Annotated in this window: 103 protein-coding genes, 6 tRNA genes and 1 pseudogene (2 of these 110 only partly in view); 80 read left to right on the plus strand and 30 right to left on the minus strand. The window is 68.0% G+C overall.

Going from position 1 to position 114,352, the window contains the following annotated elements; translation table 11 throughout:
* From DSC_RS17210 to DSC_RS05605, 6 genes are all read left to right on the plus strand, one after another.
* Positions 1-97, plus strand: partial view of a protein tyrosine phosphatase family protein gene (locus DSC_RS17210; protein WP_043290430.1) — the final stretch only. Its footprint begins 341 nt before the window's first position; the window shows 97 of its 438 coding nt (coding positions 342-438); its start codon lies off the left edge, out of view; the stop codon is at positions 95-97.
* Positions 98-100: 3 nt separating this feature from the next.
* On the plus strand, positions 101-1,339 hold the full coding sequence (locus DSC_RS05585; protein ID WP_014160167.1) for an NAD(P)/FAD-dependent oxidoreductase: 1,239 nt from the start codon (positions 101-103) through the stop codon (positions 1,337-1,339).
* A 17-nt stretch (positions 1,340-1,356) separates the two neighbouring features.
* The gene (locus DSC_RS05590) at positions 1,357-2,139 is read left to right on the plus strand and encodes a sulfite exporter TauE/SafE family protein (RefSeq protein WP_202944914.1); all 783 of its coding nucleotides are present in this window, start codon (positions 1,357-1,359) and stop codon (positions 2,137-2,139) included.
* 147 nt (positions 2,140-2,286) lie between these two features.
* Positions 2,287-3,687 (plus strand): cytochrome ubiquinol oxidase subunit I, encoded by a 1,401-nt coding sequence (locus tag DSC_RS05595; RefSeq protein WP_014160170.1) that lies wholly within the window; start codon positions 2,287-2,289, stop codon positions 3,685-3,687.
* Between the two features lie 2 nt (positions 3,688-3,689).
* Positions 3,690-4,694, plus strand: a complete 1,005-nt coding sequence (cydB, locus tag DSC_RS05600; RefSeq protein WP_014160171.1) for a cytochrome d ubiquinol oxidase subunit II — start codon at positions 3,690-3,692, stop codon at positions 4,692-4,694.
* Positions 4,694-4,813 (plus strand): DUF2474 domain-containing protein, encoded by a 120-nt coding sequence (locus DSC_RS05605; protein ID WP_014160172.1) that lies wholly within the window; start codon positions 4,694-4,696, stop codon positions 4,811-4,813. Before cydB ends, DSC_RS05605 begins: the two co-directional genes overlap by 1 nt.
* A 137-nt stretch (positions 4,814-4,950) precedes the next feature.
* On the opposite strand, the gene DSC_RS05610 is transcribed toward DSC_RS05605, so the two are convergent.
* Both DSC_RS05610 and relB read right to left on the minus strand, forming a co-directional pair.
* Positions 4,951-5,253, minus strand: coding sequence for a type II toxin-antitoxin system RelE/ParE family toxin (locus tag DSC_RS05610; RefSeq protein WP_014160173.1), 303 nt, complete (start codon positions 5,251-5,253; stop codon positions 4,951-4,953).
* Positions 5,250-5,696: a type II toxin-antitoxin system RelB family antitoxin gene (gene relB, locus DSC_RS05615; RefSeq protein ID WP_043290432.1), complete on the minus strand. Its 447-nt coding sequence runs from the start codon at positions 5,694-5,696 to the stop codon at positions 5,250-5,252. The genes DSC_RS05610 and relB overlap by 4 nt, the downstream gene beginning before the upstream one ends.
* Before the next feature lie 224 nt (positions 5,697-5,920).
* On the opposite strand from relB, the gene DSC_RS05620 reads away from it, so the two are divergent.
* Positions 5,921-6,040, plus strand: coding sequence for a DUF2474 domain-containing protein (locus DSC_RS05620; protein ID WP_014160172.1), 120 nt, complete (start codon positions 5,921-5,923; stop codon positions 6,038-6,040).
* Between the two features lie 153 nt (positions 6,041-6,193).
* Positions 6,194-6,511, plus strand: a complete 318-nt coding sequence (locus DSC_RS05625; RefSeq protein WP_043290433.1) for a DsrE family protein — start codon at positions 6,194-6,196, stop codon at positions 6,509-6,511.
* A 7-nt stretch (positions 6,512-6,518) separates the two neighbouring features.
* On the opposite strand, the gene dsbG is transcribed toward DSC_RS05625, so the two are convergent.
* From dsbG to dsbD, 3 genes are all read right to left on the minus strand, one after another.
* Positions 6,519-7,301 (minus strand): thiol:disulfide interchange protein DsbG, encoded by a 783-nt coding sequence (gene dsbG, locus DSC_RS05630; protein ID WP_238527670.1) that lies wholly within the window; start codon positions 7,299-7,301, stop codon positions 6,519-6,521.
* Positions 7,302-7,363: 62 nt separating this feature from the next.
* A complete protein-coding gene (locus DSC_RS05635; RefSeq protein ID WP_014160177.1) occupies positions 7,364-8,167 on the minus strand; it encodes a TlpA disulfide reductase family protein in 804 nt (267 codons plus the stop codon).
* Positions 8,164-10,047, minus strand: coding sequence for a protein-disulfide reductase DsbD (dsbD, locus tag DSC_RS05640; protein ID WP_014160178.1), 1,884 nt, complete (start codon positions 10,045-10,047; stop codon positions 8,164-8,166). Before dsbD ends, DSC_RS05635 begins: the two co-directional genes overlap by 4 nt.
* A 121-nt stretch (positions 10,048-10,168) precedes the next feature.
* Between dsbD and DSC_RS05645 the strand changes: the two genes are divergently transcribed.
* On the plus strand, positions 10,169-10,831 hold the full coding sequence (locus tag DSC_RS05645; RefSeq protein ID WP_014160179.1) for a response regulator: 663 nt from the start codon (positions 10,169-10,171) through the stop codon (positions 10,829-10,831).
* Complete coding sequence (locus tag DSC_RS05650) at positions 10,828-12,147, plus strand: sensor histidine kinase (protein WP_014160180.1); 1,320 nt, start codon at positions 10,828-10,830, stop codon at positions 12,145-12,147. Before DSC_RS05645 ends, DSC_RS05650 begins: the two co-directional genes overlap by 4 nt.
* A 53-nt stretch (positions 12,148-12,200) precedes the next feature.
* Here DSC_RS05650 and DSC_RS05655 read toward each other — a convergent pair whose 3' ends face one another.
* Positions 12,201-14,486: a glycoside hydrolase family 3 N-terminal domain-containing protein gene (locus DSC_RS05655; RefSeq protein WP_014160181.1), complete on the minus strand. Its 2,286-nt coding sequence runs from the start codon at positions 14,484-14,486 to the stop codon at positions 12,201-12,203.
* A gap of 166 nt (positions 14,487-14,652) precedes the next feature.
* Here DSC_RS05655 and DSC_RS05660 point away from each other — a divergent pair, with 166 nt between their 5' ends.
* The 8 genes from DSC_RS05660 (at position 14,653) to DSC_RS05695 (ending at position 22,827) form a co-directional block, all read left to right on the plus strand.
* A complete protein-coding gene (locus tag DSC_RS05660; protein WP_014160182.1) occupies positions 14,653-15,144 on the plus strand; it encodes a CinA family protein in 492 nt (163 codons plus the stop codon).
* Positions 15,145-15,164: 20 nt separating this feature from the next.
* Entirely contained in the window at positions 15,165-16,832 is a 1,668-nt protein-coding gene (locus DSC_RS05665) for an ABC1 kinase family protein (RefSeq protein ID WP_043291010.1), read from the plus strand.
* 191 nt (positions 16,833-17,023) lie between these two features.
* Complete coding sequence (lexA, locus tag DSC_RS05670) at positions 17,024-17,668, plus strand: transcriptional repressor LexA (protein ID WP_014160184.1); 645 nt, start codon at positions 17,024-17,026, stop codon at positions 17,666-17,668.
* A gap of 170 nt (positions 17,669-17,838) precedes the next feature.
* On the plus strand, positions 17,839-18,873 hold the full coding sequence (gene recA, locus DSC_RS05675; protein ID WP_014160185.1) for a recombinase RecA: 1,035 nt from the start codon (positions 17,839-17,841) through the stop codon (positions 18,871-18,873).
* 152 nt (positions 18,874-19,025) lie between these two features.
* On the plus strand, positions 19,026-19,541 hold the full coding sequence (locus DSC_RS05680) for a regulatory protein RecX (protein ID WP_014160186.1): 516 nt from the start codon (positions 19,026-19,028) through the stop codon (positions 19,539-19,541).
* A 113-nt stretch (positions 19,542-19,654) separates the two neighbouring features.
* Positions 19,655-22,306 carry an alanine--tRNA ligase gene (gene alaS / locus DSC_RS05685; protein ID WP_014160187.1) on the plus strand — a complete coding sequence of 884 codons (2,652 nt, stop codon included), beginning with the start codon at positions 19,655-19,657 and terminating at the stop codon, positions 22,304-22,306.
* A gap of 140 nt (positions 22,307-22,446) precedes the next feature.
* Positions 22,447-22,656: a carbon storage regulator CsrA gene (csrA, locus tag DSC_RS05690; RefSeq protein WP_014160188.1), complete on the plus strand. Its 210-nt coding sequence runs from the start codon at positions 22,447-22,449 to the stop codon at positions 22,654-22,656.
* A gap of 78 nt (positions 22,657-22,734) precedes the next feature.
* Positions 22,735-22,827 (plus strand) — tRNA-Ser (locus DSC_RS05695).
* 223 nt (positions 22,828-23,050) lie between these two features.
* Here the strand turns inward: DSC_RS05695 and DSC_RS05700 are convergent.
* From DSC_RS05700 to DSC_RS05730, 7 genes are all read right to left on the minus strand, one after another.
* Positions 23,051-23,127, minus strand: a tRNA-Arg gene (locus DSC_RS05700).
* A 152-nt stretch (positions 23,128-23,279) separates the two neighbouring features.
* Positions 23,280-24,287 (minus strand): NAD-dependent epimerase, encoded by a 1,008-nt coding sequence (locus DSC_RS05705; RefSeq protein ID WP_014160189.1) that lies wholly within the window; start codon positions 24,285-24,287, stop codon positions 23,280-23,282.
* A gap of 36 nt (positions 24,288-24,323) precedes the next feature.
* On the minus strand, positions 24,324-25,604 hold the full coding sequence (locus DSC_RS05710; RefSeq protein WP_014160190.1) for a nucleotide sugar dehydrogenase: 1,281 nt from the start codon (positions 25,602-25,604) through the stop codon (positions 24,324-24,326).
* A 103-nt stretch (positions 25,605-25,707) separates the two neighbouring features.
* Positions 25,708-26,556 carry an alpha/beta hydrolase family protein gene (locus DSC_RS05715; protein ID WP_043290435.1) on the minus strand — a complete coding sequence of 283 codons (849 nt, stop codon included), beginning with the start codon at positions 26,554-26,556 and terminating at the stop codon, positions 25,708-25,710.
* Positions 26,557-26,632: 76 nt separating this feature from the next.
* Complete coding sequence (locus tag DSC_RS05720) at positions 26,633-28,036, minus strand: PhoH family protein (protein WP_014160192.1); 1,404 nt, start codon at positions 28,034-28,036, stop codon at positions 26,633-26,635.
* A gap of 82 nt (positions 28,037-28,118) precedes the next feature.
* On the minus strand, positions 28,119-28,601 hold the full coding sequence (locus tag DSC_RS05725; protein WP_014160193.1) for a peroxiredoxin: 483 nt from the start codon (positions 28,599-28,601) through the stop codon (positions 28,119-28,121).
* Positions 28,602-28,603: 2 nt separating this feature from the next.
* On the minus strand, positions 28,604-29,179 hold the full coding sequence (locus tag DSC_RS05730) for a glycine cleavage system transcriptional repressor (RefSeq protein ID WP_148268094.1): 576 nt from the start codon (positions 29,177-29,179) through the stop codon (positions 28,604-28,606).
* Positions 29,180-29,316: 137 nt separating this feature from the next.
* Here DSC_RS05730 and DSC_RS05735 point away from each other — a divergent pair.
* Both DSC_RS05735 and DSC_RS05740 read left to right on the plus strand, forming a co-directional pair.
* Positions 29,317-29,586: pseudogene (locus tag DSC_RS05735) on the plus strand (dihydrodipicolinate synthase family protein); the annotation flags it as partial.
* A 188-nt stretch (positions 29,587-29,774) separates the two neighbouring features.
* Positions 29,775-30,296, plus strand: coding sequence for a hypothetical protein (locus DSC_RS05740; RefSeq protein ID WP_014160196.1), 522 nt, complete (start codon positions 29,775-29,777; stop codon positions 30,294-30,296).
* Between the two features lie 108 nt (positions 30,297-30,404).
* Here DSC_RS05740 and fdxA read toward each other — a convergent pair whose 3' ends face one another.
* Positions 30,405-30,728 carry a ferredoxin FdxA gene (fdxA, locus tag DSC_RS05745; RefSeq protein ID WP_014160197.1) on the minus strand — a complete coding sequence of 108 codons (324 nt, stop codon included), beginning with the start codon at positions 30,726-30,728 and terminating at the stop codon, positions 30,405-30,407.
* Positions 30,729-30,854: 126 nt separating this feature from the next.
* Positions 30,855-30,929, minus strand: a tRNA-Glu gene (locus DSC_RS05750).
* Between the two features lie 41 nt (positions 30,930-30,970).
* Here DSC_RS05750 and pcnB point away from each other — a divergent pair.
* From pcnB to pgi, 6 genes are all read left to right on the plus strand, one after another.
* Complete coding sequence (gene pcnB, locus DSC_RS05755; RefSeq protein ID WP_083833485.1) at positions 30,971-32,359, plus strand: polynucleotide adenylyltransferase PcnB; 1,389 nt, start codon at positions 30,971-30,973, stop codon at positions 32,357-32,359.
* Positions 32,360-32,361: 2 nt separating this feature from the next.
* Complete coding sequence (gene folK, locus DSC_RS05760; protein ID WP_014160199.1) at positions 32,362-32,853, plus strand: 2-amino-4-hydroxy-6-hydroxymethyldihydropteridine diphosphokinase; 492 nt, start codon at positions 32,362-32,364, stop codon at positions 32,851-32,853.
* Positions 32,854-32,862: 9 nt separating this feature from the next.
* Positions 32,863-33,675 carry a 3-methyl-2-oxobutanoate hydroxymethyltransferase gene (panB, locus tag DSC_RS05765; RefSeq protein ID WP_014160200.1) on the plus strand — a complete coding sequence of 271 codons (813 nt, stop codon included), beginning with the start codon at positions 32,863-32,865 and terminating at the stop codon, positions 33,673-33,675.
* Positions 33,676-33,718: 43 nt separating this feature from the next.
* Positions 33,719-34,561: a pantoate--beta-alanine ligase gene (panC, locus tag DSC_RS05770; protein WP_014160201.1), complete on the plus strand. Its 843-nt coding sequence runs from the start codon at positions 33,719-33,721 to the stop codon at positions 34,559-34,561.
* Between the two features lie 79 nt (positions 34,562-34,640).
* The gene (panD, locus tag DSC_RS05775; protein WP_014160202.1) at positions 34,641-35,021 is read left to right on the plus strand and encodes an aspartate 1-decarboxylase; all 381 of its coding nucleotides are present in this window, start codon (positions 34,641-34,643) and stop codon (positions 35,019-35,021) included.
* Positions 35,021-36,523, plus strand: a complete 1,503-nt coding sequence (gene pgi / locus DSC_RS05780; protein ID WP_014160203.1) for a glucose-6-phosphate isomerase — start codon at positions 35,021-35,023, stop codon at positions 36,521-36,523. Before panD ends, pgi begins: the two co-directional genes overlap by 1 nt.
* Before the next feature lie 86 nt (positions 36,524-36,609).
* Here pgi and queG read toward each other — a convergent pair whose 3' ends face one another.
* The gene (gene queG, locus DSC_RS05785) at positions 36,610-37,680 is read right to left on the minus strand and encodes a tRNA epoxyqueuosine(34) reductase QueG (RefSeq protein ID WP_014160204.1); all 1,071 of its coding nucleotides are present in this window, start codon (positions 37,678-37,680) and stop codon (positions 36,610-36,612) included.
* Between the two features lie 25 nt (positions 37,681-37,705).
* Here queG and DSC_RS05790 point away from each other — a divergent pair, with 25 nt between their 5' ends.
* The 6 genes from DSC_RS05790 to DSC_RS05815 all read left to right on the plus strand — a co-directional run bounded on the left by DSC_RS05790 (position 37,706) and on the right by DSC_RS05815 (position 45,141).
* On the plus strand, positions 37,706-39,187 hold the full coding sequence (locus DSC_RS05790) for a bifunctional ADP-dependent NAD(P)H-hydrate dehydratase/NAD(P)H-hydrate epimerase (protein WP_014160205.1): 1,482 nt from the start codon (positions 37,706-37,708) through the stop codon (positions 39,185-39,187).
* Positions 39,187-39,642 carry a tRNA (adenosine(37)-N6)-threonylcarbamoyltransferase complex ATPase subunit type 1 TsaE gene (tsaE, locus tag DSC_RS05795; RefSeq protein ID WP_014160206.1) on the plus strand — a complete coding sequence of 152 codons (456 nt, stop codon included), beginning with the start codon at positions 39,187-39,189 and terminating at the stop codon, positions 39,640-39,642. Before DSC_RS05790 ends, tsaE begins: the two co-directional genes overlap by 1 nt.
* Before the next feature lie 107 nt (positions 39,643-39,749).
* The gene (locus DSC_RS05800) at positions 39,750-41,375 is read left to right on the plus strand and encodes an N-acetylmuramoyl-L-alanine amidase (RefSeq protein ID WP_014160207.1); all 1,626 of its coding nucleotides are present in this window, start codon (positions 39,750-39,752) and stop codon (positions 41,373-41,375) included.
* Between the two features lie 62 nt (positions 41,376-41,437).
* A complete protein-coding gene (gene mutL / locus DSC_RS05805) occupies positions 41,438-43,270 on the plus strand; it encodes a DNA mismatch repair endonuclease MutL (RefSeq protein ID WP_014160208.1) in 1,833 nt (610 codons plus the stop codon).
* Entirely contained in the window at positions 43,270-44,208 is a 939-nt protein-coding gene (locus DSC_RS05810; RefSeq protein ID WP_014160209.1) for a DUF1684 domain-containing protein, read from the plus strand. Before mutL ends, DSC_RS05810 begins: the two co-directional genes overlap by 1 nt.
* Positions 44,209-44,226: 18 nt before the next feature.
* The gene (locus DSC_RS05815) at positions 44,227-45,141 is read left to right on the plus strand and encodes a TraB/GumN family protein (RefSeq protein WP_014160210.1); all 915 of its coding nucleotides are present in this window, start codon (positions 44,227-44,229) and stop codon (positions 45,139-45,141) included.
* A gap of 41 nt (positions 45,142-45,182) precedes the next feature.
* Here DSC_RS05815 and rnfB read toward each other — a convergent pair whose 3' ends face one another.
* From rnfB to DSC_RS05835, 4 genes are all read right to left on the minus strand, one after another.
* Positions 45,183-45,593 carry an Rnf electron transport complex subunit RnfB gene (gene rnfB / locus DSC_RS05820; RefSeq protein ID WP_014160211.1) on the minus strand — a complete coding sequence of 137 codons (411 nt, stop codon included), beginning with the start codon at positions 45,591-45,593 and terminating at the stop codon, positions 45,183-45,185.
* 53 nt (positions 45,594-45,646) lie between these two features.
* Positions 45,647-47,713 (minus strand): methionine--tRNA ligase, encoded by a 2,067-nt coding sequence (gene metG, locus DSC_RS05825; protein ID WP_014160212.1) that lies wholly within the window; start codon positions 47,711-47,713, stop codon positions 45,647-45,649.
* A 113-nt stretch (positions 47,714-47,826) separates the two neighbouring features.
* Positions 47,827-48,273: a DUF2147 domain-containing protein gene (locus DSC_RS05830; RefSeq protein ID WP_014160213.1), complete on the minus strand. Its 447-nt coding sequence runs from the start codon at positions 48,271-48,273 to the stop codon at positions 47,827-47,829.
* Positions 48,274-48,518: 245 nt separating this feature from the next.
* Entirely contained in the window at positions 48,519-51,365 is a 2,847-nt protein-coding gene (locus DSC_RS05835; protein ID WP_014160214.1) for a TonB-dependent receptor domain-containing protein, read from the minus strand.
* A gap of 248 nt (positions 51,366-51,613) precedes the next feature.
* On the opposite strand from DSC_RS05835, the gene apbC reads away from it, so the two are divergent.
* Both apbC and dcd read left to right on the plus strand, forming a co-directional pair.
* Positions 51,614-52,453 (plus strand): iron-sulfur cluster carrier protein ApbC, encoded by an 840-nt coding sequence (gene apbC / locus DSC_RS05840; protein ID WP_043290440.1) that lies wholly within the window; start codon positions 51,614-51,616, stop codon positions 52,451-52,453.
* A gap of 73 nt (positions 52,454-52,526) precedes the next feature.
* Positions 52,527-53,096, plus strand: a complete 570-nt coding sequence (gene dcd, locus DSC_RS05845) for a dCTP deaminase (protein ID WP_014160216.1) — start codon at positions 52,527-52,529, stop codon at positions 53,094-53,096.
* A 55-nt stretch (positions 53,097-53,151) separates the two neighbouring features.
* On the opposite strand, the gene DSC_RS05850 is transcribed toward dcd, so the two are convergent.
* From DSC_RS05850 to DSC_RS05865, 4 genes are all read right to left on the minus strand, one after another.
* Positions 53,152-53,559, minus strand: a complete 408-nt coding sequence (locus DSC_RS05850) for an HIT domain-containing protein (protein WP_014160217.1) — start codon at positions 53,557-53,559, stop codon at positions 53,152-53,154.
* A 14-nt stretch (positions 53,560-53,573) separates the two neighbouring features.
* Entirely contained in the window at positions 53,574-54,245 is a 672-nt protein-coding gene (locus DSC_RS05855; protein WP_014160218.1) for a dienelactone hydrolase family protein, read from the minus strand.
* Positions 54,246-54,354: 109 nt separating this feature from the next.
* Complete coding sequence (greB, locus tag DSC_RS05860; protein ID WP_014160219.1) at positions 54,355-54,858, minus strand: transcription elongation factor GreB; 504 nt, start codon at positions 54,856-54,858, stop codon at positions 54,355-54,357.
* A 364-nt stretch (positions 54,859-55,222) separates the two neighbouring features.
* On the minus strand, positions 55,223-55,684 hold the full coding sequence (locus DSC_RS05865) for a hypothetical protein (protein ID WP_014160220.1): 462 nt from the start codon (positions 55,682-55,684) through the stop codon (positions 55,223-55,225).
* Between the two features lie 295 nt (positions 55,685-55,979).
* Here DSC_RS05865 and DSC_RS05870 point away from each other — a divergent pair, with 295 nt between their 5' ends.
* From DSC_RS05870 to DSC_RS05890, 5 genes are all read left to right on the plus strand, one after another.
* Positions 55,980-57,563, plus strand: a complete 1,584-nt coding sequence (locus DSC_RS05870; RefSeq protein ID WP_014160221.1) for a transglycosylase SLT domain-containing protein — start codon at positions 55,980-55,982, stop codon at positions 57,561-57,563.
* A 244-nt stretch (positions 57,564-57,807) separates the two neighbouring features.
* Positions 57,808-59,028, plus strand: a complete 1,221-nt coding sequence (locus tag DSC_RS05875) for an efflux RND transporter periplasmic adaptor subunit (protein ID WP_014160222.1) — start codon at positions 57,808-57,810, stop codon at positions 59,026-59,028.
* 85 nt (positions 59,029-59,113) lie between these two features.
* Positions 59,114-62,347: an efflux RND transporter permease subunit gene (locus tag DSC_RS05880; protein ID WP_014160223.1), complete on the plus strand. Its 3,234-nt coding sequence runs from the start codon at positions 59,114-59,116 to the stop codon at positions 62,345-62,347.
* 36 nt (positions 62,348-62,383) lie between these two features.
* Positions 62,384-65,527 carry an efflux RND transporter permease subunit gene (locus DSC_RS05885; protein ID WP_014160224.1) on the plus strand — a complete coding sequence of 1,048 codons (3,144 nt, stop codon included), beginning with the start codon at positions 62,384-62,386 and terminating at the stop codon, positions 65,525-65,527.
* A 193-nt stretch (positions 65,528-65,720) separates the two neighbouring features.
* The gene (locus DSC_RS05890; RefSeq protein ID WP_014160225.1) at positions 65,721-66,065 is read left to right on the plus strand and encodes a hypothetical protein; all 345 of its coding nucleotides are present in this window, start codon (positions 65,721-65,723) and stop codon (positions 66,063-66,065) included.
* Between the two features lie 21 nt (positions 66,066-66,086).
* Here the strand turns inward: DSC_RS05890 and asd are convergent, their stop codons facing one another.
* Together asd and DSC_RS05900 are read right to left on the minus strand one after the other, a co-directional pair.
* Positions 66,087-66,929 carry an archaetidylserine decarboxylase gene (asd, locus tag DSC_RS05895; RefSeq protein ID WP_014160226.1) on the minus strand — a complete coding sequence of 281 codons (843 nt, stop codon included), beginning with the start codon at positions 66,927-66,929 and terminating at the stop codon, positions 66,087-66,089.
* On the minus strand, positions 66,926-67,579 hold the full coding sequence (locus tag DSC_RS05900; RefSeq protein WP_014160227.1) for an SCO family protein: 654 nt from the start codon (positions 67,577-67,579) through the stop codon (positions 66,926-66,928). Before DSC_RS05900 ends, asd begins: the two co-directional genes overlap by 4 nt.
* Before the next feature lie 82 nt (positions 67,580-67,661).
* Between DSC_RS05900 and prmB the strand changes: the two genes are divergently transcribed.
* From prmB to DSC_RS05930, 6 genes are all read left to right on the plus strand, one after another.
* Positions 67,662-68,591, plus strand: coding sequence for a 50S ribosomal protein L3 N(5)-glutamine methyltransferase (gene prmB / locus DSC_RS05905; protein ID WP_014160228.1), 930 nt, complete (start codon positions 67,662-67,664; stop codon positions 68,589-68,591).
* A 62-nt stretch (positions 68,592-68,653) separates the two neighbouring features.
* Positions 68,654-69,739 (plus strand): chorismate synthase, encoded by a 1,086-nt coding sequence (gene aroC / locus DSC_RS05910; RefSeq protein WP_014160229.1) that lies wholly within the window; start codon positions 68,654-68,656, stop codon positions 69,737-69,739.
* 120 nt (positions 69,740-69,859) lie between these two features.
* Complete coding sequence (locus DSC_RS05915) at positions 69,860-70,906, plus strand: 2-hydroxyacid dehydrogenase (RefSeq protein WP_043291018.1); 1,047 nt, start codon at positions 69,860-69,862, stop codon at positions 70,904-70,906.
* A gap of 100 nt (positions 70,907-71,006) precedes the next feature.
* The gene (locus DSC_RS05920; protein ID WP_014160231.1) at positions 71,007-72,035 is read left to right on the plus strand and encodes an aspartate-semialdehyde dehydrogenase; all 1,029 of its coding nucleotides are present in this window, start codon (positions 71,007-71,009) and stop codon (positions 72,033-72,035) included.
* A 69-nt stretch (positions 72,036-72,104) separates the two neighbouring features.
* Complete coding sequence (gene glmM, locus DSC_RS05925) at positions 72,105-73,463, plus strand: phosphoglucosamine mutase (protein ID WP_014160232.1); 1,359 nt, start codon at positions 72,105-72,107, stop codon at positions 73,461-73,463.
* A gap of 129 nt (positions 73,464-73,592) precedes the next feature.
* A complete protein-coding gene (locus DSC_RS05930; RefSeq protein WP_014160233.1) occupies positions 73,593-74,543 on the plus strand; it encodes an isopenicillin N synthase family dioxygenase in 951 nt (316 codons plus the stop codon).
* Between the two features lie 85 nt (positions 74,544-74,628).
* On the opposite strand, the gene DSC_RS05935 is transcribed toward DSC_RS05930, so the two are convergent.
* On the minus strand, positions 74,629-75,435 hold the full coding sequence (locus tag DSC_RS05935) for an SDR family NAD(P)-dependent oxidoreductase (protein ID WP_014160234.1): 807 nt from the start codon (positions 75,433-75,435) through the stop codon (positions 74,629-74,631).
* Positions 75,436-75,592: 157 nt separating this feature from the next.
* On the opposite strand from DSC_RS05935, the gene tpiA reads away from it, so the two are divergent.
* The 22 genes from tpiA to folP all read left to right on the plus strand — a co-directional run bounded on the left by tpiA (position 75,593) and on the right by folP (position 94,320).
* Positions 75,593-76,345 carry a triose-phosphate isomerase gene (gene tpiA, locus DSC_RS05940; protein ID WP_014160235.1) on the plus strand — a complete coding sequence of 251 codons (753 nt, stop codon included), beginning with the start codon at positions 75,593-75,595 and terminating at the stop codon, positions 76,343-76,345.
* A 70-nt stretch (positions 76,346-76,415) separates the two neighbouring features.
* The gene (gene secG, locus DSC_RS05945; protein ID WP_043291019.1) at positions 76,416-76,838 is read left to right on the plus strand and encodes a preprotein translocase subunit SecG; all 423 of its coding nucleotides are present in this window, start codon (positions 76,416-76,418) and stop codon (positions 76,836-76,838) included.
* A 46-nt stretch (positions 76,839-76,884) separates the two neighbouring features.
* Positions 76,885-76,969 (plus strand) — tRNA-Leu (locus DSC_RS05950).
* Between the two features lie 402 nt (positions 76,970-77,371).
* Positions 77,372-77,728, plus strand: coding sequence for an NADH-quinone oxidoreductase subunit A (locus DSC_RS05955; RefSeq protein WP_014160237.1), 357 nt, complete (start codon positions 77,372-77,374; stop codon positions 77,726-77,728).
* Entirely contained in the window at positions 77,719-78,273 is a 555-nt protein-coding gene (locus DSC_RS05960; protein WP_014160238.1) for a NuoB/complex I 20 kDa subunit family protein, read from the plus strand. The genes DSC_RS05955 and DSC_RS05960 overlap by 10 nt, the downstream gene beginning before the upstream one ends.
* Positions 78,274-78,303: 30 nt before the next feature.
* Positions 78,304-79,056, plus strand: coding sequence for an NADH-quinone oxidoreductase subunit C (locus tag DSC_RS05965; protein ID WP_043290442.1), 753 nt, complete (start codon positions 78,304-78,306; stop codon positions 79,054-79,056).
* Positions 79,053-80,363, plus strand: coding sequence for an NADH-quinone oxidoreductase subunit D (locus DSC_RS05970; RefSeq protein WP_014160240.1), 1,311 nt, complete (start codon positions 79,053-79,055; stop codon positions 80,361-80,363). Before DSC_RS05965 ends, DSC_RS05970 begins: the two co-directional genes overlap by 4 nt.
* A 160-nt stretch (positions 80,364-80,523) precedes the next feature.
* Positions 80,524-81,051: an NADH-quinone oxidoreductase subunit NuoE gene (nuoE, locus tag DSC_RS05975; protein WP_014160241.1), complete on the plus strand. Its 528-nt coding sequence runs from the start codon at positions 80,524-80,526 to the stop codon at positions 81,049-81,051.
* A 4-nt stretch (positions 81,052-81,055) separates the two neighbouring features.
* A complete protein-coding gene (gene nuoF, locus DSC_RS05980; RefSeq protein ID WP_014160242.1) occupies positions 81,056-82,390 on the plus strand; it encodes an NADH-quinone oxidoreductase subunit NuoF in 1,335 nt (444 codons plus the stop codon).
* Positions 82,387-84,633 carry an NADH-quinone oxidoreductase subunit NuoG gene (gene nuoG / locus DSC_RS05985; protein ID WP_014160243.1) on the plus strand — a complete coding sequence of 749 codons (2,247 nt, stop codon included), beginning with the start codon at positions 82,387-82,389 and terminating at the stop codon, positions 84,631-84,633. The genes nuoF and nuoG overlap by 4 nt, the downstream gene beginning before the upstream one ends.
* Positions 84,630-85,721, plus strand: coding sequence for an NADH-quinone oxidoreductase subunit NuoH (gene nuoH / locus DSC_RS05990; RefSeq protein ID WP_014160244.1), 1,092 nt, complete (start codon positions 84,630-84,632; stop codon positions 85,719-85,721). The genes nuoG and nuoH overlap by 4 nt, the downstream gene beginning before the upstream one ends.
* 5 nt (positions 85,722-85,726) lie before the next feature.
* The gene (gene nuoI, locus DSC_RS05995; protein WP_014160245.1) at positions 85,727-86,215 is read left to right on the plus strand and encodes an NADH-quinone oxidoreductase subunit NuoI; all 489 of its coding nucleotides are present in this window, start codon (positions 85,727-85,729) and stop codon (positions 86,213-86,215) included.
* Positions 86,216-86,222: 7 nt separating this feature from the next.
* Positions 86,223-86,879 carry an NADH-quinone oxidoreductase subunit J gene (locus tag DSC_RS06000; protein WP_014160246.1) on the plus strand — a complete coding sequence of 219 codons (657 nt, stop codon included), beginning with the start codon at positions 86,223-86,225 and terminating at the stop codon, positions 86,877-86,879.
* The gene (gene nuoK, locus DSC_RS06005; RefSeq protein WP_014160247.1) at positions 86,876-87,181 is read left to right on the plus strand and encodes an NADH-quinone oxidoreductase subunit NuoK; all 306 of its coding nucleotides are present in this window, start codon (positions 86,876-86,878) and stop codon (positions 87,179-87,181) included. Before DSC_RS06000 ends, nuoK begins: the two co-directional genes overlap by 4 nt.
* 7 nt (positions 87,182-87,188) lie before the next feature.
* Positions 87,189-89,357, plus strand: coding sequence for an NADH-quinone oxidoreductase subunit L (gene nuoL, locus DSC_RS06010; protein ID WP_014160248.1), 2,169 nt, complete (start codon positions 87,189-87,191; stop codon positions 89,355-89,357).
* A gap of 19 nt (positions 89,358-89,376) precedes the next feature.
* A complete protein-coding gene (locus tag DSC_RS06015) occupies positions 89,377-90,897 on the plus strand; it encodes an NADH-quinone oxidoreductase subunit M (protein ID WP_014160249.1) in 1,521 nt (506 codons plus the stop codon).
* 13 nt (positions 90,898-90,910) lie between these two features.
* Positions 90,911-92,377, plus strand: a complete 1,467-nt coding sequence (gene nuoN / locus DSC_RS06020; RefSeq protein WP_014160250.1) for an NADH-quinone oxidoreductase subunit NuoN — start codon at positions 90,911-90,913, stop codon at positions 92,375-92,377.
* Positions 92,378-92,446: 69 nt separating this feature from the next.
* A tRNA-Met gene (locus tag DSC_RS06025) sits at positions 92,447-92,523 on the plus strand.
* Positions 92,524-92,568: 45 nt separating this feature from the next.
* Positions 92,569-92,645, plus strand: a tRNA-Met gene (locus DSC_RS06030).
* Positions 92,646-92,914: 269 nt separating this feature from the next.
* Positions 92,915-93,082, plus strand: coding sequence for a glycine zipper domain-containing protein (locus DSC_RS16990; RefSeq protein WP_014160251.1), 168 nt, complete (start codon positions 92,915-92,917; stop codon positions 93,080-93,082).
* Positions 93,083-93,189: 107 nt separating this feature from the next.
* Complete coding sequence (locus DSC_RS06035; protein WP_014160252.1) at positions 93,190-93,375, plus strand: hypothetical protein; 186 nt, start codon at positions 93,190-93,192, stop codon at positions 93,373-93,375.
* Positions 93,376-93,420: 45 nt separating this feature from the next.
* Positions 93,421-94,320: a dihydropteroate synthase gene (folP, locus tag DSC_RS06040; protein WP_014160253.1), complete on the plus strand. Its 900-nt coding sequence runs from the start codon at positions 93,421-93,423 to the stop codon at positions 94,318-94,320.
* Between the two features lie 10 nt (positions 94,321-94,330).
* Here folP and DSC_RS06045 read toward each other — a convergent pair whose 3' ends face one another.
* The 3 genes from DSC_RS06045 to DSC_RS06055 all read right to left on the minus strand — a co-directional run bounded on the left by DSC_RS06045 (position 94,331) and on the right by DSC_RS06055 (position 98,508).
* On the minus strand, positions 94,331-94,843 hold the full coding sequence (locus DSC_RS06045; RefSeq protein ID WP_043290443.1) for a gluconokinase: 513 nt from the start codon (positions 94,841-94,843) through the stop codon (positions 94,331-94,333).
* Between the two features lie 102 nt (positions 94,844-94,945).
* A complete protein-coding gene (gene zwf, locus DSC_RS06050; RefSeq protein ID WP_014160255.1) occupies positions 94,946-96,709 on the minus strand; it encodes a glucose-6-phosphate dehydrogenase in 1,764 nt (587 codons plus the stop codon).
* Positions 96,706-98,508: a glycoside hydrolase family 15 protein gene (locus tag DSC_RS06055; protein WP_014160256.1), complete on the minus strand. Its 1,803-nt coding sequence runs from the start codon at positions 98,506-98,508 to the stop codon at positions 96,706-96,708. Before DSC_RS06055 ends, zwf begins: the two co-directional genes overlap by 4 nt.
* Positions 98,509-98,758: 250 nt before the next feature.
* Between DSC_RS06055 and hflK the strand changes: the two genes are divergently transcribed.
* The 13 genes from hflK to DSC_RS06120 all read left to right on the plus strand — a co-directional run.
* Entirely contained in the window at positions 98,759-99,904 is a 1,146-nt protein-coding gene (hflK, locus tag DSC_RS06060; protein WP_014160257.1) for an FtsH protease activity modulator HflK, read from the plus strand.
* Positions 99,901-100,764, plus strand: a complete 864-nt coding sequence (gene hflC / locus DSC_RS06065; RefSeq protein ID WP_014160258.1) for a protease modulator HflC — start codon at positions 99,901-99,903, stop codon at positions 100,762-100,764. Before hflK ends, hflC begins: the two co-directional genes overlap by 4 nt.
* A 281-nt stretch (positions 100,765-101,045) precedes the next feature.
* A complete protein-coding gene (locus DSC_RS06070; protein WP_014160259.1) occupies positions 101,046-102,338 on the plus strand; it encodes an adenylosuccinate synthase in 1,293 nt (430 codons plus the stop codon).
* Between the two features lie 98 nt (positions 102,339-102,436).
* On the plus strand, positions 102,437-102,967 hold the full coding sequence (locus DSC_RS06075) for a MarR family transcriptional regulator (RefSeq protein WP_014160260.1): 531 nt from the start codon (positions 102,437-102,439) through the stop codon (positions 102,965-102,967).
* Positions 102,968-103,087: 120 nt separating this feature from the next.
* Entirely contained in the window at positions 103,088-103,495 is a 408-nt protein-coding gene (locus DSC_RS06080; RefSeq protein WP_425476603.1) for a hypothetical protein, read from the plus strand.
* A gap of 148 nt (positions 103,496-103,643) precedes the next feature.
* On the plus strand, positions 103,644-104,810 hold the full coding sequence (locus DSC_RS06085; RefSeq protein WP_014160262.1) for a pyridoxal phosphate-dependent aminotransferase: 1,167 nt from the start codon (positions 103,644-103,646) through the stop codon (positions 104,808-104,810).
* Positions 104,811-104,817: 7 nt separating this feature from the next.
* Positions 104,818-105,507, plus strand: coding sequence for a response regulator transcription factor (locus DSC_RS06090; protein ID WP_014160263.1), 690 nt, complete (start codon positions 104,818-104,820; stop codon positions 105,505-105,507).
* The gene (locus DSC_RS06095) at positions 105,504-106,907 is read left to right on the plus strand and encodes a sensor histidine kinase (protein WP_043290444.1); all 1,404 of its coding nucleotides are present in this window, start codon (positions 105,504-105,506) and stop codon (positions 106,905-106,907) included. Before DSC_RS06090 ends, DSC_RS06095 begins: the two co-directional genes overlap by 4 nt.
* A 177-nt stretch (positions 106,908-107,084) precedes the next feature.
* Positions 107,085-108,239 carry an efflux RND transporter periplasmic adaptor subunit gene (locus DSC_RS06100; protein WP_014160265.1) on the plus strand — a complete coding sequence of 385 codons (1,155 nt, stop codon included), beginning with the start codon at positions 107,085-107,087 and terminating at the stop codon, positions 108,237-108,239.
* An 8-nt stretch (positions 108,240-108,247) separates the two neighbouring features.
* Entirely contained in the window at positions 108,248-111,367 is a 3,120-nt protein-coding gene (locus tag DSC_RS06105) for an efflux RND transporter permease subunit (RefSeq protein ID WP_014160266.1), read from the plus strand.
* A complete protein-coding gene (locus DSC_RS06110) occupies positions 111,364-111,717 on the plus strand; it encodes a DUF3240 family protein (protein ID WP_014160267.1) in 354 nt (117 codons plus the stop codon). Before DSC_RS06105 ends, DSC_RS06110 begins: the two co-directional genes overlap by 4 nt.
* Complete coding sequence (locus DSC_RS06115; RefSeq protein ID WP_014160268.1) at positions 111,714-112,985, plus strand: TolC family protein; 1,272 nt, start codon at positions 111,714-111,716, stop codon at positions 112,983-112,985. The genes DSC_RS06110 and DSC_RS06115 overlap by 4 nt, the downstream gene beginning before the upstream one ends.
* A 257-nt stretch (positions 112,986-113,242) precedes the next feature.
* Positions 113,243-114,352 carry the beginning of a type I restriction endonuclease subunit R gene (locus DSC_RS06120; protein WP_014160269.1) on the plus strand. The gene runs 1,911 nt beyond the window's last position, so the window shows 1,110 of its 3,021 coding nt (coding positions 1-1,110); the start codon lies at positions 113,243-113,245; its stop codon lies beyond the right edge, outside the window.

Here is a 114,352-nt window from a genome sequence, read left to right on the forward strand (position 1 = left end):
CGCGCAGCTGCTGCAGGCAGCCGCCCAGGCAGGGTACGACCTGTCCGGGCAGGCCGAGCGGATGGCCAAGCTGGCCGCGCCGGACAAGGCGGGCTGACAGATGTACGACGTGGTGGTCATCGGCGGCGGCAGTGGCGGCCTGGCGGTGGCCGCCAGCCTGCTGCGGCGCGAATCCGGCCTGCGCATCTGCCTGCTCGAGCCGCGCCAGGAACACTACTACCAGCCCGGCTGGACGATGGTCGGCGCCGGCGTGTTCGATGCACCGCAGACCGTGCGCCCGATGGCCAGCCTGGTGCCCGCATGCATTGACTGGAAGCAGGTGGCGGCCGAAGCCATCGATGCGCCGAATGACCGGGTCCACCTGGCTGGCGGCGGCTCGGTGTGCTACCGCGCCCTGGTGGTCGCCACCGGCCTGGAACTGGACTGGGATGCCATCCCCGGCCTGCGCCAGGCGCTGGGCCATGGCGGGGTGACCTCCAACTACCGCTTCGACCTGGCGCCCTACACCTGGGAGCTGGTCCAGAAGCTCCGCGGCGGCAAGGCACTGTTCACCCAGCCGCCGATGCCGATCAAGTGCGCCGGTGCCCCGCAGAAGGCGATGTACCTGTCAGCCGACCATTGGCGCCGGCAGGGCTTGCTGTCCGATATCAACATCGAGTTCCACAGTGCGGGGCCGGCCTTGTTTGGCGTGGCCGACTACGTGCCGGCGTTGATGGAATACGTGGAGCGCTACGGCATTGAACTGAACCTTGGCTCGACCCTGGTCGCCGTGGACGGTCACGCCAAGGTGGCCACGTTCGCCACGCAGGCGGCCGATGGCGCGCGCAAGGAGAGCATCCGCCCGTTCGACATGCTGCACGTATGCCCGCCGCAGCGGGCGCCTGGCCTGATCGGCGACAGCCAGCTGGCCAATGACGCCGGTTGGCTGGAAGTGGACCCGGCCAGCCTGCGCCACCCCAGCCATCCCAACGTGTTCGGCGTGGGCGATGTCGTCGGCACGACCAACGCCAAGACGGCCGCTGCCGCGCGCAAGCACGCGCCGGTGGTGGCAGAGAACGTCCTGGCGACCCTGGCCGGCAAGCCGCTGACCGCGGTATACGACGGCTATGGCGCGTGCCCGCTCACCGTCGAGCGCGGCAAGATCGTGCTGGCGGAATTCGGTTACGGCGGCAAATTGATGCCGACCTTCCCGGAATGGCTGATCGACGGACGGCGTCCCTCGCGCCTGGCCTGGTATCTGAAGTCCGAGGCGATGCCGCTCCTGTACTGGGACGCCATGCTCAAGGGCCGCGAGTGGCTGTGCGCGCCCGATCGCGTCGCCGCCCCGGGAACCCTCTAAAGATGCCCACGCTGACGGTGTTGCAATACGTGCTCGGAATGGGTGCGGGCGTGCTGGTGGGCTTTACCCTGGGATTGGTCGGTGGCGGCGGCTCGATCCTGGCGGTACCGTTGATGGTCTATCTGGTCGGGGTGGACAACCCACATGTCGCCATCGGCACCAGCGCCCTGGCGGTGGCGGTCAACGCCGCGACCAACCTGGCCAACCACGCCCGGCGTGGCAACGTGAAGTGGGCCTGCGCGGGCGTGTTCGCCCTGGCTGGCGTTGCCGGTGCTTTCCTCGGCTCCAGTCTGGGCAAGGCCTTCGACGGACAGAAGCTGCTGATGCTGTTCGCGTTGCTGATGATCGTGGTCGGCGTGCTGATGTTGAAAAAGCGCGACGCCCAGGGTGACCCGGATGTCCACCTCAGCCGGCAGAACGCGCCGCGCCTGCTGCTGGGCGGGGGCCTGGCCGGCGCGCTGTCCGGGTTCTTCGGCATTGGCGGTGGCTTCCTGATCGTGCCGGGGCTGGTGGCGGCCACGCGCATGCCGATGCTGTATGCGGTGGGCAGTTCACTGCTGGCGGTCACGGCCTTCGGCCTGACCACCGCACTCAACTATGCGCGTTCCGGCCTGGTGGACTGGGCGCTGGCAGCGGTCTTCATCGGCGGTGGCTTGTTCGGCGGACTGTTCGGGGCGCGTCTGGCCACGCATCTGTCCAGGCGGCGAGGCACACTCAATGCCGTGTTCGCAGCACTGATCTTTGTCACCGCGCTGTACATGCTGGTCAAGTCGGCCCTGGCGATCCATGGCGCGCGTTGATCACGGTGGATTGACGATGCGGTGCGGACCCTGCGTGCGTCGGCTGCACCGCCAGCCGCTGGTGATTGGATGGGTGTCAAACGTGGTCGACAAGGTCGGCGTATTTCGCAAGGGCGCCCGGCGCCGCGACTTGACTGAGGTGGTCTGATGGATGCCCTGCTACTGGCGCGGGCGCAGTTTGCGTTTACCGTCTCCTTCCACTTCATCTTTCCTGCGTTTTCCATCGGCCTGGCCAGCTTCCTGATGGTGCTCGAAGCCATGTGGCTGCGCACCGGCAGCGGCCTGTACGCCAACCTCTACCGTTACTGGCTGAAGATCTTCGCCGTGGTGTTTGGCATGGGCGTGGTCTCGGGCATCGTGATGTCCTACCAGTTTGGAACCAACTGGTCGGTGTTCTCGGCCAAGGCGGGCCCGATCATCGGGCCGCTGATGGCCTACGAGGTCATGACGGCGTTCTTCCTGGAGGCCGGGTTCCTTGGGGTGATGTTGTTCGGCATCTCCAAGGTTGGCCCCCGGCTGCATTTCTTCGCGACCTGCATGGTGGCGCTGGGGACCCTGATCTCGGCGACCTGGATCATCAGTGTCAACAGCTGGATGCAGACCCCTGCAGGCTATGCGATCAATGCCGACGGGCAGTTCGTTCCGGCAGGCTCGTGGCTGCCGATCATCTTCAACCCCAGCTTCCCGTATCGCCTTGTGCACACGGTCATTGCCGCCTTCCTGACTACCTCGCTGGTGGTCGGCGCGGTCGGCGCCTGGCACCTGCTCAAGGACCGCGCCAACGCCGGCGCCCGCAAGATGTTTTCGATGGCGATGTGGATGGTGGCCATCGCCGCGCCCATCCAGATCCTGGTCGGCGATGCGCATGGCCTGAACACGCTGGAGCACCAGCCGATCAAGGTCCTGGCCATGGAAGGCGACTACCAGCCCAGCCCGGATGGGGCGCCACTGATCCTGTTCGGGTTTCCGGACAACGACGCAGCCAAGGTGCATGGCGAGGTCTCGATCCCCAGGATCGGCTCGCTGATCCTCAAGCACGACCTCAATGCGCCACTGCCCGGGCTGACCGATTATCCGCGCGAGCTGTGGCCGCCCACGCCGGTGGTGTTCTGGTCATTCCGGATCATGGTCGGGCTGGGCATGGCCATGCTCGGGCTTGGGGCCCTGGGCCTGCTGGCACGGGTGCGCAGACGACTGTACGCCTGGCGCTGGCTGCATCGTGCGGCGCTGGCCATGGGGCCTGCCGGGTTCATCGCGGTGATCGCCGGTTGGGTCACCACCGAAGTCGGGCGCCAGCCATTCACCGTCTACGGCCTGCTGCGGACGGCGCAGTCGGCCTCGCCGCTCCATGCGCCGGCGTTGGCCAGTTCGCTGCTGGCGTTCGTCATCGTGTACTTTTTTGCCTTCGGTGCAGGCACCTACTACATCTTGCGGCTGATGGCCAAGCCTCCTCAGCCGCACGAGGCCGAGCCGGAGCGGCTCCCGCAGCACGCGGCCGGCATCACACCGGCCGCGGCCGCGGTCCGGCGGCTTCCCGGGGAGCATTGAGCATGGCAGGCGTTGATCTGACACTGGTCTGGGCAGGCATCATCGCCTTCGCCGTCTTTGCCTATGTGGTGATGGACGGCTTTGATCTTGGCATCGGCATTCTTTTTCCCAGTTTTGCCGTGGGCCAGGAGCGCGACCAGGCGATGAATTCCATCGCCCCGGTCTGGGATGGCAACGAAACCTGGCTGGTCATGGGCGGTGGCGGGCTGATGGCCGCATTCCCAGTGGCCTACGCCATCATCCTGCCGGCAACCTATCCGCTGGTGATCGCCATGCTGCTTGGCCTGGTGTTCCGCGGTGTGGCCTTCGAGTTCCGATGGCGTGATGGGCGACACCGTGCATTCTGGGATTGGGCGTTTTGCCTGGGCTCGATCATGGCGACCTTCGCCCAGGGCGTGATGCTGGGCGCGATCCTGCAGGGCATCCATGTCCAGCGCCAGGCGTATGCCGGTGGATGGCTCGACTGGCTCAGCCCGTTCTCCCTGGTCACTGGCGTTGCCCTGCTGGCCGGCTATGCGCTGCTGGGTTCGACCTGGCTCATCGGCAAGACCGAAGGCAGCGCCCAGGCGCATGCCAGGCGCCTGGCTTCCTGGCTGCTCTTGGCCGTGCTGTTTGCCATTGCAGCAGTCAGCGTCGCAACGCCATTGCTGTCACTGGAATACGCGCGTCGCTGGCTGGCCATGCCCACCGTCCTGCTCACCGCCCAGGTGCCATTGCTCACCTTGATCGTGGCCTTTGTCCTGTTCCGAAGCCTGCGCGCTGGCCGCGAGCGGGTCCCCTTCCTCATGGCGCTGGCGCTGTTCCTGCTTGGCTTCACCGGCTTGTTGATCAGCGTCTTCCCGTACGTAGTGCCGGGCGCCGTGAGCATCTGGGAAGCAGCCGCTCCGCCGGAGAGCCAGGAATTCATGCTGGTCGGTACCGCGATCATCGTCCCGGTGATCATCGCCTACACCGGTTGGTCCTACTGGATCTTCAGGGGCAAGGTCGGCAGCGAGGGATACCACTGATGGAAAAGCCCGAGTCCCCGCTCTGGAAACGGCTCGCGTGGCTCGCAGGCATCTGGCTGTCCAGCGTGCTGGCGCTTGGCATCGTCGCCGGCGTGCTGCGCCGATGGTTGCAGCAGTGAATGGATGCAGCCGTGCCGGCTTGATGCCAAGGTCGGCCATCGTCTCTGCCCGTTCTGTTGATACGCCCGATTCCTGGTTGGTGTTCATCTTCGCCACTCCTGAAAAAACCGCCGCTGGAACGTTCGGGGGTCGATCATCAAGGGGTTTTTTGTGCCGCGTGCTTCACTCTCAAAATCTCAACGGTGCGGGCCTGGGCCAGCACACGATAAAAAACGATGTAGTTCGGATGCACGATCAGTTCGCGCAGCCACTCGGGCAAGCCCGGCCGGCCATGCCGGCCCAGCTCTGGATGCCGTGCAAGCGTCTTGGTCTTCTCGCGCAGTTCCTTGCCGAAGCTCTTTGCCCCGGCCGGGTTGTCCTTGCCGATGTAGCGCAAGATGGCGCGCAAGTCCTCGCGTGCCATCGGCCGCCATTCAATGCGGTAAGGCTTGGCCGTCATGCGCGCTTTTTCTTCGGCAGGGCGGCAATGTCCGCGTCCATCCCGGCCATGACTTCATCGTGCGCAATGCCCGGCCGTGGGTCGTCAATGGATGCCTGAATTTCGCCGGCCAGCCATTGGTTATAGGCGGCGGCTTGATGCGCTCCGCGCAGGACCTGCGCCCTCGCATCCTCGCGGCTATTGACCACCTTTTCGGCCGGGTTCCAGTCACTGGCGTCGAACTGGCCAACCGTGATTCCAAGGTCGCGCAACAGGGACAGGGCTGCAATCGGATTGCCGAACCGGCGCGGTTCGCCGCTGCGCGCCTTCGACAGCACGGCACCGGAACCGCTGCGGGTGTGGATCTGCACAACGAACGCCCCGCCTTGCCCTTTCAAGGTCACGCTTAAGACGCCGCCGGCGTTGCTGGCAACACGAAGCTGCTCAAGGGTCATGCCTTGCATGGGCTCTCCTTATGCGCTCATAATTAGATTTTACTCTGTACGAAAATTATAAATCGTGCAAGCTGACGCAAGCTGACGCTTTTGGGCGGTCGAATTTGACATCGCCATTCAGATCGGAAAGCCCGGCTTGGCCGGTCACCCAAGCGCAGGACTTGGTGCGACAGGAAGGCATCGCACGGGCCGCAGGGGCGGCCGGGTACTGTCGGCAGCGAGGGATATCACTGATGGAAAAGCCCGAGTCCCCGCTCTGGAAACGGCTCGCATGGCTTGCAGGCATCTGGCTGTCCAGCGTGCTGGCGCTTGGCATCGTCGCCGGCGTGCTGCGCCGATGGTTGCAGCAGTGAATGGATACAGTCATGCCGGCTTGCATGGTTTGCCCGGTTGCGGCGAGCGCGCCTGCGCAGTACCAAGATCGGCGCGAAATGATGATGCCTGGTGTCGTGACCAGACTGCCGATCACAGTGGCTTGAAGACTGACCCTGCACAGGTCCATACCCATGAATGATCCTGCCATGCGCATCGTGCTGCATGCTTCAAGTCCGGCCAGCCTGGAACGTGCGCGCAGCAATGCGAAGAACGCCGCCGGCGCCGGCGAGCGCGCGGTCGAAGTACGGATCGTGGTCAATGGCGCGGCGGCGGTGTCCAGCCTGCTCGACCAGGCTGACGCGGCGGTCGATGCGATGACCTGGGTGTGCCCCAACACCCTGCGCGGCCTGAAGCGCCAGGCAGCTGCCCCGCTGCGCGTGCTCGAAGAAGGCGCGGTGCTGGCCATCGCCCGCCTGCAACAGGCGGGCTGGCACTACATCCACGCCTGAGCCGGGCTCATTTCGGGCCCAGGACGTTCTCCAGGTCTGCGCCCTGCGGCATGCCCGAGCGGGTCTGCACCTGGCCCTGCGCGTCCTTGAAGACGATGGCCGGCGTGCCCTGGAAGCCCAGCGCGGTCATCAGCATGAGGTTCTGCTGCAGGGTCTTGGCCACCTCCGGCGAAACCGAAGCCGCCGGCTTGATGCCACCCTGGTCGTGGTGCTCCTCGTTGTAGGTCAGCGCCTGGGCGGGCGAGCTGGCCTGCAGGATCGCGGCGGCCTTGGTCGGGCTGTCCTGCTTGATGATGCCGACCAACACGTGCCGCAGCTGCACCTTGCCCGATTCCACCCAGGGCCGCGAGGCGCGCCAGAAGGCGTTGCAATACGGGCAATTGGGATCGGTGAAGGTGTAGACGATCCGGGCCGCGTCCGCTTGTCCGTCCACCACCACCGTGCTGTGCTCCAGCTGCTCCCACATCTTTTGCCCGGCCGGTCCGGACACCAGCTTGCGCAGCGCTTCGGCGCCCACGTCGTTGCCCTGGGCATCGATGAGCGTGCCAACCAGTGCGTACTTGCCATCGGAGGTCAGGTAGACCGAGATCGGACGCCCGCCGGCCGATCCTGCGTAGCCGCGCAGGCCCGAGGGCGCGTCGAAGCGCCCCTGGATCTCCAGCCCCTGCTGCTCCAGCGCCTTGATCACCGCCGGCTGGTCCTGTTGCGATGCGGCCGGCTTTGCGTCGGCGCCCTGGTCGGCCTGGCCCGGCGTGCTGTTGGCGCATCCCATCGGGAGCGCCATGGACATGGCAATCAGGCTACGGCGAAGGTCAAAACGCATGCGGTGGCTCCACTTGGGTAGGTAGGGTGTCAATCAAGAAGGGAAAGCTTGTCCTGCAGCACCGGGGCGGTGATCTCGCCCATGTGGGCGTCGACCAGCCGGCCGTTGGCGTCGAAGAACAGCGTGGTGGGCAGTCCCTGTGTCCCTGCGGCCTTCATGCTGTGCATGCCCGGATCGAGATAGACATCGCGGACCTGCAGGCCCTGGGTCTGCAGGTAGTGGCTGATGGTCGCCTGGTCTTCCCCCTGGTTGACCAGCAGGATCTGGGCGTGCGACTGGCTGGCCTGTGCGCGAGCCAGGACCGGCATTTCGCGACGGCAGGGGGGGCACCAGGTGGCCCACAGGTTCAGCACGATGGGCTTGCCGCGGTGGGCGGCGAGCGTGGTCGGTCGGCCATCGAGGGTCTGCAGCGCGACCTCCGGCAGCACGATCGCTTCGCGCTGCGCCGCGCTGATCGCCCAGCCGCCGACCCACCACAGCGCAAGCGCTGCAGACATCGACACCAGCAGCGGCGCGCGCAGCCGCCGCTGGCTCCGGGTCGCCCAGCCGCCGTACAGCAGCGCCGCCGCGATCCCCCAGGGCAGGCTGAAGCCGCCGTCGGCGAAGCGCAGCAGCGAGAGCGGGTCGCTGGCGTAGCTGTCCATGCGGGTCAGCACGAAGCCCGCCCGCGCCGCCAGCAACAGCCACAGCAGCATCCAGAAGGCGACGTCGGCGCCACGCCGGGGGACGGGAGGCGCCTGGCGGCGCAGCTGCCACTTCACCAGCCCCAGCGCGATGCCGCAGCAGGCCAGCGCCAGGATCGCCATGATCGGCAGCGGGCCCAGGCTGATCATCGGCCGACACCGGCTGCGTCCAGGCGCGCGAGGAAGTCCTCGGCGCTGGTCTCGCCCACCATGCGCAGCTGCCTGCGCTCGTGCCCGTCGGGGCCGATCAGCATCAATGTCGGCGGGCCGGCGATGCCATGGCGCGACATCAGCGCCTGATCCTTGGCATCGTTCTCGGTCACGTCAGGCCGCAGCAGGGTCACCGTGGCAAGGCGCGCCTGCACGCGTGGGTCGCCGAAGACTTCACGCTCGATCACCTTGCAGCTCACGCACCAGTCGGCATAGACATCCACCAGTGTCCACTGTGCCCGCTTGCCGGCTTCGGCAACCGCCTGATCCAGGGCGGTGACATCGGCCGGCTCCTCGAACCGCAGCGGTGCACCTGCCTGGCTGGACGGCGTGCTGTCGGCGGTCCCTGCAAACACCTGGAGCGGGCGCAGCGGATCGCTGTTTCCGGCCAGGGCACCCACCAGCAGCGATACGCCGCACAGCAGGCAGATGCCCGCCAGGTAGCGCGGGGCCCAGCGACGCAGGCCCCTGCTGGCGCCAGCCTGCTCACGCGCCACCAGCAGCACGGCCACCAGCAGGAGCCAGGCGCCCCACAGCGCCTGCACGCTGGCCGGATCAACAAAGCGTGCCAGCATCGAAATGGCCAAGGCCAGCATCACTGCCCCAAAGGCCACGCGAATCACATCCATCCAGGGGCCGGGCCGCGGCAACACCCGCGCCCCCAGCGTGGCCACCAGGATCAGCGGCAGTCCCATTCCCAACCCCAGCGCAAACAACGCGGCGCCACCGACCATCGCGCTACCGCTCTGGCCGAGGAAAAGCAGCGCCCCGGCGAGCGGAGCGGTCATGCAGGGGCCGACGAGCGCCGCCGACAGCACCCCCAGGACCGCCGCGCCGGCCACCTTGCCCGCCTGACTGTTGCGGCCCAGGCCATCCAGCCGCCGCGAGAGCGACGCCGGAAGCTGCAGTTCGAACGCACCGAACAGCGACAATGCCAGGATCACGAACACGCCTGCGAAAGCCGACAGGATCAGCGGGTGCTGCAGCGAGGCCTGAAGGCCGGCGCCAGCCAGGCCGGCGATCACCCCCAGCAGCGCGTAGGTGAGCGCCATGGCCAGCACATAGGTGCCGGCCAGCAGCGCGGTCCGGCGCATGCTGCGTTGCCGTCCCACCACAAGGCTGGAGACGATTGGCAGCATCGGCAGCGAGCAGGGCGTGAACGCCAGGAGCAGCCCCATGCCGAAGAACAACGCCAGTGACAGCGGCAAGGGTGCCTGGCGCAGGCGTGCGGCCAGCGACTGGTCCTGGGCGGCCATCGGACCGCCATTGGTCTGGGTCTGCGCGGCGCCCGCCGCCGACGGCGGCCCCGCAACCGGCATCGATGCGGGCGTGGCTGCCGCAGGAGACGAGGCGGGCTGGAGGGCGTCCGCGGGAGTGCGGCTGGACCCGGTCGGCACGCGCAGGGTGTGGGTCTGCGGCGGATAGCAGATTCCACCTTTGGCGCAACCCTGCCAGCGCAGGCTGATCTCGGGCTGCGCAGGCGTTTCGATGGTCAGCGTCTGCCGGCCTTCGTAGACCCTGGTGTCGCCATAGCTGGCATCGTGGCGTGCTGTTCCCGGCGGCAGCGTCAGCGCCAGTGCGCGCCCGCTGGCATCGCTCGCGGCAAACTGGTCCCGGTACAGGTAGTAGCCTTGCGCGATCTCCAGTTCCACGCGCAAGTGGCCAGGGTCGGCGGCCTCCACCTGGAATTCCACGACCTGCGCGGCAGGCAGGTAGGTCGGCTCGCCGGCCCAGGGCCGGGCCTGGGCGGCGGGCTCAAGGTATATCGCAGTCAAGGACAGCGCGGTGGCCAACGCCAGGCGGACAACGGTGTGAGGCAAGGGCAAGCTTCCGGTGGAGGAACCGGCTCCATGCTGCCCGGGTGCGATTAAGCCAGTCTTAAGCGGCGAAACGGCGCGGCGTGGCGCGCTACAGTCTGGCGCCCATTGCCGGAGATCATGCATGCGCATCCTGCTTGTCGAGGACAACCTGCTCATCGCCAAGGGGATCGTGGCCGGGCTCGCGGCAGCGGCGATCACGGTCGATCACGTGGCCAGCGCGGCCGAGGCCGAGGCCGCGCTGGCCAGCGCCACCCACGAGGTCATCGTGCTGGACCTGGGCCTGCCCGATGAGGATGGCCTGTTGCTGCTGCGCCGTCTCAGGCAGCGCGGCGAGCAGGCGGCGGTGCTGGTGTTGTCGGCCCGCGGCGAGACCCCGGAGCGGATCGTTGGACTGGAGGCCGGCGCGGACGATTACATGGGCAAGCCATTCGACCTGGGCGAACTGGCGGCCAGGCTGCATGCCCTGCAGCGCCGCAAGGCCGGCCGCGCCGCGCAGGTCATCGAGCATGCCGGGCTGCGACTGGAGCCGGCCAGCGGCTGGGCCAGCCTGGATGGTCGTGAAATCGCATTGTCGCGGCGCGAAAGCCACCTGCTGGCTGCGCTCATGCAGGCCAATGGACGCTGTCTGAGCGCAGAGCAGCTCAAGGGCGAGCTGTATGGATTTGATGACGATGTGGAGAGCAACACGATCAACGTGCACATCCATCATCTGCGCCGCAAGCTGTGGAAGGACGTGGTGGTGACCGTGCGCGGGCTCGGCTATCGCCTCGGACACCGGCCGTGAAGTGGCTTCCCCGCAGCCTGACCCTGCGCCTGACCCTGGGCATCGGCGTGGCCCTGGCGCTGCTGTGGTCGGCCTCGGCTGCGTGGATGTTGCATGACCTGGACCGCAGCATCGGCCAGGCCCTGGACCGGCGGCTGGCGATGTCGGCCGAAATGGTGGCCGGCCTGGTCGGCAACATGGGCGTTCCGCTTGCCTCGGGACGCCGGCTGGTATCGGGCCCGGTCACCATCCCGCCCCAACAGGCGGTCGCCTGCCAGGTGCGTTCGCTGCGTGGCGAGATATTGGCCACCACGGCCAATGCGCCCCAGGACGGACTCGGTCGCGGCATCCCCGGCTACGGCATGGCCATGGCCGGTGGCGTGCGCTGGCGGACCTATACCCTGGTCAGGGACGGCCTGGTGATCAGCACGGCCGACCGGATGGGCGAACGCGACGCGCTGGCGCGGCATGTCGCGCTGGTGGCGGGGCTGCCGTTTGCAATCGCCGGTCTGGGCGGATTGGGACTGCTGTGGTGGGGCCTGGGGCGTGGATTGGCCCCGCTCAGGCTGATGAGCCAGCGCATCGCCGGGCGCAGTTCAGCCCAGCCGACCGTCTTGCCGACGGCGGGCATGCCCACCGAACTGGCGGCCCTGGCCGGGGTGCTCAACGAGAGCTTCGAGCGCGATGCGCGTGCCTTCGAACGTGAGCGCGCCTTTGCCAGCAGCGCAGCGCACGAGCTGCGCACCCCGCTGACGGTGATCGATACCCATCTGCAGGTCGCCCGGCTCGACGCCGGCCCGCGCGGACGCGAAGCACTCGACGACGCCCGGCAGGGGGCCCTGCGCATGCGCGCGATCATCGAGGACCTGCTGTTGCTGGCCAGGCTCGATGCCAGCGAGCCGCTGCCGGACGATGCCGAACCGCTGCGCCTGCAGACCCTGTTGAGCACCGCCCTGGACGGCAGTGAAGCCGGCAGCGCACGGGTGGCGCTTCAGGTACATCCAGGGCTGGCGATGCTGCACATCCCGGGGCGCGCAGCGCTGTGGACGCTGGCCCTGGCGAACCTGGTGGACAACGCGCTCAAGTATTCGGATGGGCCGGTGCGGGTCGAGGTCACGCGGGTCGACGCCACCGTGCACATCGCGGTCAGCGACCAGGGTCCCGGAATGGACCCGGAGCTGGCCACGCGCCGGTTCTGGCGACACGGTTCGGTCGAAGGCCATGGCCTGGGTTTGCCGCTGGCGCAAGCCATCGCCAAGCGGCTGGGCGGCAGGCTCTCGATCGAAAGCTCGGCCGCAGGCAGCGTCTGCGTGCTGGCGCTGCCATTGAAGTCCTGAGGGGGTGGCCGGCAGCCCGGCCGATGGGGTGGGCACTGGGCGCACCAGGCCAATCAAGCCAGCAGTTCGAAGGTGGCGTGCAGGCCATCCACTTCGGCCGACGGGGCGACCCACAGGTCGAAGGTGCCCGGCTCGACGGTGGGCTTCAGGTCCTGGCCGATGAACAACAGGTCGGCGCGGCGCAGGGTGAAGTGCACTTGCGTGCTGGCACCGGGCGCCAGTGCGACCTTGCGGAAGTCCTTCAGCTCCTGCACGGGGCGGGTGATGCTGGCCGCACGATCGTGGATGTAGAGCTGGACCACTTCCTCGGCCGCGCGCGTGCCGCGGTTGTGCACGGTGGCGCGAATGGCCAGCGTGCCCTCGACGGTGAGCCTGCCGTCGCCGATGTCCAGCCCGCCGTATTCGATCCGGCCATAGGTCAGGCCGAAACCGAACGGAAACAGCGCCGCGTTCGGCGTGGTCATGTATCGGGTCTTGAACGCGCTCAGCTTCTCCGGATGCGGATCGGGCCGGCCGGTGATCTTGTGGTCGTAGTAGTAGGGCACCTGACCCGATTCGCGCGGGAAGCTCACCGGCAGACGCGCGGACGGGCCGTACGCGCCAAACAGCACATCGGCCAGCCCCAGGCCCGAGGCCGACCCCAGGTACCAGCCGACCAGCACCGCCTGCGCTTTGGGCAGCAGCTCGCCCAGCGCCAGCGCGCGGCCGTTGCCGAGCACTACCACGACCGGCTTGCCGGTGGCGGCCACCGCGTCCAGCAGGTCCAGCTGCGGCTGCGGCACGGTGATCGAGGTACGCGAACGCGCCTCGCCCGAGTGGTCGCGCGACTCGCCGATGGCCATGATCACCACATCGGCGGCATTGGCCGCGTTGACCGCGTCCTCGATGCCGCCGGGCAGCGGGCCTTGGTAGCCGCAGCCGGCCACCACGCTCAGCTGGGTCGGATCGGCCATGGCCTGCTTCAGGCCGCTGGCCAGGTCGCTGGACGAATCGTCGCCGCCGAACAGCGTCCACGGCCCCTTGGTACTGTCCCAGTCCTGGGCCAGCGGACCGATCAGGGCGATGCGCTGGCCGCCGGCGCGCAGCGGCAGGACCTGGTTGTCGTTCTTGAGCAGCACCACCGACTTGCGCGCCGCTTCGCGCGCCAGGGCCAGGGTTTCGGGCAGGCGCTGGCGCGAGGGCGCCGACGGCCTGATCCGGCGGAACGGATCGTCGAACAGCCCCAGCTGCGCCTTGAGCTGCAGCACCCGGCGCACCGAGGCATCCACCACCGCCAACGGCACCTCGCCGCTTTCCACCAGGTCGGGCAGGTGCTTGAGGTACAGGCCGCTCTGCATGCTCATGTCGACACCGGCCAGGATCGCCAGGCGCGCCGCGTCGCGGCCATCGCGGGCAAAACCATGCGCGATCAGCTCCTCATCGCCGGTGTAATCGGACACCACCACGCCGCGGAAATCCCATTGGCCGCGCAGCACATCGTCCAGCAGCCACTTGTTGGCCGTGGCCGGGATCCCGGAGATCTCGTTGAACGCGGCCATCGTGGTCAGTGCGCCGGCCTCGAACCCGGCCTGGAACGGCGGGAAATAGGTCTGCCGCAGCACCCGCTCGGACACGTCGGTGGTGTTGTAGTCCAGGCCGCCCTCGGCCGCGCCATAGGCGCAGAAATGCTTGGGACAGGCGGCCACCGCCTCCGGATCGGCCAGGCCGCGCTCGCCCTGGAAGCCCTGCACGCGCGCGGCGGCCATGCGCCGGCCCAGCAGCACGTCCTCGCCACTGCCTTCCACCCCGCGGCCCCAGCGCGCGTCGCGGGCGATGTCCACCATCGGCGCGAAGGTCCAGTCGATGCCGACCGAGGCCGCTTCCATCGCCGCCGCGCGTGCGGTGCGCCGGGCCAGCTCCGGCTCGAAGCTGGCCGATTCGCCCAGCGGCACCGGAAAGACCGTGGTGAAGCCATGGATCACGTCGGCGGCGAAGATCATCGGGATCTTCAGCCGGCTCTGCATCGCCGCCTTTTGCAGGCGCTCGTGCCAGAGCACGTTGGAACTGTTGAACACGCCGGTGAGCTGGCCGGCGATGGCTGCGGCGATCTGCACGGACACCGCGCCGGTGAAAGTGACCGGGTTGGCCGCGGCGGCCGCGCCGTTCTGGCTGGCCGAGCTGAACAGGGTCAGCTGGCCGGCTTTCTCCTGCAGGGTCATCTTGCCGATGAGGGTGTCGATGAAGGCCGGCACCTTGCCCGCGTCGCGGCCCAGGGCCAGGCCCATTGGCAGCTGCGAGAGCAGGGTGGCCGCGCCGGTGGCCACCAGCAGCTGCCGGCGCGTGATTCCGCCTGGTGTCATCTTGCTCCCCTTCAGAGCCTGTTTGGCCGCCCCACGGCGGCGCCGGGGACGCAATGTAATCGTTTACAAGCAGGAAGCACGCCGCACTGCACGACGGCCGCCCAGCAGGTCGCCGCGGCCCGATCTGGGATACTCACGGCAGTCCCTTACCGCAAGCGCCTCACCGATGCCGCCCACTGATGCCGAACTCGAACAACTGGCCATCTCCGTCGGCCAGCAGCTGCGCGCCCAGCGCGACATGCTGGTCACCGCCGAAAGCTGTACCGGCGGCTGGATCGCCAAGGCCATGACCGACATCGCCGGGTCCTCGGTCTGGTTCGACTGCGGCATGGTGGCCTACAGCTACGAGGCCAAGCAGGCGCTGCTGGGAGTGCGCCCGCAGACCCTGGAGACCTTTGGCGCGGTCAGCCGCGAGACCGCGATCGAAATGGTCTCCGGCGCGCTGGTCAATTCCGGGGCCAGCGTTGCGGTGGCGGTGACCGGCATCGCCGGGCCGGGCGGCGGCAGCGAAGACAAGCCGGTCGGCACCGTCTGGATCGGCTGGAAACGCCGCGGCGGCTACGCCCGCGCCCAGGTCTTCCGGTTCGACGGCGATCGCGACGCGGTGCGCCGCCAGACCGTGGCCGCGGCCCTGCAAGGCCTGGAGTCGATGCTGTGAGCGGGTCCGGGCACGGTTCGCTGTGGGACACGCTGAGCAGCGTGCGCGACCTGGGCCGGATCCAGGAGATCGCCGTGGTGCTGCTGCGCTACGGGTTCGGCGATGTGGCCGCGCGCGTGGGCATGACCGGCGCGCTGGAAAAGGCGGGCCGGCTGCTGCGCATGGAGCATGCCGACCAGTACCTGACCATGCCCACGCCCGAACGCCTGCGCCGCACCCTGCAGGACCTGGGCCCGACCTTCATCAAGTTCGGCCAGATCCTGTCCACCCGCGTGGACCTGCTGCCGCCGGAATACCTGCGCGAACTGGGCCAGCTGCAGAACAACGTCCCGGCGCTGGATTTCGAACTGCTCCGGCCGCAGGTGCGCCAGGACCTGGGCTGCGAACCGGAGGACATCTTCGCGCGCATCGACACCGTGCCGCTGGCGGCCGCCTCGCTGGCCCAGACCCACCGCGCCTGGCTGGCCGACGGCACCGCGCTGGTGCTGAAGATCCGCAGGCCGGGCATCCGCGAGGTGGTCGAGGCCGACCTGCGCCTGCTGGCGCGGCTGGCCGACATCGCCGAAGCGCGTGCCCCGGATCTGCGTCGCTACCACCCGGTCGAGGTGGTGCGCCAGTTCACCGCGTCGCTGCGCAACGAGCTGGACTTCGCCGCCGAATGCCGCAACGCCGAGCGCATCGCGGCCAATTTCGCCGGCCACCCGGAAATCGTGGTGCCTGCGGTGGTCTGGCCGTTGACCAGCGAGCGGCTGAACGTGCAGGAGTTCGTCGGCGCCATCCCCGGCGCGGACATCGCCGCGGTCGAGGCCGCCGGCCTGGATCGGGCCCAGCTGGCGCGCAGCGGCGCCAACATCGTGCTGAAGATGGTGCTCGAGGACGGCCTGTTCCACGCCGATCCGCATCCCGGCAACATTTTCTACCTGCCCGACGGGCGCATCGCGGTGATCGACTTCGGCATGGTCGGCCACGTCAACGCGCAGCGGCGCGGGCAGGTCGCGCGCCTGCTGTACGGACTGGTGGCGCAGCGGCCGGAGGACGTGGCCGACATCCTGATCGACTGGGCCGGCCAGGCCGAGGTCGACGAAGCGCGGCTGCAGGCCGACATCGACGAGATGATCGACCAGTACCGCGGCCTGGCGTTGAAGGACCTGCACATGGGCCGGATGCTGCTGGGCGTGTCGGCGCTGCTGCGCCAGCACGCACTGGTGCTGCCGGGCGACCTGGCGCTGATGATCAAGGCCTTCCTGACCCTGGAGGGGCTGGGCCGGCTGCTCGACCCGGACTTCGACATGGCCAGCGAGGCGCGCCCGTTCCTGGAGCGGGCGATGCTGCAGCGCTATTCGCCGCGCCGCCTGGCCAAGCGCGGCCAACGCGCCCTGGCCGGTTCGCTGGACCTGCTGGAAGACCTGCCGCGCGAACTGCGGCGGATGCTGCGCCGCTACGGGCAGGGCAAGTTCAAGCTGGAAGTGACCAGCCTGCGGCCATTCGGCAACCAGGTCGCCCACGCGGTCAACCGGCTGACCATGGGCATCATCACCGCGGCCCTGATCGTCGGCTCGTCCATCGTCATCGACAGCGGCGGGGTGGCCAGCCGCTTCCGCACTGTCCTGGGACTGGGCGGCTTCATCGGCGCGGGGCTGTGCGGAGTGGTGCTGCTGGTCTGGATCCTGCGCAGCGGCAGGCGCTGAAGCGGCTGTTCTCGCGCCTGCGGCGGCCGTGGTGGCGGGCGCGAGGCGGGTAGCGCGGGGACTTGAGGAATTCCGATCCGGCCGGGATGGGAGCAGGTCGCCGGGCTGGCCTTCGAGGGTCGTGCAGATGGGTTCCAGCGTGTGCTTGCCGGACTTGCGAGCTGGCCGCGTTAGTAGTATTAATACTAATCATGGACCTCACCGCTACCCAGCAGGCAATCCTGGCCCACATTGCCGAGCGCATCGAAGCCGAAGGCATGCCGCCCTCGCAGGCCGAGATCGCCAGGGCCTTCGGCTTCAAGGGCGTGCGCGCTGCGCAATACCACCTGGAGGCGCTGGAAGCAGCCGGCGCCATCGAGCGCAGGCCCGGCCGGGCGCGCGGCATCCGGGTCCTGCACGCGCCACCGCCGGTGCAGGCCTCGATGAACTTCGCCGCGGCCAATGACTCCTCCGCGCTGCGCCTGCCGGTGCTGGGCCGGGTCGCCGCCGGCACGCCGATCGGGGCCGACGCCGACCACCACGCCTACGTGGTGCTGGACCGGGTGTTGTTCTCGCCCTCGCCGGATTACCTGCTCAAGGTCAAGGGCGACTCGATGCGGGACGAGGGCATCTTCGATGGCGACCTGATCGGGGTGCACCGCACCGGCGATGCGCGCAGCGGCCAGATCGTGGTGGCGCGCATCGATGAAGAGATCACCGTCAAGCTGCTCAAGATTGGCCGCGATTCGATCCGCCTGCTGCCGCGCAACCCCGACTATTCCCCGATCGAGGTCAAGCCGGGCCAGGACTTCGCCATCGAAGGCCTGTACTGCGGGCTGGTGCGGCCCAACCGATGAACCGCACGGGCGATTGCGGATTTTTCCGACGCCACGCCGCGTGCTTGCCTGCTGTCCGTTCCACCCCGGCTGACGCATTTTTACAGGGGGTCGCGCCGGTCTCAGTCCGTGCGATCACCTACCCCTAGATTGCTTCCCAACAGATCACCACCCCTTTGAGGACACCGAAAATGGACGAGAACAAGAAGCGCGCCCTGGCTGCCGCCCTGACCCAGATCGAACGCCAGTTCGGCAAGGGCTCGGTGATGCGCATGGGCGATCGCGTGATCGAGGCGGCCGAAGTCATCCCGACCGGTTCGCTGATGCTGGACATCGCACTGGGCATCGGCGGCCTGCCCAAGGGCCGCGTGGTCGAGGTCTACGGGCCGGAGTCCTCGGGCAAGACCACCCTGACCCTGCAGGCCATCGCGCAGTGCCAGAAGCTGGGCGGCACCGCGGCCTTCATCGACGCCGAGCATGCGCTGGATCCGATCTACGCGGGCAAGCTGGGCGTCAACGTCGACGACCTGCTGCTGTCCCAGCCCGACACCGGCGAGCAGGCGCTGGAGATCGCCGACATGCTGGTGCGCTCCAACTCGGTGGACATCGTGGTCATCGACTCGGTCGCCGCGCTGACCCCCAAGGCCGAGATCGAAGGCGAGATGGGCGACCAGCTGCCGGGCCTGCAGGCCCGGCTGATGAGCCAGGCGCTGCGCAAGCTGACCGGCAACATCAAGCGCTCCAACACCCTGGTGATCTTCATCAACCAGCTGCGCATGAAGATCGGCGTGATGATGCCGGGCCAGAGCCCGGAAGTGACCACCGGCGGCAACGCGCTGAAGTTCTACGCCTCGGTGCGCCTGGACATCCGCCGCATCGGCGCGATCAAGAAGGGCGATGAGATCATCGGCAACCAGACCCGCATCAAGGTCGTCAAGAACAAGATGGCGCCCCCGTTCAAGCAGGTCGTCACCGAGATCCTGTACGGCGAAGGCATCAGCCGCGAAGGCGAGCTGATCGACATGGGCGTGGAGGCCAAGCTGGTCGACAAGGCCGGCGCCTGGTACAGCTACGGCGACGAGCGCATTGGCCAGGGCAAGGACAATGCCCGCACCTACCTGCGCGAAAATCCGGCCGTGGCCGCCAGGCTGGAGGCCGAGCTGCGCGAGAAGTTCCAGCCGGCCGAAGTGGCGGCCCGTGAGAACGACGAGGTCGATGTCGACTGAGCTCATCGCTGCCACGCGGGTCGGCGCTGCGGTCAGTGGCGGCGCCGCCCTGGGTGGTGCAGGGCATGCCGGGAGGATGGGCCCGCGAGGGTGCCGCCTCCGGTCTTGTTTTCCGGCCAGGGATTTCGGTCCCGGCCGGCTGGAGGGCCGCAATGGAAGACCCTGACCCCACCGCTGCGCCTGGGCAAGACGCCGCGGCGGAAGGCCGGCGCCGGCGCAGGCCCGAGCCGACTCCGCTCCAGCGCGCCCTGTCGCTGCTGGTCCGGCGCGAACACTCGCGCAAGGAGCTCATCGGCAAACTGACCGCGCGCGGAGTGGACGGCGAGGCGGCCGCGGCGGCGGTCTCGCGCCTGGCAGGGGAGGGCTGGCAGGACGACGCGCGCTTTGCCGAGCTGCTGGTCCGCAGCCGCGCCGGTTCCGGCTACGGGCCGCGCTACATCCAGCTCGAACTGGAAACCCACGGCCTGGACGCGGCCCAGGTCGCGGCGGCCATGGCAACGTTTGAAGGTGACTGGCGCGCGCTGGCCCAGGATCTGGTCGCGCGCCGGTTCGGCGCCGACGGCCCGCGGGAACTGACCGGCCAGCGCAAGGCGGCCGACCTGCTGATGCGGCGTGGCTTCGACGGCCCGACCGTGCGGGCAGTGCTGCGCGGGCAACCGGACGACTGAGGGCATGGGGTTTGTTACCCTTTGCGGCTCAAGGTTGTCCGGGACTGGCTGCATCCGCATGTAAGGGGATCGCGGCCCGTTTTGCCAGCCGCTCGCCCAACGCAAGCTTCCACATGACCGCCCCCACCTTCAGCAGCAACCAGGTCCGCCAGGACTTTCTCGACTTTTTTCGCGGCAAGGGCCACACCATCGTGCCGTCGGCGCCGCTGGTGCCAGGCAACGATCCCACGTTGCTGTTCACCAATTCGGGCATGGTCCAGTTCAAGGACGTGTTCCTGGGCGCGGAGAAGCGCAGCTATGTGCGCGCGGCCGACGTGCAACGCTGCCTGCGTGCCGGCGGCAAGCACAACGACCTTGACCAGGTGGGCTACACCGCGCGTCACCACACCTTCTTCGAAATGCTGGGCAACTGGTCCTTCGGCGACTACTTCAAGAAGGACGCGATCGCCTGGGCGTGGGAACTGTTGACCCAGGTCTGGAAGCTGCCGGCCGAGCGCCTGCTGGTCACCGTCTACCACACCGACGAGGAGGCCTACGCGCTGTGGCACGAGATGATCGGCATCCCGGCCGAGCGGATCGTGCGGATCGGCGACAACAAGGGCGCGCCGTTCGCTTCGGACAACTTCTGGCAGATGGCCGACACCGGCCCGTGCGGCCCGTGCACCGAGATCTTCTACGACCACGGCGCGGACATCGCCGGTGGCCCGCCGGGCTCGCCCGATGAGGATGGCGACCGCTTCATCGAGATCTGGAACCTGGTGTTCATGCAGTTTGACCGCCAGCCCGACGGCACCCTGGTGCCGCTGCCGGCGCCATGCGTGGATACCGGCATGGGCCTGGAGCGGCTGGTGGCGGTGCTGCAGCACGTGCACAGCAACTACGAGATCGACCTGTTCCAGACCCTGATCAAGGACGCCGCGCGCCTGACCGCCACCACCGACCTTGAAAACAAGTCGCTGCGGGTGATCGCCGACCACATTCGGGCCTGCGCGTTCCTGATCGTCGACGGCGTGCTGCCATCCAATGAAGGCCGCGGCTACGTGCTGCGCCGGATCATCCGCCGCGCCTTGCGCCATGGCTGGATGCTGGGCGTGCGCCAGCCGTTCTTCTTCCAACTGGTCCCGACCTTGTCGGCGCTGATGGGCGATGCCTATCCCGAGCTGCCGGCCAGGCAGGACCTGGTCGAGCGCGCACTCAAGGCCGAGGAAGAGCGCTTTGCCGAGACGCTGGACGCCGGCATGCGCATCTTCGAGGAGGTGGCCGCGCGCGCTAAGGGCAAGACCATCCCGGGCGTGGACGCATTCCGCCTGTACGACACCTATGGCTTCCCGGTCGACCTGACCGCCGACATCGCGCGCGAGCGGGGCATGGAGGTGGACCTGGCCGGGTTTGACGAGGCCATGGCGCAGCAGCGCCAGACCGCGCGCGCCGCCGGTCGGTTTGCGTCCGGCACCGGCCTGCCGGCCGAGCTGGTGGCCCAGCTCAGGCCGACCGAATTCCTGGGCTACGACTGTCTGCAGGCCCAGGACCTGCCCGTGGTCGCACTGTTGCGCGACGGCCGCCCGGTCCAGCGCCTGGAAGCGGGCGAGTCCGGCGTGGTGCTGCTGGCGCGCACCCCGTTCTATGCCGAGTCCGGCGGCCAGGTGGGCGATACCGGGGTTCTGGAAGGGGAACGCGGCCGCTTCGAGGTGAGCGACACGCTGAAGCTGGCCGGACAGTTCCATGGCCATGTCGGCCGGGTGAGCCAGGGCGTGCTGGCGGTCGGCGACGTGCTCTCGGCCACCGCCGACGCGCAGCGCCGTGGCGCGACCATCCTCAACCACTCGGCCACCCACCTGCTGCACGCGGCGCTGCGCTCGCTGCTGGGCACCCATGTGCAGCAGAAGGGCTCGCTGGTGGCGCCAGATCGGCTGCGTTTTGACTTCTCGCATTTCCAGCCGGTGTCGGCCAGCGAGCTTGCCGAGGTCGAACGCCGGGTCAACGCCGAGATCCGTCGCAACCACGCCGTCGAGATCCACCACATGGGCATGCAGGAGGCGCTGGAATTCGGCGCCATGGCCCTGTTCGGCGAAAAGTACGGCGAACACGTGCGCGTGCTGCGCATGGGCGAGACCTCCACCGAACTGTGCGGCGGCACCCACGTGCAGCGCACCGGCGACATCGGCCTGTTCAAGATCGTCAGCGAAAGCGGCGTCTCCGCCGGCGTGCGCCGGATCGAGGCCGTGACCGGCCAGGGCGCACTGGACTACGTGGATGCCGAAGAGCAGCGCCTGGCCGAGGCCGCCGCGCTGCTGGGCGGCCATCCCACCGAGGTGGCTGACAGGATCCGCCAGTTGGTCGAGCGCCAGAGGAAACTCGAACGCGAGCTGGAAAGCTTCAAGGCCAAGGCTGCCGCGGGCGCAACCGCCGAGCTGGCCGGTCAGGCCACCGACCTGGATGGGATCAAGGTCCTGGCCGTGCGCCTGGAGGGCTTCGATGCCAGGGCCTTGCGCGAGGCGATGGACCGTCTCAAGCAGCAGCTGGGCGATGCGGTGATCGTGCTGGCCGGGACCGATGCCGGCAAGGCCGCGCTGGTGGCCGGCGTGAATGGCAGCGCGATGGGCCGAGTCAAGGCCGGGGAACTGCTCAGCCACGTGGCCGGTCAGATCGGAGGCAAGGGCGGCGGTCGCCCGGACCTGGCCCAGGGGGGCGGCGAGGATGGACCTGCCCTTGCCTCGGCGTTGGAGGGAATCAGGACTTGGGTGGCACAACGGCTCGCCGCCTGATCGACCTTCAAGCCTTGCGGCCCGGCATGGCTGGCCGCTACCATGTTTCACGTCCATGAACCTATCTGGAAGTGTTTTGGCAACTACCGATGCCAAACGCTTCTGCCGGCTTTAGGCTAGCCGGATTACGGAGAAATGAAATGTTGATTTTGACCCGCCGTGTCGGCGAAACCCTGATGATCGGAGATTCGGTCTCAGTCACCGTCCTCGGCGTGAAAGGCAACCAGGTGCGCATTGGCATCACCGCGCCCAAGGATGTTGCCGTGCACCGCGAAGAGATCTACCAGCGCATCCAGCGTGGCGAAGAGGCCGGTTCGGCTGAGCACGCCGACAACAATTCCTCGAACTGACGATTTTCGTTTGCCGTGCGCACCTTCAGCCGGTATCCTTGCCGGCTGCTGCGTAGGCATACGTCAGCAGCGTTGCCTGGAGTGGTGCCCGAGCGGCTGAAGGGGCTCCCCTGCTAAGGGAGTATAGGGTCAAAAGCTCTATCGAGGGTTCGAATCCCTCCCACTCCGCCAAGCAAAAACCCGCCTTTTTTGGCGGGTTTTTTGCAATTCAAGGCCAGGCGTGGGCAGGTCATGTGTTCGCTGATGTGGATCGGTGCGCCGAGGATTTGGTGCAGCAGTGACGCGGCCATCTGCGCGTCAGCGACGCGTGCTGGCGCCCACGTGCCATCGCGGCCAAAAAAACCGGGCAACAAAAAAGCCAGCATTCGATGCTGGCCTTTTTGTCTTGATCGCATGGTGCGCCCGGAGAGATTCGAACTCCCGACCGCCTGGTTCGTAGCCAGGTACTCTATCCAGCTGAGCTACGGGCGCCTTGCGAGGAGCGAAATTATGGTGACGAAGGTCCTTTTCGTCAACCTCTTTTTCGGCCGGTTCCCATCAAAGCCTCCGGTCCGCCAGTCAACCTGCGCGGTGGCGCCCCGCAGCGCGAACGGTGGCCAGGCAGGCCGCGCAGCTTGTCGTGCTCAGACCTTGTAGTACGTGCGATACCACTGGACAAAACGCACAATGCCGGTCTGGATCGGCGTGGAAGGGGCGTAGCCCACATCGCGCTGCAGGGCACTGACGTCGGCAAAGGTGTCCGGCACGTCACCGGGTTGCAGCGGCAGCAGGCGACGCTGCGCCTTGCGCCCCAGCGCATCTTCGAGCACTTCGATGTAGTCCAGCAGCTGTACCGGCGCGTTGTTGCCGATGTTGTAGACCCGATACGGCGCGTCTGAAGTGGCCGGATTGGGCGCGCGCGGGTCGTAGTTCGGGTCGGGGCCCGGGACGTGGTCAAGCGTGCGGATCACGCCTTCGACGATGTCGTCGATGTAGGTGAAGTCGCGCGTGTGCTGGCCGTTGTTGAACAGCTCGATGGGCTCGCCCGCCAGGATCCGCTGGGTGAACTGGAACAGGGCCATGTCCGGGCGGCCCCACGGCCCGTACACGGTAAAGAAACGCAGGCCGGTGGTCGGCAGGCGATAGAGGTGGCTGTAGGTGTGGGCCATCAGCTCGTTGGCCTTCTTGCTGGCCGCGTACAGGCTCAAGGGATGGTCGACGCTGTCTTCCACCGCGAAGGGCAGCTTGCGGTTGCCGCCATACACCGAGCTGGACGAGGCATAGACCAGGTGCTCCACGCCGCGATGCCGGCAGGCTTCCAGGACATTCATGAAGCCCACGATGTTGCTCTGGATGTAGGCGTGCGGGTTCTGCAGCGAATAGCGCACGCCGGCCTGTGCGGCCAGGTTGACCACGCGCTGCGGGGCGAAGCCGTCGAAGGCCGCTTCGAGCGCGGCGCGATCTTCCAGCCCGCCGCGCACCATCGCAAAGCCGGGCTGTCCCTGCAGGCGGTGCAGGCGGGCCTCCTTCAGCGACGGGTCGTAGTAGTCGTTGAGGTTGTCGTAACCAAGGACGGTATCGCCGCGCTCGAGCAGGCGTTGGCTCAATCGTGCGCCGATGAAGCCGGCCGCGCCGGTGACCAGGATTTTCATGGAAGGCTCTCTCGCATTCGAACAGGAGGCGGCAGGTCAGAGGCGGTCGTCGACGTCTTCGCGCGACAGCACGCGCTGCACGTCGAACAAGGTGCCGCAGGGTTTGGCGAAGGCGCGCACCCCGGCGCCACCGAGCGCGATGAACTGGCGATGGGCCACGGCCAGGATCACCGCGTCGTAGTGGCCGGGTGCGGGCGTTTGGACCAGGTCCAGGCCATATTCGTGCCTGGCCTGGTCCGCGTCGACCCAGGGGTCGTGCACGTCCACCGACACGTTGTACTGCTGCAATTCCTGGACGATGTCGATCACCCTGGTGTTGCGCAGGTCCGGACAGTCCTGCTTGAAGGCCAGGCCCAGCACCAGTGCCCGCGCCCCGGAAATCGGCTGCCCGCGCCTGGCCATCAGCTTGATGGTGCGCTGGGCCACGTGCGCGCCCATGCCATCGTTGATGCGGCGCCCGGCCAGGATCACTTCCGGATGGTGGCCCACATGTTGCGCCTTGTGGGTCAGGTAATACGGATCCACGCCGATGCAGTGGCCGCCGACCAGGCCCGGCTTGAAGCGCAGGAAGTTCCACTTGGTGCCGGCCGCCTCGAGGACCTCGCCGGTGTCGATGCCGAGGCGGTGGAACAGCAGGGCCAGTTCGTTGACCAGGGCGATGTTGACGTCGCGCTGGGTGTTCTCGATGACCTTGGCCGCTTCGGCCACCCGGATGCTGGGCGCGCGGTGGGTGCCTGCCTGGACGATGCTGCGGTACAGCGCATCCACGCGCGCGGCCGCTTCGGGCGTGGAGCCGGAGGTCACCTTGACGATGGTTTCCAGGCGGTGTTCGCGATCGCCGGGGTTGATGCGTTCGGGGCTGTAGCCGGCGTGGAAATCGCGGTTGAACACCAGCCCGGATTCGGCCTGGATGATCGGCACGCAGATCTCTTCGGTGGCACCGGGATAGACCGTGGATTCGAAGATCGCCAGGCCGCCGGGGCCGATGGCGCGGCCGACGGTGCGGCTGGCTGCTTCCAGCGCCCCCAGGTCCGGGCGCTTGTAGTCGTCCACCGGCGTGGGCACGGCGACGATGAACACCTCGCAGCCGGCCAGGTGGGCGGCATCGTCGGTGCAGGTGAGGCGTCCAGCCGCCTTCCATTGCTCGGGTGAGATTTCCAGCGTGTGGTCCTGGCGGGCCTGCAAGGCGCGCACGCGTGCAGCGCTGATGTCGAAGCCGACCGTTTCATATTGCCGGCCGAAGGCCACGGCCAGCGGCAGCCCCACATAGCCAAGCCCGATGATGGCGATCCTGGGACTGGCGTTGGTCTGCGGCATCGATGCGGATTTCCTGCTGGACTGGCTCAGGGCCAGGTGCCATAGCATCGCATTGCCGTTCATCCGGCGCGATGGCTGCGCGTGCGGGGCAAGCCGAGGTCCCTCAGGGCAGGCAAGCGGCCAGTGCTTCAGCCACTGCCTGTGGCTGGCGCATCCACGCAAAGTGATCGGCCCTGACGCCCAGGGCGCGTGCGTCCAGGATCACCGGCGGTTCGACGGTGATGGCGAACTTGTCGGTCAGGCCCTGCAGCGAACGGGCAGGCGCCAGCCAGTCCCGCGCCAGCACCACGCTGCGCACCGGCAGTGCCAGGCGCGAGAGGGCCTGTTCCAGGTCGATCTGCATGCCACGGCCGGCGTAGCGGCCGCACAGGCCCACGCGCGACCAGTCCTCGATCAGGCCACGCGCCTCGTTGCCGCCGAAGCCGATCCTGCGCCCCGGCAGCGCGCCATTGCGCCGGGCCAGCCAGCGCATGAAGCGATAGGCCATCGGTAGCAGCAGGCCGCGTGGGCCAGGAAAACACCGCCAGTACGGCGTGCCGCTGGCCACCAGCCACAGGGCATCCAACTGCGCAGGCGCCAACGCGGCCAGGCAGCACGCCAGCTGGCCGCCCAGGCTGTGCCCGCCGACGATCCGATGGGGCACATCCACCGCATCGCCCATCGCCCGCAGGCTCAACGGCAGATCCAGTTGCAACTGTTCGCGATAGCCCCAGTCGCAGCGTCGCGCTGCACGCCAGCTGCTGCTGCCGTGCCCGCGCGCTTCATGCACGAACACCGCCACGCCCAACCCCGCCAGCGTATCGGCCAGGGGCAGGTAATGCCTGGCGGCCACGCCCAGCGCCGGCACCCACAGCACGCTGGCACGCGGCCGCGCGGGAATGCGATACAGCAGTGTCCACGCATGGCCATCGGCCGCGCGCAATGGTGACTGGCCAGCAGCCACGTCCGTCATGCGCGTGGTGTGCCAGGCGAAAGCACGCCGCAGCGCAGGCCTTGCAGCGCTCTCCGGTGCAGGCGTGCGCCCGGGATCACAGCACTTCCGAGGCGTAGTCGGCCAGGCGCGAACGCTCGCCACGACGCAGGGTGATGTGCGCGCTGTGCGCCCAGGCCTTGAAGCGGTCCACCGCGTAGGTCAGGCCCGAGGTGGTCTCGGTCAGGTACGGGGTGTCGATCTGCTCCACGTTGCCCAGGCACACGATCTTGGTGCCCGGGCCGGCACGGGTGATCAGGGTCTTCATCTGCTTGGGCGTGAGGTTCTGGGCCTCGTCCAGGATCAGGTAGCGCGAGAGGAACGTGCGCCCGCGCATGAAGTTCATCGAGCGGATCTTGATCCGGCTGGCCAGCAGGTCGTTGGTCGCCTGGCGGCCCCAGGCGCCGCCCTCCTGGTTGTGGGTGAGCACTTCCAGGTTGTCGGTCAGCGCGCCCATCCACGGGGTCATCTTTTCTTCCTCGGTCCCGGGCAGGAAGCCGATGTCCTCGCCGACGCTGACCGTGGCGCGGGTCATGATGATCTCGCGGTAGCGCTGCTGGTCCATGGTCTGGGCCAGGCCGGCGGCCAGCGCCAGCAGCGTCTTGCCGGTGCCGGCGGTGCCGAGCAGGCTGACGAAGTCGATTTCCGGGTCCATCAGTGCATTGAGCGCGAAATTCTGCTCGCGGTTGCGCGCACTGATGCCCCACACCGCGTGCTGGCCGCTGCGGAAGTCATCGACCAGGGTCAGCGTGGCCCGGCCGTCGGCGTTGACCCTGGCCACGCGCAGTTCTACTTCGTCCTCGCCCGGCATGTACAGGTACTGGTTGGGGAACCAGTCCTCCTCATCGGCCATGACCACTTCGTAGCTGGTGCGTCCGCTCTTGTCGCTCCAGGATTTCAGGTCGCTCTGGTGGCGGTGCCAGAAATCCTCCGGCAGCGCGGTGGCGCCGGTGTAGAGCAGGCTGAAATCGTCCAGCGCGCGGTCGTTTTCGTAGTCCTCGGCGACGATGCCGCTGATCGAGGCCTTGATCCGCAGGTTGATGTCCTTGGACACCAGGATCACCGGCGTGCCGGGATGTTCCTCCTGCAGCTGCAGCACCGCGGCCAGGATCTTGTTGTCCGGCGCGATCGCGCCGAAGGTCAGGCCCGGATCGACCGCCTTGAGCTGGAAGTGCAGCTGGCCGATCTGGCCGGGCTGCCTGAGGTTCAGGCTCTTGGGGTGGAGCAGGGTGATGCCCAGGGAAATGCGCGCCGCATCGGCGCCGACGATCAGCTCGTTGAGGAAGCGGCTGACCTGGCGCGCGTTGCGACTGACTTCGGACATGCCCTTCTTGGCATTGTCCAGTTCCTCGATCACCTGCATGGGCAGGAACACGTCGTGCTCTTCGAACTTGAACAGCGCGGTCGGGTCGTGCATCAGCACGTTGGTGTCCAGCACGTAGATGCGCTTGCTTCGGGTCATCGACATTTCCTGTTGGGCGGACAGCAGCAGGCCACCACAGCCCGCGTGGCGGGGTGGTGGAAGTAAAGACAAACGGTAAAGGTCACTGGGACTGGGCGGCCTTGAGCGCGTCGAGCACGGCCTGGGCGTGGCCGGGGACCTTGACCTTGCGCCACTGCGCCACGATGCCCGACTCGGGCGAGATCAGGAAGGTGCTGCGCTCGATGCCCAGCACCTGGCGCCCGTACATGTTCTTTTCCTTGATCACCTCGAAGGCCTGGCACAGCGCTTGGTCAGTGTCGCTGACCAGCGGGAAGTTGAATCCCTGCCTGGCGCAGAAGTTGTCGTGCGACTTGACCGAATCGCGCGATACACCCAGCACGCGGGCATCCAGCGCCTCAAATTGCGGCAGCAGCGCGTTGAACTCCAGGCCCTCGGTGGTGCAGCCCGGGGTGCTGTCCTTGGGGTAGAAGTACAGCACCAGCCAGTGGCCGGCGTGTTCTGCGAGGGTCGTCGAGGTGCCGCCGGACAGGGCCAGCGGCAGTTTCAGGGTGGACTTCGGAAGCGCTTTTGCGGTTGCCGTCATCTTCAGAACTTCATCGGGTCCATGATCGCGTCCAGGTTCAGATGGTCGCAGAATTCGAGGAAATCATCGCGCAGCGCGGCGATGTGCATGTTGGCCGGCACACCGATGGTCACCTGCGCGGAGAACATCTCCGCACCGGTCTGCATCGCGCGGTAGCGGGTGGACTGCAGGTTCTCGATGGTGATGCCCTGGCGGTCGAAGAAATCGGCCAGCTGGAACAGGATGCCGGGCTTGTCGGCGGCCACCACCTCGACGATGTAGGGCAGCAGGTTGGACTGCACCACCTTGGGCCCGGTGCGGTACCAGACCAGTTTCAGGCCTTCCTCGCGCTCAAGCCGGGCCATCATCGCTTCCAGCTTGGCCACCGCATCCCATGAACCGGTGGCCAGTGCGGTCACCGAGACGTCGCGACCCACCGTGGACAGGCGCGCATCGACCAGGTTGCAGCCCGAATCGGCGATGCGACGCGTCACTCCCAGCAAAGGCGACTCCGGATGGGTCGTATAGGCGTTGATCAGGAGGTGGTTTTCGTTCGGCGAGGGCCGGGGCGTGGAGTCGGTCAAAGGGGCTTCCGGCATTACAGCGAGTCTGAATGGCGCCCGGGACGGGGCCTGTGATGCGCGGCCAGCATACTTGCCCGTCCTTTCGCGCCGCAAGTAACATCGCCGCCGGTACGTGGCATTTGCGTGCGTATTACTCCTTACAGGCGCTTCGTTTGTCCCTTCCCGGATGCATCACCGCCCTGGCCACGCCGTTTTCCGGCGCTGGCACGCTCGACCAGGATGCCTGGCGCGGCCTGCTGAACCTGCAGCTGCGCGGTGGCGTGCAGGGCGTAGTGGTGGCCGGATCGACCGGCGAGGCGGCCGCGCTGTCCGATGATCAAGATCGCGTCCTGACCTGCGAAGCGGTGCAGCTGGTCGAAGGCGCGATGCCGGTGGTCGCCGGCACCGGCCCGATGAACACCGGGACCATCGCCCAGACTCGTTCCGGGCCGCCTCCCGCCGGCGGCGTTGCCCCGGCTGTGCGCCTGGCGCCTCAGGGCGATCCTGCCGCGGCGAGCGCATGGGACGCGCAACTGGCAGAATTCCACGCCTAGCCAGGGCCTGCGCCAGAGGCGTACTGCTCGCGGCCCGACTTCAACGGCCTGAATTTTAAAAAATGGAGATTCATCCAATGCGTTTTTCCCGTGCTTCGCGTCTCGCCTTGCCAGTGGTGCTGGCGATGTCCATCGTCGGCCTGTCCGGCTGCAAGTGGTTCCACAAGGGGCCCAAGGGCGACTACGCGCTGGCCGAGCAGGAGCGTCCGCTGGAAGTCCCGCCCGACCTGAACGTACCCAGCACTGCCGGCGCCATGCAGGTGCCGACCGTGGCCACCGGCGCTGCCGCCGGCGCCGGCCAGCAGAGCGGGCCTTCGAGCGTGAACACCTCCGGCTTCAACGTGGCCGGCACCCGCGAGGAGGTCTTCACCAGGGTAGGCCAGGCGCTGGGCACGGTCGATGGCCTGACCATCGCCAGCAGCGCGCAACTGCTGGGCAGCTACGACGTGTCCTACCAGGGCCAGAGCTTCCTGGTGCGGGTCTCACCCACCGCCTCGGGGACCTACGTGTCGGCGGTCGATCCGCGCGGCGTGCCGGCCAATGGCCCGGAAGCCACCCGCCTGATGGCGGAGCTGAAGAACAAGCTCGGCGGGACCTGATCGGTCCGCCGATGGCTGCTCACGGGAAAGGCGCCGATGGCGCCTTTCCCGTTGATCCCGGTCTGGAGCCGGGGCGGGTCCCCGAGCGGGCGTGGCGGTGCGGCGCCTTCAGCGTTGCAGCAGCGGCAGCTTGCCGGGCTTGCCTTCCCAGTCGGCGGCGTCGGGCAACGGCTCCTTGCGCACGGTGATCACCGGCCAGGCCTTGGCCAGTTCGGCATTGAGTGCCACGAAGGCCTCCTGGCCGGCCGGCACGTCGTCTTCGGGATAAATTGCGTTGATCGGACATTCCGGCTCGCACAGGGTGCAGTCGATGCATTCGTCCGGGTCGATCACCAGGAAGTTGGGGCCTTCATGGAAACAGTCCACCGGGCACACCTCGACGCAGTCGGTGTACTTGCACTTGATGCAGTTCTCGGTGACGACGAAGGGCATGACAGATCCGGTGGCGCGCAACAAGGGGGCTGGCAATTCTATAGGAAGCCCCCGGCATGATTCAGGCCGGACGCAAATGAAAAGACCCGGCGTGGGCCGGGTCTGATCACTTCCAGGCAGTCGCGGTGGTGCTCCCTAGGGAATTCGAATCCCTATTTTAGCCTTGAGAGGGCCACGTCCTAACCGTTAGACGAAGGGAGCGTTTTGGCCGCGAGCGCTTAGCTGGTTAGTATATCGGCAGCATTGGCCCCCGGCAATCGGGTCGGCCGCTCAAATACACGGAAGCCGCAATCATCACCGCCGAACTCCAGCCCATCGTCATTCCCCGCGAGGCGCACACCATCTCGCGTCGGGATATCAGTCCCAATGCCCTGCGCGTGCTGTATCGCCTGCGCGATGCCGGCTTCTCGGCGTATCTGGTCGGTGGCGCGGTCCGCGACCTGCTGGTCGGGCAGCACCCGAAGGATTTCGACGTGGCCACCGACGCCACGCCCGAGCAGATCAAGCAGCAGTTCCGCAACTGCCGGCTGATCGGCCGCCGCTTCCGCCTGGCGCACGTGGTGTTTGGCCGCGAGATCATCGAGGTCGCCACCTTCCGCGCCAACAGCGACGACGGCAGCGGCGACCGCGAAACCCACGAGGATGGCCGCCTGCTGCGCGACAACGTCTACGGCTCGATCGAGGACGACGCGATCCGCCGCGACTTCACCGCCAACGCGCTGTATTACGCGATCGAGGATTTTTCGGTGCGCGACTACTGCGGCGGTTTCGAGGACGTGATGGCGCGGCGGCTGAGGCTGATCGGCGATCCCGAACAGCGCTACCGCGAAGACCCGGTGCGGATGCTGCGCGCGGTGCGCCTGGCGGCCAAGCTGGGTTTCACCATCGATGGGCCCACCGCCGACCCGATCCCGGTGCTGGCGCCGCTGCTGGCCGAGGCCGCGCCGGCGCGGCTGTTCGAGGAGATCCTCAAGCTGTTCCTGTCCGGCAACGCGGTGGCCAGCTTCCAGGGCCTGGAGCACAGCGGCCTGCTGCCGGTGCTGCTGCCGGAAAGCGCCGCGGCGCTGCAGTCCAACCGCAGCGGTGCGCTGCGCGCGATGTTGCTGGAAGGTCTGGCCGGCACCGATGCGCGGGTGGCCAATGACGAGCCGGTCTCGCCGGCGTTCCTGTTTGCACTGTTGCTGTGGCCGGCGTACTGCAAGGCGCTGATCGGCCTGCAGGCGCAGGGCGTCCATCCGGAAGAGGCCGCGCGCCGGGCCGCCGACCGGGTCACCGTGCACCAGCTCAATACCATCGCGCTGCCACGGCGCTTCTCGCTGCCGATGCAGGAAATCTGGCTGCTGCAGTCGCGCTTCTCCCAGCGCCAGCGCAAGCGGGTCACGCGCCTGCTGGCCCATCCACGCTTCCGCGCGGCGTTCGATTTCCTGGTGCTGCGCCAGTCGGCCTCGCCCGACCATGCGGCCGACGTGGAGTTCTGGACCCAGGCCCAGACCCAGACCAACGAGGAGCTTGCCGCGACCCTGGGCGTGGAGGTGCCCGGCGACAGCTACACCGACGAAGATGCGGTGCCGTCCAAGCGCCGCCGGCGCCGTCGTCGTCGCAGTGGCGCTGCGGGCGCAAGCGGGGAATGAGCATGGCGGTCACGGCCTGCATCGGCCTGGGGGCGAACCTGGGCGATGCGGCCGGCACGGTGCGCGCCGCATTGTCCGCGATCGGCGCGCTGCCCGGCACCACGCTGGTGTCGGCTTCGCCGCTGTACCTCACCCTGGCCTGGGGCATGCAGGCGCAGCCGGATTTCATCAACGCCGCCGCGCGCGTGGACACCACGCTGGACGCGCCGGCGCTGCTGGCCGCGCTGTTGGAGATCGAGCGCCAGTTCGGCCGCCAGCGCAGCGGCGAGCAGCGCTGGGGCCCGCGCACGCTGGACCTGGACCTGTTGCTCTACGGCGATGCGATGATCGAACTGCCTGGCCTGCAGGTGCCGCATCCGCGCCTGCATGAGCGCGCCTTTGCGCTGGTGCCGCTGGCCGATGTGGCGCCGGAACTGCGCATCGCCGGCCACGGGACGGTGCGGGAAGCTGCATTGCGCGTGGGCCATGACGCCATCCGGGTGATCAGTGGATAATGCGCGGCGATGAGTACCCACGCCGACAGCAAGCCCTGGACCGTTCCCGCCCTGCGCCAAGCCAAGCAGGCCGGGCAGAAACTGGTGATGTTGACCTGCTACGACTACGGCTTCGCGCGCACGCTTGATGCGGCCGGCGTGGATCTGATCCTGATCGGCGACTCGCTGGGCATGGTCGTGCAGGGCCACGATTCGACCCTGCCGGTGACCGTGGAGGCGATGGTCTACCACACGCGCATCGTCGCCCGCGGGCTGGCGCGCGCGCTGCTGGTGGCCGACCTGCCGTTCCAGGCCGATGCCACGCGCGAACGCGCCCTGGTTGCCTCGACCCAGCTGCTGCAGGTCGGCGCGCAGATGGTCAAGCTCGAAGGCGCCGGCCACAAGCTGGAGGTCATCCGCTTCCTGGCCGAGCGCGACATCCCGGTGTGCTCGCACCTGGGCCTGACCCCGCAGTCGGTGCTGTCCTTCGGTGGCTACAGGGTGCAGGGCCGCGAGGAGGCGGCAGCGGAAAAACTCCTGGCCGATGCCATCGCCGTGGCCAATGCCGGCGCCAGCCTGCTGGTGCTCGAGTGCGTGCCATCCGCGCTGGCCGCGCGCATCACCGCCGCGGTGGACATCCCCACCATCGGTATCGGCGCCGGCGCGCAGTGCGATGGCCAGGTGCTGGTGCTGCACGACCTGCTGGGCCTGGAGATGGGCCATCGCCGGCCGAAGTTCGTCAAGGATTTCCTGGCCGAAGGTGGCTCGGTCGCCGGCGCCGTGCGCGCCTATGCCGCCGCGGTGCGCGAGGGCAGTTTTCCCGATGCCGCGCACTCGTATTGATCGCGCCGTTTTCCACGACTCCCCACGCGCGGACAGGGCGCTCATGATCGAAACCATCACCGAACTGGACGCCCTGCGCGCCCGCGTCATGGGCTGGAAGCGCCAGGGCCTGCGGGTGGGCTTCGTGCCGACCATGGGCAACCTGCACGCCGGCCATTATTCGTTGATCATGCTGGTCCGGCAGTACGCCGATCGCGTGGTGTCCAGCGTGTTCGTCAACCCGACCCAGTTCGGGCCCAACGAGGACTACACTCGCTACCCGCGCACGCCCGATGCCGACACGACGGGACTGGAAGGCGCCGGCTGCGACGTGCTGTGGTTGCCCACGGTCGAATCGATGTATCCGTTCGGCATCGAGCTGGCGGCCAAGGTGCACGTGCCGGGCGTGAGCTCGGTGCTGGAAGGCGAATGCCGCCCGGGTCATTTCGATGGCGTGTGCACCGTGGTCAGCCGTCTGTTCAACCAGGTCGTGCCGGACGTGGCCGGCTTCGGCAAGAAGGACTATCAGCAGCTGGCGGTGATCCGACAGATGGTCACCGACCTGGCGTTCCCGATCCAGATCCTGGGCGGCAGCATCGTGCGCGAGGCCGATGGCCTGGCGATGAGCTCGCGCAACCAGTACCTGTCGGCCCAGGAGCGCCCGCGCGCGGCCGAGATCCGCCGCACCCTGCAGCAGATGCGCCAGGCCATGCTGGCCGGCACCGCGCGGGCGGAGGTCGAAGCGGCCGCGCGCGCGCACCTGACCGCTGCCGGTTTCCAGGTCGACTATGCCGTGGTGCGCCGACCGGACCTGTCCGAGCCGGGGCCGGCGGACACCGGTGCCCGGGTGGCGCTGATTGCCGCGCGCCTGGGCCGCACGCGCCTGATCGACAACCTGGAATTCTAAAAGGCGCCAGCGCTTGCACGGCCGCGTGCGGCGGGCGCTGCTAGACTCGCCGGCCTGTGTTCCCGGGGTCGATACGACGATGCAACTGAGCCTGCTCAAGACCAAGATCCACCGCGCCACCGTCACCCATTCGGAGCTGAATTACGAAGGCTCGGTGGCCATCGACGGCCACCTGCTCGACGCCGCCGGCATCCGCGAGTTCGAGCAGGTGCACATCTGGGACGTCACCAACGGCGCCCGCTTCAGCACCTATGCGCTGCGTGCCGACGAAGGCAGCGGCATCATCTCGCTCAATGGCGGCGCGGCCCGGCACGTGCAGGTCGGCGACATCATCATCATCGCCGCCTTCGCCGCGATGAGCGAGGCCGAAGCCGACCTGTTCAAGCCCACCCTGGTGTACGTGGACGGGTACAACCGCATCACCCACACCAACCAGTCGATTCCAAAGCAGGCCGCCTGATGACGAAGTTCGACGCGTTGCGCTCCCACGCTGCACGCCTGCGCGGTCTGCGCGCGCCGGACTTGCTGGAACAGGACCCTGCGCGCGCCTCGGAGTTCGCCCTGCGGGTCGGGCCGCTGTACGCCAGCTTCGCCCGCCAGGGCTATGACCGCCAGGCGCTGGCCGCGTTGCATGCGCTGGCCGCCGAGCTGGACCTGAAGGCCGCCTACCAGCGCCTGTTCTGCGGTGAAGTGGTCAATCCCACCGAAGGCCGCGCCGCATTGCACACCGCGCTGCGCAGCAACCTGACCCAGGGCAGGCTCGCGCAGGAGGCCCATGCCGAAGCGGCCAGGGTGCGCGCGCGCATGGGCCAGCTGGTGGCCGCGCTGGAAGCCAGCGAAGTCACCGACATCGTCAGCGTCGGCATCGGCGGCTCGGACCTGGGTCCGCGCCACGTGGTCGATGCGCTGGGTCCGCTGCAGCCGAAGCTGCGCGTGCACTTCATTTCCAATGTCGATGGCGCCGCCGCCCAGCGCACGCTGGCCGGGCTGGATCCTGCGACCACCGCGGCGATCCTGATCTCCAAGACCTTTGGCACCCAGGAGACCCTGCTCAACGGCCGGATCCTGGCCGAGTGGCTGGGCGGCAGCGAGCGCCTGTATGCGGTCAGCGCCAACCCGCAGCGCGCATCCGATGCATTCGACATTCCATCCGAGCGCGTGCTGCCGATGTGGGACTGGGTGGGCGGGCGTTATTCGCTGTGGTCGGCGGTGGGGTTTCCGATTGCGCTGGCGATCGGCTTCAGGAACTTCGAGGCGCTGCTGGAGGGCGCGGCGCTGATGGACCAGCACGTGCTGGAGGCCCCGGCCGAATCCAACCTTCCCATCCGCCACGGGCTGACCGCGATCTGGAACCGCAATGTGCTCGGCCACGCCGCCCATGGCGTGATGACCTATGACCAGCGCCTGGCGTTGCTGCCCAACTACCTGCAGCAGCTGGTGATGGAGAGCCTGGGCAAGTCCACGCGCATCGATGGCAGCCCGGTGGACTGCGAGACGGTGCCGGTGTGGTGGGGCGGGCCCGGCACCGACGTGCAGCACAGCTTTTTTCAGGCGTTGCACCAGGGCACCCAGATCGTGCCGCTGGATTTTGTCGGCACCATCCACAACGACGATCCATACACCGAAAACCACATCGCGCTGCTGTCCAACCTGCTGGCCCAGTCCGAGGCGCTGGCCAATGGCCAGGCCAGCGACGATCCGCACCGCAGCTACGCCGGCGGCCGCCCCAGCACCATGATCCTGCTCGACGCACTGACCCCGCAGTCGCTGGGCGCGCTGATCGCCATGTACGAGCACAGCGTCTACGCGCAGTCTTTGGCCTGGGGCATCAACGCCTTCGACCAGTTCGGCGTGGAGCTGGGCAAGCAGCTGGCCAGCGGCCTGCTGCCGGCACTCAAGGGCGTGGCGGAAGCCGAAGATCCGGTCACGCGCGCGCTGCTGGAGCAGATCCGCACGCGTTGAACCGTAGGGCGGGTCTTGACCCGCCATCGCGATATCGTTGAATTAACGGCGGCGGGTCGAGACCCGCCCTACGCCTCTGACGATCGTCAGGCCTCGTGTTGCGCCAGCGCCCAGCCCACATGTTCGCGCACCAGCGCGGAATCGTCTTCGCGTCGGCTGGCCAGGGCTTCCAGCACCGCCGGCGAGCTTGGTGCATTGCCCAGCGCCACGGCGATGTTGCGCAGCCAGCGCTGGTGCCCGCTGCGGCGGATGGGCGAGCCTTCTGTGCGGGTCAGGAACTCCGCTTCGTCCCAGGCGAACAGCTGCGGCAGCGTGGCCACGTCCAGGTCATTGCGGGCGCGGAAGTCCGGCTCGTCGGTGCGCCTGGCGAACTTGTTCCAGGGACATACCAGCTGACAGTCGTCGCAGCCGAAGATGCGGTTGCCGATCGGCTTGCGCAGCTCGATGGGGATCGGGCCTTCGTGTTCGATGGTCAGGTAGGCGATGCAGCGGCGCGCGTCCAGCCGGTGCGGGGCGATGATCGCCTGCGTGGGGCACACATCGATGCAGCGCACGCAGCTGCCGCAGTGGGCGCTGGCCGGGGTGTCCACCGGCAGCGGGATGTCCACGTAGATCTCGCCCAGGAAGAACCATGAGCCGCCGTGCCTGTCGATCAGGCAGGTGTGCTTGCCGATCCAGCCCAGCCCTGCGTTGCGGGCCAGGGCGCGCTCCAGCACCGGCGCCGAATCGACGAACACCCGATGGCCGATCGGCCCCACTTGCTCCTGCAGTCGCATCGCCAGTTTCTGCAGACGACCGCGCATGAGCTTGTGGTAGTCGCGGCCCAGCGCGTAGCGGGCGACGTAGGCGCGCTCGCCGTTGGCCAGCGTGGCCCAGGCCTGGCTGCTGTCATCGTGGCCGTAGTCCAGGCCGACCGAAATCACCCGCAGCGTGCCGGGGATCAGTTCGGCCGGGCGCGATCGCATGTCACCGTGCCGCGCCATCCAGTCCATCGAGCCGTACAGGCCTTCGGCCAGCCAGCTGCGCAGGTGCTCCTGGTCCTGGCCGAGCTCCACGCCGGTGATGCCGCAGCGCTGGAACCCCAGCTCGCGCGACAGTGCGCGCACCTGCGCAGCCAGCGCGTGCAGGTCGATCGGTGTGGCAGAGCAGGCACTCATGCGCGCAAGTATAGAATCGCGCGCCATGACCGCCTTGATTCCCCTGCACGGCAGCGCCGCGGCGCGTGCCCTGGACCAGCAGGCCAGTGCGCGGCTGGCCGGTGGTGCGTTCGAGCTGATGCAGCGCGCCGGCCACGCGGCCTGGCGGCAACTGCAGGCGCGCTGGCCCGATGCGCAACGCCTCACCGTGGTCTGCGGGCCGGGCAACAACGGCGGCGACGGCTACGTGCTGGCCCTGGCCGCACTGCAGGCACGCCGCGCGGTGGTGGTGCTGCACCTGGAAGAGCACGCCCCGCGCACCGACCTGGCCCAACGCGCCTGCACCGCCTACATCGCCGCCGGTGGCGCGATCGCGCTGTTCCCTGAGCAGTTTCCGGCGGCCGAGGTGGTGGTCGATGCGCTGTTCGGCATCGGCCTTGCGCGTGCGCCGGAAGGGCAGGCGCAGCGGCTGATCGAGGCGATCAACGCCCAGCCGGCGCCGGTGTTTGCCCTGGACGTGCCCAGCGGCATCGATGCCTCGCTGGCGACGGCGCCGGGTGTGGCGGTGCGCGCGCAGATGACCCTGCAGTTCATCGTGCGCCACCACGGCCTGTACACCGGCGCCGGCCTGGAACACGCCGGCGAGCTGGCCTTCGATGCGCTCGAAGTGCCCGCCGACCTGGTGCAGATGTCCGCACCCAAGGCCTTGTTGCTGACCCCGCAGCTGCTGCATACCTGGCTGCGGCCGCGCCGCCGCGACACCCACAAGGGCGAAAGCGGCCGGGTGCTGTTGATCGGCGGTGACCTGGGCCATGGCGGTGCGATCGCGATGACCGCCGAAGCCGCGCTGCGCAGCGGTGCCGGGCTGGTCAGCGTGGCCACCCGCAAGGCGCATGTCGGCCCGCTGCTTGCCCGTCGCCCGGAAGCGATGACCTACGCGGTGGAATCGGGCAGCGACCTGCAGCCGCTGCTCGATGCGGCCGACGTGGTCGCGATCGGCCCGGGGCTGGGCCAGGGCGACTGGGGCAGGGCCCTGCTGCGCCTGGCACTGGAGGCCGGCAAGCCGCTGGTGCTCGATGCCGACGCGCTCAACCTCATCGCGGCCAATCCGCGCCCGCTGGGCGATGCGATCCTCACCCCGCATCCGGGCGAAGCGGCGCGCTTGCTCGGGCGTACACCCAGGGAAGTGCAGGCCGACCGCTTTGGCGCCATCGCCCAGTTGTGCACGCGCCTGCACGCGACCGTCGTGCTCAAGGGTGCCGGTAGCGTGATCGCCAGCGAAGGCCAGCTGCCGCGCGTGATCGCCGCAGGCAATCCCGGCATGGCCACCGGCGGCATGGGCGACGTGCTGACCGGGGTGATCGCCGCCCTGCGCGCGCAGGGCCTGCCGTCGCTCGAAGCGGCCAGCGCCGGCGCCCTGCTGCACGGCATGGCCGGTGATGCCGCAGCCAGGCGCGGCCAGCGTGGCCTGCTGGCCAGCGACCTGTTCGCGCACCTGCAACCGCTGTCCAACCCGCAGCCGCGTTGATGCAGTTGCACCTGGCCACGGTCGAGGACACCGCCCGACTGGGCGCTGCGCTGGCCCGGACCCGGCCGCCGCTGGCCGCCGTGCACCTGCATGGTGACCTGGGCTCCGGAAAATCCACCCTGGCGCGGGCGCTGCTGCGCGCCCTGGGCGTGAGCGGCGCGATCCGCAGCCCGACCTACACCCTGGTCGAGCGCTATCCCATTGCCGGCGGAGAGGCCTGGCATCTGGATCTGTATCGGCTCGGCGATGCCAGCGAGCTGGATTTCCTGGGCCTGGACGAGGCAGTGGCCACGCTGTGGCTGATCGAATGGGCGGAAAAAGGCCGCGGCGGCCTGCCCCCGCCGGACCTTCAGATCCACCTGGCCATCGACGGCCAAGGGCGCAGTGCGCGTCTGCTGGCCGGCTCCGAGTCGGGCCGTGCCTGGCTGGCGCAACTGGCCGAAAGTGCCATTTAGAAGGTTCTTCTGTTGGCTGGCCGAGGAAGTTCAGGCAGGTCACGGATTATTAAGGGAAAAACGGGTTGCATTAGCAGGTCGTTAATGCTTGAATCCGGGGCATGCCAATGGGGAAAGCCGCAATCGCACTTGCCTTGGGGGGCGCTGTCCTGCTCCAGGGTAGCCTGTCGCCCGCGTTTGCCGGGCAGGTCAGTGGCATCGACCTGAGCAACGGTGTCACCGGCACCCGCGCGGAAATCACCCTGCAGGGGGCCGGCAAGTTCAAGATCCTGTCCCTGGCTGGCCCCGACCGCCTGGTGGTGGATCTGCCTGAGTCGTCGGCGCCGAAACAGCTCAAGCTGCCCGCGCCCACCGGGGTTGTCACCGCGGTGCGCACCGGCCAGCCCGTGCCGGGGACCGTGCGCGTGGTGTTCGAGCTGGCCTCGCCGGTCAAGGCCATGACCCCGCATATCGAGGGCAGCGGTGCGCAGTCGCGGCTGGTGATCGCGTGGCCCGGCGACGGCCAGCCGCCCGCGGCTGCACCTGCAAGGGCCGTAGCGCCGGCCGCTGCGCCGCAGGTCTCGGCCGCCCGTGCAACCTCGTCGCTGGCCGCCGAGGTGGTGCGTCAGGCCACCGCAGCCCCACCCGAACCAGCCGCCGCCATGCCGGCGCCCACGCCTACGCCGACGCCGCCCTCGGCCTCGCAGCAGGCGCCGGCTGCTGCTCTGGCCATGGCCATGCCCGGCGATCTTTCGCCGGCCGCCATCCTGGCCGGTCAACCGGTGCCGGGTATCATCGTGCCTGCGCCGAGCAAGCCGCAGACCGTCGCCCCGGCGGTGACCATCGCCACCGGCCGTCCCGCGCCGAGCGAACCGCAGACCGTCGCCCCCGGGGTGACCATTGCCACCGGCCGACCGGCGCCGGTCGAACCCAAGACGACCGTGGCCGATCAGCCGGCCACCACCCTGCCGCAGCCCAGGCTGGCCATGCGCGCCGGCATGCGCCCGCTGGTGATCGCCATCGACGCCGGCCACGGTGGCCAGGACTCGGGCGCGATCGGCCCGACCGGCAAGTACGAGAAGAACGTGACCCTGGCCATCGCCCGCGAACTGGCCCGCCAGATCGATGCCACGCCGGGCCTGAAGTCCTACCTCACCCGCAATGGCGACTACTTCATCCCGCTCAACCAGCGGGCGGTGAAGGCGCGTGCCGCGCATGCGGACATGTTCATCTCGATTCACGCCGATGCCGCGGAAAACCGCAGCGCCAGCGGTTCGTCGGTGTATGTGCTCTCGCTCAAGGGCGCCACCTCGCAGCGCGCGCGCTGGCTGGCCGACAAGGAAAACGCCTCCGACCTGATCGGCGGCCGCAGTCTGCAGAGCGTGGACAGCACCCTGGGCTCGGTCCTGATCGACCTGGCCCAGAGTGGCCACATGAAGGCTTCCGAGGACGCTGCTGGCCACGTCCTGGCCGGCCTCAAGCAGGTCGGCAACGCGCACAAGACCAGCCTGGAAAAGGCCAACTTCGCGGTGCTGCGCACCTCGGACATGCCGGCGATGCTGGTGGAGACCGCATTCATCTCCAACTACAGCGAAGAAAGGCAGCTGACCGATCCCAGCTTCCAGCGCGGGATCGCCAGGGCGGTGCTTGGAGGCGTGGAAACCTATTTCAGCCGCTCGCCGCCGCCGGGCACGCTGTTCGCCGCGCGCGCGCAGGCCGCTTCGACTGGCAGTGCCGGCGGCGGCGCGCCATAAGCCGCCGGGCCCAGTCGGCTATCATCGAGGCTGGCTTTTCTCCTTCGCGCCGCGTGCGCGTGATGCCCGTGCCGATCCGCCAGCTGCCCGAGACCCTGATCAACCAGATCGCCGCCGGTGAAGTGGTCGAACGACCTGCCTCGGTGGTCAAGGAGCTGGTGGAAAACGCCCTGGACGCCGGCGCGCAGCGGGTCGACATCGACCTGGAGGAAGGCGGCATCGGCCTGATCCGGATCCGCGACGACGGCGGCGGCATCGCCCCTGAGGAGCTGGCGCTGGCGCTCTCGCGCCACGCCACCAGCAAGATCGCCTCGCTGGACGATCTGGAAGCCGTGGCCACGCTCGGCTTCCGTGGCGAAGCACTGCCGTCGATCGCCTCGGTCAGCCGCCTGTCGCTGAGCTCGCGCCGTGCCCATGACGCACATGGCGCGACCCTGCAGGTCGACGGCGGCCGCCTCGGCCAGGTCGGTCCCTGCCAGCACGGGCAGGGCACCACGGTGGAAGTGCGCGAGCTGTTCTACAACGTGCCGGCAAGGCGCAAGTTCCTGCGCGCCGAACGCACCGAACTGGGCCATATCGAAGAATGGCTGCGCTCGCTGGCCTTGGCGCGGCCGGACGTGGAGCTGCGCGTCTCGCACAACGGCCGGGCCTCGCGTCGCTACAAGGGCGGCAGCCAGGCCGAGCCGGCCCTGCGCCTGCACGAAACCCTGGGCCAGGATTTCGCCAGCCAGGCGCTGCGCGTGGAGCACAGTGCTGCCGGCCTGCGCCTGCACGGCTGGATCGCCCAGCCGGCCTATTCGCGCGCCAGTGCCGACCAGCAGTACCTCTACGTCAACGGCCGCCCGGTGCGCGACCGCAACATCGCCCACGCGGTCAGGTTGGCCTATCAGGACGTGCTCCATCACGGCCGCCAGCCGGCCTATGTGCTGTTCCTGGAGCTGGATCCGGCGCGGGTGGATGTCAACGTGCATCCGGCCAAGCACGAGGTGCGCTTCCGCGAGTCGCGCATGATCCACGACTTTGTCCACCGCACCCTGCACGAAGCGCTGGCCGCAACGCGCGCCGGCGTGGCCGGCGGCGTCGAGCAGGCGCCGGTGCAGGCGATGCCGTTCGCGCAGGCGGCCTACGGCGTGCCCGCAGCGGCGGCGATGCCGCAGCCCCTGCAGTGGACCGGCGCCCGGCAGTCGCCGCTGGGCCTGCGCGTGGCCGATGCCCCCAGCGCCTATGCGGCGCTGTACAACAGCCCGTCGCCGCGCACGGCCGAGCCGGCGCCGGTGTCGCCGATGCCAGCCAACGATGGCCAAGGCGGCACGCCACCGCTGGGCTACGCGCTGGCCCAGCTGCACGGCATCTACATCCTGGCCGAAAACGCGCAGGGCCTGATCGTGGTCGACATGCACGCCGCGCACGAGCGCATCGGCTACGAACGTTTGAAGACCGCGCACGACGGCATTGGCCTGACCGCGCAGCCCTTGCTGGTGCCGATGACCCTGGCCGTGGCCGAACGCGAAGCCGACGTCGCCGAGCGCGAAGCGGCCACCCTGACCGAACTGGGTTTCGACCTCACCCGCAGCGGCCCGCAGACCCTGATCGTGCGCAGCGTGCCGGCATTGCTGGCCCATGCCGAACCCGGCGCGCTGCTGCGCGACGTGCTGGCCGACCTGCGCGAACATGGCCAGAGCCGGCGCGTGGCCGCCGCGCGCGACCAACTGCTGTCCACCATGGCCTGCCACGGCGCGGTGCGCGCCAACCGCAGGCTGACCTTGCCCGAAATGAACGCACTGCTGCGCGATATGGAAATCACCGAGCGCTCCGGCCAGTGCAATCACGGACGCCCGACCTGGGCACATTTCGGCCTGGCCGAAATCGACAAGTGGTTTCGACGGGGACGCTGATGAAACGCGCGACGGAAGCATGCCTGGTCGCGCTGGCCCTGGTGCTGGCAGGCTGCAGCGACAAGCCCGCGCCACAGGCGGAACAGGCGCTGACTTCCGACACCACCTTCCTGGCCGACAACGCCATCTGGCAGACCGAGCGGCGCAACGCGCTGCTGGCGCCCGATGGCTGGACCAGCCTGGTCGGCCTGCACTGGCTGGAACTGAAATCCCACTACATCGGCAGCGGTCCCGGCAGCGGCATCAGGCTGGAGGTCGGCCCGCCCAGACTGGGCCTGGTCCAGCAGCTGGGTGGCAAGGTGTACTTCACGCCCGAGCGCGGTGTGGCGATGACCGCCGACGGCCAGCCGCTGACCCGCCGCATCCAGTTGATCGACGACCAGTCCGGCAAGGCGACGGTGATCGGCTTCGATGACGGTGCCAACCAGATGACCCTGATCCGCCGCGGCTCGCGCCTGGGCCTGCGGATCAAGAGCGCCAACGCACCGGCGCGGCTGCAGTTCACCGCGCTTGAATACTGGCCGCCCGACCCGTCGTGGCGGATCCAGGGCAGGTTCATCGCCAGCGCGCCGGGCAGCACGTTGACCTTCACCGACATGGTGGGCAATACCGTGGCCGCGCCCAGCCCGGGCGTGATCGAGTTTGAGCGCGATGGCAGGCCGTACCGGCTGACCGCGATGGAGGGCGAGGACGGCGGTCTGTTCCTGGTCATGGCCGACCGCACCAGCGGGCATGGCTCGTATCCGGCCGGGCGGTTCCTGGACGCGCCGGCGGCCGATGCATCGGGCAAGGTCGTGCTGGACTTCAACCGCGCCTACAACCCGCCGTGCGTGTTCACCCGCTTTGCGACCTGTCCGTTGCCGCCGGCCGAAAACCGCCTGGACCTGCTGGTCGATGCGGGCGAGAAGATCTACACCGGGCCGGTGGGCTCGCACTGACTCAAGGCGGTTGCAAGCATGTTCCTGCGTTGTTGTGTGCTGACCGGCCTGCTGTGTGTGGCAGCGTGGTCCTTCGCTGCGTCCGTGGCGCCGCCGGTGCCGCTGCTGTGGAAGGCCAGCCATGGCCAGCACACGCTGTACCTGCTGGGCTCCTTCCACCTGCTCACGCCGCAGGACTATCCGCTCGCGCCCGAGGTGCAGGCGGCCTTCGCCGACGCCGAGCAGCTGCTGCTGGAGCTGTCCCCGGAGGAACTGGATTCGCCCGCGCTGGGCCAGGCCATGCTGGCCGCCGCGCAGCTGCCGGCGGGCGATTCGCTGCAGCGCCACCTCAAGCCAGCCACCTGGAAGGCGTTGCAGGCCTATGCGCAGGCCAACAACCTGCCGCTGGATTCACTGCAGCACCTGGAGCCGTGGCTGGTGGCCACCTCCATCAGCCTGCAGGAGATGGCCAGGCAGGGCCTGGATGCGCAGCTCGGCCTGGACCTGCATTTCGGCAACCTGGCCAGGCAGGAAGGCAAGCCGGTGGCCGGCCTGGAACTGGGCCAGGAGCAGATCGACATGCTCGATGGCATGTCGCCGGCCGAACAGGAGCAGTACATGGCCGAGACCCTGGACGATGCCGGCAGCAGCGGCGCCCGCGAAACCCAGCGCCTGCACGCGGCCTGGCGCGCCGGCGACGTGCAGGCCCTCAGCGACGGCCTGGCCGCCGACATGAAGCGCCAGTACCCGGCGCTCTACCAGCGCATCAACGTCGCCCGCAACGAGGCCTGGCTGCCCAAACTCCAGGCCCGCCTCGATGGTCCCGGGCACGAGGACACCCTGGTCGTGGTCGGCGCCCTGCACCTGCTGGGCAGCGACGGGGTGGTCGAGAAGCTGCGGGCCAGGGGCTACGAGGTGGAGCGGATCTGCAAGGCCTGCAAGCAAGCGGATTGATCGAGCGCCAGCCAGGCCGGTGTCCACTTCGAATCAGCCTCTCAGGCCGCCGGCACCATCTCGATGCAGTCCACCGGGCATGGCGGCAGGCACAGCCCACAGCCGGTGCACAGGTCCTCCAGCACCGTGTGCATGAACTTGGCGCCGCCAACGATGGCATCGACCGGACAGGCCTGGATGCACTTGGTGCAGCCGATGCAGTCGGCCTCCACGATCAATGCGACCTGCGGTGGCAGGTGCTGACCGCGCTGGCGATCGAAAGGCTGCACCGGGACCTTGAGCAGCCGTGCCAGGGCGCGGGCGCCCTCGTCACCGCCCGGCGGGCAACGCTCCACGCCGGCCTCGCCGCGGGCCATGGCCTGGGCATAGGGACGACAGCCGTCGAAACCGCATTGGCCGCACTGGGTCTGCGGCAGCAGGCGGTCCAGGCGTTCGACCAGGTCGGCAGGCAAGGTGCTCACGGCTGGCGAAGGCTGCACAGTGCGCCGCAGCAGCAGCGATGCGCTCAGCGCACCGGCATGCCGGGCTGGGCGCTGTCGTCGGCACTGAGCAGCGCCGGCGCGTCGCCGTCGAAACCAGCCGACAGGATCATCCCTTCGCTCATCCCGAAGCGCATCTTGCGCGGGGCCAGGTTGGCGATGAACACCACGTTGCGGCCGACCAACTTGTCTGGCTCGCCATAGCTGGCGCGGATGCCGGAGAAGATCTGGCGCTTGCCCAGCGCGCCGGCATCCAGTTCGAAGCGCAGCAGCTTGTCCGAGCCTTCGACGAACTCGCAGGCCAGCACCTTGCCGATGCGCAGGTCGAGCCTGGCGAAATCGTCCATGCCGATCAAGGCCGCGCCGTCCGCGGCAGGCGCCGGAGCCTGCACGGTGTCCTTGTTCTTGTCCTGCGGCTTGGCCGCCAGCGCAGGCGGGGTGGCGAGGGTATCCTTGGAAGCCTCGGTCATGGCATCGATGAGCTTGGGATCGATCCGGGTGAACAGCGGCGTATAGGGCTGGATGACGTGCGCGGTCAGCGGCGCGTCCAGGTCGGCCCAGGTCTGCACGGGCGCGGACAGGAAGGCTTCGGCTTCGGCACTGGTGCGTGGCAGCACCGGCTTGAGTGCGGCCGCCAGCACCCGGAACAGGTTCAGGCCCTGGCTGCACACGGCCTGCAGCTGGGCGTGTGCGCCTTCCTGCTTGGCGATGACCCATGGCTTTTGCTCGTCGATGTACCGGTTGGCCTCGTCGGCCAGCGCCATGATCTGGCGAATCGCCGCGGCGGCATCGTTGCGCTCGTAGGCCTCGCGGATCGGTGCCAGGGCCTGGACGAAGCGGGTGTACTGGGCGGGGTCGGGCAGCGCGTCGGCCAGCTTGCCGTCGAAGCGCTTGCCGATGAAGCCGGCGCAGCGGCTGGCCAGGTTGACGAACTTGCCGACCAGGTCCGCGTTCACGCGGGCGACGAAATCGCCCAGGTTCAGATCCAGGTCGTCGGTGCCGCCGGAGGACTTGGCCGCGAAGTAGTAGCGCAGCGCTTCCGGCTCCAGGCCCACATCCAGGTAGGTCCGGGCCATGACGAAGGTGCCGCGCGACTTGGACATCTTGGCGCCGTCGACCATCAGGTAGCCGTTGACGTGCAGGCGCGTGGGCGCGCGGTGGCCGGTGCCGTGCAGCACCGCCGGCCAGAACAGGCCGTGGAAGTTGACGATGTCCTTGCCGATGAAATGGTGCAGCTCGGTCTGCGTGCCGGCGGCCAGGTGCGACTGGAAGTCCTCGCCGATGCGCGCGCACAGGTTCTTGAAGCTGGACAGGTAGCCGATCGGCGCGTCCAGCCAGACGTAGAAGTACTTGCCTGGGTGGCCGGGAATCTGGAAGCCGAAATACGGCGCATCGCGCGAGATGTCCCACGCGCGCAGGCCGCCTTCGGCATCCAGCCATTCCATCAGCTTGGCCTTGACCCCGGGGCGGGCGACCTCGCCGGCCAGCCACTGCCGCAGGAAACCATCGAAGTGGCCGACCTCGAAGAAGAAGTGCTCCGAATCGCGGATCTCCGGCGGCACTCCGGACAGCACCGAGCGCGGCTGGATCAGTTCGGTCGGGGCGTAGGTGGCGCCGCAGTGCTCGCAGTTGTCGCCGTACTGGTCGGCGCTGCCGCAGTTGGGGCAGGTGCCCTTGATGTAGCGGTCCGGCAGGAACATGCCCTTGGCGGTGTCGTAGAACTGGGCCACGCTGCGGCGGCTGATGTGGCCGTCCTGTTCCAGCCTGGTGTAGAAGCCTTCGGTCAGCTCGCGGTTGGTGGGGCCGTTGGTCGAGTCGTAGTTGTCGAAGGCCACACCGAAGGCGGCGAAGTCGCGCTCGTGGCTGGCCTGGATGTTGGCGATGAAGGCTTCGGGGGTGACCCCGGCCTGTTCGGCGGCCAGCATGATCGGGGTGCCGTGGGTGTCGTCGGCGCAGACGAAGAAGGTCTTGTCGCCGCGCAGGCGGCGGGCGCGCACCCACACGTCGGCCTGGATGTAGCCGACCAGGTGGCCCAGGTGCAGGGGGCCGTTGGCGTAGGGCAGGGCAGTACTGACGAGTGCGGTGCGGGTCATGGCGATCAAGCGGCTGGGGTCGCCGATTATCGCATGGGCACCGCGCAGGCCTTCGGAAGCGGGACGGCCCGGATCAAGGCCGGGCCGTCCTGGTCAAGCGCTGCGGCGATGCGTCATTCGCGCACCCAGGTCTGGGCGCGGCAGATGAAGGCGATGCAGCCGGAGACGTCCAGCTTCTTGCCGCCCGGCTGCAGCTCCAGCTTGGACTTGTAGGTCTTGCCGTTGTTCGGGTCCAGGATCGTGCCGCCGGCCCATTCATTGGCGCCGTCCGCTTTGAGATGCCAGAGAATGGTCATGCCCTTGATCGGCTTGTCCTTGCGCTCGCCGGTGCAGGCCTTGCACAGCGGGTTGGGCCCGTCGTCCGACTTGAGGATCTCCACCACCTTGCCGGTCAGGCCGCTGCCGTCGCTGGCCTGGCTGATCTCCACGATCGACCTCACCTCGCCGGTCTTGTCGTCGATGGTCTTCCAGCGGCCAACGGCGCCATCGGCGGCCATCGCCGCCGAACTCGCGCCGGCCAGGGCCAGCAGGGACAACGTGATCAGCTTGGTCTTGCGCATGACTCCCCTCCCAGGGGTTGAGTGGTGATGCTTTATACCGTAGCGGGGCGTGTGGTGGGCCACTTACTGTAAGCGCGCTCGATCGCCGAAAGATCCAGTCCTTTCGCAAGCCTTCCGCAGTTGTGCTTCGCGATTCCCCCGCCATGGCAGCACATCCAGAGAGTGCGCCCGTGCCGGGCGCACCAAAAGAAAAGGCCCCTTGCGGGGCCTTCTCCGATTCTATGCGGCGACGCTGCTGCTTGGCATCAGAATTCGATGCGTGTCTGCAGGTATACCGAACGGCCATACGCGTTGTTCAGGTAGGTGTTGTAGGGTGTATTGGTGCTGGTTGGGTATGCAGAGGGATAGAACGGGTACTTGTTGAACAGGTTGTTCACCTGTAGCGAGACCCGCAGGCCTTCGGCTGCCCGGTAATCGATTCCCAGGTTGTGCGTGACGTAGGTGCCGAAGCGGCCTGCCTCGGCGCCGAATGCATTCACGGCATTCCAGCTGTTGGTCGCCTGGGCGACCCAGTTCGGCGTCGAGCCGCGCAGCAGCGTGAACCACGTCGTGGTCCAGTCGCCGACGTTCCAGCCTAGTGAGCCCTCGGCGCTCCATTTCGCCCCGTCGACATACATCTGGGCAGGCGAATCGAGGCGGTCGACCACGGGCAGGTCTGGGAAGTTCTGCAGTTCGTGCTTGAGCTTGTTGCTGTAGGAACCATTGAATTTCAGGCTGCCCCAGCGGCCGATGTCCTGCAGATAGTTGGTCTGCAGCAGCAGCAGGTTCAAGCGTTGTTGGGCGATGTTGATCCGTGGCGTGAAAACTTCCTCAAGCCGATCTCCTGGGCCGCGCGCGATCCAGCTGGAGACGTCACTGCAGGACGCGATCGCGCGGCCGGGCTGCCCGACAGAGCAATAGTATTCCTGCTCCAGGATGTCGCGGGCGCTGATCTGCCTGGGCTCGTCTTCGATCTTCCAGCTGTAGTAGTCGGCCGAAAAGGAGAACGTGTCCATCGGCGCCCAGACGAACCCGGCGTTCCAGGTGTCGGCGCTGGTCGATTCCAGGCCGGTGTTGCCGGCGCGGGCAGTGATGATCTGCTCCGAGTTGTACGCGCAGCCGCTGATGTCGTCGGGCGTGTGCCCTCCGTTTGCAGGCAGGCTGCAGCGATAGAAGTCCGGTACGTAGCTGTACGCAGTGCTGCGCCCCTGAAACAGGTCTGACAGCGTGGGCGCGCGGAACGCGGTGCCGTACTTGCCGCGCAGCAGCAGGCTCTTGATCGGCCGATACTCCAGGCCCGCGCTCCAGGTGAACTTGTCAAGCGTGTCGATCTCCGAAGCCTCGAATGCGTCATAACGCCCGGAGAGGGTCACGGTGAGCTGGTCCCAGAATGGCAGGCGCAGCTCGCTGTAGCCGGCGTACTTGCTGCGGTGCCCCGCGCCGGCGATGGCCGAGGTACCCCAGAGCTCGCCGTTCAGCTTTGCGGCAGACGGGGAATAATCCCAGCCTTCGCTGCCGGCCTCGACACCGAACGCCAGGCCGGCGCTACCGCCGGGCAAGCCGAACAGATCGGCATTGGTCAAGATCGTGCGGAACAGGTTGTCCCAAGTCTTGGAACGGTCGGTTTCGTAGCCGGTGAACTGGGCCATCTGCGCCGGTGTCAGAGCCGAGAAGTAATTCCCGTAGTCAGGTCGATAGATTGGGAAGTTGCCGTAGATCGGGTGCGCGTAAGTGCCCAGGACCGGCCCAAAGATGTTCTGCTCCCAATAGGCAGCAAGTGGGTCCGCGTATCGCGAGAACCCCACTTCGTCCAGTTCGTACTCGTTGCGGGTGAAACTTGCGTTGTAATCCCAAGATTCCCCGAATGAGCCTTCGATGCCGAGTGTCGCGGTATAGCTCTCGGTCTTGTTCCGGCTCATGATGTCCTTGAAGCTGCCGACTTCCTCCGGGGCGAACGCGCGCTGCATGTACAGCAGTTGGCCGAAATCCGGATCGTAGTAGTCGTCCGAGCCGTACCAGAAGACGTTCGATCCGGCGAAGTACTTGGAGGTCTCGCGGTTGTAGAGCAATTCGCCATAGAGGCTGGCGCGGTCGTTCAGTTCGAACGTGGTGCGATTGAAATATTGGGTGCTTTCTTTCTCGTTGCTGATCGTGGTGTAGCCGCCGCTATACATCGTGCCGCAATATGCGCCGGTATAGCGGGGGCGCGTCTGGTAGCCCTGGGTGCCGCCGAAAAGCCCCTCGGGACAACTGACCCCATCCGGCCACGGATAACGCGTCCCGCCCAGGGAGGGCAGCAGCACGATGTCGCGCGAGGCAGCGATGTTCTGCGGGTCATAGCCGTCGAAGTTGTAGTGCTTCATCTCGTCGCGTTGATAGCGCCAGATCGGATCTTTCTTCTCATACTGGATCGAGTTGATCATGTTCAAGCGGTTGTCGAGCGCGTTGAGGCCGTTGGTCAGGCTGAAACGGGTGGAGGAGCCGCCGCCATCGCTGTAGCCGCCGGCACGCACGTTCACAGTGGTGCCCTCGTAGTTGGACACCATGATGAAGTTGACCACGCCCGCAAGCGCATCCGAGCCATACAGGGACGACGCGCCGCCGGGGATGATTTCGACCCGCTCGACGGCATCGATCGGGATGCCGCTGATGTTGTTGAACACGTCCGCACCGTTGTACAGGGCCGGGTAGTTCTGCATCGGCCGTCCGTTGATCAGGTATTTTGTGTAGCCTGGCGGCAGGCCGAAGAAGCTCACTGCCTCTGCGCCCTGGGTGAAGGTGTTGGCCGTCTGCCCGCCTTGCGAGCCGCCGCTGCCGAAGGTCGAGGAACGCAGCACGTCGGCGATGCTGGTGAATCCGCGCGACCGGATTTCTTCCTGGGTGACGACGATGACCGGCGTGGCTGTCTCGATCTCGCTACGAGGGATCAAGGAACCGGTCACGGTTACCCGGTCCAGGTCGGTGGCACTTTTCTTTGCGGCGCTTTCGTCATTGGACTGGGCGACCGCGATCGCCGCCAGGGGCAGGGTGGCGGCAGCGAGTAACGCCGCAGTCAGGCGATGACGCTTGGGCTTGCGAAGGCCTGAGAAAGCTTGCGAAGGCTTGCGAAACATGGGGCTTCCTTGTGAGGGCGTGGTTGGCAGCGTCTGGCCGGTGGGGAAGTTTGCGAGAGGCTCAATCACAGGCCGCCTGCTGGATCAGTCCCCACTGACTTAAGCGGAAAATTAACATCGGATTAATGAGGTATGTCAATACAGGCAAAAATGTCATCTTTTATTGTTATGCGACACCTTTGGTGACTTCCGTGGGCGTTCTTGGGACCGATCTGGGGAAGTTCCGATCATTGGGGGACAATGGCGCCATGAACACTCGCGCACACCAGCCCCAAGGCGGCTTGCAGCCCCATCCCCGCGTCCGCAACGTCATCGCCATCGGCTCCGGCAAGGGCGGGGTGGGCAAGTCGACCACGGCGGTGAATCTGGCGCTGGCCCTGGCGGCCACCGGAGCCAGGGTCGGCGTGCTGGACGCGGACATCTACGGGCCGAGCATTCCGGCCATGCTGGGGCTGTCGGGGCGGCCGGAGAGCCCGGACAACAAGTCGATCGAACCGCTGCGGGCATTTGGCCTGGAAGCGATGTCGATCGGCCTGCTGATCGATCCGGACACGCCGATGGTCTGGCGCGGGCCGATGGCCACCGGGGCCCTGACCCAGTTGTTCAACGACACCCTGTGGGGCGATCTGGACTACCTGCTGGTCGACCTGCCGCCGGGCACCGGCGACATCCAGCTGACCCTGTCGCAGAAGATCCCGGTGGCCGGCGCGGTGATCGTGACCACCCCGCAGGAGATCGCCACCCTGGATGCGCGCAAGGCGCTGAAGATGTTCGAAAAGGTCAACGTGGCCGTGCTGGGCATCGTGGAGAACATGGCCCAGCACGTGTGCAGCAACTGCGGGCACGTCGAGCACCTGTTCGGCCAGGGCGGCGGGCAGGCGATGGCCGCCGCCTATGGCGTGCCGCTGCTGGGCTCGCTGCCGTTGGACGTGCGCATCCGCGAGCAGGGCGATGCCGGCGAGCCGGTGCTGGTGGCCGCGCCGGATTCGGCCGTGGCCCAGGCCTATCGCCAGGTGGCGGCAGCCCTGGTGGCCGAGCTGGACAAGCGCCCGCGCGCGGCCATGCCGATCGCGTCCTCGCTGCTCTGAAAGTCCGCTACGGCCGGCCGTGGCCCCTTACAATGCGCGGCTTAGCCACCGTAACGCACGGGAACCGCACCGCATGAGCATCAAGTCCGACCGCTGGATCAGGCGCATGGCCCAAACGCAGGGCATGATCGAGCCGTTCGAGCCGGGCCAGGTCAAGCACGATGCGCAGGGCCATCGCATCGTCAGCTACGGCACTTCCAGCTACGGCTACGACGTGCGCTGCTCGCGTGAATTCAAGGTGTTCACCAACATCAACTCCACCATCGTCGACCCGAAGCACTTCGACAGCGGCAGCTTCGTGGACGTGGAGTCGGATGTGTGCATCATCCCGCCCAACAGTTTCGCGCTGGCGCGCACGGTGGAGTATTTCCGCATCCCGCGCAGCACCCTGGTGGTGTGCCTGGGCAAGAGCACCTACGCGCGCTGCGGGATCATCGTCAACGTCACTCCGCTGGAGCCGGAGTGGGAAGGCCACGTGACGCTTGAATTCTCCAACACCACGCCGCTGCCGGCGCGCATCTACGCCAACGAAGGCGTGGCGCAGATGCTGTTCTTCGAGTCCGACGAAGTCTGCCAGACCAGCTACAAGGACCGCGGCGGCAAGTACCAGGGCCAGACCGGGGTGACCCTGCCGCGGACCTGAGCGTGTAGTGACGGCTGCTTTGCGAGGCGAACGGCGCCGCTCTGGCGTCCGGGAATCAGCCCAGCAAGGCGCGCCAGTGGCTCAGTTGTTGTTCCAGCGCCTGCGCGCTGTGGCGTTGCGGTGGGCCGCTGCCCCAGACCGGGCCCGGCCAGGCGGGGTCGCCGGTGTGGCGGCCGACCAGGTGCACGTGCAGCTGGCGCACGCTGTTGCCCAGCGCGCCGATGTTGAGTTTCTCCACGCCGGGCCGGGTGCGCAGCAGCTGGCCGACCTGGTTGACCTCGGCCAGCAGCAGGCGCTGCTGGGCCCCGTCCAGCTCGATCCATTCGCTGGCATCGGCCAGGCGCGGTACCAGCAGCAGCCAGGGAAAGCGCGCATCGTTCATCAGCCGCACCTGCGACAGCGGCCCGTCGGCGACGAACACGCTGTCGGCGGCCAGGCGCGGGTCCAGGCTGAAATCGCGCACCTGCGCCGATCCGATCAGCCGACGTGTTTGCGCAGGAACGCCAGCGCACGGGCAAAGGCGGTCCTGGCGCTGGCCGGGTCGTACACCGCCGGACTGGCGTCGCGGTTGAAGGCGTGGTTGGCCGGGTAGGTGAACACCTCCATGTCCGGCCAGGCCTTGCGCTGGGCTTGGACGATGTCGGCGCTGATGTACGGGTCCAGCTCGCCGAAGTGGAACTGCACCGGCGCCTTGAGCGGCTGGTCCAGGAAATCGCCGTTGCGGCCGCCGTAGTAGCTGATGCTGGGCAGGGCCAGGCGCTGGGCGGCGAGCAGGGCGACCGTGCCGCCCCAGCAATAGCCGACCGTGGCAACCTTGTCCTGGCCTGTCGCCGTGCGCGCGGCCCGGGCCGCGATCTCCACCACGTCCACTGCGGCATCCAGGCCGATGGTGTTGGCGATCTCCAGGCCGCGCTGGGTGCTGGCCTGGTCATAGGGCAGTTCCAGGCCGGGCTCGACCAGGTCGAAGAACGCCGGCGCGATCGCCAGGTAGCCTTCGGCGGCGTACTGCTCGGCCACGTTGCGGATGTGTTCGGTCACGCCGAAGACTTCCTGGATGACGACCAGGCCGCCGCGCGGCGCACCCGCCGGTTCGGCCTGCCAGGCGGCCACCGGCCCCTTGGAGGTGGTGAGCGTGATCCATTGACCCATGGGCTGTCCCTCTTCAAGCAGGATGTGGGACGCGGAGTCTAAATGACCGCGCAGTACGGTTCCGTTGCGGGACTGCCGTCAGTGCGTCGCGCCGGGCGCAGATGCACGCTCAGCCGGCGTAGGACACGGCCACGATCACGAAGCTGGCGGTGCGCCCGGGCAGAGCCGCCTCGAACTGGTCGTCCACCTTCTTCTTGAGCATGGCCCGGGCCAGCGGCGAATCGATGCTGATGTGGCCCAGCGCCGCGTCGGTCTCATCCGGGCCGACGACGCGGTAGCGCGCGGTCTGCCCGGTTTCCACGTCTTCCAGTTCCACCAGGGCGCCGAAGAACACGGCCTGCGGGTCCGACGGTGGCCCGGCGACCACGCGCAGGGCCTCCAGGCGCTTGCTCAGGTAGCGCACGCGGCGGTCGATCTCGCCCAGCTGCTTCTTGCGGTAGGTGTACTCGGCGTTCTCCGAGCGGTCGCCCTCGGCCGCGGCGGCGGCCAGCGCCTTGACCACCTCGGGCCGGCGCACCCGCCACAGCTGCTCCAGCTCGGCCTTGAGCGTGGCGTGGCCGGCGGGAGTGATCAGGGCGGTGCTTTTTTCGGCAGGCGGGCGCCAACGGCTCATGCGTGATGGGACGAGGTGTTGCGGAAGATGGCGCCGATTTTACGGCGTGTGCGTGTACCCGGACGCGGCGTCGGTGCAAGGCGCCGACACGCCAGCAAACCGGTCCGCTCAGCGTGCACGGCGGCAGGGCGACCGCGGCTACCGACGCGGTGCCGGGCAGGGAACAGTGCAAAAAGTTCGGAGCCAGGCCCGGAACGGTTTGAGTGGCCGCAGGCCGCGCGCTGCGCCGGCAGGTGCATGCCTCAAATCCTTCCATCTCCCTGCACAGCGCCGACGGTGTGGTCCGCCTTCGCCTGGCGCAATCGTCAACCCGATGACGCGTTCGGCAGCCGTGCCGAGCCCCCTGCGCCGCTGGCGGGTCGCTTCAGCGCGCACGCTTGAAGGTGTAGGTACCGTCCTGGCTGTGCAGCTCGTCGGCCGAAACCACCTCGAAGTGCACGTCCTGCGCGGCCTTGTCCTGCGGGTCCAGGAGCAGCAGGCCCGGGCCGGCCGCCGACCAGGTGCCGCTGCTGCTGAGCTGGGCGCCGCCGGCATTCAGGGTCTGGGTATAGGCGCCGTCGGCCTCGAGGATGAGCGTGGAGCCATTGCCTTCGAATTCGCCAGCCAGGGCCTTCGCATCGATCACCACGCCGGCCTTGTCGGTGACTTCGGCGGCCGGCGCCTGGTCCACGGCGCTGGTGGCGTCGGTGCCGGGCGTGGTTGCGGCCGGCGTGGTGGTGGCCTTGGTCTGGGGCGGCGTCGAGGCCTGCGGCGCGTCGGCCGGTTTGCAGGCGGCCAGGGCAAGTGCGACGGTGACGGCGAGCAGGGACAGGCGGAGCACGGTCATGCGGCGGTTCCTTGTGTGGCACGGTTTCTTCAACGCACCTGAGGGCAGAGGCGTGCGGCAGCTTTGGCTAACGCCGGTGCCCGGCAGGATCGGGTCCATGGAGGCTCTATTTCGCGAAGTCGTTTCGATTCTAGGCGCAGTTGGCAGCCAGCAGTTGGCAGCCAGGGGTGCGCCGACTGCGGCCGCCGGCCCCGATCCCGACCGGCCGCTGCCGGGCCGGTCGCCTGCGACCCTTGCCGCTGCGCTGCGACCACGGCTACCCTGCCGAACCGTGTTTGCCTGTGTCGTGTGTCTGATGCCCGTTTCGCTCCGCGCCGTTCCGCTGCTTGCCGCGCTCGTCCTGCTGCCGTTGTCCACAGCGGCCCTGGCACGGGTCTCGGCCAGGGACCAGGCGGCCGCCGACGCCCTGGCCCAACGCATGCAGGCCGCCGAGAAGCGCTACACCGATGCCCTGGTGCTGGCCTCCAACAGCGATCCCAAGGGTCAGGCCGAAGGCGACGCGGCGCTGGAGGACATGGAGGACGTGCTGGATGCCTGCGCCAGGCAGAAGGGTTGCCAGATCCACACCCTGCTGGCCAGCTACAAGCGCCTGCTCAAGGAAAAGGTGGACGCCCAATCCGATGCCGAAGGCGACGACCTGGTCGGCGAGAACACCAGCGACGATCCGCTGGACGATGGCAGCGACCACAGCGTCCCGGCCGATTCCAACATCCCCGACTCGGCCCGGACCACGCGGCTGCTGGACGACCAGCGCCATCGGTTCGATTCGATGGTTGCCTACAACCCGGCCGTGCAGGCCGGCATCCGCCGCTGGCTGACCGACATGCGCGGCACCCTGATCGACAGCTACGAGAACTACCAGAACCTGCGTCCGCAGCTGCTGCCGGCCTGGCAGGCCACCGGGCTGCCCGAGGCGCTGCTGTTCGGGATCATGGCCAAGGAATCCAATGGCCGGGTGCATGTCAGCTCGCGCGCCGGCGCGGCCGGGCTGATGCAGTTCATGCCGGCCACCGGCAGCCGCTTCGGGCTGGGCCAGGACGGGACCGGCTTCGATACGCGCTTTGATCCGTACGCGGCGACCGAGGCGGCGGCCGCGTACATGAACGAGCGCATGGGCGAATTGGACCGCAACATCGAGTTTGCCCTGGCCGCCTACAACGGTGGCGAGGGCCGCGCCGGGCGGATCTACCGCGACCATCCCGGCGCCAGCTTCTGGGATGCCGAGGTGTACCGCCAGTTCCCGGCCGAGACCCAGGACTACGTGCCGATGGTGATCGCCGCGGCCTGGCTGTACCTGCATCCCAGGCAGTACGGGCTGGAGTTCCCGAAGGTGGATGCCAGCCCGGCGCCGCTGAAGCTGGTGCGCACCGCCTCGATCTACGAGCTGACCATCTGCCTGGGCAACGGCCGCACCCGCGAGGGCTTCATGCGCGCGCTGCGCAACCTCAACCCGCGCTACCAGGCCGAAACCTGGATCCCGGCCGGGTCCACGATCAACGCCAGCGCGCACATGGTCCGGCTGTACAACCGCCAGTGCGTCAAGGGCCCGACCGCCGAGCTGGCCCACACCCTGGTCACCGCCACGGTCGATTCGGCCATCAGGGACGACAGTCCCCGCACCACGCGCGTGGCCGTGGGCGATGTCAGCGGCGTGCCGGTCGGGGTGCCCACCACCGTGGCCACTGGTGCGCCCAGGCCAGCCAGGCCTCCGGCTGCGCAGGTCCGCAGCTACAAGGTCGCCCGCGGCGACACCCTGGGCAGGATCGTGGGCAAGTTCCAGTGCGACACCAGGGAACTGGCCAGGGCCAACGGCCTGCGCGCGCCATCCTATGTGCTCAAGCCCGGTCAGCAGCTCAAGCTGACCGGCTGCGATCGCTGAGCTGATCCGGTAGCCGCCGCCGACCGCGACATCTGGCGACCGGACGCGGGGCGCCTTGCATCCGCAGCGTGCAGGGGCGCGCAGGTGTCAGCGCGGTGACATCTGCGCCTGGACTGGCTGAACGAATGCCGTTGACGCGGCCGTGCCCCTGTCATCAGTCATGCAGGCAGCTGCGTTCACTGCCGGTAACCTTGTGGACTGTCGCCGGGGGGCGTGCCGTCCCCCCCATCCGGAGAATCATTGCATGTCGCGTAAATGGAAGATCGCCCTGGCGGTGGTCGTGTTGGTGGCGGTCGTGGCATTTGGTCTGCGCGCATGCGGCAAGAAGGGCGCGCCGGAGGATACCAAGCAGGGCGGCCAGGACAGTACCAGGCCGGTGCCGGTGACCGTCGAGTCGGTGACCACCCAGAATGTGCCGGTGTACCTCAGCGCCACCGGCACGGTGACCGCGCTCAACACGGTCACCATCAATCCGCAGACCAGCGGGCGCCTGATGAGCCTGGAGTTCAGCGAGGGCCAGCCGGTCAGGAAGGGCCAGGTGCTGGCCCGGATCGATCCGCGCGAGCTGCAGGCCGCCTACGACCAGGCCGCCGCGGCCAAGAAGCAGAACCAGGCCCAGCTGCAGACCGCGCGCGACACCTACGCGCGCCTGACCGATCCGGCCTACGCCCCGTACGTGGCACGCACCGACATTGATACCCAGAAGAACCTGGTCGCCCAGTACCAGGCCGGCGTGGCCGCGGCCGATGCGGCCATGCAGGCGGCCAGCGTGCAGCTGCAGTACACCAACATCATCTCGCCGCTGGACGGCATCGCCGGCATTCGCGGCGTGGACGTGGGCAATATCGTCAACACCAGTACCACGATCGTGACCATTACCCAGGTCGAACCGATCTACGCCTCCTTCAGCCTGCCGGCGCAGGACCTGAGCGCGGTGCGCGCGGCCCAGGCCAGGGGCGAGGCGGTCGTGGCCGCGCTGGACAGCACCGACCAGCACGTGATCGCCAGCGACGGGGTCCTGGACGTGGTCGACAACCAGGTCAGCACCGACACCAACACCTTCCGCCTGCGCGCGCGTTTCCCCAACACCGATCATGTGCTGTGGCCGGGCCAGTTCATCAACGTGCGCCTGCAGGTGGCCGTCATCAGGGGCGGGCTGGTGGTGCCGACCCAGGCGGTGCAGCGCGGCCCGGACAGCGATTATGTGTACGTGGTCCAGCCCGACAACACGGTCAGGATGACCAATGTGACCACCGGGGTGGAAGTGGGCGATACCCACATCGTGGTCACCAAGGGCCTGAAGGCCGGCGACCGGGTGGTCACCGAAGGCCAGTTCCGGCTCAAGCCCGACGCCAGGGTCAATGCGCTCAAGCCTGGCCAGGCGCCGCCGGAGCCGACCGAGCAGGAGCTGCAGCAGGCCATCCAGGGCCAGCGCGGTGGCCGCCGTGGCGGTCCGCCGCGCTGATCCACCCCACGCCTGCGCTGCCTCGGCAGCGCAGGTGCGCCGCCTTCGGCGCGGCTGCACGACGATCTGACAGGACGGACTTCCCTTGGGCTTCTCCAGCATCTTCATCCGCCGCCCCATCGCGACCACGCTCCTGATGATCGGGGTGATGCTGCTGGGCATCCTGGGCTACCGCAGCCTGCCGGTCTCGGCGCTGCCGGAAATCGATTCGCCCAGCCTGGTGGTGACCACCCAGTATCCGGGCGCCAGCGCGGCGACCATGGCCGCGCTGGTGACCACGCCGCTGGAGCGCCAGCTGGGCCAGATCTCCGGCATGGAGATGATGACCTCCGACTCCTCGGCCGGGCTGTCCACGATCGTGCTGCAGTTCTCGATGGAGCGCGATATCGACGTCGCCTCCCAGGACGTGCAGTCGGCCATCCGCCAGGCCACGCTGCCCAGCGGCCTGCCCTACCAGCCCACCTACAACCGGGTGAACCCGGCCGACGCGGCGATCCTCACCCTGAAGCTGACCTCGGACACGCTGCCGCTGCGCGAGGTCAACCGCTACGCCGACTCGATCCTGGCCCAGCGCCTGTCGCAGGTGCCGGGCGTGGGCCTGGTCTCCATCGCCGGCAACGTGCGTCCGGCGGTGCGCATCCAGGCCAATCCGGCCATGTTGTCCAGCATGGGCCTGACCCTGGAAGACCTGCGCAGCGCATTGACCCAGGCCAACGTCAACGCGCCCAAGGGCTCGCTCAACGGTGTCACCCAGTCCTACAGCATCGGCACCAACGACCAGATCGAGGACGCTGAGGGCTACAACAGCATCATCATCAGCTACCGCAACGGCGCGCCGGTGCGCCTGGGCGATGTGGCCAAAGTGGTCGACGGGGTGGAAAACGACCAGCTCTCGGCCTGGGCCGACGGCAAGCAGGCGGTGCTGCTGGAGATCCGCCGCCAGCCAGGCGCCAACATCGTCCAGACCGTGGCCGCGATCCGCGCGCTGATGCCGCAGCTCCAGAGCGTGCTGCCGGCTGAGGTGAAGCTGGACATCTTCTCCGACCGCACCGAGACCATCCGCGCCTCGGTGCACGAGGTGCAGTTCACCCTGATCCTCACCATCGGCCTGGTGGTGGCGGTGATCTTCGTGTTCCTGCGCCGGCTGTGGGCCACGATCATTCCCTCGGTCGCCGTGCCGCTGTCGCTGGTGGGCACCTTCGGGGTGATGGCCTTTGCCGGCATGTCCCTGGACAACCTGTCGCTGATGGCGCTGGTGGTGGCCACCGGCTTCGTGGTCGACGATGCGATCGTGATGATCGAGAACATCGTGCGCTACATCGAACAGGGCAAGAGCGGGCCGGAGGCGGCCGAGGAGGGCGCCCGGCAGATCGGCTTCACCGTGCTGTCGCTGACCATCTCGCTGGTGGCGGTGTTCCTGCCGCTGCTGCTGATGCCGGGGGTGACCGGGCGGCTGTTTCACGAGTTCGCCTGGGTGCTGTCGATCGCGGTGGTCATCTCGATGCTGGTGTCGCTGACCCTGACCCCGATGATGTGCGCCTACCTGCTCAAGCCCGACGCGCTGCCCGAAGGCGACGATGCGCACGAGCGCACCCACGCCGCTGGCAGGCGGAACCTGTGGTCGCGCACGGTCGGCCTGTACGAGCGGACCCTGGACTGGGTGCTGGCCCACCAGCGCCTGACCCTGGCGGTGGCCCTGGCCACGGTGGCGGCGACGGTCCTGCTGTACATCGCCATCCCCAAGGGGCTGCTGCCCGAGCAGGACACCGGCCTGATCGCCGGCGTGGTCCAGGCCGACCAGACCGTGGCCTTCGACCAGATGCAGGCGCGCACCCAGGCTGTGGCCACGGCGCTGCGCAAGGACCCGGCGGTGACCGGGGTGGCTGCCTTCATCGGCGCCGGCACCATGAATCCGACCATCAACCAGGGCCAGATCAGCATCGTGCTGGCCGAGCGCAGCCAGCGCGAAGGTCTGGACCAGATCGTGCCGCGCCTGCACAAGGCCGTGGCCGGCATCCCGGGCGTGGCGCTGTACCTCAAGCCGGTCCAGGACGTGACCCTGGATACGCGGGTGGCGGCGACCGAATACCAGTTCTCGCTTTCGGATGTGGATTCGGCCGAGCTGCAGGTCCAGGCCGAGCGTGTGACCCAGGCGCTGCGCCAGCGTCCGGAACTGTCGGACGTGGGCAACAACGCCGCCAATGCCGGCCGCGCGCTGATGATCAACGTCAACCGCGACACCGCCAGCGCGCTGGGCGTGCCGATGCAGACCATCGACGATACCCTGTACGACGCCTACGGCCAGCGCCAGATCTCGACCATCTTCACCGCACTCAACCAGTACCGGGTGGTCCTGGAAGTGGCGCCGGAATTCCGCACCCGCGAGGCACTCATGAACAAACTGGCGGTGGCCAGCAACGGCAGCGGCGCGCTGACCGGCAGCAACGCCACCACCCTGGGCCAGGTGACCTCGTCCAACTCGGCCACCGCCACCGGCATCGGCAACGCCAACATCGGCATCAATGTGGGCACCGGTGGGGCGATCCCGCTCTCGGCGCTGGCTACCTCGCAGGTGGGCACCACGCCGCTGGTGATCAGCCACCAGCAGCAGCTGCCGGCGGTGACCGTCTCCTTCAACGTCACCCCCGGCTATTCGCTCTCCCAGGCGGTGGCCGCGATCAACCAGGTGCGCGAGCAGCTCGACCTGCCCGATACGTTGCGCACCGAGTTCATCGGCAAGGCCGCCGAGTACTCCTCCAGCCAGTCCGACGTGGTCTGGCTGCTGATCGCTGCAGTGGTGGTGATCTACATCGTGCTGGGGGTGCTGTACGAAAGCTACATCCACCCGCTCACCATCATCTCGACCCTGCCGCCGGCCGGCGTCGGCGCGCTGCTGGCGCTGATGCTGTGCGGGATGAGCCTGTCGGTGGACGGCATCGTCGGCATCGTGCTGCTGATCGGCATCGTCAAGAAGAATGCGATCATGATGATCGACTTTGCCATCGATGCCCGCCGCGAGGGCATGAGCGCGCACGATGCGATCCGCCGCGCCTGCCTGCTGCGCTTCCGCCCGATCATGATGACCACTGCCGCCGCGCTGCTGGGCGCGCTGCCGCTGGCGCTGGGCGATGGCATCGGCTCGGAGCTGCGCAAGCCGCTGGGCGTGTCCATCGTCGGCGGCCTGTTGCTGTCGCAGCTGGTGACCCTGTACACCACCCCGGTGATCTACCTGTACATGGAGCGCTTCTCCGAGCGCGTGCAGCGCTGGCGCAACCAGCGCGCGGCCGGCGACGGCGCGCCGCTAGCGGAGGCCGGTTGACGGTCGCCCCACGCGATCGCAACCGCGAACCGAGCCATGACGCGCCGAGTCAGTCTCTCCAGCATCTTCATCCGCCGGCCGATCGGCACCTCGCTGCTGGCGGCGGGCCTGTTCGTCATCGGCCTGATCTGCTACCTGCGCCTGGGCGTGGCCGCGCTGCCGACGCTGAGCATTCCGGTGATCTTCGTCCAGGCCAGCCAGCCCGGCGCCGACGCCAGCACCATGGCCGCCACGGTGACCGCGCCGCTGGAGCGCCGCCTGGGCCAGGTGCCCGGCATCGACACGATGCGTTCGAGCAGCTTCGAAGGCCGCTCGATGATCTTCCTGAGCTTCAATCCCAGTCGCGACATCGACTCGGCCGCGCAGGACGTGGCCGCCGCGTTGAGCGCGGCCAGCATGGATTTGCCCTCGGGCATGCAGCCGCCCAACTACCAGAAAGCCAACCCCAACGACGATCCGCTGATTGCCATGGCCCTGACCTCCGACACGCAGTCGGCGGCGGAGCTGTACAACCTGGCCGACTCGCTGCTGGCCCAGCGCCTGCGCCAGGTGGCCGGCGTGGCCTCGGTGGACATTGCCGGCGCGTCCACTCCGGCGGTGCGCGTGGACGTGAACCTGCGTGCGCTCAATGCCATGGGCCTGTCGCCCGACGACCTGCGCAATGCCATGCGCGCGGCCAACGTGGTTTCGCCGACCGGCTTTCTGTCCGACGGCAAGACGACCATGGCGGTGATCGTCAACGATTCGGTGCGCAAGGCGGCCGACTTCGCCAACCTGGCCATCGCCAGCCAGAACGGGGTGACCGTGCGCCTGAAGGACGTGGCCAGCGTCTACGACGGCCAGCAGGACGCCTATCAGGCCGCGTGGTTCAACAGGAAGCCGGCGGTGGTGATGTACACCTTCATCCGCAGCGGCGCCAACGTGGTGGAAACCGTCGACCGGATCCGCGCCCAGCTGCCGCTGCTGGAGAAGTACCTGCCGCCGGGCACCACGCTGACCCCGTATTTCGACCGTACCCCGACCGTGCGCGCCTCGCTGCACGAGGTGGAGATCACCCTGCTGATCAGCCTGGCGATGGTGGTGCTGGTGATGGCGCTGTTCCTGCGCCGGCTGGCGCCGACCCTGATCGCCACGGTCACCGTGCCGCTGTCGCTGGCCGGCTCTGCGGTGGTGATGTACATCCTGGGCTATACGCTCAACAACCTGAGCCTGCTGGCGCTGGTGATTGCCATTGGCTTTGTGGTCGATGATGCGATCGTGGTGATCGAAAACATCATGCGCCACCTGGATGAAGGCAAGTCGCGGATGGAGGCGGCCATCGCCGGCTCGCGCGAGATCGGCTTCACCATCGTCTCGATCACCGCTTCGCTGATCGCGGTGTTCATCCCGATCCTGTTCGCCAAGGGCATGATCGGGGCGTTTTTCCGCGAGTTCACCGTGACCCTGGTGGCGGCCATCGCGGTCTCGGCGATCATCTCGCTGACCCTGACACCGACCCTGTGCAGCCGCTTCCTGCAGCCACACGATGCCAGCCAGGCCACCTCCAGGCTGGGCCGCCTGATCGAGGCCGGCCACGCGCGGATGCTGCGCCTCTATACCGTGTGCCTGGATTTCAGCCTGCGCCATGCATTGCTGCTGTCGATGACGCCGTTGATCCTGATCGGCCTGACCATGTTCCTGTTCACCAAGGTCCAGTCTGGCAGCTTCCCGCCGCAGGACACCGGCCTGATCTGGGGCCGCGCCCAATCCAGCGCCACGGTGTCCTTCACCGACATGAAGAAGCGCCAGGAGCGGATCACCAACATGCTGCTGGCCGACCCGGCGGTCAAGGTCGTGGGCGTGCGCCTGGGCAGCGGCCGGCAGGGTTCCAGCGCACAGTTCAACGTCGAGCTCAAGACCCGCGCCGAGGGCCGCAGGCAACCCACCTCGGTGGTGCTCTCGCGGCTGAGCGCCAAGGCCGACAAGTATCCGGACCTGCAGCTGCGCCTGCGCGCGGTCCAGGACCTGCCCAGCGATGGCGGTGGCGGCAGCAACCAGGGCGCGCAGTACGAGAAGTCCCTGCAGGGCAACGACCTGCAGGAACTCCAGTACTGGCTGCCCAGGGTGGTGGCCGAACTGAAGAAGAACCCCAAGTTCCGCGACGTTGGCAGCGACGTGGAAGAGGGCGGTCTGCGTCAGAACATCGTGATCGACCGTGACAAGGCTGCGCGCCTGGGGGTGTCGATCGGCGCCATCGACGGCGCGCTGTACGGCGCCTTCGGCCAGCGCTCGGTGTCCACGATCTACTCCGAGCTCAACCAGTACTCGGTGGTGGTCAATGCGCTGCCCAGCCAGACCGCCAGCCCCGCGCAGTTGGACGCGATCAAGCTCAAGACCCGCAGCGGCCAGATGATCCCGCTCACCGCCCTGGCCAGGCAGACCGATGCCCTGGCGCCCTCGCAGGTCACCCACCTGAACCAGTACACGGTGATGGACCTGAGCTACAACCTGGCCCCGGGCGTGAGCACCGGCGAGGCCGATGTCATCTTCAGGTCGGTGGTCGAAGGCATGCGCATGCCCGGGGACATCAAGATCGCCCAGGACAGCGGCTGGGGCGCACAGCTGAATCCCAACTCGATGGGCGTGCTGGTCCTGGCCGCCATCCTGACCGTCTACATCGTGCTGGGCATGCTCTACGAGAGCCTGATCCACCCGGTCACGATCCTGTCCACGCTGCCGGCGGCCGGTGTGGGCGCGCTGCTGGCGCTGGTGGCGACCAACACCGAGCTGTCGGTGATCTCGATGATCGCGCTGGTGCTGCTGATCGGCATCGTCAAGAAGAACGCGATCATGATGATCGACTTCGCCCTGGTGGCCCAGCGCGAGCACGGCCTGGAGCCGCTGGCCGCCGTGCGCGAGGCCTCGATCGTGCGCTTCCGCCCGATCATGATGACCACCATGGTCGCGCTGCTGGCCGCGCTGCCCCTGGCGATCGGCCTGGGCGAAGGTTCCGAGCTGCGCCGGCCGCTGGGCATCGCCATGATCGGCGGCCTGCTGGTCTCGCAGAGCCTGACCCTGCTCAGCACGCCGGCGCTGTACGTGATCTTCTCCTGCCTGCAGCGGCACTGGCGCAACTGGCGCGCGCGCCGCCGCGAGAAGAAGCTGGCCGGTCGCCGCCAGCGCCTGGCCCGGGCCAGCTGAACGATCGGGGACCGGGATCGGTGCTGCAGTGCAAACGCGCGGCGGCACCGGTGGGGGATGAAAACGATCTCTTCGTGACCCGGCGCACACCGGGCGCGCGTGTGCATGCCGATGACCGCGCACGTTCAACAATCTGCAATGCGCCAGCGCCACACTGGCTGCACAGGGGCGGTAACCAGTCAGGGAGTCCGCAATGAACGTCATCAGCAACACCCGCCTGCCGCGGGTCTTCATCGACATCGAAGCAGAACAGGAGTACTGGCAGGACTGGTACCAGAACCTGCCCGGCGCTGCGGCAGCGCGCGGATTTGCCGCCTACTGGCCGGTGATCGGCGCGGTCTACGACGTCTACATCAACTATCCCGGCTGGGATTCGGACCGCGCCCAGGCGCGCTATGCGCGATGTGCCGCAGTCCAGCTGCTGGGCCTGAGCGAGCGCCAGGCCAGCGAGGTGTTCTCCCAGGTCTGGGGCCGCATCAGCGGCGAGCGCCTGGGCCGGGCGGCGCTGGAACGCACGGCGCGACCGTACGCGGCGTAGCCCCGGGATTCGCCGCGGGCCCTACCGCAACCGCGCCAGCGCCTGGCCCAGCCGCACCGGGGTTTGCGCACCCAGGTTTGGTGCCAACGTGGCCACGCCCGGCGGCAGCAGCACGATCACGGTGGAGCCGTAGTTGAAGCGGGCCATCTCGCCGAAACGCTCCAGCACGATGCCGCGGCCGCGGTAGTCCTTGCGCGTGATCCTGGTGGCGTACGCGGGGATCTCGACCCCGCTCCACACCGTTTCTACGCCCGAGACCAGCATCGCCCCGACCATCACGCAGGCCATCGGGCCAAAGTTGGTATCGAAGTGGCACACCAGCCGCTCGTTGCGCGCAAACAGGCCCTGGACCCTGGCCACCGCGTCGACGCCCACGCTGAACAGGCGCCCGGGCACGTGCACGGTCTCGCGCAGGGTACCGGTCCAGGGCATGTGCACGCGGTGGTAGTCGCGCGGCGACAGGTACACCGTGGCGAAGGCGCCGTGCTCGAACGGCGCGGCGTCGGCGTCGCTGCCCAGCAGCGCGCTGGCGGTGAAATGGCGGCCCTTGGCCTGGAAGATGCGGCCGGACTCGATCGGCCCGCACTGGCTGATGCGGCCATCGGCCGGCATCAGCAGCGCACGCGGATCGGGGTCGGGCACCCGCGCGCCCGGCCTGAGCGCGCGGGTGAAGAACGCATTGAAGGTCGGGTAGGCGGTGGGGTCCGGCTGCGCCGCTTCGGACAGGTCCACGCCGAACCTGGCCACGACCAGGTCGATCAGGCGCTGCTTGATCGCCGGGTTGTGCGAGTACGCCAGCCTGCGCGCAAGCGAGGACAGCAGCTGGTGCGGCAATGCATAGGTGACGGTGGTGACCAGGCTCACTTGCTGGCCTGTGTGAGCGCGAGCATGTCCGCGGCGATGGCTTGCGGATTGAACGGCGGCTGGATGAGCCCGGCCATGCGCGCCTGCGGATCGAGCACGATCAGCTGTGCGGAGTGGTCCATGGAGTAGTCCTGCGGGTTGTCCTTGAAGTGTTCGCCTGGCACCTTGATGAACACCAGGCTCATCGCGCGGGCGAAGTCCTCCAGGGCGGGAATGTCGGCGGTGGCCGCCAGGGTGTCACGGTGGAAGGCGTGGGCATATTCGCCGACCCTGATCGGGCTGTCGCGCTCGGGATCGACCGAGACCAACAGTACCCGCGGCCGCACGCTGTCGGCCAGCGCGGCCCACTGCTTCTGCGCCTGGGCCAGCTGGGCCAGGGTGGTGGGGCACACATCCGGGCAATAGGTGAAGCCCAGGAACACCAGGGTCCAGTGCCCGCGCAGTTCGCCCTGGGTCAGCTGCGTGCCATCGGACTGGCGCAGCGAGAATGCCGGCAGTGGGCGCGGCGTGGGCAGCAGGGTCACCGCCTGGGTTGCCGGCCAGCGCGCGTTGTTGGAGGTGGACGGCCCCAGCAGCCTGTTGCCGGCCAGCACGCCCAGCACCGCGGCGATTGCGACCAGGAGTGCGACACCCAGAGTGCGTTTGGACATTGTTTACGTTTCCGCTGCAACGAGGAACCATGATACCGGCCGCCCCCCTATAATCGGCGGCCGCCTTCCGCTGTTGCTGTCCATGACTGCCGACGCAGCCAACGCCCTGCACACCCTCATCGACCTGATCCGCTACGGCGCCAGCCGCTTCAACGCGGCCGGGTTGACCTTCGGGCACAGCCACGACAACGCGCTGGACGAGGCCACCGCCCTGGTCCTGCATACCCTGCACCTGCCGCCGGACCTGGGCCCGGCCTATGGCCAGGCGCACCTGCTGGCCGAAGAAAAGCAGGCCATCCTGGCGCTGATCGAGCGTCGCGTGGCCGAGCGCGTGCCGGTGGCCTACCTGACTGGCGAGGCCTGGTTCGCGGGCCTGAGCTTCAAGACCGATGCGCGCGCGCTGGTGCCGCGCTCGCCGATCGCCGAGCTGATCGAGTCCGGCTTCGAGCCCTGGCTGGCCGGCCGCCAGGTGCAGCGCGCGCTGGACCTGTGCACCGGCTCGGGCTGCATCGCCATCGCCATGGGCCACTACAACCCGGACTGGCAGGTCGACGGCGCCGACATCAGCGATGACGCGCTGGCCCTGGCCGCCGAGAACAAGGCGCGTCTGCACGCCGACAACGTGCAACTGATCAAGTCCGACCTGTTCAGCGGCCTGTCCGGCCGTCGCTACGACCTGATCGTCAGCAATCCCCCGTATGTCACCAACGAGGAAACCGACGCGCTGCCGCAGGAGTATTCCCACGAGCCGCAGCTGGGCCTGCGCGCGGGCGAGGACGGCCTGGACCTGGTCCTGAAGATCCTGCGCGATGCGCCGAGCCACCTGTCCGCCGACGGCCTGCTGATCTGCGAAGTCGGCGAATCCGAACGGCACCTGGTCAGGCTGCTGCCGGAAGTGGACTTTTCCTGGATCGAGTTCAAGGTCGGCCAGATGGGGGTGTTCGCGGTGGAATGCGGCGAACTGATCGCCCACCGCGCGCGCATCAGCGAACTGGCGGCGCAGCGGCCGTGAGCTGCGCTTTCGCTCGTCATGACGGCAACAGCGAAAACAGTAGGTAACGGTAAATCCCAATCGTGAACACATTCGGCCATCTGTTCCGCGTCACCACCTTCGGCGAGTCGCATGGCCCGGCGATCGGCTGCGTGGTCGATGGCTGCCCGCCGGGGCTGGAGCTGGACCCGGCCGAGTTCGCCCACGACCTGCAGCGTCGCGCCACCGGCAAGAGCCGGCACACCTCGGCCCGGCGCGAGGCCGACGTGGTGGAGATCCTCTCCGGCGTCTACCAGGGCCGCACCACCGGCACTCCGATCGGCCTGCTGATCCGCAACACCGACCAGCGCAGCAAGGACTACGGCACCATCGCCGCCCAGTTCCGCCCCGGCCATGCCGACTACAGCTACTGGCACAAGTACGGCATCCGCGATCCGCGCGGTGGCGGGCGCTCATCGGCGCGCGAGACCACCATGCGCGTGGCCGCCGGGGTGATCGCCAAGAAGTGGCTGGGCCAGCGCTTTGGGGTGCGCGTGCGCGGATTCCTCTCGCAGCTGGGCCAGATCAGGCCGGCCGGTTTCGACTGGAACGCGGTCGAGGACAACCCGTTCTTCTGGCCGCACGCCGCGCAGGTGGATGAACTGGAAACCTACATGGACGCGCTGCGCAAGTCCGGCGATTCGGTCGGCGCACGGGTGGACGTGGTCGCCGACAACGTGCCGCCGGGCTGGGGCGAGCCGGTCTACGGCAAGCTCGACGGCGAACTGGCCGCGGCGCTGATGAGCATCAACGCGGTCAAGGGTGTGGAGATCGGCGACGGCTTCGCCGCGGCTGCGCAGAAGGGCACCGAACACCGCGACCTGATCACCCCGCAGGGCTTTTTGAGCAATCACGCCGGTGGCATCCTCGGCGGCATCTCCACCGGCCAGGCGATCACCGCCTCGATCGTGCTCAAGCCCACCTCCAGCCTGCGCCTGCCCGGGGCCACCGTTGACGTGGACGGCAACGTGGTGGAGGTCGTCACCACCGGCCGCCACGACCCGTGCGTGGGCATCCGCGCCACGCCGATCGCCGAGGCGATGGTCGCCCTGGTCCTGATGGACCAGGCCCTGCGCCATCGCGCCCAGTGCGGCGATGTCGGCGCCGTCAGCCCGCGCATTCCCGGGTGAGCAGGAACGTGCCACGCCCGGCATGCCGCGCGGTTCCTGCCAGCACCCGGCCATGGAGGGCCGGGCCGGTGCCGCCGGCCTTGCCGTCTGGCGCCGTGGATGGCCGCAGGGAATCTCGTGATGTCTAGGCCCCGGGTCTGGGTCAGCCAGCCGTTGTTCGACGACATCGTCGGGCAGCTGGCCGCGCATTTCGAGTTGACCCTGGAGCGCGAAGTGCGCAGCTATTCCTCCGATGAGCTGGCCGAGCGGCTGGCGCCGCTGGACGGGGCGCTGGTCACGCTCAACGAGCGCATCGGCGCGGCCGAGATCGGCAGCGCCGGCAACCTGCGCGCGATCGCCAATGTCGGGGTCGGCTACAACAACCTGGACCTGGAGGCGCTGAGCGCGGCCGGCATCGTGGCCACCAACACGCCCGACGTATTGACCGAGACCACCGCCGACTTCGGCTTCGCCCTGTTGATGGCCACCGCGCGCCGGATCACCGAGGCCGAAGCGTTCGTGCGCGAGGGTCGCTGGCGTGCCTGGTCGTTCACCACCCTGCTCGGCGCGGACCTGCACGGCAGCACCCTGGGCATCCTGGGACTGGGCCGGATCGGCCGGGCCATCGCCCGGCGCGCGCGCGGCTTCGGCATGCGCGTGGTCTACCACAACCGCTCGCGGCTGACGCCGGCGCTGGAAGCCGAACTCGGCGCCTCCTGGCTCGGCTTCGATGACCTGCTGTCTGCCTCCGATCACCTGGTGCTGGTGCTGCCGTACACACCGGCCTCGCACCACCTGATCGACGCCCGTGCTTTGGCCAGGATGAAGCCGACCGCGACCCTGGTGAACATCGCCCGCGGCGGCATCGTCGATGAACTGGCCCTGGCCGATGCGCTGGCCCATGGCCGCCTGGCCGGCGCCGGGCTGGACGTGTTCGAAGGCGAACCCAGGGTCCGCCCGGAGCTGCTGGCGCTGAAGAACCTGGTGCTGACCCCGCACATCGGCAGCGCCAGCCTGGCCACGCGCCGGGCCATGGTGCAGCTGGCCGTGGACAACCTGATCGCGGCGATGGGCGTGGGGCCCAACGCCGGCCATCCGCCGAGCATCCTCAACGCCGACGCGCTCAAGGCCGCCGGGACTGGCGCTGCCGTCGCCGGCGCGAAAAACACCACCGCGAGCAAACGATAGGGAACCTTGCGCGCGCACACCGACAGCGAAAGGTTCCCCGAGCCCAAGCCCCGCGTGCCCCATGCCCCTGACCATCCTTTCCCTTGAAGAAGACACTTCCATGAGCAACACCCCATCGCGCACATTCCACGTCGCCGTCGTGGGCGCCACCGGCGCCGTCGGCGAGACCATGCTCTCGATCCTGGCCGAACGCGATTTCCCGGTCGGCACCCTGTCGGTGCTGGCCTCCGAGCGTTCGGCCGGCGGCCAGATCGAGTACCGCGGCCGCACGGTCGTGATCCAGGACCTGGCCAGCTTCGATCCGGCCGGCGTGGACATCGCGCTGTTTTCGGCCGGTGGCGCCATCTCCAAGGAATACGCCCCCAGGTTCGCTGCCGCCGGCGCGGTGGTGATCGACAACTCATCGGCCTTCCGCTACGAGGACGACGTGCCGCTGGTGGTGTCCGAGGTGAACCCGGAAGCGGCCAGCAACCGCCCGCGCGGGATCATTGCCAACCCCAACTGCTCGACCATGCAGATGGTGGTGGCGCTGGCACCGCTGCACCGCCAGTACGGCATCGAGCGCATCAACGTGGCCACCTACCAGTCGGTGTCCGGCGGCGGGCGTTCGGCGCTGGAGGAGCTGGGCAAGCAGACCGGCCAGCTGCTCAATTTCCAGCAGATCGACCCGCAGCGCTTCCCGGTGCAGATCGCCTTCAACCTGATCCCGCACATCGACGAGTTCCTGGACAACGGCTTCACCAAGGAGGAAATGAAGCTGGTCTGGGAAACCCGCAAGATCCTGGGCGATGACAGCATCCTGGTGAACCCCACCGCGGTGCGCGTGCCGGTGTTCTACGGCCATTCCGAAGCGGTGGCGATCGAGACCAGGATCAAGGTCACCCCGGAAGCGGCGCGCGAACTGCTCTCGCGCTCGCCGGGCGTGGAAGTGGTCGATGAGCGCGTGGCCGGCGGCTATCCGACCCCGGTGACCCATGCCTCGGGCACCGATGCGGTGTACGTGGGCCGCATCCGCGAGGACCTCTCGCACCCGCGCGGACTCAACCTGTGGATCGTCTCGGACAACATCCGCAAGGGCGCCGCGCTCAACGCCGTGCAGCTGGCCGAACTGGTCGCCGCCGGCGGCTAGTGGCGGGAGTCGGGAGTCGGGACTCGGGACTCGGCGGCCTGACCGCCGCGACCGTCGCCCGGCCTCCCCATGACCCGCAAGTACTTCGGCACCGACGGCATCCGCGGGCGGGTGGGGCAGGGCCCGATCTCGGCCGATTTCATGCTGCGCCTGGGCAATGCCTATGGCCATGCGCTGGCCGCGCGCGTGCGCCGGGCCGGGGCCGGCAAGCCGATGGTGATCATCGGCAAGGACACGCGCATCTCCAACTACATGTTCGAAGCCGCCCTGGAAGCTGGGCTGGTGGCCGCCGGCGTGGACGTGCAGCTGATGGGGCCGATGCCCACCCCGGCCGTCTCGCACCTGACCCGCGCCCTGCGCGCCTCGGGCGGGATCGTGATCTCGGCCTCGCACAATCCGCATTACGACAACGGCATCAAGTTCTTCTCGGCCGAAGGCGAAAAACTCGACGATGCCACCGAGCTGGCCATCGAGGCCGCCCTGGAACAGCCGTTCCGGACCGTGGCCTCCGAGCACCTGGGCAAGGCGGTGCGCACCCGCGATGCGGTCGGTCGCTATGTGGAAAGCTGCAAGAACTCGGTGCCGCGCGAGTTCGACCTGACCGGGATGAAGATCGTGGTGGACTGCGCCAACGGCGCCACCTACCAGGTCGCGCCGATCGTGCTGCGCGAGCTCGGCGCACGCGTGGAAGTCATCGGCGATGCGCCCAACGGCCTGAACATCAATGACGGGGTGGGTTCGACCCATCCCGAGCACCTGGCCAAGCGCGTGCTCCTGTCCGGCGCCGACCTGGGGATCGCCTTCGATGGCGACGGCGACCGGGTGCTGTTGGTCGATGGCCAGGGCAAGGTGGTCGACGGCGACGGTCTGCTGTACGTGCTGGCCAGCGACTGGAAGCGCAGCGGCCGCCTGCACGGGGCCGTGGTCGGCACGCTGATGACCAACTACGGCCTGGAAAAGTCGCTGGGTGAGCAGGGCATCGCCTTCGTCCGTGCCCAGGTCGGCGACCGCTACGTGCACCAGGCGCTGGTCGATGGCGGCGGCGTGCTCGGCGGCGAAGCCTCCGGCCACATCCTGTGCCTGGACCGGGCCAACACCGGCGACGGCATCGTCAGCGCGCTGCAGGTGCTGGAAGTGCTGCGGCGCACCGGCCAGCGCCTGGACCAGGCATTGAAGGGACTGGTGATGCTGCCGCAGCAGACCGTCAACGTGCGCCTGCAGGGCGTATCGGCCAAGGACGTGGTCCAGGCGCCGGCGGTCAGGGCGGCACTGGCCCAGGCCCAGCAGTGCGTGGCCGGGCGTGGGCGCGCGTTCCTGCGTCCGTCCGGTACCGAGCCGGTGGTGCGGGTGACGGTGGAAGCCGACGACGATGCACTGATGCAGGCCACCCTCGACGCCCTGGCCGGTGCGGTGCGTGCCGCGGCGTGAAAGGCTGCTGATCGCCCTGGGCGTGGTCATCGCCAAGGCGTTCACGTTCTGGGGCTTGTGTCTGCTCCTGCGTTAGCTGCGTACCAGGCGATAAACTGGTCGGCCAAGCATGCTGACCGCCGATCGCCCATGAGCGCCATCCCCACCCTCGACATCGCCCGTTTCATCTCGCCCACCAGCGAGGCCGATCGCGCCGCGTTCGTGGCCGAGCTGGGCGCGGCTTACCGCGAATGGGGCTTTGCAGGCATCCGCAATCACGGCATTGCGCAGGCGCAGATCGCTGCGGCCTACGAGGTGTTCAGGGACTTCTTCGCGCTGCCGGAGCAGACCAAGCTGAAGTACTGCCTGCCCGGCAGCGGCGGGGCGCGCGGCTACACACCCTTCGGTGTGGAGACGGCCAAGGACTCAAGGCATTTCGACCTGAAGGAGTTCTGGCACATCGGCCGTGAGCTTCCGCCCGACTCCAGGTACGCCCAGGTGATGCCGCCGAACCTGTGGCCGGAGGAAGTGCCCGGCTTCCGCGAGCATGGCTACGGCCTGTACCAGCAGCTCGATGCACTGGGCAGCCATGTGCTGGCGGCGCTGGCGCTGCATCTGGGCTTGCCGGAAGACTATTTCCTGGACAAGACCGACTGTGGCAATTCGATCCTGCGGCCGATCCATTACCCGCCGATCACCAGCCAGGACATCCCCAACGTGCGCGCCGGCGCGCACGAGGACATCAACCTGATCACGCTGCTGGTCGGCGCCAGCGCCGCTGGCCTGGAAGTCAAGTCCAAGCAGGGCCAGTGGGTGCCCTTCACCAGCGATGCGGACACCATCGTGGTCAACATCGGCGACATGCTGCAGCGCCTGACCAACCACGTGTATCCCTCCACCACCCACCGGGTGACCAATCCGCCGGGTGAGGCAGCGCGCCAGCCGCGCTATTCGGTGCCGTTCTTCCTGCACCCCAATCCGGATTTCCTGATCGACGTGCTGCCTTCGACGATCACCCCGGACAATCCCAACCGCTATCCGGAAGCGATCACCGCACAGGGCTATCTGGAACAGCGCCTGCGCGAGATCAAGCTGAAGTAGGAGCACACCGCAGGGGCGCGATGGAGCGTTCCCGGTAAAGCCCCTCGCGGCCGCGTCCCAAGAAGGCGACAAAGGCCGCCCCCGTTCACCCCTGCGAGCGCACCCGCCGCGAGCTGCGCGCCATCAGGCGCAGCAGCCAGGCCTGTGGCAGATGCCGCAGTACCTGGTACAGCCCGCGATAGCGCCAGCCGGGAATGACCAGCACCTGGCCGCGGCGGACACCTTCGATGCCGGCGCGCACCACTTGCTCGGCGCTGAGCCAGACCCACTTGGGCAGCCTGGACATCTGCGCGCGGGTGCCGGTGACATCGTGGAACTCGGACCAGGTGAAGCCCGGGCACAGCGCGCACACGTGCACGCCGCGGTCGGCGTATTCCAGCGACAGTGACTGGCTCATCGCCAGCAGCCAGGCCTTGGCCGGTGCATACAGGGTCTGGCCATCTGCACCCGGGACCAGGGCCGCAAACGAGGCGACGTTGATGATCTGGCCGCTGCCGCTTTGGATCAGGTCTGGAAGCAGGCGCCAGGTCAGTTCGCTGGGCGCGGTCACCATCAACTGCACGAAGCGTGCATGCACGGCCCAGTCGCGGGTCAGATAACGGCCGGCAACGCCATAGCCGGCATTGTTGACCAGGATCTGCACGTGCAGCCGGCGGCGCTGGATTTCCGCCTGCAGACGCGCCGGCGCAGCCGGGTCTTCCAGATCCTCGGCAATGACCTGGACGTCCACCTGCGATGCCAGTTCGGCCGCCAGCGATTGCAGGCGATGGACCCGTCGCGCAGTGAGGATCAGCGGCACGCCAAGGGCGGCGTACTGGCGCGCGAATTCAGCCCCGATGCCGCTGGAAGCGCCGGTGATCAGGGCATAGCCTCGGGCCGCCGTAGCATCCATGGATGCGCCTTTTGCTCTGGTTGAGGCGGCAGAGTGTGCACCAGCTCGGCCAGCCTGGCGACGCAGGCCTGGGCGCTGTGGGGAGCCTGAGTGAGCTGAGACGGCACCGACGCGGGCATCGCGGTATCCTGTTGATCTTGTCCAGACAGGAGCCCCCATGCGCCGCAGGATCGTCGCCGGAAACTGGAAGCTGCATGGCAGCCGCGCCTTCGCCACCCAACTGGTGTCGGAACTGGTGGCCGCGCTGCCATTGGGCGGCGTGGAGCTGGTGATCCTGCCGCCACTGCCCTATCTGGGCGACCTGATCGAGGATTTCGAAGACCAGCCCATCGCATTTGGGGCGCAGGACGTCAGCGCCAACGAGAAAGGCGCCTACACCGGTGAAGTCTCCGCCGCGATGCTGGCCGATGTGGGCGCGCGTTACGGCCTGGTCGGCCATTCCGAACGCCGCCGCTATCACCACGAGAGCAACGCGCTGGTCGCGCGCAAGTTTCTCGCTGCGCGCAACGCGGGCCTGACGCCGGTGCTGTGCGTGGGCGAAACCCTGGAGCAGCGCGAGGCCGGCCAGACCGAGGCGGTGATCGCCGACCAGCTCGAGTCGGTGCTGGCCCTGGCCGGCGTGGCCGCCTTCGACGGCGCGGTGGTGGCCTACGAGCCGGTCTGGGCGATCGGCACCGGCCGCAGCGCCTCGCCGCAGCAGGCCCAGGCGGTCCATGCCTTCATCCGTGGCGTGGTGGCGCGGCACGATGCTAGAATTGGCGATTCACTGCCGCTGCTGTACGGCGGAAGCGTCAGGCCTGACAACGCCGCCGAACTGTTTTCGCAAGCCGATGTCGATGGTGGGCTGGTCGGAGGCGCCTCGCTGGTGGCTGCCGACTTCCTGGCCATCGCGCGTGCGGCGGCCGGCTGACCTCACGCGTAATTAGAACGGCTCCGCTGCATGCCGGCGGGGTTCTTTACCGAGAAACCGATTCATGTCGATGTTGATGCTGATCCTCAATGTGGTCTACGTGGTGGTGGCGATCGCCATCATCGGGCTGGTGCTGATGCAGCGCGGCTCCGGTGCGCAGGCCGGCTCGGGCTTTGGTGCCGGTGCTTCCGGCACCGTATTCGGCTCGCGCGGCGCGTCCAACTTCCTGTCCAAGAGCACCAAGTGGCTGGCCGTGGCGTTCTTCGCCATCAGCCTGTTCATGGCCTGGAGCGCCTCGCGCACCGCCCACACCGGCAGCCAGCAGCAGGACCTGGGCCTGATGTCCGAGCAGCCGGCCGCCGCCGCACCCGAGCCGGCGCCGCCGCCGCCGGGCGAACTTGCACCGCCGGCCAGCAGCCAGCCAGCTGCTTCGGCCCCGGCCGCCGCCACGCCGGCACCGCCGCCGCAGCAGGCTCCCGCTCCGGCGGAGTGACGCGTACAATGCCCGCCCGGCGCAGGTCGGGTTGGCAGACAGCTTTGCCCAGGTGGCGGAATTGGTAGACGCACTACCTTGAGGTGGTAGCGGCGAAAGCCGTAGGGGTTCGAGTCCCCTCTTGGGCACCAAACGAGCAGGACACGACAGAGGGCCTTGATGGCCCTTTGCCGTTGCTGGCATCGGCATTTTGCGCGGCTGGCCCGTCCAGTGGGCCATTTGAGCGACGTGTTGCGGCCCAATGCGTTCGTCGTCGATGGCAGCGCCTCAAAACGTTTACTCACCAGTTCAGTGAACGCTACAATTGAACGGTTCGCTGCAGTGTCCGGTACGAATCAACGGAAGGAGACTGAAGCGGAGCGCCCGGCTTGGCCGGACCGGAGTACGGAAGACGCGGGTCGCGGCTTCCGGGCGCCAGGCCCACCGCAAGGGTGGACCCGCAAGACCGGACCCGTTTGCGACCTTCGCATCGCCTGCCGCATTGCAGCAGTAGACTGTGCCCAGTCGCCGGACCCCTACAGAGAGAACTGCGCGTGCTGGCCAATTACCTGCCGAACCTGCTTTTCCTGATCGTCGCCACCGGCATCGGCATCTCGTTGATGGTGATCGGTCGCCTGATCGGCCCCAGGCGCCCTGACGCCGAGAAACTCTCCCCCTACGAATGCGGCTTCGAGGCATTCGAGGACGCGCGCATGAAGTTCGACGTGCGCTACTACCTGATCGCCATCCAGTTCATCGTCTTCGATCTGGAAATCATCTTCATCGTGCCCTGGACCCAGGTGTTCATGGAAATCGGTGCGCGCTCCCTGGTCACCATGGGCCTGTTCGTGGGCATGTTGTTCCTGGGCTTCATTTACGTCTGGAAGAAGGGAGCGCTCGAATGGGAGTGATCCAAACCATCGACAAGCTGATGACCAACCCCGTGCCGGAGGGTCGGGTGGACGACATCCTGCGTCCCGAGGGCGACAATCCGCTGCTGGACAAGGGCTATGTCACCACCAGCGTCGATACGCTGATGAACTGGGCCCGCACCGGCTCGATGTGGCCGATGACCTTCGGCCTTGCCTGTTGCGCGGTGGAGATGATGCATGCCGGTGCCGCGCGCCTGGACCTGGACCGCTATGGGGTGGTGTTTCGCCCCAGCCCGCGCCAGGCCGACGTGATGATCGTGGCCGGCACCCTGGTCAACAAGATGGCTCCGGCGCTGCGCAAGGTCTACGATCAGATGCCCGACCCCAAGTGGGTGATCTCCATGGGCAGCTGCGCCAACGGCGGCGGTTACTACCATTATTCGTACTCGGTGGTGCGCGGCTGCGACCGTATCGTGCCCGTGGACATCTACGTGCCGGGCTGCCCGCCCACTGCCGAGGCGCTGGTCTACGGCATCCTGCAACTGCAGAAGAAGATCTGGCGTACCCAGACCATCGCCCGCTGAACCCCTTTACCTAGAGCACGCAAAGCCCCCATGGCAGAGCAAGCCGCTTATATCCAAGAGCTGTGCACGCGTTTGACCGACGCGGTCGTGACCGTGTCGCCCGCGGGCGAGACCACCATCGAGGTGCCGCATGCGCAGTGGCATGCGCTGTGTCTGGCGCTGCGCGACAGCTTCGGCTTCGAGCAGCTCAGCGATCTGTGCGGGGTCGATTACCTGGGCTATGGCAGTGACGAGTGGGATACCGCGGATGTGTCCTCGCAGGGCTTCTCGCGCGGGGTGGAAGGCAAGGCCGTGGGCCGTTTCGCCTGGGGTGAGTTCCCCTCGCAGGAGAACGGCAACGCCGACGGTGTCCAGCCGATGCAGGTGCCGGTCCAGCGCTTTGCCGTGGTGGTCCACCTGATCTCGTACCAGCACAACCGTCGCCTGCGCCTGCGCTGCTATGCGCCCAACGACGACGTGCCGGTGGTGGCCTCGGTCACCGACATCTGGCCTGGCGCCAACTGGTTCGAGCGCGAGGCATTCGACCTGTTCGGCATCGTCTTTGCCGGCCACCCGGATCTGCGCCGCATCCTGACCGACTATGGTTTCGTCGGGCATCCGTTCCGCAAGGATTTCCCGCTGATCGGCAACGTCGAAGTGCGTTACGACGCAGAGCGCAAGCGGGTGGTGTACGAGCCGGTGACCTCGGTCGAGCCGCGCGTGGGCGTGCCGCGCGTGATCCGCGAGGACCCCCGCTACCAGACCGCCGCCGGTGAAGCCGCAGCGCGGGAGTCGAGCAAATGAGCGCACACGTCAGGCCATCGCATGAAGCCTTCGCCAGCAACCCCAGCGAAGGCAAGCAGGAAATCCGCAACTACACGATGAACTTCGGCCCGCAGCATCCGGCCGCGCACGGCGTGCTGCGCCTGATCCTGGAAATGGACGGCGAAACCATCGTCCGTGCCGATCCGCACATCGGCCTGCTGCACCGTGGCACCGAGAAGCTGGCCGAGTCCAAGCCGTTCAACCAGTCGATCGGCTACATGGATCGCCTGGACTACGTATCGATGATGTGCAACGAGCACGCCTACGTGCTGGCCATCGAGAAGCTGATGGGCATCCAGGCGCCCGAGCGCGCGCAGTACATCCGCACGATGTTCGACGAGATCACCCGGATCCTGAACCACCTGATGTGGCTGGGTTCCAACGCGCTGGACCTGGGCGCGATGGCGGTGATGCTGTACTGCTTCCGCGAGCGCGAAGAGCTGATGGACTGCTACGAGGCGGTCAGCGGCGCGCGCATGCATGCCACCTACTATCGTCCGGGCGGGGTCTATCGCGACCTGCCCTCGCAGATGCCCAAGTACAAGGAATCGCCCTGGCACAAGGGCGCTTCGCTCAAGCGCATCAACGCCGCGCGCGAGGGCTCGCTGCTGGACTTCCTGGAAGACTTCACCAGGACCTTCCCGAGCCGCGTCGACGAGTACGAAACCCTGCTCACCGACAACCGCATCTGGAAGCAGCGCACCGTGGGCATCGGCGTGATCACCCCGGACCAGGCGCGTGCCTGGGGCATGACCGGGGTGATGCTGCGCGGTTCGCAGATCGAATGGGACCTGCGCAGGAAGCAGCCCTACGCCAAGTACGACGCGATGGAGTTCGACATCCCGGTCGGCATGAATGGCGACTGCTACGACCGCTACCTGGTGCGCGTGGCCGAGATGCGCCAATCCAACCGCATCATCGCCCAGTGCGTGAAGTGGCTCAAGGCCAACCCCGGTCCGGTGATGGTGGAGAACTTCAAGGTCGCCCCGCCCAGGCGCGAGGCCATGAAGGACGACATGGAAGCGCTGATCCATCACTTCAAGCTGTTCAGTGAAGGCTACTGCGTGCCGGCCGGCGAGACCTATACCGCGATCGAGGCGCCCAAGGGCGAGTTCGGCTGCTACCTGGTGTCCGATGGCGCCAACAAGCCGTTCCGCGTGCACCTGCGCGCGCCGGGCTTCGTCCATCTTTCGTCGATGGACGCGATCGTGGTCGGGCACATGCTGCCGGACGTGGTCGCGATGATCGGCACCTATGATCTGGTGTTCGGCGAGGTGGACCGGTGAACGGCTCGGGACTCGGGTTTCGGGACTCGGGGCTCGGCGAACGTCGGTCCATGGCTCCCCTTTCTGCAACTGCACCAAGGTTTTTCGACGGTCCGGGCATTCCGGCGCATGGGCTCTTCCGAGTCCCGAGTCCCGAGTCCCGAGTCCCGGAGATTCACGCATGAGAGCCACAGGCAATTTCGAAAACGCGCGCCACGTCGATCCGATGGTCGTGCTGAGCGAAAAGACGCGCGCCCATATCGATCACTGGCTGAGCAAGTTTCCGCCGGACCGCAAGCGCTCGGCGGTGCTGCAGGGCCTGCATGCGGCGCAGGAACAGAACGGCGGCTGGCTCAACGACGAGCTGATCGCCGCGGTGGCCAGGTATCTGGACATTCCGCCCGTGTGGGCCTATGAGGTGGCCAGCTTCTACTCGATGTTCGAGCTGGAAAAGGTCGGCCGCCATAACGTGGCCTTCTGCACCAACATCAGCTGCTGGCTCAATGGCGGCGAAGAGCTGGCCCAGCACGCCGAGCGCAAGCTCGGTTGCAAGCGTGGCCAGTCCACCGCCGACGGGCGCATCTTCCTCAAGCGCGAGGAAGAGTGCCTGGCCGCCTGTTCGGCCGCGCCGATGATGGTCATCAACGGCCATTACCACGAACACCTCACACCCGAGAAGGTCGACGCACTGCTGGACGGGCTGGAGTAAGCGCATGGCAGATTCGCACGCATCCACCGGCCCGGTCGGGCCGGCGCCGCAGCCGCACCAGGTGGTCTACACCACGCTGCATTACGACACCCCGTGGTCCTACGAGAACTACCTCAAGACCGGCGGCTATGCGGCCCTGCGCAAGATCCTGGAAGAAAAGATCGCGCCGGCCGACGTCATCGAGATGGTCAAGGCCTCCAACCTGCGTGGCCGCGGCGGGGCGGGCTTTCCGACCGGTCTGAAGTGGTCCTTCATGCCCAAGGGCGACATGCAGAAGTACATCCTCTGCAATTCGGACGAATCCGAGCCTGGCACCTGCAAGGACCGCGACATCCTGCGCTACAACCCGCACTCGGTGGTGGAGGGCATGGCGATCGCCTGCTACGCCACCGGATCGACGGTGGGCTACAACTATCTGCGCGGCGAGTTTCACCACGAGCCGTTCGAGCGTTTCGAACAGGCCCTGGCCGATGCCTACGCCAATGGCTGGCTGGGCCGGGACATCCTCGGCAGCGGCGTGAACATTGACATCCACGCCGCGCTGGGCGCCGGCGCCTACATCTGCGGCGAAGAGACCGCGCTGATGGAGTCGCTGGAAGGCAAGAAGGGCCAGCCGCGCTACAAGCCGCCGTTCCCGGCCAACTTTGGCCTGTACGGCAAGCCGACCACAATCAACAACACCGAGACCTACGCCTCGGTGCCGGCGATCATCCGCAACGGTCCGGAATGGTTCCTGGGGCTGAGCAAGACCAAGAACGGCGGCCCCAAGATCTTCTCGGTCTCCGGCTGCGTGACCAAGGGCGGCAATTTCGAAGTGCCGCTCGGCACCACCTTCGATGAACTGCTGGAAATGGCCGGCGGCCTCAGGCCGGGCCGCACGCTCAAGGGCGCCGTGCCCGGCGGCGTGTCGATGCCGGTGCTCAAGGCCGAGCAGCTGGCCGGCCTGCAGATGGACTACGACACCCTGCGTGCGCTGGGCACCGGCCTGGGCTCGGGCGCCATCGTGGTGCTGGACGACAGCGTGTGCTGCGTGCGCTTTGCCTGCCGCATCAGCCAGTTTTTCCACAAGGAATCCTGTGGCCAGTGCACCCCGTGCCGCGAGGGCACCGGCTGGATGCACCGGGTGCTGGAGCGGATCGTCGCCGGCAAGGGCACGATGGAAGATCTGCATCAGTTGAAAGCCGTGGCCGGCCAGATCGAAGGCCACACCATCTGCGCGTTCGGTGAAGCGGCGGCATGGCCCATCCAGGGCTTCCTGCGCCAGTTCTGGGACGAATTCGAGTACTACATCGTCAACGGTCGTTCGATTGTGGACGGTCCGCTGGAGGCTGCGGCATGAGTGCCCAACCGGTCGATCCCAAGGTCCCGCCGGATCACGTCACCATCGAGATCGACGGTCGTGTCCTGTACGCGCCCAAGGGCTCGATGATCATCCAGGCCGCCGACAAGGCCGGTATCCCGATCCCGCGTTTCTGCTACCACGACAAGCTGTCCATTGCGGCCAACTGCCGCATGTGCCTGGTCGATACGGAAATCGGTGGCCGCGGTGCGCCCAAGCCGTCGCCGGCCTGCGCCACGCCGGTGGGCGATGGCCTGAAGGTCTTCACGCGCAACGAGAAGGCGCTCAAGTACCAGCGCAGCGTCATGGAGTTCCTGCTGATCAACCATCCGCTGGACTGCCCGATCTGCGACCAGGGCGGCGAGTGCGAACTGCAGGACGTCTCGTTGGGCTATGGCCGTTCGGTCAGCCGCTTCAATGAGCGCAAGCGCACCGTGCCCGACGAGGACATCGGTCCGTTGGTCGCCACCGAGATGACCCGCTGCATCCAGTGCACGCGCTGCGTGCGCTTCACCGCCGAGATCGCGGGGACCTACGAGCTCGGCGGCATGTACCGCGGCGAGAACCTGCAGATCGGCACCTACGACGGCCAGCCGCTGACCACCGAGCTGTCCGGTAACGTGGTGGACGTGTGCCCGGTCGGCGCGCTGACCAACAAGGTGTTCCAGTTCCGCGCCCGCCCGTGGGAGCTGCAGGCGTACCCGTCACTGGGCTACCACGACCCGATGGGCTCGAACCTGTTCGTGCACGTGCGCCGCGGCGAAGTGCTGCGCACGGTGCCGCGCGACAACGAGGCGGTCAACGAGTGCTGGCTGTCCGATCGCGACCGTTATTCGCACCAGGGCCTCTATGCCCAGGACCGCGCGGTCAAGCCGCTGCAGAAGGTCGACGGCGAATGGAAGGAAGTGAGCTGGGCCGCAGGCCTGGCCGCTGCCGCGCAGATCCTCAAGGCGCACCAGGGCGATGAGCTGGGCGTGCTGGTCCATCCGGCCACCTCGAACGAGGAGGGCGGGCTGCTGGCCAGGCTCGCCGCAGGGCTGGGCAGCGGCAACCTCGACCACCGCATCCTGTCGTGCGACCTGTCCGATGGCGCGGTGGCGCAGCCGTTTGCGCTGCCGCTGGCCGACATCGAGAAGGCCGGCGCGATCGTGGTGTTCGGCAGCAACCTGCGCCACGAGTTGCCGCTGCTGCACCAGCGCATCCGCAAGGCCAACCGCAACGGCGCCCAGGTGCACGTGGTCAATCCGGTGGATTTCGAGTTCACCTTCGCCACCACCGGCAAGTACATCGTGCCGCCCTCGCAGCTGGCTGACGCACTGGGCAATGCCGAACTGCGCGACGCGGTGAAGGGCGCCAGCTCGGCCGTGGTCATCGTGGGTGCGATCGCCGAAAACCACCCGCAGGCTTCGGCACTGCGCAAGGCCGCGGCCGACTTTGCCGCGGCCACCGGCGCTGCGCTGTGCCGGATCCCGCAGGGCGCCAACGCCGTGGGCCTGACCCGCGCCGGGGTGCTGCCGACCGGCAGTGACGCGGCCGAGATGGTGTCCAGGCCGCGTGCTGCGTATGTGATCTACGGGATCGAGCCGGGCCTGGATTTCGCCCATGGCTTTGCCACCCAGAAGGCGCTGGCCGCAGCCAAGGTCGTGGCCTTCAGCCACTTCGCCTGCGCCTCCACCCGCCGCCTGGCCGATGTGATCCTGCCGATCGGTGCGCTGCCGGAAATCGAGGCGACCCTGACCAACCTGGACGGCCGCGAGCAGCGCGCCCAGGCCGGCGGCAAGCCGCCGGGCGAGGCACGCGAAGGCTGGAAGGTGCTGCGCGCCCTGGGCGGCGCGCTGGAATTGCCAGGCTTCGAGTTCACCGATCTGGCCGGCGCCCGCGCCAGCCTGGCTGGTGCCGCCACCGTGGCGCCCAGGGCATCGGCGGCGCCGTCGCTGGCGGGCGAGGGGCTGGAAGTGGTGACCACCGCGGCGATCTACCGCACCGACGGCTTCGTCCGTCGCGCCAGCGCGCTGCAGTCGCATCCGCTCAACGCCGCGCCGGCCGTGAGCCTGCACCCGGACGACGCCAAGGCCGCCGGCCTGGCCGACGGCCAGGTGGCCAAGGTGCAGGCCAGTGACGGAACGGCCACCCTGCCGGTGGTGATCAATGACCGTGTCGCACCGGGTTCGGTGTGGATCGAGTCGGGCCATGGCGCGACCGCGCCCATCGGTGCCGGCCGTGTGAAGGTGGTGGCTGCATGAACGAGCTGTTGATCAATGGGGTCAGCCCGCTGCGCGACTGGCTGCTGGGCCTGGGCGCCATCGGCGTGATCGTGTGGATCGTGCTGAAGATCCTGGTGATCGCCATGCCGGTGATCATTTCGGTGGCCTTCTACGTGGTCTGGGAGCGCAAGCTGATCGGCTGGATGCACGTGCGCCACGGGCCGATGTACGTCGGCATGGGCATCTTTCAGGCCTTTGCCGACGTCTTCAAGCTGCTGTTCAAGGAAATCATCCAGCCAGCCAGCGCGCAGAAGTCGATCTTCGTCATCGCCCCGCTGATCACCCTGGCGCCATCCTTCGCAGCCTGGGCGGTGGTGCCCTTCGATAGCCAGCTGGTGTTGTCCAATGCCAACGCCGGGCTGCTGTATCTGCTGGCGATGACCTCGCTGGGCGTGTACGGCATCATCCTGGCCGGCTGGGCCTCCAACTCCAAGTACGCCTTCCTGGGCGCGCTGCGCTCGGCCGCGCAGGTGGTCAGCTACGAGATCGCCATGGGCTTTGCGCTGGTGGGCGTGATGATCGCGGCCGGCAGCCTCAACCTGTCGGCCATCGTCGAGGCCCAGCGCGGCAATGCCGGCTTCCTGGAGTGGTACTGGCTGCCGCTGTTGCCGCTGTTCATCGTGTACTGGGTGTCCGGGGTGGCCGAGACCAACCGCGCGCCGTTCGACGTGGTGGAAGGCGAATCGGAAATCGTCGCCGGGCACATGGTGGAGTACTCCGGCTCGGCGTTCGCGCTGTTCTTCCTGGCCGAATACGCCAACATGATCCTGGTCAGCTTCCTGATCTCGATCTTCTTCCTGGGCGGCTGGCTGAGCCCGATCCAGGGCTGGGTCGAGGCGGACGTCTCCCCGTGGGTCGACTGGATCTGGCAGGGTGGCTGGCCGTGGCTGTTTGCCAAGGTGTTCTTCTTCGCCAGTGCCTACATCTGGTTCCGCGCCAGCTTCCCGCGCTACCGCTATGACCAGATCATGCGGCTGGGCTGGAAGGTGTTCATTCCCCTGACCATCGTGTGGATCGCAGTGACCGCACTGATGGTCTTCTACGGCGTCATCCACCGAGGCGCCTGACCCCTATGAACAAGATCGCCCATTACTTCAAGAGCCTGTTGTTGCTTGAGCTGCTGCAGGGTCTGTGGCTGACCCTCAAGTACACCTTCAAGCCCAAGTACACGATGATGTACCCGATGGAAAAGTTCCCGCAGTCGCCGCGCTTCCGCGGCCTGCACGCGCTGCGCCGCTATCCCAACGGGGAAGAGCGTTGCATTGCCTGCAAGCTGTGCGAAGCGGTCTGCCCGGCGCTGGCGATCACCATCGATTCGACCAGGCGCGAGGATGGCACCCGCCGCACCACGCGCTACGACATCGACCTGTTCAAGTGCATCTATTGCGGCTTCTGCGAGGAAAGCTGCCCGGTGGACTCCATCGTGGAAACCCACATCCTGGAGTACCACTTCGAAAACCGTGGCGAGAACATCGTCAACAAGCAGCAGCTGCTGGCCATTGGCGACCGACTCGAGTCGGAAATCGCCGAGCGCCGTGCCGCCGACGCCGCCTTCCGCTGAGGACGAGATGGACTGGGTACTGATCAGCTTCTACATCTTCGCCGCCGTGGCCGCCCTGTCGGGCGCGGCAGTGATCAGCGTGCGCAACCCGGTGCACGCGGTCCTGTTTCTCATCCTGACCTTCTTCAGCGTGGCCTGCACCTGGCTGCTGGTGGGCGCCGAGTTCCTGGGCGTGGCCCTGATCCTGGTGTACGTCGGCGCGGTGATGGTGCTGTTTTTGTTCGTGATCATGATGCTGGACATCGACGTGGCCAACCTGCGCGAGGGGTGGGTCAGGTTCCTGCCGGTGGGCATCCTGGTGGCGGTGGTCATGCTGGTCCAGATGCTGGTGCTGATCGGGATCAAGGCCAAGACCGGCGCGCCGCTGCCGGACAACGCGGCCTCGGTGGCGGCCGAGACCTCCAACATCACCTGGCTGGCGCGCACGCTGTTCACCGAATTCCTGCTGCCGTTCGAGTTCGCCGCGGTCATCCTGACCGTGGCGGTGATCGCCGCGGTGATGCTGACCCTGCGCAAGCGCGAAAACGTCAAGACCCAGGACGTGTCGGAGCAGACCAGGGTCAAGGCCAGCAACCGCTTGCGCATGGTGCACATGGAGTCGGTGCGCCCGGTGGTGGCTGTTCCGGAAACGCCGGCCGACGATTCGCAGGAGACCAAGCCATGATCACCCTGGGACACCTGCTGGCCCTGGGCGCGGTGCTGTTCTGCATCTCGCTGGCGGGCATCTTCCTCAACCGCAAGAACATGATCATCCTGCTGATGTCGATCGAGCTGATGCTGCTGTCGGTCAACATCAACTTCGTGGCCTTCTCGCGCCAGTTGGGCGATCCGGCCGGGCAGCTGTTCGTGTTCTTCATCCTCACCGTGGCCGCGGCCGAGGCCGCGATCGGCCTGGCGATCTTGGTCGCGCTGTTCCGCAGCCGGCGCACGATCAACGTCGCCGAAGTCGACTCCCTCAAGGGCTGATGTACTGATGATGGGCGAAATCCTCCTTTCCAAGTCCATGCTGGTCGCCGTGGTGCTGGCGCCGTTGCTGGGCAGCATCGTGGCCGGCCTGTTTGGCCGCCAGGTCGGCCGTGTCGGTGCGCACACCATCACCATCCTGGGCGTGGCGATCAGCTGCGCACTGTCGTGCTGGGTGCTTTACCAGCTGGCCTTCAACGGTGCGGCGCCGTTCAACGAAAACCTCTACACGCTGTTCGACATCGGCAACTTCCATGGCCACGTCGGCTTCATGGTCGATCGCCTGACCGCGATGATGATGGTGGTGGTGACCTTCGTGTCGCTGCTGGTCCACATCTACACCATCGGCTACATGGCCGACGACGACGGCTACCAGCGCTTCTTCAGCTACATCTCGCTGTTCACCTTCAGCATGCTGATGCTGGTGATGAGCAACAACTTCCTGCAGCTGTTCTTCGGCTGGGAGGCGGTGGGCCTGGTGTCCTACCTGCTGATCGGTTTCTGGTTCAAGCGCCCGACCGCGGTGTTTGCCAACCTGAAGGCGTTTCTGGTCAACCGGGTGGGCGACTTCGGCTTCCTGCTCGGCATCGCCGCGGTGCTGCTGTGGTTCCGCACGCTGGACTACAGCGCGGTGTTCGCCAGCGCGCCGATGCTCAAGAACATGTCGTTGACCCTGATCGAGGGCCATCCGTGGCAGGTCTCGACGGTGATCTGCATCTGCCTGTTCATCGGTGCGATGGGCAAGTCGGCCCAGGTGCCGCTGCACGTGTGGCTGCCCGACTCGATGGAAGGCCCGACCCCGATCTCGGCCCTGATCCACGCCGCGACGATGGTCACCGCCGGCATCTTCATGGTGGCGCGCATGTCGCCGCTGTTCGAACTGTCGCAGGCGGCGCTGGACTTCGTGCTGTTCATCGGCGCGACCACGGCCTTCTTCACCGGCCTGATCGGCATCGTCCAGAACGACATCAAGCGCGTGATCGCCTACTCCACGCTGTCCCAGTTGGGCTACATGACCGTGGCGCTGGGCGTGTCGGCGTACAGCGCAGGCGTGTTCCACCTGATGACCCATGCCTTCTTCAAGGCGCTGCTGTTCCTGGGCGCCGGCTCGGTGATCATCGGCATGCACCACGAGCAGGACATGCGCAGGATGGGCGGGCTGCGCAGGTACATGCCCATCACCTACGTCACGATGATCATCGGCACCCTGGCCCTGGTCGGCACGCCGTTCTTCTCCGGGTTCTACTCGAAGGACACGATCATCGAGGCGGCGCAGCACCACGCGCATGGCGCGCCGTTCTGGAGCGTCGCGAAATACGGCTACATGGCGGTGCTGGGCGGGGTGCTGATCACCAGCTTCTACAGCTTCCGCCTGCTGTTCCTGACCTTCCACGGCGCTGAACGCTTCCGCGATGCCCATGCCGCGGACGGAGCGCAGCACGGCGCAGCCGCGCACACCGATGCGGAGGCACAGGTGCACGCCGATGATCGCGGCGTGCAGGCCCATGGCGATCACGCCCATGACGAGCACGGGCATGGCGCGCATGAGCCGCACGAGCCGCCGTGGGTGGTGACCGTGCCGCTGATCCTGCTGGCGATCCCCTCGGTGCTGATCGGCTTCTTCACCATCGGCCCGATGCTGTTCGGCACCAACTGGGCGGGGCATCACGCCGAGGCGGCGGTGCCTGGACAGGAGGTGGGCTTCTTCACCGGCATCATTGATTTCTACGAGCCTGCACGCGATACGGTCGGGGCGCTGGCCGAGGAATTCCACGGTCCGGTGGCGTTTGCGCTGCACGGCATCTGGGCCTGGCCGTTCGCGCTGACCGTGCTCGGTTTCGTGCTGGCCGCGCTGCTGTACCTGGTGCTGTCGCCGGAATGGCCGGCCAGGCTGCGCCAGCGCTTCTCGGTGCTGGTGAAGATCCTGGAGGCCAAGTACGGCTTCGACATCCTGTGGATCGACGGTTTCGCCGCTGGCGGTGTCCAACTGGGCAAGCTTTCGCGCTGGATCGATACGCGCATCATCGATGGGTTCTTCGTCAACGGCAGCGCCCGGGTGGTCGAGCTGGCCTCGCAGCTGCTGCGCCGCACCCAATCCGGTTTCCTCTACCACTACGCCTTCGCCATGATCCTCGGCCTGATTGCACTGCTGGCCGCAGTCATGACGTACTGGCGCTGATCTGTACGGATACGAACACGTGTCGAACCTGCTGAGCATTCTGATCTGGCTGCCGATCCTCGGCGGTGCCCTGGCACTGGCGATGGGGGCCGGACGCGCGCAAGCCGCACGCTGGCTGGCACTCATCGTCGCGCTGCTGACCTTCCTGGCGAGCATTCCGTTGCTGACCCACCTGCAGTGGGGCAGCGGCGAGATCCAGTTCGTCGAGAAGCACGCCTGGGTGTCGGCCTTCGACATCTGGTATGCGCTGGGGGCCGATGGCATCTCGGTGGCGCTGATCGTGTTGACCACGCTGACCACGCTGCTGGCGTTGATCGGCGCCTGGACGGCGATCGACAAGCGGGTCAACCAGTACGTGGCCGCCTTCCTGATGCTGGAAGGCATGATGATCGGCGTGTTCAGTGCCACCGACGCGATCCTGTTCTACGTGTTCTTTGAAGCGATGCTGATCCCGATGTTCCTGATCATCGGCATCTGGGGCGGCCCGCGCCGCATCTATGCGTCGATCAAGTTCTTCCTGTACACCTTCCTCGGCTCGGTACTGATGCTGGTCGGGTTGATCTACCTGTACATGAAGGGCGGCGAGCTGGGCCATGCAAGCTTCCAGTTCGCCGATCTGTACATCCTGCTGCTGACGGCCAGGGAACAGACCTGGTTGTTCTTCGCCTTCCTGATCGCCTTCGCGGTCAAGGTGCCGATGTTCCCGGTTCACACCTGGCTGCCGGACGCGCACGTGGAGGCGCCGACTGCAGGCTCGGTGATCCTGGCCGCGATCATGCTCAAGATCGGTGGCTATGGCTTCCTGCGCTTCTCGCTGCCGATCACGCCCGATGCGGCCCACGAGTGGGGCCAGCTGGTGATCGTGCTATCGCTGATCGGCATCGTCTACGTCGGCCTGGTGGCGCTGGTGCAGGAGGACATGAAGAAGCTGATCGCCTATTCGTCGGTCTCGCACATGGGCTTTGTCACCCTGGGCACCTTCATTGCCGCCGGCCTGATGCGCGATTACGACAACGGCGATGCCGCGCGCCTGGGCCTGCAGGGCGCGGTGGTGCAGATGATCTCGCATGGCTTGGTCTCCGGCGCGATGTTCTCGCTGGTCGGCGTGGTCTACGACCGCATGCACACGCGCATGATCAAGGACTACGGCGGGGTGGCCAATGTCATGCCCTGGTTTGCGGTGTTCTTCGTGTTCTTCGGCATGGCCAACTCGGGCCTGCCGGGCACCAGCGGCTTCGTTGGCGAGTTCATGGTGATCCTGGCCAGCTTCCAGAAGCATCCCTACATCGCCGTGGTCGCGGCGCTGACCCTGATCATCGGCGCCGGCTACACGTTGTGGCTGGTCAAGCGCGTGCTGTACGGGGAAGTGGCCAACAGCCACGTCGCCGAACTGAAGGACATCAAATGGCGCGAAGCCCTGGTGCTGGGCGTGTTCGCCGCCGGCACGCTGGCCATCGGTGTGTATCCCAAGCCGCTGACCGACCTGCTCGAGCCGTCGATCGCGCAACTGGCGATGCAGCTCGCCACCAGCAAGCTGTAAGGACTCCAACGTCATGGCCGCCCCGATGCTTTCCTCCGCCCCCGTCACCGACCTGCTGCCGATCATCCCGGAGCTGGTCGTGGTTGCCGGTGCCTTCGCGCTGCTGATCCTGGACGTGTTCCTGGACGCGCGCCGCCGCGTCATCACCCACGGCCTGACCCTGGTGGTGCTGGCGATCGCCTTGGTCCTGCTGGTGACCCACGTCGGCTGGGATGCCGCAGGCGCCAGGACGGTGTTCAACGGCATGTTCGTGCGCGATCAGCTGGCCGATGTGATCAAGGCCGCGATCGTGCTGGTCTCGGGCCTGTCGCTGGTCTATGGCTGGCCGTACCTGCGCGAGCGCAACCTGTATCCGGGCGAATTCCCTGTGCTGGTGCTGTTCGCCAGCGCCGGCATGATGATGCTGGCCTCGGCCGGCAGCCTGGTGATGGTCTACCTGGGCCTGGAACTGCTGTCGCTGTGTTCGTATGCGCTGGTCGGCATGAACCGCGACAACGGCCTGGCGACCGAGGCGGCGATGAAGTACATCGTGCTCGGGTCGATCGCTTCGGGCCTGCTGCTCTACGGCATGTCGCTGGTCTACGGTGCGACCGGTTCGCTGGAGCTGTCGCAGATCAACGCCGCCATCGCCGGCATTGCCGATCGCCCGATGCTGCTGACCGGGATGGTGTTCATGGTCTGCGGCATCGCCTTCAAGCTGGGCGCCGCGCCGTTCCACATGTGGCTGCCGGACGTCTACCAGGGCGCGCCGACGCCGATCACGCTGTTCATCAGCGCCGGTCCCAAGCTGGCCGCCTTCGCCATGGCCTATCGCGTGCTGGAGCAGGGCGTGGGCCCGACTTCGCCGCAGTGGCAGCTGTTGCTGGCCGGCCTGGCCGCACTGTCGCTGATCATCGGTAATGTCGTGGCCATCGCCCAGCGCAACCTCAAGCGCATGCTGGCCTACTCTACCGTGTCGCACATGGGCTTCCTGCTGCTCGGCCTGGCCGGCGGTGGACCCGAGGGCTATGCAGCGGCGCTGTTCTACGGCATCACCTACGCGCTGATGTCGGCCGCCTCGTTCGGCGCGATCCTGGTGCTGTCGCGCCACGGTTTCGAAGCGGAGATGATCGACGATTTCAAGGGGCTGAGCTCGCGCAGCCCGTGGATGGCCGGCATGGTGCTGTGCGTGATGGCCTCGCTGGCCGGGGTGCCGCCGTTTCTTGGCTTCTGGGCCAAGCTGGTGGTGTTGCGCGCGGCCTTGAACGGCGACCTGATGTGGCTGGCGCTGCTGGCGGTGGTGTGCGCGGTGATCGGCGCGTTCTACTACCTGCGCGTGGTCAAGGTGATGTACTTCGACGAGCCGGTTGGTGCATTGCCGGCGCCGCGCGCGGGCAAGGTCGTGCCGTTCCTGTTTGGCGTCAACGCGCTGGGCCTGCTGGTGCTGGGTCTTGCCTGGAACCCATTGATGACCTGGTGCAAGGCCGCCTTCGGCCTGTGATCCATTCAGTCGCCAAGGTGTCACAGGGCTTGCCTATTTTCCTGTAATTCTCCATAATTCCGCTCCTGATGCGGGGTGGAGCAGTCTGGCAGCTCGTCGGGCTCATAACCCGAAGGTCGCAGGTTCAAATCCTGCCCCCGCTACCAATGAATCTACGTTCGAGATGACGTAGTCGCTTCAGAAGTTTCTGTTGCGGGGTGGAGCAGTCTGGCAGCTCGTCGGGCTCATAACCCGAAGGTCGCAGGTTCAAATCCTGCCCCCGCTACCACGGAAAATCTGCATCGGCGACGATGCAGCGGTGGTACACGAAACGGCGTTCCCGGCAACGGGCTCGCCGTTTTCGTTTGTGCTGGATCGTGGGGTTTCGGGCCAGGGCTTGCGATCGTCCAGACGGGGTTTTCCCTGCAGCGACTTTGCGCAGCTGCTTCACTGGATCTGTCGATCCTTGTCAAGGCGACGCGCCCATGTGCAGGCCCACATGGCTTCAGAACGCGTCGAGGGAGCGAATCCTGCGGCGGTGGATAGATCGAGGAACGCATGAACAAGCGCGCGGGTTGGAGTCTGGGAATCGGCATGGCTTTGGGCGCCGCGCTGGGCGTGGGCTTTGGCGCGGCCATGCATGACATCGGTGCCGGCCTGGCGCTCGGGCTCGGCCTGGGTGCCGTGCTCGGTGCGTTCAAGCTCAGCCAGAAAAAACGCCGCTGACCCATGAGGGCCGCCGCGCATGCGGTCACATCGGCCGGCGTGATGCGTCCTGTCCCACAAGGGCCCCGCACGGCGGCGTGTGGTGCGGCCCGGACAGGAGCAACGACATGAAACGCCATCGCGGCATCGTGGTATTGGTACTGGGCATCGCCCTGGGCGCGGCCCTGGGCGCGGCGACTGGGGAGATGGGCCTGTGGCTGGGCATGGGCGCCGGCATCGGCGCGGGCTGGATGGCGCTGCTGGGCGGGATCGATCGCGGCCGTCGCTGCCTGCGCGGGAGAGCGCGCGACTGACGCGTATCATGCGCGCTCGTTGTCAATGCCCACGGAGTGCGCCGCATGTTCGACACCTCGGTCCAGCTGGATTGCGCCGGGCGCCTGCTGCGCCTGGACCGTCCGCGGGTGATGGGCATCGTCAACGTCACCCCCGATTCGTTCTCCGACGGCGGCGCGCACGACACGCTGGAGGCGGCCGTCGCCCATGGCCTGCAACTGGCTGCCGAAGGCGCCGACCTGCTGGACGTCGGCGGCGAGTCCACCCGCCCGGGCGCGCAGCCGGTGCCGCTGGAAGAAGAGCTGCGCCGGGTGGTGCCGGTGATCGAGCGGCTCGCGCGCCAGACCACGCTGCCGATCAGCATCGATACCTTCAAGCCGGCGGTGATGCGCGCGGCGGTGGCCGCCGGCGCCGGCATGATCAACGACATCCGCGCACTGCGCGAGGACGGCGCGCTCGAAGCGGCCGCCGAACTCGGCGTGCCGGTGGTGCTGATGCACATGCTGGGCCAGCCGCAGTCGATGCAGGATGCGCCGGTGTATGACGACGTGGTGGGCCAGGTGCATCGGTTCCTGGCCGAGCGGATCCTTGCCGCGGAAATGAGCGGCATCGACAGGAAGAAGCTCGTGGTCGATCCCGGCTTCGGCTTCGGCAAGACCACCGCGCACAACCTGGCGCTGCTGGCCCAGCTGCAGCGCTTTGGCGAACTGGGGGTGCCGGTGCTGGCCGGGCTCTCGCGCAAGCGCAGCATCGGCGAAATCACCGGGCGCCAGGTGCCGGCCGAGCGTCTGGCCGGCTCGGTCGCCGCGCACCTGATCGCCGCCCAGCGCGGCGCGATGATCCTGCGCGTGCATGACGTGGCCGCCACGGTCGACGCGCTGAAGGTCTGGGCGGCGGTGGCTGCCGTGCCGATGCCGCGTGCCGATGCGCCGGCGGCGCAGGTCCGCTGGCCCGACGAAGATTGACCAGCTCAGCTCAGCGCAGGGCAGGGAGCTGGGCGATGATCTGGGCGACCGTGCCTTCGACCGGGCCCTTGGGCACCACCCGCACGGCGCGTTCATCGGCCGCTGGCGGTTCCAGCGTGGCGAGCTGGTCATCGAGCAGGCTGGCCGGCATGAAATGGCCGGACCGGTGTCCGATGCGCTGCTCCAGGGTGGCGCGGTCCACGTCCAGCCACACGAACACCATGTCCGGATCGGCCTGGCGCAGCACATCCCGGTAGCGGCGCTTGAGGGCCGAGCAGGACACCACCACGCGGTGCTGCAATGCGCGTTGCTCGGCGATCCACGCGGCCACCTTCTGCAGCCACGGCAAGCGGTCGGCATCGTCCAGGGCGATACCGGCGCGCATCTTCTCCACGTTGGCGGCCGGGTGCAGGTCGTCGGCGTCGAGCACATGACAGTCCAGCTCGGCGCCGAGCAGGTTGGATATCGTGGTCTTGCCGGAGGCCGAAACGCCCATTACCACCAATGTCCCGGGATTGCTCATGGCTGCGCCTTCGCGTGAAAGGAATCGGATCGGATCAGGGCGAGGCGATGCAGACCACGCCGTACGGCACTGGGCCGCGTCGCGGTCTGCGGGCCGCGCCGGTCACCTTGCGCGCTTGCCGGTGCGCGACCTGGCCGCGGGCGGCGATGTGACGGCCTTGGTCGCGGTCTTCGCCGCGTGCCTGGCAGGCGCCTTGGTCGCGCTACGTTTCGCCGGCGCCTTGGCAGGCGCGGCCGCGGCCGCCTTCGGGGCGCGCTTGTTCTTCGTCGCGCCTGGATCGACTGGACGCCGCGCACGCTGCGGCGGACGCGTGCGGCCCGGGGTCAACACCCGCCAGGTGCGTCCGCCGTCCAGCGCCAGCAGCGCATCGGCTGCGGTCGGGCCGGCGCTGCCGGCGGTGTAGTTGGGGAAATCGGTCGCCGGCTGCCTGGCCCAGGCATCCAGCACCGGCTGCACGATGCGCCAGGCCGCATCGACCATGGCCGCGTCCTGGAACAGGCCGGCCTCGCCGCGCATGCAGTCGTGCAGCAGGCGCTCGTAGCCGACCGTGTTCTGCTGCGGGAACCAGTCGCGGTAGCGGAAGTCCATCCGCACCGGTGCCAGGGCCACCGGATAACCCGGGCGCTTGACGTCGAACTGCAGCGAGATGCCCTCGTCCGGCTGGACGTGCAGCACCAGCCAGTCCGGCCCGTAGCCGCCCACGGCGGTGTGCCGGAACGGCGCCAACGGCGCCGGCTTGAAACGGATCGCCACCTCGGTGGTACGGGTGCGCAGGCGCTTGCCGGTGCGCAGGTAGAACGGCACCCCGGCCCAGCGCCAGCTGTCGATGGCCAGCTTGATCGCCACGTAGGTTTCGGTGTCGGAGGTGGGCGAGACCGTGTCCTCATCGCGATAGGCCGGCACCGCCTGGCCATTGACCGTACCGGCCGCATACTGGCCGCGCACCACATCATCCGGGCCCAGCGGACGCACTGCCTCGATCACTTCCGAGCGCCGGCGCAGCATCGCCTTGGGGGTGAACTCGCTGGGCGGTTCCATCGCCACCATTGCCAGCAGCTGGAACAGGTGGTTGGGCACCATGTCGCGCAGTGCGCCGGTGGGTTCGTAGAAGCTGCCGCGGCCTTCCACGCCGATCGTCTCGGCGGCGGTGATCTGCACGTGGTCGATGCGGTCCCGGTTCCAGACCGGTTCGAACAGGCCGTTGGCGAAACGGAACGCCAGGATGTTCTGCACCGTCTCCTTACCCAGGAAATGGTCGATCCGGAACACCTGGTCCTCGCTCAGCACCTTGCCGATCTGGGCATTGAGCGCGCGGGCGCTGTCCAGGTCGTGGCCAAAGGGTTTTTCGATGATGACCCGGCGCCATGGGCCCTCCTGCGCCTGCTTGACCAGGCCGGCGCGGCCCAGTTCGCTGACCGCCTGGCCAAAGAAACGCGGTGCGGTGGCCAGGTAGAACAGCGCATTGCCCTGGGTATCGTGCTTGTGGTCCAGCTCGGCCAGGCGCGTCTTGAGCGCGCGGTAGTCCGTGGCCACGGTGAAGCTGCCGCGCTGGTAGTACATGCGTCTGGACAACCAGCGCCAGGTGTCCTCGTCGATGCCGTCGGCCTGGAATTCGCCGCCCCCGCGCTTGGCCTGGCGACGCAGCGCATCGCCGATCATGCGCCGCCAGGCGGCCTCGCTGATGTCGCCGTGATCGAAGCCGACGATGGCGAAGCGCTCGTCCAGCTGCCCGGCGCGCTTGAGGTTGTACAGCGCCGGCATCACCAGGCGCCGGGCCAGATCACCGCGTGCGCCGAACAGCACCAGTACGCACGGCGGTGCCAGGGCGGAGGAGTCGGTCACGCCGGGGGACGGGGTATCGTTCATGCATGAACCTCCGCGCTGGTGCGCTTGGCGTTGTGGGCATCGTTGAGACGGTAGGCGGCGTTGACCAGCGCCACGTGCGAATACCCCTGCGGGAAATTGCCCAGCATGCGCTTGCTGCGCGGGTCGTATTCCTCGGCCAGCAGGCCGACGTCGTTGCACAGGGCCTGCAGGGTGTCGTAGAGCGCGGTGGCCTGCTCGGTACGGCCGAGCATCACCAGCGCCTCGACCAGCCAGAAGCTGCAGGCCAGGAAGGTGCCTTCGCCGGGGGGCAGGCCATCGGCGTGGTCGTGGGTGTGATAGCGCTGGACCAGGCCATCGACAGTCAGTTGCGCCTGGATCGCCTCGACCGTGGCCACGATCCGCGGATCGTCTGCCGGCAGGAACCCCACCAGTGGCATCAGCAGCAGGGCCGCGTCCAGCGCATCGCTGTCGTAGCTCTGCACGAAGTAGCCGTCGGCGTGCAGGCCGCGTTGCAGGATCTGCGCATGGACCTGCTCGGCCTGCACCTGCCAGCGCTGCCGATCTTCCTGGCTGAAGCCGCTCTGGTCATTCTGCGAGGCCAGATGGAAGGCCAGCCACGCCATCAGCTTGGAATGGGTGAAATGGCGGCGTCCGCAGCGCACTTCCCAGATGCCTTCGTCCGGCTCCTGCCAGCGGGCCTCCAGCTCCTGCAGGAAGGCGCGCTCGAGCTGGTTGCCGTCTCTGCCGACCTTCATGCCGCGCATGCGCGCCACCTCGAACAGCGCGATCAGCTCGCCGTAGACGTCCAGCTGGAACTGGCACGCGGCCGCGTTGCCGATCCGGACCGGGGCCGAGCCCTCATAGCCGGGCAGCCAGTCGGCGACCCATTCCTGCAGCCGGCGTTCGCCGCCGACCCCGTACAGCGCCTGCAGCTGGTCGGGCGTGCCGGCCACCGCGCGCTTGACCCAGTCGCGGAATGCGCCGGCTTCATGGCGGAAACCGGCGTTCATCAGTGCCAGCAGGATGAAGCTGCTGTCGCGCAGCCAGCAGTAGCGGTAGTCCCAGTTGCGCTGGCCTGCGATCTTCTCCGGCAACGAGGCGGTGGGCGCGGCGACGATCGCGCCGGTGGGCAGGTAACTCAGGCCCTTGAGCACCACCAGCGAGCGCCTGACCTGCGCGCTCCAGCGCCCGGCCGGTGCGCAGCGCGCGGACCAGTCTTCCCAGAAGGCCAGGGTGGCCTCCAGCGCATCCTGCGGTTCCAGCGCCGGTGGGCGCTCCAGGTGCGAGGCGCCGTGGCTGAGCACGAACCAGGTCGATTCACCGGCGGCCAGGGTGAAATCGGACTGCGAGGTCAGGTCGCGGCCTTGCATCGCCACCGGCGTGCGCAGCAGTACCTGATCGGGACCGGCCACGGCCCGCAGCGCATCGTCGTCCTCGGTCACCCACGGCACGATGCGGCCATAGCCGAAGCGCAGGACCAGCTCGGTGCGCATCGGCACGCGGCCCTGGACGCCCTCCAGGCAGCGCACCAGGTGGCTGTGCGGATGGCCGTTGCCACTGGCAACCATGAAGTCGATCATCCTGACCACGCCGGTGGCGGTGGTGAAGGTGGTTTCCAGGATCAGGCTGCCGTCCAGATAGCGGCGCGTGCTGGTGGCCTGGTCGTCCTGCGGACACAGCAGCCAGCGGCCGTGTTCCGGGGTGCCCAGCAAGGCGGCGAAGACCGCATCGGAATCGAACCGGGGCAGGCACAGCCAGTCGATGGAGCCGTTACGGGAGACCAGGGCGGCGCTGCGGCAGTCGCCAAGCATTGCGTAGTCTTCGATCGGGGTCGACATGGGTCCTGTTCCGGTAAAAACGTGGCAGTTCTACCAGCGCCCATGTCGTCCCGGCGTGCGGGTTCGGTGCCATCGGCAGGACACACGGTGTCGGCGCGGCCCGGCGCGCGGGCCGATGTGCTTGCAATATCGGCCCTGCAGCGCCATGACAGGCCTGTCAGCGGGTATGCCGGTGGCGACCTAGTAGAATCGGGCGGCGCTGCGTTCCGGGGAACTGGAGCGCGTGCACCTCATCAATTTTGGAGTGGGCATGGCCTGGAACACCCCTGGTAGCGGTTCGGGAGACAACGGTGGCGGCAGCGGATCGGGCGGGGGACGCAATTCCTGGAAGCCAGGCCGCGGCGCCGCGGACAACCTGCTGGATCGGCTACGCACCCTGCTGGCCGGTGGCGGTGGCAGCAATCCGCTGCGCTGGATCGGGCTGATCGTCGTCCTGGTCCTGGCCTTCAGCAGCTTCCAGCTGGTGGGCGAGCAGCAGCGCGGGGTGGTCCTGCGCTTTGGCCAGTTCGCCCGCATCATGCAGCCCGGCCCCAACTTCAAGTGGCCCTGGCCCATCGAGACCGTGCGCACAGTGGAAGTCACCACCATCCAGACCTTCAGCAATACCCTGCCGGTGCTGACCAGCGATGAGAACATCGTCAATGTCACGGTCAACGTGCAGTACCGCATCGACGATCCGCGCCAGTACCTGTATGGCACCGCCGCGGCCGACCAGGTACTGACCCAGGCCGCGCAGAGCGCGGTGCGCGAGCAGGTCGGCCGGGCCACGCTGGAGGATGTGCTGAACAAGCGCGGGCCGCTGGCCATCGCCGCCAAGGATCGCCTGCAGGCCGCGCTCAACGCCTATCGCAGCGGCATGGCCGTGACCGACCTGACCCTGCCCAACGCCCGCCCGCCCGATGAGGTCAAGCCGGCCTTCGACGACGTCAACAGTGCCCAGCAGAGCCGCGAGCGTCTGGTCAACGAGGCCCAGGCCTATGCCGCCCGCGTGGTGCCCGAGGCCCGTGGCGAAGCCGCGCGCACCCGCACCGCCGCCCAGGGCTACAAGGAGGCCGCCATCGCCAACGCGCAGGGCGATGGCGATCGCTTCACCCTGCTGCAGCAGCAGTACGCCGCCGCCCCGGAGACCACCCGCAAGCGCCTGTGGCTGGAGACGTTGGAACAGGTGCTGGCGCACAACCGCAAGGTCGTGGGCGGCGACGCTCGCCAGCTGATCTACGTGCCGATGGACGGCAACGCCCAGGCCCAGCTGCCACCGGCCACCAGCCTGCCGCGCCTGCCGGCCGAGACCTATCTGCCGCCGCTGGAGGGCACCGGCAGCAACGCCGCCGGCAGTTCGGGCAGCGACATCGTGCGTCCGGCCCGACCCAGCGGCCGCGAGGAGGCCCGCCCATGAAGACTTCCGCAACCGTGGCCCTGATCGTGGCCGTCCTGCTGGCGCTGATGGGCTCGGTGTTCGTGGTGCGCGAAGACCAGACCGCGATGGTGCTCAACCTGGGCCGCGTGGTCCGCGCCGACCTCAAGCCGGGCCTGCACTTCAAGCTGCCGGTCGTGGAAACCGCGCGGGTGTTCGACCGCCGTTTCCGGATCATGGACACCACCCCCGAGCGTTACTTCACCAGCGAGCAGAAGGACGTGTCGGTGGACTTCTTCGCGATCGGCTACATCTCCGATGTGCGTGCCTACTACCGCGCCACCGGCGGGCTCGAGGACGTGGCCGACAAGCGCCTGGCGCCGATCATCACCAACTCGCTGCGCAACGAGATCAACTCGCGCACGCTGACCCAGCTGGTCTCCGGTGACCGCAGCGAGATCATCGCCGGCCAGCTCAAGGGGATCAACGCGGCGATCAAGAACCTCGGCATGCAGCTGGTGGACATCCGCCTCAAGCAGATCGACCTGCCGCAGGACAGCAAGGTGCTCAGCGAGGTCTACGACCGCATGCGTGCCCAGCGCCAGCAGGTGGCCAGCGCCCTGCGCGCCGAAGGCGAGGAACAGGCCCGCACGATCAAGGCCGAGGCCGACCGCCAGCAGGTGGTGATCGCCGCCGAGGCCGAGCGCGATGCGCAGCGCCTGCGCGGTGAAGGCGACGCCCAGGCCGCCCAGCTCTATGCCAGGGCCAGCGCCACCGATCCTGGCTTCTACGCCTTCTATCGCAGCCTGGAGGCGTATCGCAATTCCTTCTCCGACGGCAATGCGGTGATCGTGCTGGACAAGAACGATCCGTTCCTGCAGTACATGAAGAGTGATCGTTGATCATCTGATCGGCTGATCCACTGGCGCGGGCGCCTTGGGCGCGCCGCGTTGCGTCACCAGGTTCCGCGGTGGTCCGCGCCGCCGAAAACCCGGATAATGCACAAAAGCCGGCCGGGCGCTTCCCACCAGAAGCACCCACCGGCTTTTTCCGTGTCCCGGGGCACGGCGCCGCACGCGGCATGCCCCGATGGCGTGCCGGCCCACGTGCGCAACGCCGGTCCCGGGCAGCGCGGTCCAGGTCCGCGGCCCCGATGGCCGCAACAAGAACAGGAGTACCGGTCATGGGTCAGTCAGTGGTGGTGTTGGGCGCCCAGTGGGGCGATGAAGGCAAGGGCAAGATCGTCGATCTGCTCACCGAGGAGATCGGCGCGGTGGTGCGCTTCCAGGGCGGCCACAATGCCGGTCATACCCTGGTCATCAACGGCAAGAAGACCGTGCTGCACCTGATCCCGTCCGGGATCCTGCGCGATGACGCGCTGTGCCTGATCGGCAATGGCGTGGTGATCAGCCCGGCGGCGCTGAAGAAGGAAATCGACGAGCTGGAAACCTCGGGCGTCGAAGTGCGTTCGCGCCTGAAGATCTCCCCGGCCGCGCCGCTGATCATGCCTTACCACATCGCCCTGGATCAGGCCCGCGAGAAGGCCGCCGGCGGCAAGGCCATCGGCACCACCGGCCGCGGCATCGGCCCGGCGTACGAGGACAAGGTCGCCCGCCGCGGCATCCGCGTGGCCGACCTGCGCTATCCCAGGCAGCTGGAAGAACTGCTGCGCACCGCGCTGGACTACCACAACTTCGTGCTGACCCATTACCTGAAGACCGACGCGGTCGACTTCCAGAAGACCTACGACGAAGCCCTGGCCTTCGGCGAATACGTCGAGCCGATGAAATCCGACGTGGCCGGCATCCTCCACGACCTGCGCAAGCAGGGCAAGCGGGTGTTGTTCGAAGGTGCCCAGGGCGCGCTGCTGGACATCGACCACGGCACCTATCCGTACGTCACCAGCTCCAACACCACCATTGGCGGCGCACTGGCCGGCACCGGGGTGGGCGCGCAGTCGATCGACTACGTGCTGGGCATCGCCAAGGCCTACGCCACGCGCGTGGGCGGTGGCCCGTTCCCGACCGAGCTGGACGACGAGATCGGCCAGGGCATCCGCGACCGCGGCGCCGAGTACGGTGCCTCGACCGGACGCCCGCGTCGCTGCGGCTGGATGGACATCGTCGCGCTCAAGCGCGCGGTGGCCATCAACGGCATCTCCGGCCTGTGCATCACCAAGCTGGACGTGCTGGACGGCATGGACAAGCTGAAGATCGCCATCGCCTACCAGTACCGTGGCAAGCGCACCGAGTACGCGCCGCTGGACGCGCAGGGCTGGGACCAGATCACCCCGGTGTACCTGGAGTTCCCCGGCTGGAGCGAGAACACCCACGGCATCACCGAGTGGGACAAGCTGCCGGCCGCCGCCCGCGCCTACCTGCGCGCGCTGGAAGAACTGGCCGGCTGCCCGATCAGCATCGTCTCCACCGGCCCGGACCGCGACCACACGATGGTGCTGCAGGATCCGTTTGCCTGATCCAAGCGAGGGCAGGCGCATCGAAGAAGGCCCCGAGAGGGTCTTCTTTTGGCTGACAAGCCTTTTATATTCGCTATTTGCGAATAGCGAATGCGGGCATGGACCTGAAACCTCAAGAGCTGCTGGTGTTGCTGAAGGTGTCTGCGCACCCGAAGCGGAAATTCACCTTCGCCGCGCTTGCCCAGGAACTGGCCATGAGTGCGGCGGAAGTCCATGCCAGCGTCAGGCGGGCGACGGCCGCCGGATTGGTGAACGCTCGGGGCAGGGGCGACTGGTCGCCGATCCGGCCGGCACTGCAGGAGTTCATGCTCCACGGCGCCCGCTACGCGTTCCCGGCCGAAATCGGGCCGGTCAAGCGTGGCGTGCCGACGGCGCATGGGGCCGAGCCGCTCGCCAGTGTCCTGCGCAACGAAGGCGACACGCCGGTGTGGGCGCATCCGCAGGGCAGCGCCCGTGGACCCTCGGTATCTCCGATCTACCGCACCGCGCCACAGGCCGCGCTTGTCGATCCACAGTTGCATCGCCTGCTGGCCCTGCTGGATGCACTGCGCATTGGGCGCGCGCGCGAGCGCGAACTGGCCGCGCAACTCCTGTCCGATGCGTTGAGGCCGCTCGATGCGGCGGCCTGATCCCAATCTTCCGCACCTGGAGATCATCGCGGAAGCCTTGGGCGACCTGCGCGAACAGGTCGTGTTCGTCGGCGGCTCCACTGCCGGTCTGCTATTGACTCCGGCGTCGTGTTGGACCTGATGCCTACCGATGCCTCGGTACTTGGGTTCTCCAACAACTGGTATGGGGAGGCCATCGCCACCGCCCAGGAGATCGCGCTACGCAACGGGCTGAAGATCCGGCTGGTCAGCGCGCCTGCCTTCGTCGCGACCAAGCTGGAGGCTTTCCTCAGCCGCGGCAAGGGCGACTTCCTTTCCAGTCACGACCTGGAAGACGTGCTGAATGTTGTCGATGGACGGCCCGAGCTCAGTCAGGAACTCGCTGCGGCCTCGCTCGGCCTCAGGCAAGCAGTGGCTGCCATCATCTCTGGTCTCTTGGTCAATCCCGATTTCACCAACTGCCTGCCTGGTTTGGTTGCCGATGCGGAGCGGGCCGGCGTCGTCCTTGAGCGTCTGCATCGAATGGCACCGGCAAATGAGCGCGAATAGAACATCCAACGCTTCACCTCGCGCCGACTTCGATCCATCCAGGGTCGTTGCGGAAGGCGGGCTCCCAGCGGCCAGCGGGCGTCGTTTGGCCCGACGATGCATCGGCTATCTTGAAGCCCCATCGTGATCTTCTTCAGTGAACTCCCACATGAGCAATCCCCTGAGCATCCGCCCGCTCGTTGCACACATGCCCGAATCCCAGATCCGCGAAGTGGCCAATGCCGGTCTCGGCGTGGCCGGCGTGTTGCCGTTCTGGTTCGGCGAATCGGACATGCCCACCACGGCGGAGGTCACCGCTGCGGCGACCGCGGCGCTGGCGCGCGGCGAGACGTTCTATTCGCACAACCTCGGCCTGCCCGAGCTGCGCCAGGCCATCGCCGGCTACGCCTCGGCGCTGCACGGGCCGATCGGCGCCGACCGCATCGCGGTGACGTCCTCGGGCGTCAATGCGCTGATGATCGCCAACCAGCTGCTGCTGGAGGCCGGCGACGAAGTGGTGGTGATCACCCCGGTATGGCCCAACCTGGTCTGGCAGCCACGCCTGCTCGGCGCGCAGGTGCGCGAGGTGAGCCTGGCCCCGACCGCCGATGGCTGGCAGCTGGAGATCGAGCAACTGCTGGCCGCGATCACCCCCGCCACGCGCCTGCTGATCCTGAGTTCGCCCAACAACCCGACCGGCTGGACGCTGACCGGCGCCGAGCAGCAGCGCATCCTCGACCATTGCCGCCACACCGGCACCTGGATCCTGGCCGACGAGGTCTATGAGCGCCTGTACTACGTGCCCGGTGCCACGGCCGCACCGAGTTTCCTGGACATCGCGCAGGCCGCCGATCGCCTGATCGTGGTGCAGAGCTTTTCCAAATCCTTCCTGATGACCGGCTGGCGGCTGGGCTGGCTGGTCGTGCCGGCGTCGCTGGTGCGCCAGGTCGGGGTGCTGATCGAATACAACACCTCGTGCGCGCCGGTGTTCGTGCAGCGCGCCGGCCTGGCCGCCATCGACAATGCGGCCACCGTGGCGCCGCTGGTGGCGCATCTGCGGCAGTGCCGCGACACCCTGGTCAACGCGCTGGCGCCGCTGCCCGGGGTGCAGGTCATCCCCGCCGATGGCGGCATGTACGTGCTGCTGCGCGTGCAGGGCCACGACGACTCGCTGGCCCTGGCCAAGCGGCTGGTGGTCGAAGCCAGGCTGGGCCTGGCCCCGGGCAGTGCCTTCGGCAGCGCCGGCGAAGGCTGGCTGCGCTGGTGCTTCGCCTCGCGCGAGCTGGGGCGGCTGGAAGAAGGCGCGGCGCGGCTGCAGAAGTTCCTGGTGGGGTGAGCGCGACATGCGCATCCTGATCGTCGAAGACTCCCAGACCCTGTCCGAGGCACTGGATCGACGCCTGCGCCAGGAGGGCTATGCCTGCGACATCGCGGCCGACGGCGTGGCGGCGCTGGAATTCCTGCGCCGCTATCGCTACGACGCGATCGTCCTGGATCTGATGCTGCCGCGACTGGACGGCTTCGGCGTGCTGCGCCAGATGGGGCGCGAGAGCGGGGCCGCGCCGGTGCTGGTGCTGTCGGCGCGCGAGCTGGTCGATGACCGGGTCAATGCGCTGGACGCCGGGGCCGACGATTACCTGGTCAAGCCCTTTGCACTGGACGAGTTGCTGGCGCGGCTGCGCGCGCTGGTGCGTCGCCCCGCGCAACGCGACGCGCCGGTGCTGCGCCATTGCGAGCTGGAAGTGGACCCGCGCGCGCGCGCCGCCCGCTGGCGTGGGCAGGACCTGCGCCTGACCCCCAAGGAATACGGATTGCTGGAACTGCTGCTGCGTCGGCAGGGCGCGACGCTGTCCCGTACCCAGATCTTCGAGCATCTCTACGACAGCCGCAGCGATGCCTCGGACAAGGTCGTGGAGGTCATCGTCAGCACCCTGCGCACCAAGCTGGCACGCCATGGCATCGGCGATCTGATCCAGACCCGGCGCGGCTTCGGCTATGTTTTCGATGAGCCGTTGAAGACGCACCTGCCTTGAACGCGCCATCGACGCCGGGCGCAGGCTCGCCGCCCTCCTGGTCATTGCATCGCCAGCTGGCGGTGGGCCTGGCGCTGAGCATCGGCTGCGTGTTCGGCGTGCTGTTCCTGGCGCTGGACTACTGGATCGACCGGGAGATCTACCAGCGCATGGACCTGGCGCTGCTGGAGCGCGCCGGGGCGGTGGGCCGGGTGCTGCAGGAGCAGGACCTGCGCGAGCTGGAACGGCTCATGCCCGAGTACGAGTCCGAGCGGCACACCGAATTCTTCACCGTGTTCGATGCCCATGGCCGCAGCCTGCTGCTGTCACCCAACAGCGCCGGCAGCGCGCTGTCGATGGGCCCCGAGGGCAGCGGCACGCCGCGCTATTTCGACCTGGTGCTGCCCGATGGCCATGCCGGCCGGGCGCTGGCCACGCGCCTGCCGTCGCGCTCGGCCGATGCCGCCCCACGCGTGCTGGTGGTGGCCACCGAGCGCGAGAACTGGGACCGGACCGAGGGGCGCATTCATTTCGCCCTGCTGGGCGGGATCGTGCTGGCCCTGGTGCTGGCCGTCGGCCTGGGCCTGCTGGTGGTCCGGCATGTGATCACCCTGTTGTACCGGGCCGGCGCCAGGGTCGCGGCGCTGGACGCCGAAGCGCCCATGCAGCCCATCGGCGACGAGTTTCCGAGCGAGCTCAAACCCTTCGCCGAGGCCTTCAACACCGGCCTGCAGCGCCTGTATGCGGCGATCGCACGCGAACGCCGCTTTGCCCGGGACGTGGCCCATGAGCTGCGCACCCCGCTGGCCGAAATCCGCGCCAGCGCCGAAGCCGCACTGGCCGATGCCGATCCGGCCCAGGCCCGGCGCAGCCTGCACGCGGCCGTCCAGGCCAGCACGCGCATGCAGCGCAGCGTCGATGCGCTGCTGCTGCTGGCCCGGCTCGAATCCGGCCAGGCTGCGATCGCGCCCGATCCGCTGGACCTGGCCGACCTGGTCGCTGGGCTGGTTGCGGCCCTGCACGAGCTGGCGCTGTCGCGCGCGATCACGGTCCACACCGAGCTGCCACCGTCGGCCTGGGTACAGAGCGATCTGGGCATCGTCGAGCGGATCGTGTCCAACCTGTTGCGCAACGCGCTGGAATATTCGCCCGAAGGCGGGCAGGTGGTGTGCCGCGTGCGCCGCGAAAGCGCGGGCTGGTTGCTGATCATCGACAACCCCGCGCCGGACCTGGAGGCGGCCGACCTGGAGCACTTCGGTCATCGGTTCTGGCGCAAGCATCCCGAAGGCGGCACCGCGCACCATGCCGGCCTGGGCCTGGCCCTGACCCATGGCCTGGCCCAGGCGCTGGCGCTGCCGCTGCGCTTCGATCTGGACGGCGGCCGGTTGTCGGTGCGGCTGGGGCCGTGGCCGGCGCTGTAGCGCTGTAGACCGCGCCGGGCAGGGCCGGCCGCAGCGGCGGATCGTGGTGCGCCAAAGCTTGGCCAAAGCTTGGCCCGGCAGGATGTCGGTCCCCGTCCATGTCCGATCGACCTCGATGCGCCACTTGTCCATTGGTTTTCCGGTGCAAGCCCGCAGCCCCCATGCGGCGGTTCGGCCATGAGCCCGGCTCCCCCAGGCCGGGCGCGCCGGCGCCGGCCGCTGATCTGGCTGGCCGCTGCGGTGGTGCTGGCCGCGGTGCTCGCGGTGTGGCTGTGGCCTTCCCGTGCGCCGAACAGCGTTGCGCCGGCGCCGCCGGCCGCCAGTGCCGAAGGCGGCGTGGATCTGACCGACGCCCAGATCCGCAACCTGGGGATCGAAAGCGCCGCGGTCGCGGCCGCCACCGAGCTGCCGTTGCCCGGCCTGCCGGCCCAGGCCGCCGCGCCGCTGGAGGCCAGCGCGCAGGTGGCGGTGCCGTATGCCGGGGTGGTCACCCGCATCCTGGTCGACGAGGGCGGCTCGGTGCGCAAGGGCCAGCCGCTGGCACGGCTGCAGAGCCTTGACCTGCTGACCGCGCAGGCCGACCTGGCCCGGGCACGCAGCGAGGCGGCGGCGGCTTCGCAGCAGGCGCGCCGCGACGCGGCGCTGCTGGCCGAGGGCATCATCGCCGCTTCGCGCAACGAGCAGAGCCAAGCCCGCGCCAGCGCCGCCGAAGGTGCGCGCCGCCAGGCCGAGGGCGCGTTGTCGCACGTGGGCACCGCGACCGGCGGCCAGCCCGGCGAATACGCCTTGCTGGCGCCGATCTCCGGCACGGTGCTGCGCCGGATGGTCGCCCCCGGGCAGGCGCTGGCGGCGCTGGAGCAAGCCTTCGTCATCGCCGAGCCCGGCCCGCTGGATGTGACCTTCACTGCGCCGGTGCGGGTCCGCAATGCGCTGGCGCCAGGCCTGGAAGTGCGCCTGCCCGATGGTGGCAGCGCGCGCGTGGTCGCGGTCGGCGCCGACACCGATCCGGCCAGCCAGAGCCTGCGCGTGCGTGCCCGGGTGGACGATGCGACGCCCGCGGCCGGCTACTCGGCGGGCCAGCAGTTCAGCGTGACCTTGCTGTTGCCGGCCCCGGCCGGCACCTGGGCCGTGCCCACTGCCGGGTTGCTGCCTTCCGGACAGGGCCAGGTGCTGTACCGGCGCGATGGCCGTCACTTCCGCGCGGTGCCGGTGCAGGAACTGCTCGGCGGCGATGAAGCCATCAGCATCGTCCGCGCCGATGGGCTCGGTCCCGGCGCGCAGGTGGTGACCCGCGGCACGGCGCTGCTCAAGTCGCTGATCCCGGCGGAGTGACGCCAGCCATGCTTTCCCGGCTCATTGAATTCTCGCTGCGCCAGCGCGTGCTGGTGCTGCTGGCTGCCGTCGCGCTGGCCGGCGCCGGCGTCGCCGCGTTCCTCAGTCTGCCGATCGATGCCTATCCGGACATCTCGCCGACCCAGGTCAAGTTGATCCTCAAGGCGCCGGGGATGACCCCGGAAGAGGTCGAGTCGCGGGTCATCTCGCCGCTGGAGATGGAGCTGCTCGGCGTGCCGCAGGGCGTGATGCTGCGCTCCACCGCCAAGTACGCCATCGCCGACATCACCCTGGACTTCGCCGAGGGCAGCGACATCTACTGGGCCCGCCAGCAGGTCGCCGAGCGCTATGGCAACGTCGCGCCGAACCTGCCCGCCGACGTCAGCGGCGGCTTGGCGCCGATCTCCACGCCGCTCTCGGACGTGTTCATGTTCACCATCGAGGGCGGCGGGCTGTCCCTGGCCGAACGCCGCAGCCTGCTCGACTGGACCCTGCGCCCGGCGCTGCGCACGCTGCCCGGCGTGGCCGACGTCAACGTGCTCGGCGGCCAGGCGCGCAGCTTCACCGTGATCCCCGATCGCGCGCGGCTGTCGGCGGCCGGGCTGCACTTTCGCGACGTGATCGACGCGATCGGGCGCAACAACCGCAACGACGGCGCCGGCCGCGTCGATGCCGGCGAGGACACCCTGATCGTGCGCGCCGAGGGCGCGATCCACACCCTGGAGGACCTGTCGCGGATCGTGATCCGCCCCGGCCCGGCGCCGGTGCGGATCGGCGATGTCGCCCAGGTGCGCACCGACGCGCTGACCCGCTATGGCGCGGTCAGCCGCGACGGCGCCGGCGAGGCGGTGGAGGGCATCGTGGTGGCCCTGCGCGGTGCCGACGCCTCGACCCTGGTGCAGGCCATCCGCACGCGCCTGGACGAGCTGGCGCCCAGCCTGCCGGCCGGGGTCAAGGTGGTGCCCTTCTACGACCGCAGCACCCTGATCACGCGCGCGGTCAGCACGGTCGAGCACGCGCTGATCGAAGCCACCGTGCTGGTGGTGATCCTGCTGCTGCTGTTCCTGGGCGAGTTCCGCGCCGCGCTGGTGGTGGCCCTGATGGTGCCCTTCGCCACGCTGGGCACGTTCCTGCTGATGCGCCTGACCGGCATGAGCGCCAACCTGATGAGCCTGGGCGGCCTGGCGATCGCCATCGGCATGCTGGTCGATGCGGCGGTGGTGGTGGTCGAGAACGCGGTCAGCCGGCTGGCCCCCGATGCGCCCGGCGCCCACCTGCCGCGCGTGCACCGGGTGTTCGCGGCCGCACGCGAGGTCGCCACGCCGGTGGCCGCCGGCATCCTGATCATCTGCCTGACCTTCATGCCGCTGCTCACCCTGCAGGGGCTGGAGGGCAAGCTGTTCGCACCGGTGGCGCTGACCATCGTGTTCGCACTCGGCGCCTCGCTGCTGCTGTCGCTGACGCTGGTGCCGGTGCTGGCCTCGCTGCTGCTCAAGGAGCGCGCGCACAGCGAACCGTGGCTGATGCGCCAGGCCGACCGGCTGTACCGGCCGCTGCTGGAGCAGGCGCTGGGCCATCCCGGGCGCGCGGTGGCGCTGGCGGTGGTCGCGCTGGTGCTTGGCGCCGCCGCCTACCTGGGCACCGGCAAGACCTTCATGCCGACCATGGACGAGGGCGACATCCTGCTGCAGTTGCAGAAGCCCGCCTCGATCGGCCTGCAGCGTTCGCTGGAGATCGATCTGGCAGTGGAAAAGGCCATCGCCGCCAACGTGCCGGAGGTGCAGCACAGCATCGGCCGGGTCGGCTCGGACGAGCTGGGCCTGGACCCGATGGGCCTGAACGAGACCGACCTGTTCATGCAGCTCGCCCCGCGCGAGCAGTGGCGGGTCAACGACAAGGCCTGGCTCACCGACCGCATCCGCGAACAGATGACCGCCTTCCCCGGCCTGGACTTCGGCTTCACCCAGCCCATCGAGATGCGCGTGTCGGAGATGCTTACCGGCAGCCGCGGCGATGTGGCGATCAAGGTGTTCGGGCCGGATCTGTCCACCCTGGGCGAGCTGGCCCAGCGCATCGCCGCGGCCGTCGAGCGGGTTCCCGGCGCGCAGGACGTGCTGACCCAGTCCACCGACGGCGTGGAGTACCTGCAGGTGAAGGTGGATGCACAGGCGGCCGGACGCGCCGGCCTTGCGGTGACCGACGTGCAGGACGAGCTGCGCGCGCAGCTGGAAGGGGTGCCGGCCGGCATCGTGATCGAGCCCGACCGGCGCACCCCGATCCTGGTGCGCGGCGATGCACAGGTGCGCGGTTCGGCGGCGCGGTTCGGGGAGCTGCAGCTGGCCCGCGGCGATGCCGGGCAAGTGCCGCTGGCCGCCCTGGCCACGATTGCCTCGACCTCCGGGCCGGTCCAGGTGCGGCGCGAGAACGGCTCGCGCTTCTCGCTGATCCAGTCCAACGTCAGCGGCCGCGACCTGGTCGGCTTCGTCGAGGAGGCGCGCGCTGCGGTCGCGCGCGATGTGCCGCTGCCGCCGGGCTACCGGCTGGCCTGGGGCGGCCAGTTCGAGAACCAGCAGCGCGCCGCCGCGCGCCTGGGGCTGGTGGTGCCGGTCGCGCTGGGGCTGATCTTCCTGGTGTTGTTCATGACCTTCGGCTCGGTGCGCCAGGCCCTGCTGATCCTGGGCAATGTGCCGTTCGCGATGGTCGGCGGGATCCTGGCGCTGTGGCTGGCCGGGCAGTACCTGTCGGTGCCGGCCTCGGTGGGCTTCATCGCGCTGCTCGGCATCGCCGTGCTCAACGGCCTGGTCCTGGTGTCGCATTTCAACCAGCTGCACGCGCTTGGCCATCCGCTCGAACATGTCGTGCGCGAGGGCGCCTGGCGCCGGCTGCGCCCGGTGCTGATGACCGCCACCATCACCGCCTTCGGCCTGGTGCCGCTGCTGCTGGCCAGCGGCCCGGGCTCGGAGATCCAGCGTCCGCTGGCGATCGTGGTGATCGGCGGGCTGGTGACCTCCACCGCGCTGACCCTGCTGCTGTTGCCGGTGATGTACCGCCGTTACGGCCAGCCGCCGGCGCCGGCGTCGCGACCGCCGTCCACGCCCGCGGCGCCCAGCACGGAACTGCACCCATGAGCCTGCCCGGCGAAGACCACGTTGCGCACCGCCAAGCCACACCGGGGGCCGGGTTGGTCCGCCTGAACCTGGTGTTTCCGCCCAGCCTGGAGGATGCGGTGACCGAGGCGTTGCTCGCCGGCCCGGCGCTTCCCGGCTTCACCCTGTTCCATGCCGAAGGCCACACCAGCGACTTCAGCCGCGCCTCGGCCAGCGAACGGGTGCGCGGCCGGGTCGAGCGCCGCGTGCTGTGGGTGGTGATCGAATACGCGCGCCTGGATGAGGTGCTGTCCGTGCTGCACGCGCGGGTCGCATCGACCGAGGTGCGCTGGTGGGCCGAGCCGGTGATCGCCTCCGGGAGGCTGGCATGAGCCCGCTGCAGCGCCTGCTGGTGGCCGTGCTGGCGTCGCTGCCGGCCGCCGCGCTGGCCCAGGATTACCTGCCGCCCGAGCACCTGGTCGGCATCGCCCTGGAGGCCCAGCCGAACGTGCGCGCGGCCATGGCCCGGGCCGGCGCGGCCACTGCCAATGCCCGTGCGCTGTCGGTGGGAAGCCACGAATTCGAGGCCAGCGTGATCCCGCAGTACCGGACCACCGACGCCGACGGCGACTTCCGCGAATGGGAAGCCCTGCTCAGCCGTCGCATCCGCCTGCCCGGCAAGGCCCGGCTGGACCGCCAGATCGGCGACCACACCCGCAGCGCCGCCGATCTGCGCCTGGACGATGCCGAACACCAGGCCGCGCGGCGCCTGCTGGAGCTGTGGATGGGCTGGCTGGGCAGTTCGGTCAGCGCCGAGGAAACTTCGGCCCAGCAGGCGCTGCTGGTCCGCGAACGCGACGCGCTGGCACGCCGCGTGGCCCTGGGCGATGCCGCGCAGCGCGACCTGGAACTGTTCGAGGCCGAGCGCGCGCAACTGGCGGTGCAGGCGATCGGCGCGCGCGCCGCCGCGATCGCCGCCCGGCAGGCGCTGGCCGCCGAATTCCCGCAGATTCCCCTGCCGGAACGGGCACCGGCGTTACCCGAACCGGTGGCCTTGCCCGGTGACGTCCAGGCCTGGCGCGAGCTCATCATCGCCCGCAGCCATGAGATCGGCATCGCCAGGGAGGACGCCACCCGCCAGTCGCTGGTCGCCGCGCGTGCCCGCGCCGACCGCCGGCCCGACCCCAGCGTCGGCGTGCGGGTGATGTCCGACCGCAGCAACGATGAACGCGCCATCGGCCTGGTCCTGAGTGTTCCGATCGGCAGCGCCTATCGCAGCGCACAGGCTGCCGCCGAGAGCGCCAACGCCACCGCCGCCGAAGCCGACGCCGATGCCGTGCGCCTGATGATCGAGCAGGCGGCATGGGCCACCGCCCAGGCCGCGCAGGACCGCATGGTGCAGTGGCAACTGCAGCAGCAGTCCCTGGCCGCACAGACCGCCGCCAGCACCCGCACCCGCCGCGCCTGGGAGCTGGGCGAGATCCCGCTGAGCGAGTACCTGCTGGCCCAGCGCAACCAGCGCCAGGCCCAGCTGGCCGAGGCCCTGGCGCGGGTGCAGGCCCTGCAGGCGATCCTGCTGGTGCGCGTGGACACCCACGAGCTCTGGCATCCGGAACTGGCCTCGGCCCAGCCGCATGCCGGCGGCGAACCTTCGCCATGATCGGCGTCCAGACCCGCGTCAAAGCGCGCGCGGCGCCTGCCGAAGCTCCAGAGGCAGGATTGAAGCAGCACAAGCGCTGAGTTTTCAGCCCGCCGCCGCAAATCACGCCCCCGCATCGCGGGGCCTTTTGCTTTTCGCGTGCCTCGGCGCGGCCTCGATGGTTCAGGAGTGGAGGCAGCCGGTAAACTCGCGCCTCAAACCATGCGGCCTGGATGTCTCTCAAGGCACCGCGCTGCTCGTCCGGGAACGAGGGTGCCATGCACGTCAAGGAAAGCTCCATCGAGCAGGAGCTGATCGACAAGCTCGGAGAGCTCAAGTACACCCTGCGCCCGGACATCCGTGACCGTGCGGCCATGGAGCGCAACTTCCGTGAGAAGTTTCAGGCGCTGAACCGGGTCAGCCTGACCAATGCCGAGTTCCAGCGCCTGCTGGACGAGATCGTCACGCCGGACGTGTTCAAGGCCGCCCAGACGCTGCGCCACCGCAACGCGTTCACCCGCGACGACGGCACGCCACTCAACTACACGCTGGTCAATATCAACGACTGGTGCAAAAACGACTTCGAGGTCGCCAGCCAGTTCCGCATCAATACCGAGTACAGCTATCACCGCTATGACGTGCTGCTGCTCATCAACGGCGTGCCGGCGGTGCAGATCGAGCTGAAGACCCTGGGCATCAACCCGCGCCGGGCCATCGAGCAGATCGTCGAGTACAAGAACGACCCGGGCAACAGCTATACCCGCACGCTGCTGTGCTTCATCCAGCTGTTCATCGTCAGCAACCGTGACTTCACCTACTACTTCGCCAACAACAACGCACGCCACTTCGCGTTCAACGCGGACGAACGCTTCCTGCCGATCTACCAGTACGCCGCGCCGGACAATACCAAGATCAACGGCATCGACGCCTTCGCCGAAGCGTTCCTGGCCAAGTGCACGCTCGGGCAGATGATCAGCCGCTACATGGTGCTGGTGGCCAGCGAGCAGAAGTTGTTGATGATGCGGCCCTACCAGATCTATGCGGTCAAGAACATCGTCGAGTGCATCGACAAGAACCTCGGCAACGGCTACATCTGGCACACCACCGGCAGCGGCAAGACGCTCACCAGCTTCAAGGCCTCCACCCTGCTCAAGGCCAACCCGGCCATCGAGAAGTGCCTGTTCGTGGTGGACCGCAAGGACCTGGATCGCCAGACCCGCGAGGAATTCAACCGCTTCCAGCAAGGCTGCGTCGAGGAAAACACCAACACCGGCGCACTGGTGCGTCGCATGCTGTCCGACGATGCGGCCGACAAGGTCATCGTTTGCACCATCCAGAAGCTGGGCCTGGCGCTGGACGAAAACAGCAAGCGCAACAGGAGCCGCGAA

Origin of the sequence: Pseudoxanthomonas spadix BD-a59 (genome assembly GCF_000233915.3) — a bacterium.
Lineage (GTDB): Bacteria > Pseudomonadota > Gammaproteobacteria > Xanthomonadales > Xanthomonadaceae > Pseudoxanthomonas_A > Pseudoxanthomonas_A spadix.

Coding starts and splice junctions, on each gene's coding strand:
- DSC_RS05625 (WP_043290433.1), top strand. CDS start 6,194: ATGAATGATCCTGCCATGCGCATCGTGCTGCATGCTTCAAGTCCGGCC.
- nuoL (WP_014160248.1), top strand. CDS start 87,189: ATGATGGGCGAAATCCTCCTTTCCAAGTCCATGCTGGTCGCCGTGGTG.
- alaS (WP_014160187.1), top strand. CDS start 19,655: ATGACCGCCCCCACCTTCAGCAGCAACCAGGTCCGCCAGGACTTTCTC.
- DSC_RS05835 (WP_014160214.1), bottom strand. CDS start 51,365: ATGTTTCGCAAGCCTTCGCAAGCTTTCTCAGGCCTTCGCAAGCCCAAG.
- DSC_RS06000 (WP_014160246.1), top strand. CDS start 86,223: ATGGACTGGGTACTGATCAGCTTCTACATCTTCGCCGCCGTGGCCGCC.
- DSC_RS06035 (WP_014160252.1), top strand. CDS start 93,190: ATGAAACGCCATCGCGGCATCGTGGTATTGGTACTGGGCATCGCCCTG.
- tsaE (WP_014160206.1), top strand. CDS start 39,187: ATGCAGTTGCACCTGGCCACGGTCGAGGACACCGCCCGACTGGGCGCT.
- DSC_RS05595 (WP_014160170.1), top strand. CDS start 2,287: ATGGATGCCCTGCTACTGGCGCGGGCGCAGTTTGCGTTTACCGTCTCC.
- nuoK (WP_014160247.1), top strand. CDS start 86,876: ATGATCACCCTGGGACACCTGCTGGCCCTGGGCGCGGTGCTGTTCTGC.
- DSC_RS06100 (WP_014160265.1), top strand. CDS start 107,085: ATGAGCCCGGCTCCCCCAGGCCGGGCGCGCCGGCGCCGGCCGCTGATC.
- prmB (WP_014160228.1), top strand. CDS start 67,662: ATGACTGCCGACGCAGCCAACGCCCTGCACACCCTCATCGACCTGATC.
- DSC_RS05620 (WP_014160172.1), top strand. CDS start 5,921: ATGGAAAAGCCCGAGTCCCCGCTCTGGAAACGGCTCGCATGGCTTGCA.
- nuoN (WP_014160250.1), top strand. CDS start 90,911: ATGGCCGCCCCGATGCTTTCCTCCGCCCCCGTCACCGACCTGCTGCCG.
- DSC_RS05610 (WP_014160173.1), bottom strand. CDS start 5,253: ATGACGGCCAAGCCTTACCGCATTGAATGGCGGCCGATGGCACGCGAG.
- panC (WP_014160201.1), top strand. CDS start 33,719: ATGATCGAAACCATCACCGAACTGGACGCCCTGCGCGCCCGCGTCATG.
- DSC_RS05720 (WP_014160192.1), bottom strand. CDS start 28,036: ATGACCCGAAGCAAGCGCATCTACGTGCTGGACACCAACGTGCTGATG.
- folK (WP_014160199.1), top strand. CDS start 32,362: ATGGCGGTCACGGCCTGCATCGGCCTGGGGGCGAACCTGGGCGATGCG.
- fdxA (WP_014160197.1), bottom strand. CDS start 30,728: ATGCCCTTCGTCGTCACCGAGAACTGCATCAAGTGCAAGTACACCGAC.
- DSC_RS06070 (WP_014160259.1), top strand. CDS start 101,046: ATGGGTCAGTCAGTGGTGGTGTTGGGCGCCCAGTGGGGCGATGAAGGC.
- pgi (WP_014160203.1), top strand. CDS start 35,021: ATGACGAAGTTCGACGCGTTGCGCTCCCACGCTGCACGCCTGCGCGGT.
- DSC_RS05890 (WP_014160225.1), top strand. CDS start 65,721: ATGAACGTCATCAGCAACACCCGCCTGCCGCGGGTCTTCATCGACATC.
- DSC_RS05645 (WP_014160179.1), top strand. CDS start 10,169: ATGCGCATCCTGCTTGTCGAGGACAACCTGCTCATCGCCAAGGGGATC.
- DSC_RS05855 (WP_014160218.1), bottom strand. CDS start 54,245: ATGGGTCAATGGATCACGCTCACCACCTCCAAGGGGCCGGTGGCCGCC.
- DSC_RS05810 (WP_014160209.1), top strand. CDS start 43,270: ATGAAACGCGCGACGGAAGCATGCCTGGTCGCGCTGGCCCTGGTGCTG.
- DSC_RS05705 (WP_014160189.1), bottom strand. CDS start 24,287: ATGAAAATCCTGGTCACCGGCGCGGCCGGCTTCATCGGCGCACGATTG.
- relB (WP_043290432.1), bottom strand. CDS start 5,696: ATGCAAGGCATGACCCTTGAGCAGCTTCGTGTTGCCAGCAACGCCGGC.
- DSC_RS05605 (WP_014160172.1), top strand. CDS start 4,694: ATGGAAAAGCCCGAGTCCCCGCTCTGGAAACGGCTCGCGTGGCTCGCA.
- DSC_RS05800 (WP_014160207.1), top strand. CDS start 39,750: ATGGGGAAAGCCGCAATCGCACTTGCCTTGGGGGGCGCTGTCCTGCTC.
- DSC_RS05710 (WP_014160190.1), bottom strand. CDS start 25,604: ATGCCGCAGACCAACGCCAGTCCCAGGATCGCCATCATCGGGCTTGGC.
- DSC_RS05970 (WP_014160240.1), top strand. CDS start 79,053: ATGAGCGCACACGTCAGGCCATCGCATGAAGCCTTCGCCAGCAACCCC.
- DSC_RS05725 (WP_014160193.1), bottom strand. CDS start 28,601: ATGACGGCAACCGCAAAAGCGCTTCCGAAGTCCACCCTGAAACTGCCG.
- hflK (WP_014160257.1), top strand. CDS start 98,759: ATGGCCTGGAACACCCCTGGTAGCGGTTCGGGAGACAACGGTGGCGGC.
- DSC_RS05585 (WP_014160167.1), top strand. CDS start 101: ATGTACGACGTGGTGGTCATCGGCGGCGGCAGTGGCGGCCTGGCGGTG.
- queG (WP_014160204.1), bottom strand. CDS start 37,680: ATGAGTGCCTGCTCTGCCACACCGATCGACCTGCACGCGCTGGCTGCG.
- metG (WP_014160212.1), bottom strand. CDS start 47,713: ATGACCCGCACCGCACTCGTCAGTACTGCCCTGCCCTACGCCAACGGC.
- apbC (WP_043290440.1), top strand. CDS start 51,614: ATGAACACTCGCGCACACCAGCCCCAAGGCGGCTTGCAGCCCCATCCC.
- cydB (WP_014160171.1), top strand. CDS start 3,690: ATGGCAGGCGTTGATCTGACACTGGTCTGGGCAGGCATCATCGCCTTC.
- nuoG (WP_014160243.1), top strand. CDS start 82,387: ATGAGTGCCCAACCGGTCGATCCCAAGGTCCCGCCGGATCACGTCACC.
- DSC_RS05915 (WP_043291018.1), top strand. CDS start 69,860: ATGTCTAGGCCCCGGGTCTGGGTCAGCCAGCCGTTGTTCGACGACATC.
- DSC_RS05655 (WP_014160181.1), bottom strand. CDS start 14,486: ATGACACCAGGCGGAATCACGCGCCGGCAGCTGCTGGTGGCCACCGGC.
- DSC_RS05865 (WP_014160220.1), bottom strand. CDS start 55,684: ATGACCGTGCTCCGCCTGTCCCTGCTCGCCGTCACCGTCGCACTTGCC.
- tpiA (WP_014160235.1), top strand. CDS start 75,593: ATGCGCCGCAGGATCGTCGCCGGAAACTGGAAGCTGCATGGCAGCCGC.
- DSC_RS05965 (WP_043290442.1), top strand. CDS start 78,304: ATGGCAGAGCAAGCCGCTTATATCCAAGAGCTGTGCACGCGTTTGACC.
- panB (WP_014160200.1), top strand. CDS start 32,863: ATGAGTACCCACGCCGACAGCAAGCCCTGGACCGTTCCCGCCCTGCGC.
- glmM (WP_014160232.1), top strand. CDS start 72,105: ATGACCCGCAAGTACTTCGGCACCGACGGCATCCGCGGGCGGGTGGGG.
- panD (WP_014160202.1), top strand. CDS start 34,641: ATGCAACTGAGCCTGCTCAAGACCAAGATCCACCGCGCCACCGTCACC.
- nuoH (WP_014160244.1), top strand. CDS start 84,630: ATGAACGAGCTGTTGATCAATGGGGTCAGCCCGCTGCGCGACTGGCTG.
- recA (WP_014160185.1), top strand. CDS start 17,839: ATGGACGAGAACAAGAAGCGCGCCCTGGCTGCCGCCCTGACCCAGATC.
- mutL (WP_014160208.1), top strand. CDS start 41,438: ATGCCCGTGCCGATCCGCCAGCTGCCCGAGACCCTGATCAACCAGATC.
- DSC_RS05815 (WP_014160210.1), top strand. CDS start 44,227: ATGTTCCTGCGTTGTTGTGTGCTGACCGGCCTGCTGTGTGTGGCAGCG.
- greB (WP_014160219.1), bottom strand. CDS start 54,858: ATGAGCCGTTGGCGCCCGCCTGCCGAAAAAAGCACCGCCCTGATCACT.
- zwf (WP_014160255.1), bottom strand. CDS start 96,709: ATGAACGATACCCCGTCCCCCGGCGTGACCGACTCCTCCGCCCTGGCA.
- DSC_RS05730 (WP_148268094.1), bottom strand. CDS start 29,179: ATGCCGGAAGCCCCTTTGACCGACTCCACGCCCCGGCCCTCGCCGAAC.
- DSC_RS05920 (WP_014160231.1), top strand. CDS start 71,007: ATGAGCAACACCCCATCGCGCACATTCCACGTCGCCGTCGTGGGCGCC.
- folP (WP_014160253.1), top strand. CDS start 93,421: ATGTTCGACACCTCGGTCCAGCTGGATTGCGCCGGGCGCCTGCTGCGC.
- DSC_RS06090 (WP_014160263.1), top strand. CDS start 104,818: ATGCGCATCCTGATCGTCGAAGACTCCCAGACCCTGTCCGAGGCACTG.
- DSC_RS05680 (WP_014160186.1), top strand. CDS start 19,026: ATGGAAGACCCTGACCCCACCGCTGCGCCTGGGCAAGACGCCGCGGCG.
- DSC_RS06045 (WP_043290443.1), bottom strand. CDS start 94,843: ATGAGCAATCCCGGGACATTGGTGGTAATGGGCGTTTCGGCCTCCGGC.
- dsbG (WP_238527670.1), bottom strand. CDS start 7,301: ATGTCCATGGCGCTCCCGATGGGATGCGCCAACAGCACGCCGGGCCAG.
- secG (WP_043291019.1), top strand. CDS start 76,416: ATGTTGATGCTGATCCTCAATGTGGTCTACGTGGTGGTGGCGATCGCC.
- DSC_RS06075 (WP_014160260.1), top strand. CDS start 102,437: ATGGACCTGAAACCTCAAGAGCTGCTGGTGTTGCTGAAGGTGTCTGCG.
- DSC_RS05715 (WP_043290435.1), bottom strand. CDS start 26,556: ATGACGGACGTGGCTGCTGGCCAGTCACCATTGCGCGCGGCCGATGGC.
- DSC_RS06080 (WP_425476603.1), top strand. CDS start 103,088: ATGCCTACCGATGCCTCGGTACTTGGGTTCTCCAACAACTGGTATGGG.
- DSC_RS06085 (WP_014160262.1), top strand. CDS start 103,644: ATGAGCAATCCCCTGAGCATCCGCCCGCTCGTTGCACACATGCCCGAA.
- DSC_RS05875 (WP_014160222.1), top strand. CDS start 57,808: ATGTCGCGTAAATGGAAGATCGCCCTGGCGGTGGTCGTGTTGGTGGCG.
- DSC_RS05790 (WP_014160205.1), top strand. CDS start 37,706: ATGACCGCCTTGATTCCCCTGCACGGCAGCGCCGCGGCGCGTGCCCTG.
- nuoE (WP_014160241.1), top strand. CDS start 80,524: ATGAGAGCCACAGGCAATTTCGAAAACGCGCGCCACGTCGATCCGATG.
- DSC_RS05740 (WP_014160196.1), top strand. CDS start 29,775: ATGCGTTTTTCCCGTGCTTCGCGTCTCGCCTTGCCAGTGGTGCTGGCG.
- DSC_RS16990 (WP_014160251.1), top strand. CDS start 92,915: ATGAACAAGCGCGCGGGTTGGAGTCTGGGAATCGGCATGGCTTTGGGC.
- DSC_RS06105 (WP_014160266.1), top strand. CDS start 108,248: ATGCTTTCCCGGCTCATTGAATTCTCGCTGCGCCAGCGCGTGCTGGTG.
- DSC_RS05870 (WP_014160221.1), top strand. CDS start 55,980: ATGCCCGTTTCGCTCCGCGCCGTTCCGCTGCTTGCCGCGCTCGTCCTG.
- DSC_RS05885 (WP_014160224.1), top strand. CDS start 62,384: ATGACGCGCCGAGTCAGTCTCTCCAGCATCTTCATCCGCCGGCCGATC.
- lexA (WP_014160184.1), top strand. CDS start 17,024: ATGGACCTCACCGCTACCCAGCAGGCAATCCTGGCCCACATTGCCGAG.
- hflC (WP_014160258.1), top strand. CDS start 99,901: ATGAAGACTTCCGCAACCGTGGCCCTGATCGTGGCCGTCCTGCTGGCG.
- DSC_RS05935 (WP_014160234.1), bottom strand. CDS start 75,435: ATGGATGCTACGGCGGCCCGAGGCTATGCCCTGATCACCGGCGCTTCC.
- DSC_RS06055 (WP_014160256.1), bottom strand. CDS start 98,508: ATGTCGACCCCGATCGAAGACTACGCAATGCTTGGCGACTGCCGCAGC.
- dcd (WP_014160216.1), top strand. CDS start 52,527: ATGAGCATCAAGTCCGACCGCTGGATCAGGCGCATGGCCCAAACGCAG.
- nuoF (WP_014160242.1), top strand. CDS start 81,056: ATGGCAGATTCGCACGCATCCACCGGCCCGGTCGGGCCGGCGCCGCAG.
- DSC_RS05830 (WP_014160213.1), bottom strand. CDS start 48,273: ATGCGCAAGACCAAGCTGATCACGTTGTCCCTGCTGGCCCTGGCCGGC.
- DSC_RS05930 (WP_014160233.1), top strand. CDS start 73,593: ATGAGCGCCATCCCCACCCTCGACATCGCCCGTTTCATCTCGCCCACC.
- DSC_RS05660 (WP_014160182.1), top strand. CDS start 14,653: ATGCCGCCCACTGATGCCGAACTCGAACAACTGGCCATCTCCGTCGGC.
- nuoI (WP_014160245.1), top strand. CDS start 85,727: ATGAACAAGATCGCCCATTACTTCAAGAGCCTGTTGTTGCTTGAGCTG.
- DSC_RS06110 (WP_014160267.1), top strand. CDS start 111,364: ATGAGCCTGCCCGGCGAAGACCACGTTGCGCACCGCCAAGCCACACCG.
- DSC_RS05900 (WP_014160227.1), bottom strand. CDS start 67,579: ATGTCCAAACGCACTCTGGGTGTCGCACTCCTGGTCGCAATCGCCGCG.
- csrA (WP_014160188.1), top strand. CDS start 22,447: ATGTTGATTTTGACCCGCCGTGTCGGCGAAACCCTGATGATCGGAGAT.
- DSC_RS06115 (WP_014160268.1), top strand. CDS start 111,714: ATGAGCCCGCTGCAGCGCCTGCTGGTGGCCGTGCTGGCGTCGCTGCCG.
- DSC_RS05635 (WP_014160177.1), bottom strand. CDS start 8,167: ATGATCAGCCTGGGCCCGCTGCCGATCATGGCGATCCTGGCGCTGGCC.
- DSC_RS05960 (WP_014160238.1), top strand. CDS start 77,719: ATGGGAGTGATCCAAACCATCGACAAGCTGATGACCAACCCCGTGCCG.